The 115343-nt window shown below is 52.9% G+C and carries 94 protein-coding genes, 3 tRNA genes, 1 pseudogene and 2 riboswitches (1 of these 100 running past the window's edge); of the genes and pseudogenes, 23 read left to right on the forward strand and 75 right to left on the reverse strand.

From position 1 onward, the window contains the following. Positions 1–37 precede the first annotated feature (37 nt). From PCH05_RS01555 to PCH05_RS01595, 9 genes are all read right to left on the reverse strand, one after another. Positions 38–316 (reverse strand): hypothetical protein, encoded by a 279-nt coding sequence (locus PCH05_RS01555; protein ID WP_127599987.1) that lies wholly within the window; start codon positions 314–316, stop codon positions 38–40. 160 nt (positions 317–476) lie between these two features. Continuing rightward, positions 477–1676, reverse strand: coding sequence for a M14 family metallopeptidase (locus tag PCH05_RS01560; protein ID WP_127599989.1), 1200 nt, complete (start codon positions 1674–1676; stop codon positions 477–479). A gap of 139 nt (positions 1677–1815) precedes the next feature. Next, positions 1816–2634, reverse strand: a complete 819-nt coding sequence (racE, locus tag PCH05_RS01565; protein ID WP_127599991.1) for a glutamate racemase — start codon at positions 2632–2634, stop codon at positions 1816–1818. Positions 2635–2823: 189 nt separating this feature from the next. Then, complete coding sequence (locus PCH05_RS01570; RefSeq protein WP_127599993.1) at positions 2824–3201, reverse strand: YtxH domain-containing protein; 378 nt, start codon at positions 3199–3201, stop codon at positions 2824–2826. 21 nt (positions 3202–3222) lie between these two features. Next, complete coding sequence (locus PCH05_RS01575) at positions 3223–3672, reverse strand: hypothetical protein (protein ID WP_127599995.1); 450 nt, start codon at positions 3670–3672, stop codon at positions 3223–3225. A gap of 185 nt (positions 3673–3857) precedes the next feature. Further along, positions 3858–4280 (reverse strand): DUF86 domain-containing protein, encoded by a 423-nt coding sequence (locus PCH05_RS01580; protein WP_127599997.1) that lies wholly within the window; start codon positions 4278–4280, stop codon positions 3858–3860. Between the two features lie 154 nt (positions 4281–4434). Then, positions 4435–4722, reverse strand: a complete 288-nt coding sequence (locus PCH05_RS01585; protein WP_127599999.1) for a Dabb family protein — start codon at positions 4720–4722, stop codon at positions 4435–4437. 88 nt (positions 4723–4810) lie between these two features. After that, positions 4811–5230, reverse strand: coding sequence for a phage holin family protein (locus tag PCH05_RS01590; RefSeq protein ID WP_127600001.1), 420 nt, complete (start codon positions 5228–5230; stop codon positions 4811–4813). A 172-nt stretch (positions 5231–5402) separates the two neighbouring features. Continuing rightward, complete coding sequence (locus PCH05_RS01595; protein WP_127600003.1) at positions 5403–6542, reverse strand: polysaccharide deacetylase family protein; 1140 nt, start codon at positions 6540–6542, stop codon at positions 5403–5405. A gap of 359 nt (positions 6543–6901) precedes the next feature. Here PCH05_RS01595 and PCH05_RS01600 point away from each other — a divergent pair, with 359 nt between their 5' ends. From PCH05_RS01600 to PCH05_RS01620, 5 genes are all read left to right on the forward strand, one after another. Next, positions 6902–7489 carry a helix-turn-helix domain-containing protein gene (locus PCH05_RS01600; RefSeq protein WP_127600005.1) on the forward strand — a complete coding sequence of 196 codons (588 nt, stop codon included), beginning with the start codon at positions 6902–6904 and terminating at the stop codon, positions 7487–7489. A 136-nt stretch (positions 7490–7625) separates the two neighbouring features. Beyond that, positions 7626–7817, forward strand: coding sequence for a hypothetical protein (locus PCH05_RS01605; protein ID WP_127600007.1), 192 nt, complete (start codon positions 7626–7628; stop codon positions 7815–7817). 94 nt (positions 7818–7911) lie between these two features. Then, entirely contained in the window at positions 7912–8352 is a 441-nt protein-coding gene (locus tag PCH05_RS01610; protein ID WP_127600009.1) for a MerR family transcriptional regulator, read from the forward strand. Between the two features lie 109 nt (positions 8353–8461). Then, positions 8462–9679, forward strand: a complete 1218-nt coding sequence (locus PCH05_RS01615; protein ID WP_127600011.1) for an MFS transporter — start codon at positions 8462–8464, stop codon at positions 9677–9679. A 13-nt stretch (positions 9680–9692) separates the two neighbouring features. After that, positions 9693–10115, forward strand: coding sequence for a universal stress protein (locus PCH05_RS01620; protein ID WP_127600013.1), 423 nt, complete (start codon positions 9693–9695; stop codon positions 10113–10115). A 172-nt stretch (positions 10116–10287) separates the two neighbouring features. Here PCH05_RS01620 and pstB read toward each other — a convergent pair whose 3' ends face one another. The 4 genes from pstB to PCH05_RS01640 form a co-directional block, all read right to left on the reverse strand. After that, complete coding sequence (pstB, locus tag PCH05_RS01625) at positions 10288–11055, reverse strand: phosphate ABC transporter ATP-binding protein PstB (RefSeq protein WP_127600015.1); 768 nt, start codon at positions 11053–11055, stop codon at positions 10288–10290. A gap of 13 nt (positions 11056–11068) precedes the next feature. Further along, positions 11069–11965, reverse strand: a complete 897-nt coding sequence (gene pstA / locus PCH05_RS01630; protein ID WP_127600017.1) for a phosphate ABC transporter permease PstA — start codon at positions 11963–11965, stop codon at positions 11069–11071. Beyond that, positions 11962–12888: a phosphate ABC transporter permease subunit PstC gene (pstC, locus tag PCH05_RS01635; protein ID WP_371860501.1), complete on the reverse strand. Its 927-nt coding sequence runs from the start codon at positions 12886–12888 to the stop codon at positions 11962–11964. The genes pstA and pstC overlap by 4 nt, the downstream gene beginning before the upstream one ends. Positions 12889–12982: 94 nt before the next feature. Further along, complete coding sequence (locus PCH05_RS01640; protein WP_127600021.1) at positions 12983–13909, reverse strand: phosphate ABC transporter substrate-binding protein; 927 nt, start codon at positions 13907–13909, stop codon at positions 12983–12985. A gap of 198 nt (positions 13910–14107) precedes the next feature. Between PCH05_RS01640 and PCH05_RS01645 the strand changes: the two genes are divergently transcribed. Both PCH05_RS01645 and PCH05_RS01650 read left to right on the forward strand, forming a co-directional pair. Next, positions 14108–15013, forward strand: a complete 906-nt coding sequence (locus PCH05_RS01645) for a LysR family transcriptional regulator (protein WP_127600023.1) — start codon at positions 14108–14110, stop codon at positions 15011–15013. Between the two features lie 139 nt (positions 15014–15152). Next, positions 15153–15226, forward strand: a tRNA-Pro gene (locus PCH05_RS01650). Positions 15227–15497: 271 nt separating this feature from the next. Here PCH05_RS01650 and PCH05_RS01655 read toward each other — a convergent pair. From PCH05_RS01655 to PCH05_RS01675, 5 genes are all read right to left on the reverse strand, one after another. Beyond that, positions 15498–16331, reverse strand: coding sequence for an ABC transporter ATP-binding protein (locus PCH05_RS01655; RefSeq protein WP_127600025.1), 834 nt, complete (start codon positions 16329–16331; stop codon positions 15498–15500). Between the two features lie 81 nt (positions 16332–16412). Beyond that, the gene (locus PCH05_RS01660) at positions 16413–17459 is read right to left on the reverse strand and encodes a FecCD family ABC transporter permease (RefSeq protein WP_127600027.1); all 1047 of its coding nucleotides are present in this window, start codon (positions 17457–17459) and stop codon (positions 16413–16415) included. A 57-nt stretch (positions 17460–17516) separates the two neighbouring features. Beyond that, positions 17517–18572, reverse strand: a complete 1056-nt coding sequence (locus PCH05_RS01665) for a FecCD family ABC transporter permease (RefSeq protein ID WP_246049321.1) — start codon at positions 18570–18572, stop codon at positions 17517–17519. Between the two features lie 5 nt (positions 18573–18577). Beyond that, entirely contained in the window at positions 18578–19582 is a 1005-nt protein-coding gene (locus PCH05_RS01670; RefSeq protein ID WP_174806215.1) for an iron-siderophore ABC transporter substrate-binding protein, read from the reverse strand. Between the two features lie 333 nt (positions 19583–19915). Continuing rightward, positions 19916–20003, reverse strand: a tRNA-Leu gene (locus PCH05_RS01675). 225 nt (positions 20004–20228) lie between these two features. Between PCH05_RS01675 and lpdA the strand changes: the two genes are divergently transcribed. Further along, positions 20229–21611: a dihydrolipoyl dehydrogenase gene (gene lpdA / locus PCH05_RS01680; protein WP_127600031.1), complete on the forward strand. Its 1383-nt coding sequence runs from the start codon at positions 20229–20231 to the stop codon at positions 21609–21611. A gap of 75 nt (positions 21612–21686) precedes the next feature. On the opposite strand, the gene PCH05_RS01685 is transcribed toward lpdA, so the two are convergent. Then, the gene (locus PCH05_RS01685) at positions 21687–22853 is read right to left on the reverse strand and encodes an MFS transporter (RefSeq protein ID WP_127600033.1); all 1167 of its coding nucleotides are present in this window, start codon (positions 22851–22853) and stop codon (positions 21687–21689) included. Between the two features lie 127 nt (positions 22854–22980). Here PCH05_RS01685 and PCH05_RS01690 point away from each other — a divergent pair, with 127 nt between their 5' ends. Continuing rightward, positions 22981–23874, forward strand: a complete 894-nt coding sequence (locus PCH05_RS01690; RefSeq protein WP_127600035.1) for a LysR family transcriptional regulator — start codon at positions 22981–22983, stop codon at positions 23872–23874. Between the two features lie 248 nt (positions 23875–24122). On the opposite strand, the gene PCH05_RS01695 is transcribed toward PCH05_RS01690, so the two are convergent. The 11 genes from PCH05_RS01695 to PCH05_RS01745 form a co-directional block, all read right to left on the reverse strand. Then, positions 24123–24207 (reverse strand) — tRNA-Leu (locus PCH05_RS01695). A gap of 198 nt (positions 24208–24405) precedes the next feature. Further along, on the reverse strand, positions 24406–26754 hold the full coding sequence (locus PCH05_RS01700; RefSeq protein ID WP_127600037.1) for a glycoside hydrolase family 65 protein: 2349 nt from the start codon (positions 26752–26754) through the stop codon (positions 24406–24408). Between the two features lie 124 nt (positions 26755–26878). Beyond that, positions 26879–27970 (reverse strand): carbohydrate ABC transporter permease, encoded by a 1092-nt coding sequence (locus PCH05_RS01705; RefSeq protein ID WP_127600038.1) that lies wholly within the window; start codon positions 27968–27970, stop codon positions 26879–26881. Then, positions 27971–29065, reverse strand: a complete 1095-nt coding sequence (locus tag PCH05_RS01710; RefSeq protein WP_127600039.1) for a carbohydrate ABC transporter permease — start codon at positions 29063–29065, stop codon at positions 27971–27973. 98 nt (positions 29066–29163) lie between these two features. After that, a complete protein-coding gene (locus PCH05_RS01715; protein ID WP_127600040.1) occupies positions 29164–30576 on the reverse strand; it encodes an ABC transporter substrate-binding protein in 1413 nt (470 codons plus the stop codon). Positions 30577–30944: 368 nt separating this feature from the next. After that, complete coding sequence (locus PCH05_RS01720) at positions 30945–31949, reverse strand: LacI family DNA-binding transcriptional regulator (RefSeq protein WP_127600041.1); 1005 nt, start codon at positions 31947–31949, stop codon at positions 30945–30947. 193 nt (positions 31950–32142) lie between these two features. Beyond that, the gene (locus tag PCH05_RS01725; RefSeq protein WP_127600042.1) at positions 32143–32820 is read right to left on the reverse strand and encodes a hypothetical protein; all 678 of its coding nucleotides are present in this window, start codon (positions 32818–32820) and stop codon (positions 32143–32145) included. An 8-nt stretch (positions 32821–32828) separates the two neighbouring features. Then, on the reverse strand, positions 32829–33719 hold the full coding sequence (locus tag PCH05_RS01730; protein WP_127600043.1) for an ABC transporter ATP-binding protein: 891 nt from the start codon (positions 33717–33719) through the stop codon (positions 32829–32831). Next, a complete protein-coding gene (locus tag PCH05_RS01735) occupies positions 33716–34075 on the reverse strand; it encodes a GntR family transcriptional regulator (protein WP_371860502.1) in 360 nt (119 codons plus the stop codon). The genes PCH05_RS01730 and PCH05_RS01735 overlap by 4 nt, the downstream gene beginning before the upstream one ends. A 296-nt stretch (positions 34076–34371) precedes the next feature. Then, entirely contained in the window at positions 34372–36222 is a 1851-nt protein-coding gene (locus PCH05_RS01740; RefSeq protein ID WP_127600046.1) for a hypothetical protein, read from the reverse strand. Positions 36223–36497: 275 nt separating this feature from the next. Then, a complete protein-coding gene (locus PCH05_RS01745) occupies positions 36498–37169 on the reverse strand; it encodes an O-methyltransferase (protein WP_127600048.1) in 672 nt (223 codons plus the stop codon). Between the two features lie 125 nt (positions 37170–37294). Here PCH05_RS01745 and PCH05_RS01750 point away from each other — a divergent pair, with 125 nt between their 5' ends. Beyond that, on the forward strand, positions 37295–38185 hold the full coding sequence (locus tag PCH05_RS01750; RefSeq protein WP_127600050.1) for a LysR family transcriptional regulator: 891 nt from the start codon (positions 37295–37297) through the stop codon (positions 38183–38185). A gap of 81 nt (positions 38186–38266) precedes the next feature. After that, positions 38267–38479, forward strand: a complete 213-nt coding sequence (locus PCH05_RS01755; protein WP_127600052.1) for a DUF2905 domain-containing protein — start codon at positions 38267–38269, stop codon at positions 38477–38479. An 88-nt stretch (positions 38480–38567) separates the two neighbouring features. Here the strand turns inward: PCH05_RS01755 and PCH05_RS01760 are convergent, their stop codons facing one another. After that, positions 38568–39104 (reverse strand): GNAT family N-acetyltransferase, encoded by a 537-nt coding sequence (locus PCH05_RS01760; protein WP_127600054.1) that lies wholly within the window; start codon positions 39102–39104, stop codon positions 38568–38570. Between the two features lie 185 nt (positions 39105–39289). Here PCH05_RS01760 and PCH05_RS01765 point away from each other — a divergent pair, with 185 nt between their 5' ends. Next, a complete protein-coding gene (locus PCH05_RS01765; RefSeq protein ID WP_127600056.1) occupies positions 39290–40486 on the forward strand; it encodes an oxalate decarboxylase family bicupin in 1197 nt (398 codons plus the stop codon). Positions 40487–40675: 189 nt separating this feature from the next. Here the strand turns inward: PCH05_RS01765 and PCH05_RS01770 are convergent, their stop codons facing one another. The 9 genes from PCH05_RS01770 to PCH05_RS01810 form a co-directional block, all read right to left on the reverse strand. After that, positions 40676–42508 (reverse strand): UbiD family decarboxylase, encoded by a 1833-nt coding sequence (locus PCH05_RS01770; protein ID WP_127600058.1) that lies wholly within the window; start codon positions 42506–42508, stop codon positions 40676–40678. 116 nt (positions 42509–42624) lie between these two features. After that, the gene (locus PCH05_RS01775; RefSeq protein ID WP_127600059.1) at positions 42625–44079 is read right to left on the reverse strand and encodes a DUF1254 domain-containing protein; all 1455 of its coding nucleotides are present in this window, start codon (positions 44077–44079) and stop codon (positions 42625–42627) included. A gap of 95 nt (positions 44080–44174) precedes the next feature. Next, the gene (locus tag PCH05_RS01780; protein ID WP_127600060.1) at positions 44175–44822 is read right to left on the reverse strand and encodes a phospholipase D-like domain-containing protein; all 648 of its coding nucleotides are present in this window, start codon (positions 44820–44822) and stop codon (positions 44175–44177) included. 176 nt (positions 44823–44998) lie between these two features. Beyond that, a complete protein-coding gene (locus tag PCH05_RS01785; RefSeq protein WP_127600061.1) occupies positions 44999–45625 on the reverse strand; it encodes a nitroreductase family protein in 627 nt (208 codons plus the stop codon). Between the two features lie 164 nt (positions 45626–45789). Next, complete coding sequence (locus PCH05_RS01790) at positions 45790–46659, reverse strand: cupredoxin domain-containing protein (protein ID WP_127600063.1); 870 nt, start codon at positions 46657–46659, stop codon at positions 45790–45792. Between the two features lie 41 nt (positions 46660–46700). Beyond that, positions 46701–47648 (reverse strand): TIGR03943 family putative permease subunit, encoded by a 948-nt coding sequence (locus PCH05_RS01795; protein WP_164766504.1) that lies wholly within the window; start codon positions 47646–47648, stop codon positions 46701–46703. Between the two features lie 14 nt (positions 47649–47662). Then, positions 47663–48712: a permease gene (locus PCH05_RS01800; protein WP_246049322.1), complete on the reverse strand. Its 1050-nt coding sequence runs from the start codon at positions 48710–48712 to the stop codon at positions 47663–47665. A 19-nt stretch (positions 48713–48731) separates the two neighbouring features. Next, complete coding sequence (locus tag PCH05_RS01805; RefSeq protein ID WP_127600067.1) at positions 48732–49943, reverse strand: HupE/UreJ family protein; 1212 nt, start codon at positions 49941–49943, stop codon at positions 48732–48734. 72 nt (positions 49944–50015) lie between these two features. Next, a complete protein-coding gene (locus tag PCH05_RS01810; protein WP_164766505.1) occupies positions 50016–58397 on the reverse strand; it encodes an Ig-like domain-containing protein in 8382 nt (2793 codons plus the stop codon). A gap of 798 nt (positions 58398–59195) precedes the next feature. On the opposite strand from PCH05_RS01810, the gene PCH05_RS01815 reads away from it, so the two are divergent. Continuing rightward, positions 59196–59606 carry a hypothetical protein gene (locus PCH05_RS01815; protein ID WP_127600071.1) on the forward strand — a complete coding sequence of 137 codons (411 nt, stop codon included), beginning with the start codon at positions 59196–59198 and terminating at the stop codon, positions 59604–59606. Positions 59607–59652: 46 nt separating this feature from the next. Here the strand turns inward: PCH05_RS01815 and PCH05_RS01820 are convergent, their stop codons facing one another. From PCH05_RS01820 to PCH05_RS01835, 4 genes are all read right to left on the reverse strand, one after another. Beyond that, positions 59653–60018, reverse strand: coding sequence for a hypothetical protein (locus tag PCH05_RS01820; RefSeq protein WP_127600073.1), 366 nt, complete (start codon positions 60016–60018; stop codon positions 59653–59655). Positions 60019–60046: 28 nt separating this feature from the next. Then, a complete protein-coding gene (locus tag PCH05_RS01825; RefSeq protein ID WP_127600075.1) occupies positions 60047–60664 on the reverse strand; it encodes a LysE/ArgO family amino acid transporter in 618 nt (205 codons plus the stop codon). Positions 60665–60846: 182 nt separating this feature from the next. Continuing rightward, the gene (locus PCH05_RS01830; RefSeq protein ID WP_127600077.1) at positions 60847–62043 is read right to left on the reverse strand and encodes an acyl-CoA dehydrogenase family protein; all 1197 of its coding nucleotides are present in this window, start codon (positions 62041–62043) and stop codon (positions 60847–60849) included. A gap of 84 nt (positions 62044–62127) precedes the next feature. Then, on the reverse strand, positions 62128–63594 hold the full coding sequence (locus PCH05_RS01835) for an MFS transporter (RefSeq protein WP_127600079.1): 1467 nt from the start codon (positions 63592–63594) through the stop codon (positions 62128–62130). A 223-nt stretch (positions 63595–63817) separates the two neighbouring features. On the opposite strand from PCH05_RS01835, the gene PCH05_RS01840 reads away from it, so the two are divergent. Further along, the gene (locus PCH05_RS01840) at positions 63818–64249 is read left to right on the forward strand and encodes a MarR family winged helix-turn-helix transcriptional regulator (RefSeq protein ID WP_127600081.1); all 432 of its coding nucleotides are present in this window, start codon (positions 63818–63820) and stop codon (positions 64247–64249) included. 211 nt (positions 64250–64460) lie between these two features. Here the strand turns inward: PCH05_RS01840 and PCH05_RS01845 are convergent, their stop codons facing one another. Further along, on the reverse strand, positions 64461–65696 hold the full coding sequence (locus PCH05_RS01845) for an amidohydrolase (RefSeq protein ID WP_127600084.1): 1236 nt from the start codon (positions 65694–65696) through the stop codon (positions 64461–64463). A 22-nt stretch (positions 65697–65718) separates the two neighbouring features. After that, positions 65719–66945: an amidohydrolase family protein gene (locus PCH05_RS01850; RefSeq protein WP_127600086.1), complete on the reverse strand. Its 1227-nt coding sequence runs from the start codon at positions 66943–66945 to the stop codon at positions 65719–65721. Between the two features lie 152 nt (positions 66946–67097). Here PCH05_RS01850 and PCH05_RS01855 point away from each other — a divergent pair, with 152 nt between their 5' ends. Next, a complete protein-coding gene (locus PCH05_RS01855) occupies positions 67098–67994 on the forward strand; it encodes a LysR family transcriptional regulator (RefSeq protein WP_127600088.1) in 897 nt (298 codons plus the stop codon). A 116-nt stretch (positions 67995–68110) separates the two neighbouring features. Here the strand turns inward: PCH05_RS01855 and PCH05_RS01860 are convergent, their stop codons facing one another. After that, entirely contained in the window at positions 68111–69010 is a 900-nt protein-coding gene (locus PCH05_RS01860; RefSeq protein ID WP_127600090.1) for an SDR family oxidoreductase, read from the reverse strand. A 345-nt stretch (positions 69011–69355) separates the two neighbouring features. On the opposite strand from PCH05_RS01860, the gene PCH05_RS01865 reads away from it, so the two are divergent. Continuing rightward, the gene (locus PCH05_RS01865; RefSeq protein WP_127600092.1) at positions 69356–69697 is read left to right on the forward strand and encodes a ribosomal protein L7/L12; all 342 of its coding nucleotides are present in this window, start codon (positions 69356–69358) and stop codon (positions 69695–69697) included. A gap of 125 nt (positions 69698–69822) precedes the next feature. Here the strand turns inward: PCH05_RS01865 and PCH05_RS01870 are convergent, their stop codons facing one another. From PCH05_RS01870 to PCH05_RS01915, 10 genes are all read right to left on the reverse strand, one after another. Further along, positions 69823–70503, reverse strand: coding sequence for an N-acetylmannosamine-6-phosphate 2-epimerase (locus tag PCH05_RS01870; RefSeq protein ID WP_127600094.1), 681 nt, complete (start codon positions 70501–70503; stop codon positions 69823–69825). Between the two features lie 13 nt (positions 70504–70516). Then, positions 70517–71437, reverse strand: a complete 921-nt coding sequence (locus tag PCH05_RS01875) for a dihydrodipicolinate synthase family protein (protein ID WP_127600096.1) — start codon at positions 71435–71437, stop codon at positions 70517–70519. 1 nt (position 71438) lies between these two features. Beyond that, a complete protein-coding gene (locus PCH05_RS01880; RefSeq protein WP_127600098.1) occupies positions 71439–72335 on the reverse strand; it encodes an ROK family protein in 897 nt (298 codons plus the stop codon). 22 nt (positions 72336–72357) lie between these two features. Beyond that, positions 72358–73200 carry a carbohydrate ABC transporter permease gene (locus PCH05_RS01885; RefSeq protein ID WP_127600100.1) on the reverse strand — a complete coding sequence of 281 codons (843 nt, stop codon included), beginning with the start codon at positions 73198–73200 and terminating at the stop codon, positions 72358–72360. Positions 73201–73210: 10 nt separating this feature from the next. After that, complete coding sequence (locus tag PCH05_RS01890; RefSeq protein WP_127600102.1) at positions 73211–74086, reverse strand: carbohydrate ABC transporter permease; 876 nt, start codon at positions 74084–74086, stop codon at positions 73211–73213. Positions 74087–74193: 107 nt separating this feature from the next. After that, positions 74194–75597 (reverse strand): ABC transporter substrate-binding protein, encoded by a 1404-nt coding sequence (locus tag PCH05_RS01895; protein WP_127600104.1) that lies wholly within the window; start codon positions 75595–75597, stop codon positions 74194–74196. A 40-nt stretch (positions 75598–75637) separates the two neighbouring features. After that, positions 75638–76105, reverse strand: coding sequence for a NanQ anomerase/TabA/YiaL family protein (locus PCH05_RS01900; protein WP_127600106.1), 468 nt, complete (start codon positions 76103–76105; stop codon positions 75638–75640). 257 nt (positions 76106–76362) lie between these two features. Continuing rightward, positions 76363–77565: a response regulator transcription factor gene (locus PCH05_RS01905; protein ID WP_164766506.1), complete on the reverse strand. Its 1203-nt coding sequence runs from the start codon at positions 77563–77565 to the stop codon at positions 76363–76365. Continuing rightward, positions 77540–79342 carry a sensor histidine kinase gene (locus PCH05_RS01910; RefSeq protein WP_246049323.1) on the reverse strand — a complete coding sequence of 601 codons (1803 nt, stop codon included), beginning with the start codon at positions 79340–79342 and terminating at the stop codon, positions 77540–77542. Before PCH05_RS01910 ends, PCH05_RS01905 begins: the two co-directional genes overlap by 26 nt. Before the next feature lie 202 nt (positions 79343–79544). Then, a complete protein-coding gene (locus PCH05_RS01915) occupies positions 79545–80414 on the reverse strand; it encodes a C40 family peptidase (RefSeq protein WP_127600110.1) in 870 nt (289 codons plus the stop codon). Between the two features lie 581 nt (positions 80415–80995). On the opposite strand from PCH05_RS01915, the gene PCH05_RS01920 reads away from it, so the two are divergent. After that, positions 80996–81706 carry an alpha/beta hydrolase gene (locus PCH05_RS01920; protein ID WP_371860503.1) on the forward strand — a complete coding sequence of 237 codons (711 nt, stop codon included), beginning with the start codon at positions 80996–80998 and terminating at the stop codon, positions 81704–81706. 198 nt (positions 81707–81904) lie between these two features. Further along, positions 81905–83290: a sialate O-acetylesterase gene (locus PCH05_RS01925; protein ID WP_164766508.1), complete on the forward strand. Its 1386-nt coding sequence runs from the start codon at positions 81905–81907 to the stop codon at positions 83288–83290. A gap of 141 nt (positions 83291–83431) precedes the next feature. Here the strand turns inward: PCH05_RS01925 and PCH05_RS01930 are convergent, their stop codons facing one another. The 7 genes from PCH05_RS01930 to PCH05_RS01960 form a co-directional block, all read right to left on the reverse strand. Next, entirely contained in the window at positions 83432–85840 is a 2409-nt protein-coding gene (locus tag PCH05_RS01930; protein ID WP_127600116.1) for a penicillin acylase family protein, read from the reverse strand. Between the two features lie 171 nt (positions 85841–86011). Next, entirely contained in the window at positions 86012–87193 is a 1182-nt protein-coding gene (locus PCH05_RS01935; protein ID WP_127600118.1) for a NupC/NupG family nucleoside CNT transporter, read from the reverse strand. Between the two features lie 58 nt (positions 87194–87251). Then, positions 87252–87962, reverse strand: a complete 711-nt coding sequence (gene deoD, locus PCH05_RS01940) for a purine-nucleoside phosphorylase (RefSeq protein WP_127600120.1) — start codon at positions 87960–87962, stop codon at positions 87252–87254. Between the two features lie 135 nt (positions 87963–88097). Beyond that, a complete protein-coding gene (locus PCH05_RS01945; RefSeq protein WP_127600122.1) occupies positions 88098–89531 on the reverse strand; it encodes an AcpB/EbpR/MafR family transcriptional regulator in 1434 nt (477 codons plus the stop codon). Between the two features lie 73 nt (positions 89532–89604). Next, complete coding sequence (locus tag PCH05_RS01950; protein ID WP_164766509.1) at positions 89605–90429, reverse strand: alpha/beta fold hydrolase; 825 nt, start codon at positions 90427–90429, stop codon at positions 89605–89607. A 151-nt stretch (positions 90430–90580) separates the two neighbouring features. Then, positions 90581–90737, reverse strand: a riboswitch (cyclic di-AMP (ydaO/yuaA leader). A gap of 72 nt (positions 90738–90809) precedes the next feature. Beyond that, positions 90810–91016, reverse strand: a riboswitch (cyclic di-AMP (ydaO/yuaA leader). Between the two features lie 294 nt (positions 91017–91310). Beyond that, positions 91311–92447: a 5-methyltetrahydropteroyltriglutamate--homocysteine S-methyltransferase gene (locus PCH05_RS01955; protein ID WP_127600126.1), complete on the reverse strand. Its 1137-nt coding sequence runs from the start codon at positions 92445–92447 to the stop codon at positions 91311–91313. Between the two features lie 149 nt (positions 92448–92596). Further along, complete coding sequence (locus PCH05_RS01960; RefSeq protein ID WP_127600128.1) at positions 92597–93499, reverse strand: LysR family transcriptional regulator; 903 nt, start codon at positions 93497–93499, stop codon at positions 92597–92599. Between the two features lie 178 nt (positions 93500–93677). Between PCH05_RS01960 and PCH05_RS01965 the strand changes: the two genes are divergently transcribed. From PCH05_RS01965 to PCH05_RS01975, 3 genes are read left to right on the forward strand one after another with little or no spacing between them, the layout of a single operon-like run. Then, positions 93678–95132 carry a spore germination protein gene (locus PCH05_RS01965; RefSeq protein WP_127600130.1) on the forward strand — a complete coding sequence of 485 codons (1455 nt, stop codon included), beginning with the start codon at positions 93678–93680 and terminating at the stop codon, positions 95130–95132. After that, complete coding sequence (locus PCH05_RS01970) at positions 95129–96232, forward strand: GerAB/ArcD/ProY family transporter (RefSeq protein WP_127600132.1); 1104 nt, start codon at positions 95129–95131, stop codon at positions 96230–96232. Before PCH05_RS01965 ends, PCH05_RS01970 begins: the two co-directional genes overlap by 4 nt. Then, the gene (locus PCH05_RS01975; protein WP_127600134.1) at positions 96229–97368 is read left to right on the forward strand and encodes a Ger(x)C family spore germination protein; all 1140 of its coding nucleotides are present in this window, start codon (positions 96229–96231) and stop codon (positions 97366–97368) included. The genes PCH05_RS01970 and PCH05_RS01975 overlap by 4 nt, the downstream gene beginning before the upstream one ends. Before the next feature lie 56 nt (positions 97369–97424). On the opposite strand, the gene PCH05_RS01980 is transcribed toward PCH05_RS01975, so the two are convergent. Beyond that, complete coding sequence (locus tag PCH05_RS01980) at positions 97425–98495, reverse strand: bifunctional 3-deoxy-7-phosphoheptulonate synthase/chorismate mutase (RefSeq protein ID WP_127600136.1); 1071 nt, start codon at positions 98493–98495, stop codon at positions 97425–97427. 509 nt (positions 98496–99004) lie between these two features. Here PCH05_RS01980 and PCH05_RS01985 point away from each other — a divergent pair. After that, positions 99005–100168, forward strand: a complete 1164-nt coding sequence (locus PCH05_RS01985; RefSeq protein ID WP_246049324.1) for a copper amine oxidase N-terminal domain-containing protein — start codon at positions 99005–99007, stop codon at positions 100166–100168. A 188-nt stretch (positions 100169–100356) separates the two neighbouring features. Here the strand turns inward: PCH05_RS01985 and PCH05_RS01990 are convergent, their stop codons facing one another. The 7 genes from PCH05_RS01990 to PCH05_RS02020 form a co-directional block, all read right to left on the reverse strand. After that, complete coding sequence (locus PCH05_RS01990) at positions 100357–101232, reverse strand: carbohydrate ABC transporter permease (RefSeq protein WP_127600138.1); 876 nt, start codon at positions 101230–101232, stop codon at positions 100357–100359. 24 nt (positions 101233–101256) lie between these two features. Next, the gene (locus tag PCH05_RS01995) at positions 101257–102114 is read right to left on the reverse strand and encodes a carbohydrate ABC transporter permease (protein ID WP_127600302.1); all 858 of its coding nucleotides are present in this window, start codon (positions 102112–102114) and stop codon (positions 101257–101259) included. Between the two features lie 119 nt (positions 102115–102233). After that, complete coding sequence (locus PCH05_RS02000; protein ID WP_127600140.1) at positions 102234–103577, reverse strand: ABC transporter substrate-binding protein; 1344 nt, start codon at positions 103575–103577, stop codon at positions 102234–102236. Positions 103578–103789: 212 nt separating this feature from the next. Then, positions 103790–108478, reverse strand: a complete 4689-nt coding sequence (locus PCH05_RS02005; RefSeq protein WP_127600143.1) for a DUF2252 family protein — start codon at positions 108476–108478, stop codon at positions 103790–103792. Positions 108479–108631: 153 nt separating this feature from the next. Further along, the gene (locus tag PCH05_RS02010; protein WP_127600145.1) at positions 108632–108907 is read right to left on the reverse strand and encodes a barstar family protein; all 276 of its coding nucleotides are present in this window, start codon (positions 108905–108907) and stop codon (positions 108632–108634) included. Between the two features lie 18 nt (positions 108908–108925). Then, on the reverse strand, positions 108926–109435 hold the full coding sequence (locus PCH05_RS02015) for a ribonuclease domain-containing protein (protein WP_246049325.1): 510 nt from the start codon (positions 109433–109435) through the stop codon (positions 108926–108928). Between the two features lie 465 nt (positions 109436–109900). Further along, positions 109901–110320, reverse strand: a complete 420-nt coding sequence (locus PCH05_RS02020) for a nuclear transport factor 2 family protein (protein WP_127600147.1) — start codon at positions 110318–110320, stop codon at positions 109901–109903. Between the two features lie 108 nt (positions 110321–110428). Between PCH05_RS02020 and PCH05_RS02025 the strand changes: the two genes are divergently transcribed. Then, positions 110429–111379, forward strand: coding sequence for a helix-turn-helix transcriptional regulator (locus tag PCH05_RS02025; protein WP_127600149.1), 951 nt, complete (start codon positions 110429–110431; stop codon positions 111377–111379). A gap of 83 nt (positions 111380–111462) precedes the next feature. On the opposite strand, the gene PCH05_RS02030 is transcribed toward PCH05_RS02025, so the two are convergent. From PCH05_RS02030 to larC, 3 genes and pseudogenes are all read right to left on the reverse strand, one after another. Then, positions 111463–112662, reverse strand: coding sequence for an acyltransferase (locus PCH05_RS02030; RefSeq protein WP_127600151.1), 1200 nt, complete (start codon positions 112660–112662; stop codon positions 111463–111465). A 678-nt stretch (positions 112663–113340) separates the two neighbouring features. Next, positions 113341–114600: a tyrosine--tRNA ligase gene (tyrS, locus tag PCH05_RS02035; protein ID WP_127600153.1), complete on the reverse strand. Its 1260-nt coding sequence runs from the start codon at positions 114598–114600 to the stop codon at positions 113341–113343. Between the two features lie 498 nt (positions 114601–115098). After that, positions 115099–115343 (reverse strand): annotated as a pseudogene (gene larC, locus PCH05_RS28075) (nickel pincer cofactor biosynthesis protein LarC) (it continues 979 nt past the right edge of the window).

Below are 115343 nucleotides of genomic sequence, written 5' to 3' on the forward strand. Positions count from 1 at the left end.
ATAAAGAAAGGGAAACACCTTCGCAAGGACAGACTTATCACTTTCTTCCCTTCGAAGAGGCGTTCATAACTTGTCCCGACAGCGCCGGATATTTCTTTTCCATGCGGGAAACGAACCAGCCCATTACAATCAGCGTAACGCCGATATCATCAATCGGGACAAAAGGCATGACATCCGGCAAAATCCAGTAAAGCACCACCGGAACCAGAAACAGAAGCTTGTCCCCTATAGCGACCTGTGAAGAAGTAAGATAACGCCACAATTGGCCCGTCATTCTCGACCAGCGCCGGATCGAAAGCAGTCTTCTCCATTTCATGCGCGTGGACTCCTTTCTTATGACCCAATATGGAAGAAAAATGTCTACCTGATCATACTCTACTCCAGCTTGAAAAGAGGAAACGATCGTGTAAAACTTCCGACGTCCGCTCCCTCTCCTGTATTATACGTCATTTTACAGAAAATGTTTCAATATGTTTTCATATCGATAACAGTTCAGCCACGATGAGACCGGTTTCCAGAGATACATGATCAAAATCCTCCAGCGGCAGCGGATTTTTGCCGAGTCCGATCTCGACGGTGAACCCCGGTCGCCGAAATTCCTGGATAAACCAGTCCTTATAGCCCGCATCGCTGCCCTCCAGCTTGACCGCACGGTAGCCGCTTGCCTGCGCGAGCCGCCGCGACCAGTCCCTGCTTTCCTTAGGCTCGTAGTTGCGGTAGTTCCAATAGATCTCCTGCCCTTGGCTGTGAAGGGAAACGGCGGCATCGGGCGATGTCTGCAGCGTGAAATCCGCAAGCGCGGCCGCCTCCGGTTCGCTGAGCGGTGCGGTTCCGGCATAATCCCGGGGTCCCGGGCCTTTCTTCCCGCGGCGCTGCACTTCCTCTTCCCAATGTGCAGGGAACTGATCTCCCAAATCCACGCCGTTGATGTTGGCCTTCCAGTGCCGGTAATCGATGCGCCCACCATTCCAGGCCGTGAGCTGACCGTAGTAAGGATTATTGGGCTGCACGCCTTCCTGCACCAGCTCTACGCCGTCCGGATTCACCATCGGAACGACCCATAGCGTACACTGGGCGAACCAATGCCGGGGATCATATCCGTTCCAGCGCCTGCCTCCCTCGAGCGCATTCACATACTCTTCCACAAAGCGCAAAATACAGGGTGTTGTGATCCACTCGTTCGCATGAATGGAAGCGTTCACATGAATGCTTCTGGCGCCCTCCCCTATTTTCAAATAGGGGATCGGCTTGCCAAGCACGCTCTCGCCGATCGTTCCCGACGTGATCAGGGGGTGGAATTCCGTTAAACGCATGATGTCATGGCTTAAATGATGATATCCGTATTCCCCCTCCAGCTGAATGATCCGGTTCCTTTCGGCATGGGGCAGCACAAGCACGCGTCCTTCCGGAAAATAACTCCGGGAGAGACCCGGGTTCATCTCAAGCAGCGAGGATTCCCTCACTTGAAACGCGGCCGCCACCTTTTCCGGGCTGTCACCCGGCTGAACGACATATCTTCTTCTCGGGGAGGACGGCAGGAAAATAATCTGTCCCGGTATCAAATAGGGCTGCTCTCCCGCCCAGGGATTGGCATTGATGATATGAACCCGCGATAATCCCCTGCTGGCGGCGATCCGCTCGAGGGTATCTCCTTTACATACGGTGTATTGCTGCATAAGCGACTTCCTTTCCCGCGGTCAGATTCGAAGCAACCGCTGCACGTCGATGCTCTTTTGAAGATTGTATGACCCGGACGACTTGGCCCATGCGAAAAAAAGAGCCCCGGTCCCCGGAGCTCTTCCTCGATTCCTGTTCTTATGTGGATTCCGTGAACCTGGATACCTGCCAGACGACAGGCGTGCGCTGAATTTGCTCACCCAGCCAGGTTTTGGCTATTTTCTGGAACATATCCGCATCACCGCTGCAGAAAAACTGATGCACCGGGCTTTCGTTGCTGCTGGCCAGCTGTCCCTTATCGTACAGGATCGTGCTGACCTCTCTTGCGGTCTCGTCCGCCGAACTGATCAGCTTCACTTTCTCCCCCATGACTTCCTGGATCGTTTCCTTCAAAAACGGATAATGAGTGCAGCCCAAAATGAGGCAGTCAATGGAAGAAGATTTCATCCCGCGCAGCGAGTCCTCGACCACCGCCGTTGTCTCCTTCGACCGGAACTGTCCCATCTCGACCAGCGGAACCAGCGCCGGACAAGCTTCGCTGACGACATGCACGTAAGGCGAAAGCTGTTGAAGAGCGGACGTGTAGGCGCCGCTGCCGATCGTGCCGATCGTGCCGATCACGCCGATATTGCCTGTCTTGGTCGCGCTGATGGCAGCCCGGGCTCCGGGATGAATGACGCCGATGACCGGCATCGGCACCTTTTCCGAAATATAGTCCAAAGCCGCAGCCGTGGCCGTATTGCATGCGATCACGATGGCCTTGGGATTGAATTGCACCAGGAAATCCACGATTTGTTCCGTGAAACGTCTTACTTCTTCGGACGAACGGGGTCCGTAAGGTGTGCGGGCTGTGTCTCCAAAGTAGATGATTTTTTCCCGTGGGAGCTGTCTCATGATCTCTTTGGCGACGGTTAACCCCCCCACACCCGAGTCTAATATAGCGATTGCCTGCTGCACGAACACACCGCTTCCTTCTTGTCGATTTATGCTCTCTGCTCTCTAACATATGAAAATAAGAAATCAAACGTACCTCACATCTTAAATGATTTCAGCCGGGCAATCAATATAAATGCAAGTCTAGACGCATGTAAAAGCAGGCTCGCCTTTCCCATTACAGGAAAGTGAGCCTGCCAGCATCATGATGCGTTATTCCAAATCGCCTGCGTCCTGCTTGAACTCGTTGCCTTCCGCAAGATCCTCCTCGCTGCCGTCGAACGAAGATATTTGAGCCAGCTCCTCATAAGCTTCCTCCGAATCACGATCATCGGCATCGGATTTGCGCCAGCCGCGGATATCCTGGATTACGCCGCCTGCGGTATCCTTGACCTTCCCGATCAGGAAAGCCCCCTGCTCCCCTACCTTGCCAGCGAGCTCGGTCGTTTTGCTGCCTACCGTTCTGGCGCCTTCAGCGATATCCTGGCGAAGCTCCTTGCCGGATTTTGGTGCAAGCAGCAGTGCCGTTACCGAACCTACCACGCTGCCGATCAGCGCGCCCCACAACAAGCTTTTGTTCTTTTCCTTCATCGCTTCATCTCTCCTTATCGGTCAGGCATGGTCGTCCGCGGAAGGCTGCGACTGACGCTTGAATGAATGCCATACCGATAACCCGGCATCCAGCCACCGGAAAGCTTCCGCCAAGCGGAGCTCATTCTCCCGGTGCGCTCTTTCCAAGCGCTCCATGGCGGATTCCGCCACATGCTTCGTAATGGAATCGGCACGTTGCAGCGTGTTCGTCAGGCTGGCACCCGCCAGTCGCAGCGATTCGCAGAACGGCTCCACTTCCTCCACACGGCTCTGCAGCAGCGACAAGGTTGCCGAAGCCTGCACGAGCAGTTCTTTGGATTCGGAAGCGAGCTGCGAGATCTCCTGTCCGGCTTTGCCTAGTACATCTTCGGTCCGCAGCAGCACTCTTCTCAGCGTATGTAGAAGAATCATTGCGACAGCGGCGAACAGTATGAATCCGCAAGCAAGCAATACGGCGCCCCATTCCGCCATGGTGTGTCACTCCCTTCACCCTTACGGGCTAATGCCTATTTGTAGGATATTATAAGCAGGGTAGGCCCGTCCTGACACAAGGGACAATCCAATTATTTTTGCGAAAAGATCCGGAGAAAAGAAACAAGCCCGCTCCGGAGTTCACGGACGGGCTTGGCGTGTGCAAACGTAAAAACGGGAAATAACTACATCAGCTCCCGCTGGATGTATTCCCGAACCTGCACGGCAAATTTATTCAGGATATCCGGCAGCACCGGTGTCAACGGATGAAGCTCGCTGCGGTTCCACGTATAATACTCTTGAACCAAAGGCTTGCGAAGGGTTACAAGCTTCAGCAGAACGTCGTAAGTTTCCGCATCAAAAACCTTCTCTTCATGATTGATCTCCATGATATCTTCGTAGCTGCTGGCGTCACGCATAATGAAACCATCGATCAAATAGCTTCCTACATCGGTGACGATCTCGATCGCCAAATGCAGCGCACGCTCCTGGACCATGCCAAGCACGACGCCCCCATCCCAGGACCCGGCAGCTTCCGTCAAGCCCTGAACGATTTCCGGAATCGCATCCAGGCGATGCTGGATCTGTTCCTGATTAACATAATACACGGCCCGTACCTCCAAGCTGCAGATATTATTTACCTTTTTTCCCGCGTCGCTTCAGCCAGAAAAACATGACGAAGATCGCCACGACAAACACGACAAGCAGAGTCAGTGTTTCCATCGGATATTCCAAATCGCTCATAATCAGTCTTCCTATCTGCTAGATTTCGTAATCAACGCTAACGGATATCTCTTTTACTTCATTCAAATGGCGAACGACTTCCTGATGAACAGGATGCACCTGATATGCCTGCAAATCTTCCAGAGAGGATACCTCGGTCACAAGAGCAATATCAAATGAACGCTCGGAATGAATGACATCCACCCCCACCTCAATGGCGAGCAGCTGCGGAATTCTCCCCTTCATCGCGCGCAGCATATCGGCAGTCTTGTCAACGCTTTCCGGAGTTCTATCCTTTAATTTAATGAAGACAATATGTTTGATCATGGCCTGCATTCTCCTTGTCCTACTCGTAAGGTTACAAAAAAAATATACCATATCCATCCTCGCAGGAAAAGAGAAGTTATAGGGGCTGCTATTTTTCCGGCTTATCATCCTCTTGATCTTTGTTCTGCAGGACGGCGATTATCCTCCGCAGCTTGGCCGGCATGGGCAGACCCAAACGCCCGTAGTTTTCCGTAATCGAGATCAGCTCGTTGGACATATAAAAGTAGATCGCCCCGGTCTTGATCACATCGGTGCCGCCGCTTAGCAGTACATCCATCTGATGGGCAAGCACGATGACCACAAGCATCAGCACCTTGCGCGTCAGCCCCCAAAATCCGATCTCGCTTCTCAGTCCGGTTCCATCCTTGATGGAAGCGAGCACTCCCGTAATATAATCCAGGACTATCGTGAATAAAAAAATCCATAGCAGCTGATCCCATCGTCCGAACGCCAATGTGATGATTCCCCCGGCAAGAGCACTTGTCCCACTAACAGCTAGCGAATTCATCATCCGCCCTCCCTTCATGCCTTCTGATATATCGTATGAGAGGAGGCGTTCCCGCGCGCGAGCCATATATCATTTTCGACTGCCTATTTCATAGATTACTTGTAAAACGACAAAAAAAGCCCCGGAAACCGGGGCGCAGCATGCTATAATCTTCTATTCCATTTTCGTTCACTTAACGTTCGTCGTTCCAGAAATTCAGCGGTGTCATGTCGCTTGTGATCGGCTTGAACGTGTATCCTTCCGCCTGGATCGCTTTAATCAGCTTCGGCAGAATCTTCACCGTTGCCTCCTGGTCATGGAATAGAACGACCGGAGTAACTCCCTTTTTCTTCATGTTTTTAACATCGCGCATCACGTTGTCATATATTTTCTGCGGGTTGCTTTGATATCTCCAGTCATTGGAATCGATGTTCCAATCCCACAGATGGTAGCCGTATGCCGCCGTCTGATCGCGGTAAGCTTTTGTAAAATACGGTTTGCTGCCGTAAGGAACGCGGATCAGCTTCGTGTAGACTTGGGCGGCTTCATGCAGCTTGTTGTTATCCATATTCATTTCGTTCAAGGCCGAATACGGAGAAGCATAGAATTTGTTCTTCTGGTGAGTCATTCCATGCAGCCCGACGCCATGGCCTCCTTTAACAATGCGGGCTACGGAGGACGGATGGCTCGCGATCTGATTGCCCAGCATGAAGAAGGTTGCCTTCACGTTATTCTGATCCAGCACGTCGAGAAGCTGCATCGTATAAGGAGAAGGCCCGTCATCAAACGTGATGTAGATCGTTCCGGCTGCCGAAGACGGGGGAGTCTGCGTGCTGGTCGCTGCTTTATGCTGCTTAATAAAGCTGCTGTACTTCTCGGCAAACTGGGCATCGTTCAAGGTAGCCCCGCCGTTGATGGCACGGTAGACGTTCTGGCTTGAAATATACGAGAGCTGGAACCCGAATTTCTCACTCAGCACACGGAACGAAATGAATGTTCTGCCGTTTTTGACGAAGGTATTATTGCCGTCCGCAGGCAGCATCACCTTTTTTCCGCCGCTATGGGTCAAGGTGAGATTTCCCTGCGAGTACTGCACGGACACATTCATGGCCGCCGCGGTTTGGACGATCGGAACATATAACGTGCCTTTATGTATGACCGGGGACATCGGGTAAGTAACGAGGTTGTCATTCACGCCTGCGAAGACGGAATACTTCACCGGGGCCGCCGAACTGCCTTCGGCAGTGGCATTGTAGTTTCCAAGGGAAAGCACGCAGCCGAAGATGAGCAATAAGGATAAGAGCCATTTGGAGCTGTTGAAAAGCTTTTTCAATTCTCTCTACCAACCTTTTTCTGCGTATTTTGATAGATTCGCAGGCAAAATACAATTATTCTTCCGATTCGCCTGCATGGCGATCCAACCCGAATCTAACCATCTATCAATCTAGTTCCATTGCATTGTACCTTGAATCATAGAGCCGTTTCAATTTCAATTCAGTAACCATTTTTGTAACCTATTCGGTAATTTTAGGATATATAGGAGAATGATAGAATAGAGAATATGCCAAATGGCCTGTTTTCACCGGAACAACCGATATATTGCTAGGAAAATGGTCGGAGAAATGGGCGATAGTTACTATTGAAATCAAGCCCATAAGAATGTAGAATTTTAAGAAAAACTTCGGAGGAAATATGCCTACACAACAAGAACAGCATTCAATTCAGGCGTGGTCTCTGATCAACCGCAAATATTTGGGAAAAGGCATCCGCGTCAAGCGCTTCCGCAAGCCTTCGCGCTGCCAGATCCGCAACAGGGTCCTTTTGGCGGTGCTCATGGCCAATGACATCAAGCTATCGCAGCTGGCTGAAGAGCTGGGCGTTTCTTCACGAAGCGTAAGCGCATGGGTTTACGAAGGCCGTATTCCCGGCAAAAAGAATCTGGATAAGGTATGCCAGTTCCTTGGCTACCCGCATCATATCCTCTTTAATCGCTCGGTGACCGCGAGCAGCCCCATTATCTGTCAGCCGGCTTCATCGCGCTTCATGCGCAGAACACTGACACGTTCGCCAGTCGACAACAAGATTCTAACGGGTCTATGCATGGTCCATGATCTGTCTGTCAGCGACGTCAGCGAATGGATGCATATCCATCCGGGTACGTTCCGCAAATGGCTGCATCAAGGCACCCTGCCATCACCAAGCTTTCAGGACCGGGCAGAGCTCTTTTTCCGTATTCCGAAATTCATCCTGTTCGCGGATTGCATTTTGCACGATTCCTGATTTAACGGGTACAACCAGCCATTCCATGGCAAACAGCTCTATGATCCGGTACTGATCCGGCTTATAGAGCTGTTTTCGTTTGGGCATAGTAAAGCGAAGCAATGATAATCCGGGATACATAAGGGAGGAACGTATGATGCAATTCGGCAGAGATGTCGGAATCTCGCTTGGCATTCTTGCAGGAACGACACTGGCCAGCGGTTTGGCATTTCTGATGAGGCTTGAGCCTGTTTCCATGATATGGACGGTCAGTCTGGGCGGCGTTTCCGGTGCTGCTGTTGGAATTGCAGCGACGTTTGCCCTGAAGAGATGGACTGCCCGCAGATAAAAAATATCCGATTACAAAAGTTAACGTTGACGTTAACGTTAAACAGGATTAAAATATTCTATGTCATAACACACATAAGCAAGGGAGGAAAGACATGGATGAGTACAAAATCGATGACGTAGCCAGAGAATGCGGCATAACCAAAAGAACGATCCGGTACTACGAAGAGCTTGGCGTCTTTCCTGCCCCTGATCGGAGCGATGGCGGCATCCGGATTTACAGCCGGGAGCATATCGATTATTTGAAGAAAATCATGACCGCCAAGGACATTCTCGGCTTCAGTCTGCAGGAGCTTGTGCAGTATCTATCCGTTTCCGACGCGTACAAGATGCATCACAAAACCTACCATGACGTGAAAAGCCGCGAAGAACAGAAAAGCAAGCTGGCACACATGCAGCAAATGCTCGATGAGCAGATCACCATGATTCGCGCCAAGATCGAGAAAATGAAATCCATGGAGACCGAGCTTGAAGAAACCAAGGTCCGCTTGAACGCCTTCATTCTCAAGTTTAATGAGGAGGCATCACAGAGCTAATTATCGTTTATCAATTTTTCTACCGCCACAGTTCATTTGACGGCGTTTTTTTGTGATGGGCAGTATTGAAAAATGAAAATCATTTACACAAACGGAGGTAATCAAATTTATGAAATCCCCAGCTTCACAACCCCTAGAACTTGAACAAAGGAAATCAGGACTGCTATCCCAGCCGAAAGCGGTATGGGCCATCGCTTTTGCCTGCGTCATTTCCTTCATGGGACTCGGACTTGTCGACCCGATCCTCCCTGCCATTGCCGAAAAATTGAATGCGAGCAAAAGCCAGGTATCGCTGCTGTTCACCAGCTATAACTTGGTTACTGGCATCGCCATGCTGATCACGGGCGTCATTTCCAGCCGGATCGGCATCAAGAAAACACTGCTTACCGGTATTTTTCTGATCATTGTCTTTGCCGCACTCGGCGGATTCTCCAGCACCATCGGCCAAATCGTCGGCTTCCGCGGCGGTTGGGGACTTGGGAACGCCTTGTTCATCGCAACCGCATTGTCTGCCATCGTCGGCCTGTCCACCTCAGGTACGGCCAAAGCGATCATTTTGTATGAAGCGGCGCTCGGCCTCGGCATTTCCGTCGGCCCGCTGCTCGGCGGCGAGCTCGGATCGATCAGCTGGCGCGGTCCTTTCTTCGGCGTAGCCGGTCTGATGCTGGTCGGCTTTATCTTCGTCATCTTCATGCTGCCGAACGTTCCGAAGCCCAAGAAGGCAAGTACCCTTGCCGACCCGTTCAAGGCCTTGAGCTACCCTGCCCTGCTTACGCTTGGCATTACGGCATTTCTGTACAACTTCGGCTTCTTTACGCTGATGGCCTACTCCCCATACGTCATGAATCTTGATGAGCACGGCCTGGGGTACGTTTTCTTCGGTTGGGGCATCCTGCTTGCATTTACGTCCGTCTTCGTCGCTCCGAAGCTGCAGAAGCGTTTCAGCGTCGTCAAATCGATATGCACCGTGCTGACCCTCTTTACGATCGTCCTGATCATCATGGGTCTCGGTACGTACAACCATTCCCCTAAAACCGTTATTGTCTGCGTCATCGTGGCCGGTATCTTCCTGGGCATCAACAATACCCTGATTACGACGGCCGTCATGCAGGCGGCTCCTGTGGAACGCTCTGTCGCATCGGCTGCCTACAGCTTCGTTCGCTTCCTCGGCGGCGCCGTGTCCCCTTGGCTCGCGGGCAAGCTGTCTGAATGGTATACTGCCGAAACACCGTTTTACTTTGGCGCATTGATGGTATTTCTAGGTGTAGTAACACTGCTTGTCCGCCGCCGCCATCTTACCCATGTCGATAAGGCGGAAGGCCATTAAGGAGGTAATCCCTATGTATAACCGTATTCTTGTTCCTGTGGACGGCTCTACGCACGCCGAGCGCGCGCTTGAAGCGGCCGTGACGCTGATCCAAAGCCTGAAAAACGCACCTGCGCTGGCGGTACTTCATGTCAACCCGTCCGTTTCAATCAATGAGCCTCCTGTAGGCGTAGATCTGGGGGAACGGATTCGTGAAGAGGGCGAGAAAATCCTGGCTCCGGCTACGGAGGCTCTTACCCGTTCCGGCATCGCGTACGAGACGTTCAGCAAAACCGGAGATCCCGCTTCGGTCATCTGTCAAGCCGCTGAAGAGCAGCATGCGGATCTCATTATCATGGGCAGCCGCGGCATCGGCCTGATGTCCGAGCTTTTGATCGGCAGCGTCAGCCACAGCGTTGTTCAGCACGCGCATTGTCCGGTGATGATCGTCAGATAAAGGCAACACGAAAAAAGGGTATCCCGAAGGCGCAGAGCCCGGGTACCCTTTTTTGCTTTATTCACTTAAACCATGCACGCAGCAAAAAACAGAAATATCAAGGATACTCCTGTTTTAGAAATAGGCTATCGGATGAAAGACCTTTGTAAAGCGGCAGAATCTGGCCGGCAACTCAGCCGAACCGTCCGGAAATATATTCTTGGGTCATCGCATTGTCAGGATTCGTAAAAATAATTTCCGTTTCATTATGCTCCATCAGCGTGCCCAGATAAAAATATGCGGTGTAGTCGGAAATGCGCGCCGCCTGCTGCATATTGTGAGTCACGATCACGATGCTGAGCTCCTTTTTAAGGTCGACAATCAGCTCTTCAACCTTTGATGTCGATACGGGGTCCAAAGCCGAAGCAGGCTCATCCAGCAGCAGTATGCGCGGATTGACCGACAGGGCGCGTGCAATGCAAAGGCGCTGCTGCTGGCCCCCGGAGAGAGACAGCGCGGACTGCTTCAGGCGGTCCTTGACCTCGTCCCACAAAGCCGCTTTGCGCAGGCTGGATTCCACGATTTCGTCCAACTGCTTCTTATTCTTGATCCCGTGGTACTTCGGACCGAAAGCGATATTTTCGTATATCGATTTGTAGAACGGGTTCGGCTTCTGCCATACCATTCCGATTTTTTGACGGAGCTGAATGACGTCGGTCGACGGATCATTGATGTCCACGCCGTCGATCCAGATGCGTCCCTTGATTTTGGCTTGTGAAATTTCGTCGTTCATCCGGTTCAATGAGCGAAGAAATGTCGACTTGCCGCATCCGGACGGTCCGATCAGGGCCGTGACGCTCTGTTCGGGGAAGTTCAGACTGATATTTTTAACCGCTTCGTATTGTCCGTAAAATACGCTGAGATGCTCTGTACGAAACGATGTCGTTTGCATGGTTTGCATGGTGATTGTCCCCCTATCCCATTCGTTTGGAAGCCGTCATGGCTTTGTACAGCACGCCGCCGATCCATCTGGCGAATAAGTTGAACAGCAGCACCAGGATCACGAGCACGGCCGATGCGCCTGCGGCGATCTGGGCGGCATCCGGAGCCAGGCCTTCACTGTTGATTTTCCAAATGTGCACCGCGAGTGTTTCCGCCGGGCGGAACGGATTGATGGGCGAAGTCGGGCTAAACGGATTCCAGTTGGTAAAATCCAGGCGCGGTGTAGACATGCCTGCCGTGAACAGCAGCGCAGCCGCTTCCCCGAACACCCGTCCCGCAGCCAGAACCGTACCTGTCACAATGCTTGGCAGCGCGACCGGAAACAAGACGGAGGAAATGATCTTCCACTTGGACAGTCCGAGCGCAAGCCCAGCCTCCTTCTGCTCCTTCGGAACACTCCGAAACGCTTGCTCGGTAATCCGAACCATTAACGGTAAGTTGAAGATGGTCAGCACAAGGGCGCCGGAGAAGAGCGAAAAGCCAAATCCGAACGTATTTACGATGAGCAGCAGGCCGAACAGGCCGACGACAATCGAAGGGAATGACGACAGCACTTCGACCACAAGCCGGATGGTGCCGGTGATTTTACCCGGCTTGGCGTACTCTGCCATATAAATGCCTGCGCCAAGACCCAGCGGAACCGTAATGATCAGCGTCAATACAAGCAGGAACAAGGAATTGAACAGCTGCGGTCCAATACCGCCGCCCGCACGAATCGTCTGGGGCACCGAGGTCAGGAAATGCCAGTTGATATGGCTGAGTCCCCGCACCAGAATAAATCCGATGAGCCCGACCAGGATCGCCACAATGAGCAAAGAAAACACCACGATCAAACAGGTTGCAATTTTATCAGTCAATTTCGCTTTCAAATCCGATGTCTCCTTTCCAAGAGGCGAACGATGAGGACGAAGATAAAGGTCATGAACATCAGCGCAAGCGCCATACTCCACAGCGCGTTGCTGTGCGCGGAGCCCATAACGGTGTTGCCCATATCCAGGGTAATGACGCTAGTCAATGTAGACGCGGATTCGAACAGCGACCGCGGAATATGCGGCGCGTTCCCGATGACCATCTGCACGGCCAAGGCCTCGCCGAACGCCCGCGCCATCCCGAGAACGACGCCGGTCAGAATAGAAGGCAGCACAGTAGGCAAAATAACTCTAGAGATCGTCTGCCAGCGGGTGGCTCCAAGCGCGAACGAGGATTCCTTCAGGCCCCGGGGCAGTGCCGACAGCGCATCGGAAGCCACGCTTGTAATCGTCGGCAGGATCATGACGGAGAGTACGATCGCTCCGGCCGCGATTCCGATGCCCTGGCCCGGAAACACATTTCGCATGAACGGAACAACGACGGTCAGGCCGATAAAGCCGTACACGACCGACGGAATCCCTGCCAGCAGCTCGATAACGGGCTGCAGCAGCTTTTTTCCCCATCCGGGAACGATTTCGGTCATAAACAGAGAAGCGCAGATGCTGAGCGGGCTGGCGATCAACGCGGCAAGCAGCGACGTTGCGAAAGAGCCGAAAATAAACGGCAGGACGCCGTACATCGGTTCACCGTTGTTGCCTTCCGGATCCCAAGTGGTGCCAAACAGAAATTCGCTAAGACTGACCCCGTCGCGAAAGAAAGTCGCGAGTCCTTTGGATGCGACAAAGTATACGATCGATATGATGATGACAATGAGCAAAGCCACACAAATAAATGTATAGCTCCGGCCTGCAAGATCTTCAGCGTGATGTTTTTTCCAGCGGGCTGAGCGGGCTGGTTCTACTTGAACGGGCCTTTCATCCATAGCTTTCATCGTTGTCCTTCTTTCTAAAGTGAAAATAGAGGCAGAAATGGTCTCTTCCGCCTCTTTCATGCTTTTCAAAGTTCCATCTGTTTTTTTATTTCGAGATGTTGCCGTCTACGTCACGCTTTACTTCCATTTTGGAAACCGGGATGTAGCCAAGTTCCACCACGTCGCCGCTTTGTACAGCGTCAGAAGCGATGTAATCAAGGAATGCTTTTACTTCCGGTTTTGGTTCGCCTTTGGTGTACATGTGCTCGTAAGCCCATACCGGATATTTGCCGGATGCTACATTTTCAACCGTTGCTTCAACGCCTTCGTATTTCACGACTTTGACTTTGTCGTCCAGGTAGGACAGTGCCAGGTATCCGATGGCGCCAGGGCTTTCAGAAACGATTTTCTTAACCGTACCGGAGGATTCCTCTTGGATCGAACCTTTCAGGTCCTCTGTCGATGTGCCAAGTGCGTATTTTTCGAATGTTTTACGCGTGCCGGAGCTTGCTGGACGATTGACGATCACGATTTTTTCGTCTTTGCCGCCAACTTCTTTCCAGTTCGTGACTTTACCAGTGAAAATGTCTACCAGCTGCTGCTTTGTCAGATTGTCTACGCCTACATCCGGGTTCGTTACCGCAGCCATCGCTACGACCGCCACTTGATGGTCAACGAGGTCTTTGGCTTCGTCTTTCAGCTTCTCTTCTGCAAACACGTCAGAGTTACCGATATCCGCTTGGCCGCCGGCAACTTGAGTCAAGCCCGTTCCGCTGCCCCCGCCTTGCACTTGCACTTGAATTTTGGAATACTGGGATTCTGCCATGAATTTTTGGGCCGCTTGCTCAACCAGCGGTTGAAGCGCCGTGGAGCCTACTGCAAGCACGGAGCCGCTAAGTTCTGTGGAAGTTGTATCATTATTCGCCGTTCCCGAAGCGCTGCTGTCTCCTTGGGTATCCTTGCTACCGCAGGCGGCCAGCACAGCCACCAGTGCCAACGTACAGATCATAAGTAATGGTTTTTTGAGTTTCATAAGCTTTTGTTTCCCCCTGTTCTGTGTTTGTCTTCGCAACTCTATCATTGCTGCTGACAAATTCATTGTAGTCCTCTATCATTTTGTAAAATGATGCGTTGTGTAAAATAAAAAATAAAAATCTATATAAAATATTTATGCAACTATAGATTAGTTCTATAATATGAATCAGAGACAGGGTTTTGGGAGGGAATATCGATGAATTTGTTAAAACTGCAGATTCTTGTATTGATAGAAAGATTAAAGAAAGTTACCGATGTGGCCAAAGAGCTGGACATGAAGCAGCCCACCGTCACATTCCATATGAAAAGCCTGGAGGAAGATCTGGGGGTTGCCCTCTTTGAGGCCAAGCGGGGCAGAATCTGGCTAACGGAGGCCGGCAAAGCCCTGCATCCTTATGCGGTCAAAATGACGGCCATGGCGCTGGAAGCCCGCAAAGCGGTGCAGGATTACGCCGATTTGAACAAGGGGCATCTTCAGATCGCCGCAGACAGCTTGATGGGTTCTATCCATCTGCCAAGGATCGTCAACCGGTTCTGCCGGGAGTATCCCGGGATCCAGGTCGAACTGACGGTCCAGCCCAGCCGCGTCGTGCAGGAGCTGATGTACCATCAAGAAGCCGATGTCGCCTTCTATTATGCTCAGGATGGACCCAGCAAAGGGATCACGGAAGAAGTTCTGCTGGATGAGGAACTGGTCGTCATCTTCTCGCCCAACCACCCCTTCGCGAGCTTGAAATCGTTAACCGATCAGCTGATCGCCCAGCAGTTCTTTATCCAGCATGCCGAGGGTTCCTTCATGCGGGATTTTGCCCGTTCCTATGCGATAAAAAGCGGAATCCACCTGTGGGAGCGCATGATCATCAACTCGCCGGAGGCCGTGAAGCATACGGTAGAGGATGGGGACTTCATCTCTTTATTTCCTCTGTCCGGCATCCGTGACGAGGTGGCGGGAGGAAAGCTTATGTATTTACCCGTTCCGGAGAAGCCAGGCAAAACGGTCAAGGCTTGCATGGCCTATCACGCCGACCAGCCCTCCTCGCCCCTGCGGGAACAATTCAAACAGTTCGCTAAACAGACCTGGATTGCGCCGGAGAATCCTTAAAAGACGCTTTGCCTCCGGCATAAAGCTTGGAGATCAAGAGCAGTATTCGAAAACGATAAAGGATTTGTGAATTTTTCGAAAAACCCCTTTGCAAAACGTAAATTTTGAGTAAATTATAAGTATAAGCTCCATGAACCGACGAGACGTGGCTCAGCTTGGTAGAGCGCTTGCTTCGGGAGCAAGAGGTCGCAGGTTCAAATCCTGTCGTCTCGATTACGCCAACAAAAAAACAGCGATCCAATGGGTCGCTGTTTTTTGTTGGTTTTATTAAACGATGATCACTAGAATTCACTAAACATCACATTTGAATCACGCGATTCTTCATTTCCTCGATGTAACATAAAAATGTCCGACCTATTCTCTGAGCAGTTTAAACAGCTTAAAGGCCACCCTCTTGAAGGTGGCCTCACATGCCGCAAGAAATATCCTATTCAAACTTCAGCCCGTTCTAACTTCAGCCCGCTTTAAGCGCTCCGCTTCCCGCTTACTTCGCCGAACGGTCCCGGCCTAATGGAACGACTAGCGGCGTATGCGAAACCGGATCATCGATGAGTGTGCATTTTAAGCCGAACACGTCTTCAACCAGTTGCTCCGTCACGATCTCGCGCGGATCGCCTTGCGCCATCAGTTGGCCGTTCTTCATGGCAATGATGTGTGTCGCATACCGCGCGGCATGGTTCAAATCATGCAGGACCGCAACGATAGTGCGCCCTTGCTCGTTCAGGTCCTTGAACAGCTCGAGCAGCTCGATCTGATGGGCGATGTCCAAGTACGTCGTCGGCTCGTCCAGGAGCAGTATTGGCGTTTGCTGCGCAAGCGCCATTGCGACCCAGACGCGCTGTCTTTGTCCTCCGGAGAGCTCGTCAACATACCGGTGCGAAAGCTCGGTTGTATTGGTCAATTGCATCGCCGACGCGACCGCCGCCTCATCCTCATCCGTCCACTGCCTGATGAAATTTTGATAGGGATAGCGGCCGTGCGCAATTAAATTCGCAACGGTAATCCCGTCTGGAGCCGTCGACGATTGCGGCAGCAAGCCGAGTCTTCGCGCCACTTCCTTGGACTTGTAAGTCACGATACCCTTCCCGTCCAATATGACCTGGCCCGCGAAGGGCTTGATCAATTTGGACAACGTGCGGAGCAGGGTTGACTTGCCGCATGCATTGGGCCCGACAATGACCGTATAGGAGCCGTCGGGGATCTTAACGGACAAGTCTCGGGAGATGACCCGATCCTCATATTTAATCGTAATGTTGTCCGCCCAAAGCCGCGATGCAGCTTCGGACGCATTTGGGACGTCTGCCGCAGTTCTCTTCATATCTGTTTCAACCACTTTCCGCGTAACAAGCCACAATGCATGGAGCACGGGCCTGCCAGGTATTCTATTGCTTCCACTTCGCTACGAGGACGACCGGGCCTGACGGAACAATACACCCACAAGATACAACCCGCCTAAAGACAGCGTGACCACGCCAACGGGAAAAATCGTCCCGGGTACAATCCGCTGCGCTACCAAGTCAGCCCCCAACATGAGAAAAGCGCCCATCGCCGCTACCGGCGCAAGGCTCTGCGCCGATTTCGTGAACCTTAGCGCGATCTGCGGAGCCGCCAACGCGACAAAACTGACCGGGCCCATAACGGCCGTTGGCGCGGCGGTCAGCACGACTGCGATCAGGATCAGCACAAGACGGGTCCGTTCCGAGCGGATACCATGGGCTTTAGCCGCATCCTCGCCCAATTCCATCGCTCGCAGAGGCCTGGCCATCACTGCGGCAATCAGCAGGAGAACGACGACGGCCACCATGGCTGGAATCGACTGAGCCCAACTAATGCCATTCAACGAGCCTACTCCCCAAGCCGCAGCGGTTAATGCAACTTCTGCTTTGCTTCGCAGCAGCAGCACTGAATTGACGCTGCTGAGGATCGTTGAAGTTGCGACCCCGACGATGATAAGCCGGAAACCCTGCGTGCCTTTGCGGAATGCCAGGAGATAGATCAGGACGGCTGTTGCCAGTCCTCCGATCAGTGCCCCCGCCGCAATACCGATAAACGACGTCGACCCGGCAATCAGCATGGCAATCAGTGCGCCTGTGTACGAACCCGAGGTGAAGCCGATAATATCAGGCGAGCCTAATGGATTCCGGGTCAGCGATTGAAAAATCGAACCGCTGACCGCCAAGCCTGCGCCGAAAATCATTGCCGCCAGGACGCGCGGCAGCCTCCATTCCACGACGATTGTTCGGGTCATCTTGGCCGCATCGCCGCTTAAAGCGGCAAACACCTCATGCACGCTTAGTCGCAGTGTTCCGATCATTAAACCGAAGCAAGCGATCACAAGGGTCGCTCCCAGGAGAACGGCTGTCACCACAAGGCTTCTGGCATCGATGCGCAGCTTTATAAGTCCCTTAAGCCGTATGTAACGCCTGCCGAAATTAATGGGAGGCATAGCAATCACTCCTTCTTGCTGTCAAACCGCACCCGAATTTCATCAATACCCGCCGCCTCATAGCTTGCTTGCCGAACGGCGTCGAACAAGAATGATCAGGATAGGCGCACCGACGAAGCCCATAATAATGCCCACCGGGACCTCGGTCGGGGAGATTACGACTCTTCCAATGATATCGGCAGCCAGTAACAGTAATGGGGCAACGACCAGTGAATACAGAAAAATCCATGGCTGGCTTGGCCCAACGAACCAGCGCACGCAGTGGGGCACCATCAATCCGAGAAAGCCAATCGGGCCCGCGATCGCCGTGGCGCTACCCGCCAACAACGTAATCGCGACGAGACCGATCCCACGAATCAGCAGGACGTTTACCCCAAGTGACGAAGCGCGATCTTCCCCGAATGCGATAGCGTTAAGGGCTGGGGAAATCGCTAACGCTGCCAGCGTGCCAGCGATGATAAGCGGCAACACCAGCCACACGTCTCCCTCGCTTTTGCGAGCCAAGGAGCCAACAGTCCAGTTCAACATACGCGAGAACGCTTCGCTGTTCATCAAGGTCATCACCGTTGTGAATCCACTTAACACAGCGCCTAAAGCTACCCCGGCAAGCGTAAGCTGATCGGGTGAAGGCGATTTTTTGCCGGCGCCTCCCCCGATGACATAGACGATAATCGTGGCGGCTAACGCTCCGGCTAGGGCGAATCCCACGTAACCGGACAGCGAGCCGACTGCAAAAACGCCGACGCCTATGGCTACAGCAAATGCTGCCCCCGCGCTTACACCAAGAATGCCTGGATCGGCCAATGGATTTCGCGTGACAGCCTGTATGAGCGCTCCAGATAGTCCGAAGGCCGGTCCTACGACGAGCGCAAGCAGCGTACGGGGCAGCCGGGAGTCCAGAATAACCCGATGCTCGTAGCTATCCGTATTGGAGAAAAGCGCCTGCCAAACGGTTTCGACCGAAAGCTGCTTCGCTCCGATCATCAGGCTCAGGCACATCATAACTGCAAGCAGGACAAGAGCGACAATGAAGCCGCTCAGCCGCTTGGACCGTAGAGAGGTGATCGTCTGCGCTTGACCGCTATTGTTCTTGAGATGATTGGCCGATGTCACCGGCTTCACGCTCCAGGCTGTACGAGTGCCTTAATTTGCAGCGGCAAATGCTCAATCGTCCACAGCAAGGAAGGAACCGTGCCTGTCGAGAAAGCATTAGCCGTATCTTCATCAAGAACAATCGATCTGCTGGCAGCGACAGAAGGAATCTTCTGGAATAGCTTGTTGTTGGTTATTTCTTTAGCATCAACCCAGATTGGCATGACGACAGTCACGTCCGCATCCAACAGATCCAGCTGTTCGTCCGACACTTTCACATAGAAATTTCCGTCCGCCAGCTTCTCAACCGCATCCTTCGTCTTGAATCCGAGCCGCGTCATGAAATCGATACGCGCATCTCCCTTCACGTACGCGCCGAACCCTTCGGAAGAGTAGGCTCCAACAACGATGGTTTTATCGGTGAATTCCGGATGATCTTTGGCTGCTTTCGCGAAAGCGTCGTCGACTTGCTTCAGCAGCGCTTCGCCTTCTTTTTCTTTGCCCAAAGCTTTCGCTATCATTTCCACTTGCTCATTGGTGCTCGTCAGATAATTATCCCCATCGGCGGGAACGCCAACAGTGGTGGCTATTTCCGAAAGCCGTTTGTAACGCGTCTCATCACCCGAAGACTTCACGTCAAGAATAAGGTCGGGGTGTAGAGCCGCAATTTGTTCGTAATCCAGCTCGGTTGTTCCAAGAATGGTCGGTGATGTTTTGTATGCGTCTTTAAGCCACGGTCCGACTCCATTCCCTCCAAAAGCCAGCCAATCGCTCGCGCCGACCGGCTGCACGCCAAGGCTAAGCGCCGTCTCGGCATCCCCCCAGCCGAGCGCAACAACCCGCTTAGGCTGTTCCGTAAGTTTTACTTGGCCGAACTTGGTCTCTATCGTCTCTTTAAACGAATCTGCAGGGGGCGTGGAATTGGAATTTTCAGTCGCTTCCTGGCCGTTGTCGCTAGTATTGGATGAACACCCGATGAGTCCAGTCATTAATGCTGCTGCCACAGTTACTATGCCAACCCATCTAGGCATTTTAAAACTCTTAATCATGCTAGTCTCCTCTTTCATTTAATGAAATTGATAATCATTATCAGAATAATGATATTAAATGATCTCTTTTATGTCAAGCTTTAACGACGGCCTTGGGGTCCTTCAAGCCTCTCATTTTTAACATCTGTATCCTATCTCTTAAGCCAATACATTCCGTAGTCCAATCTTCCGTAAAACCGACGGATCCGTGTGAGCAAGTAACGGAACAATGTAAATAATCATTTTCTCACGAAAAATAAAAAACATTCAATCGAACAACAAAAAAGGCTCCTGCTCTGCTAGTACATGCAGATCAGAAGCCTGTTATTGATGAAGTGGTGCGGTCGAGAGGACTCGAACCTCCACGGGGGGTTAGCCCACACGGACCTGAACCGTGCGCGTCTGCCAATTCCGCCACGACCGCATATGTATCAACGTCGTTCGCATGTAAACTCTTTCGCGGCGACAAGATAGATCTTATCATGACAAGCTAGTTAGCGTCAAGCATTTTTTCATTCAACCGATTTATCGTCACTTCGCCCGAACCTTCAGGCATATCATGAAGATGAAGTAAGGAACTATTGACCGAAATAAAATATGATGTCTATAATATATTATGTTCATCATATTTTAACGGAGGTGTATGGAGTTGACCCAACTTACTCAAACAGAAACCATTGTCATTGGCTCCGGCCCTGGAGGATATGCAGCCGCAGTCCGGTCTGCACAGCTTGGCATGAAAACGATCCTTGTCGAACGCGGCCCGATCGGCGGCGTATGCACGAATGTGGGCTGCATCCCGTCCAAAGCGCTTATCGGGGAAGCCAACCGCTACCATCTGCATAAATCATGGAGCAGCCTCCTTCCCTCGGATTCTTTTGCCGAAGCCCAGGCTTTCAAACAAGCGGTCGTAACCAAGCAGGCCGGAGGCGTTCATTTCCTGTTGAAGAATGCCGGAGTGACGATTTTGGAGGGTGAAGCAAGCTTTATTGACGAGCACACGGTTGCCGTGAAACAAGCGGAACGCGAACAAAAGGTTTTTTTCAAGCACGCGATATTAGCTACCGGTTCCCGCCCGATTGAGCTGCAGGCTTTACCGTTCGGCGGACGTATTTTGTCTTCTACGGATGCCCTCTCGCTTTCCCAGATTCCGGCCAGCATGGTCGTAATCGGGGGCGGTTACATTGGCGCCGAGCTTGGACAGATGTATGCCCGATTCGGAACCAAAGTTACCATTGTAGAAGGGGGACGGCAGTCACTGCCCGGATTCGAAGCGGACCTCGTCGCGCCTGTCGTCAAGCAGATGGAGGCCGACGGAATAACCCTCATTACCGAAGCGACGGTGGTCGAGGCTGAACAGGATGCGGATGGGCTCACCTTACATTATATGAAGAATGAAGTGCGGCACTCGATTAGCGCGGCATATGCGCTAGTGACCGTCGGAAGAACACCGAATACGGACGGCAGCTTGGGGCTTGAGCGCGCCGGATTGCGCGCAGCGGGCAGAGGTTTGCTTGAAACCGACGAGCAATGCAGAACGGCCATTTCGCATATCTATGCCATTGGCGATATTACCAAAGGACCGGCTCTTGCCCATAAGGCTTCTTACGAAGCCAAGGTAGCGGCTGAAGCCATTGCGGGTATGCCTTCGGTTATTGATTACAAAGCAATTCCGCTTGTCGTTTTTTCCGAGCCGGAGCTCGCCAGCGTCGGGCTAAGCGAAACCGAGTGCAAAGCGAAAGGAATCCCGGTTGTTGTCGGGAAGTCTTCATTCTCGATTAACGGCAGGGCACTTGCCATGAAGGCGGCCGAAGGGTTCGTCAAAGTGATCGCCAATCCGGTTTCGGGTCTTGTCATCGGCGCGCAAATCGTTGGAGCAGAGGCGTCAACCCTCATATCGGAGCTTGCACTGGCGATTGAAATGGGCGCAACCGCCGAGGATTTGGCGATGACCATCCATCCCCATCCCACCTTGGGAGAAGTGACCATGGAAGCGGCGGCCAACGCCGTCAGAAAAATGGCTTCCCTGTGAATCAGCACAAATCCCCTCAAGCAGCGCGACGACATGCGCTGTTAGAGGGGATTTTGTCAATATTCATTGAAATATCTATTCCATTTCTACAGAACCAGCTTGAATTTCAGGTTTATGGCTGGTGATTAGCAGCTGTACTGCGATCATGACCGCAATTACGGCAAGCATAGCGAAAAGCGCCACCGTGAAGCTGCCGCTGTAATCAAAAATGGCTCCAATAAGCAGCGGCCCCATTGCACCTATAATGTACCCGCCGCACTGAGACATGGCCGACCATGACCCGGCTTCCTCCGATGTCTTCGTCTCGACGATAGGCAGCATAAGTGCCAGCGGAAACAACCCTCCTGCCCCGATTCCCAAACAAATGACAGCCGGCAGCATCGGCAGATGGAATAACAATATCACGATTCCGATCAGCTCGGACACGCTGCAAAAGACAAGGAAAAATCTTCGTTTCCCGAACCTGGATACCAAACCGGGAATCAGCAAGGAAACGGGAATTTGAATGATGGTAAAGATGGTAAGGAACATAGCCGAGCTTGCCGAGCTGTAGCCGAAGCTATGCGCAATCGGTGAAATCCATGCCGTAAGCGAATAAAACATGCATGCCATCAGCCCGAAAAATAACGTCAACAATATGGCCCTCGGATTGCGGATGGGAAGCCTGGAACGTACCGAGCCTTCCTTGTTTGCTCTGTTCCGTAGAAATACCGACCAAACGATAAGACCAAGCACCCCCAAAATGGCCCAGCATGACAGGGTCATGGTTAAGCTTTGGTTGCTTCGATTATATATCGGTATCGACAATGCCGAAGCCATGGCTGCACCGAAGGTCATCGAGGCCGAATAAATGCTTACGATGCCGGGCTTTGTCGGGAAATACTTTTTGATGAATCCGGACAGCAGCGGTCCAGCCAGGCTGATGCCGATCCCGCCTATCAAGGCGCTTATGACCAGTATCGTCACGGAGTCCGCGCTCCCCCGCAAAGCGGTAGCCCCCGTAATGAGCAGCAAGGCGGTAAAAATGCTGCGCTCAAGCCCCAGTCGATCACGCAGCGCCGTTGCCGAGGGAGCAAAAAGCCCCATGCATAATACCGGAAACGTAGTCAGCAGGCTGGCCGTCAACCCGCTCATTCCCAGCTCGCTTTGCATCGTACCAAGCAAAGGAGCAACAGATGTAATGATCGGTCTCAGATTCAAAGCCGCCATAAATATAGCCAATAATAAATAAAACTTTTTCATCATGGTGCCTCCCCTGTTTGTTATTTGCGTAACGCATATTCAGTATATTCACCCGGACATCATTGATCAATCCTATAATTTATATTATTATGATAGTAAAAAACTATCATTAATTAAGGGGTTCTTCATGGACACTCGGAATATTCAATACTTTATGGCCGTCTACAAGCATCTCCACTTTACGAAAGCTGCCGAGGAGCTTGGAATCTCGCAGCCTACATTAAGCCAGCAGATCCGTCTCCTCGAAGCGGACTTTGGCACGCCGCTCTTTGACCGAATCGGTAAAAAAGTCGTCGCAACGGAGGCCGGTAACCTTTTATGGCGGTTCGGAGAGAAAATGCTTCAAACGGAGCTGGACGCCAAAACTGCCATTCAGGAGCTTCAGTCCGGGAATTCAGGGACGGTTCGGCTGGCGGTCCTCCCTTCGGATTTGGATTTTCACCTTGTTCCGCTGTTCGTCGAGTTCAATACGAAATATCCGGGCATCAAGCTTCAAGCCTTCTCTTCGATACAAATTCAAGAAGAAGTGCTTAACCATCGTGTCGATATCGGCATCGGCTTGGTGGGTCCGCCCGATAAGCGATTAATACAAATTCCGCTTGGATCGGAACCGTATTATCTGTTCGTAAATTCAGCAAGCGAGCTTGCGACGAGGAAAGAGATTACGCTCCAGGAAGTGATGGATCATGCATTGGTGATGTATCCGAAAGGCTTTTTGGGGCGCGATCTGGTCGAGGAGGTTTGCATCAAGCAAGGATTCGAACTAACGACGGTCATGGAGACCGCTACGGCAGCTTCGCTGCTGCAGCTGGTTTCTGCCGGGGTGGGAGTCACCATACAGCCTAAAGGATTGCTTAGAAATTATCCGGAACGGACGGACATCACGGCCATACCAATCACCGATGGGACGCCTGTGCGTCACCTGGAACTGGTGTACCTTGCAGATCGCTTTATCAGCAGCTCACACCAACAATTAACGAACGGCCTGATCGGCTTTTACAATGAGAGAAACGGCTCTTAGAAGTCATGAAGATGATTTTCACGTACAATAAGCTCTTGAACCTTCCTGAAGAAGAATTCGAGAGCTTAGGGACTATGATTAAGATAATCATGGCTTACCGTTTTTATCGTTTACAATGTGATCGAACAAGGTATATATCTAACGAAAAAAACGCGAAGAATCCTTTTAGGGACACTTCGCGTTATTCCATGCATAACAAAAAACTCTTGAATCGTCATAAAGACAAATCCAAGAGCTTCTTGATCGGATGCGGTCGAGAGGACTCGAACCTCCACGGGGGGTTAGCCCACACGGACCTGAACCGTGCGCGTCTGCCAATTCCGCCACGACCGCATATTGGCCATCGTCGCATTTCAAACTCTTTAGCGGCGACAAAATAGATCTTACCATGACAAGGCAGTTAGCGTCAAGCATTTTTCAGATTTTTTTTATTTCATGACATTCTGAAAAAAAAGAACGGCGGAGGAAGCCGTGAAATCCGCTGTTATACGGTACTCCACGAGCTCTCCGACCTTTTCACTGAACCCGGATTCAATCTACGGCGATCGTTTCCCCGGCCGCCAATGAAAGTTCCCGTCCTTTATGCTTGAACGTAAGCCCGTCACCTTGGACAAGCGTATACCGGGTTTCCTCTCGGCCCATGCGGACCATCAACAGCTGACCGTGATATGTCACCCGGAACGTGCAGCTTTGCCACAGATGCGGGAGCGCAGGACTAAATGCAAGCTCCCCGTCCGTCAAGCGCATCCCTGCGAAGCCATGCACGATGGACATCCAGGACCCGGCCATGGCGGCGGTATGCAGCCCGTCCTTCGCATTGCGGTTAATGTCGTCCAGATCCATCCGCACGGTCCGGTCGAAATAAGCATAAGCGCCGTCAAGGTCGCCGATCTCCGCGGACACGATGCTGTGAATGCAAGGCGAAAGCGAGGAGTCATGGGTGGTCAGCGGCTCGTAATATTGATAATTTCGGATCTTTTCTTCCATTGTAAATTTCTCGCTGAGGAGAAACAGGGCCATCACCGTATCCGCCTGCTTCAGCACCTGATGCCGGTAAATGACGAGCGGATGGAAATGGAGCAGCAGCGGATATTGATCCTCCGGCGTATGCTCGAAATCCCACTTTTTCTTCGTCAAAAAGGTGTCGTCCTGCGCATATATGCCAAGTGTTTCGTCATAAGGCACAAACATGCGGGCCGCTGCTTCGCGCCACCCCGCGACCTCATCCTGCGTAAGGCCGATGGACTGCCGGAGCCGTTCATAAACTTCGGGATGTTCCCGCCCCAGCAGTTCTGCCGTGTCGCAGGCATAATTCAGCTGGCTCTGCACCATGAGATTGGTATACGTATTGTTATTGACGATGGCCGTGTATTCATCCGGGCCGGTGACGCCGTCGATGCAGAACGCCCCGCCCCTCGCCTCATTGAAGTGTCCGAGATCCACCCAAAAGCGGGAGGTTTCGAAAAGGATTTCGGCACCCTTATCCAAAAGAAACCGAATATCGCCCGTCGCCTGCACGTACTGCTTGATCGCATAAGCGATGTCCGCATTGATATGCATCTGGGCCGTTCCCGCGGGGAAATACGCCGAGTTCTCATCCCCGTCGATCGTACGCCACGGATAGAGTGCTCCCTTCTGGGACATGACCTGCGCGCGGCTGCGTGCCTTATCGAGCGTGGCATAACGGAAATCCATCAGCGCGCGGGCAATGTCCGGCTGCGTATAGGTGAAAAACGGCATCATATACATTTCCGTATCCCAGAAATAATGCCCTTCGTACCCTTCCCCGGTCAGACCTTTGGCGCCAATGTTCGTCAAGCCGTCGCGGCCTACCGACTGCAGCAACTGGAAAGCATTGAAGCGGATACCCTGCTGAAGCGCCGGGTCGCCTTCAATCTCCACGTCCGCATGCTGCCAGAAGGAATCCAGATAAGCCTGCTGCCCGTCCATCAGCCTGCTGAAGCCAAGCAGCGATGCCTCCCGATGCGTTCCTTCAGCCCGCTTTTCCAGCTCCGCCTCCTGATTGCTGCCGTCCTTCGATGTATGATAAGAAATATATTTGGTGAGAACAGCCTTCTCACCCGGAGACAGCTTGAGCGTGAACCGCGTTCCAATCTGCTCCTCCCCCGTTACGCTCTCCGCAGCAGCGGCCGCGGGGGCTTCAATCCGGTGACTGATGCCCGTAATCAGCTCAAAGCCGGTATGGCGGGTACGCTGCTTCAGCAGCGATAACTCTCCCCGCTGCTCCATCTTCTCTAGCATCAGGCTCGGTTCGCCGCCTCCGGAGCCCAGCCGCGGATCATCCGTCGCTTCCGCCTCCTGAATCTTCCCGTCCAGGAAAGAATGGAGCGTGATCTCCCCTTCGAATCCGGTGGATTCCACCTCCACCTGGACAACAGCCAAGTGCTTGTGCGTGAATGAAACAAGTCTGTGGAAGCTGATCCGCACGCGGCCGCCGGAAGGTGCTTCCCACTCGATCTGACGCTTCAAAAAGCCGCGTTTCATGTCCAACTCCCGCGAGAATGAGAGCACCTGACCGGTATTCAAATGAAACGGCTCATCTCCCACAGAAATGCCGACGCATTGGGCATTGGTCACGTTCAGCATCGCCTGGTTCCGGGAGGGATACCCGTAGGCACCCTCCGGATAATGAATGGGCTTGGCGTCATAAAATCCGTTAATGTAATTTCCCGTTACGGATGTTCCTTTGACGCCATGATATCCTTCTTCAAAGTTCCCCCGCATTCCGATATACCCATTGCCCAGCGCGAAGACGCTCTCGCTTCGCTGGTTGTTTTCATCATCATAAGCTTCCTCGGCCAGGCTCCAGGCCTGATAAGGGTATAGTGCCTCTGGACGCACGTATGCTTTCATTTTCATCTGCTTATGTCCTCCTATCCGTTTATGGGCACTTCTCTGTATACAATTGTGGTTATGCTGATGTTCCAGCTTGTTAAATCTTGCTGTGGAGCACTGATTCGAGCTAGCCGGGCAGACGCAGCCCTTAACCCTTGACTGAACCGCCCATCAAGCCTCTGACAAAATACTTTTGCAGCAGGAAGAAAATCGCCAGCGGCATCAGCATCGATATAAATGCGGCCGAGGTGAGCAGATGCCAATCATTGCCGCGCGAGCCGACCAAATCCGCAATCTTCATGGACATCACCTGCACGTTTGGCTGGTTGCCGATAAAAATCAGCGAAACCAGATAATCATTCCATACCCAGAGGAACTGGAAGATGCCGATCGAGGCCAGCGCAGGAACGGACAAAGGCAGGATCAGCCTGCTGAAGATCGTGAAGTGGCTCGCCCCGTCCATAAAGGCTGATTCGAACAAATCCTTCGGCAGCTGACTGATAAAGTTATACATAAAATACGTGACGAGCGGCAGACCGAAAGCTGAATGCGCCAGCCAGATGCCGAGATAAGTGCCATTCAGGCCGAGCGAAGTGTAATCCTTGAGCACCGGTATGAGAGCGACCTGAAGCGGCACGACCAGCATGGCAATGATGACAACGAATATCGTCTTTCTACCTGGAAAACGCAGCCACGCAAACGCGTATGCAGCGAAGGAAGCGATCAGAATCGGTATGACCGTCGCCGGGATGGCGATCGTCAGCGTATTCAGGAAGGCCTGCGAGAGTCCCGTTCCCTTCTCTTTCTTCTCGCTGCCGTCAGCTTCTTTGACGGTATATTCCTTACCCGAAATGACATTTTTGTAGTTATCCAGCGTCAGCTTGGAGCTGGCGACCCAGCCCTGCTCCTGCACGCTGATTTCCCGGTTTCTGCGGTTTTCCCAGATCAGCCGGTCATTTCCGGCCTTTACGCCCGCTTTGAGCTGGTCATCGGTATAGGTTTTGCCATTGACCTCAATCGGTCCGCGCAAATCCACGTCCTTGGACAGCTTGATCGTATCCGCAGACTTCCATTCCTGATGCGGGAATACCTCCCACCATCCGGTTTGCAGAATGTCGGCCGCAGGTCTGAAGGAGGAAATCAGCAAGCCCACGGTTGGAATGAGCCAGATAAAGCAAATGATGCCGAGCACCAGATTCACAATCCATTTTTTACCCTTTTTCTTTCTTTTTCCGGCCATTTAGAATCCCCCCTGCTTGCGGATTTGACGAAGGTTGAAATAGATGACAGGCAGGACCGCGATCAGCAGCACGATAGCCAGCGTCGAGCCGTAACCGAAGTTACGGTACATGAAGAACTGACGGTAGAACTGCGTGGCGACAACCTCGGTGTCGTATTGGCCGCCGGTCATGACCATCACGACGTCGAATATTTTCAGCGTAAAGACGATGATCGTCGTCGTAACGGTGAGCAGCGTCGTGGAGATAAACGGAATGATGATGCGGAAAAAGATGCGGATTTCTCCGGCCCCGTCTACACGCGCCGCTTCAAGAATATCCTCGGGAACGCCTTTGATCGCCGCCGAAAAAATCACCATCGCAAAGCCCGTCTGCATCCAGATCAGGATCAGGATGAGGAAAAAGTTGTTCCACGGCTGGAGCATCGTCACCCATGCCTGCGGCTCGCCTCCAAAAGCAATCACGATGGCGTTCAAGAGACCGATCTGCTCTGTCCCAGGCTGGTAGTAATACACGAACTTCCAGATGACACCCGCGGCAACGAATGAAATGGCCATCGGCATGAAGATGATGGATTTTGCGATCCGCTCATAACTGCTCCGGTCTGCAAGAATGGCAATCAGCAGCCCGAAAGCCACACAGGCCAGTGTACCGACGAAAACCCACAGCAGGTTGTTTCGCAAAGCAGTCGCGAGCAGACGGTCGCTGAAGATTGCTAGGTAGTTGCCCAGACCGACGAACTTATCAGAAGATGCATTAAAAAAGCTCAGGTACAGCGTGCGCAGCGCCGGCATGACCAGCAGCCAGCCTAACAGCAAAACAGCCGGGCCGATAAACACATATGGCAGTATTTTGCGGCCGATTTTTTCCGGAAACTGCTCAACAGCCAAACTGATCGTAAAATACAGAAAATAGACGCCTGCTACACCCCAGATGACCGCCGCCAAAGCTGTCCAAAGCGGGTTCAGCGTGGATTCCTTGAAGAAATAAAAGATCACGCCGTGAACGCAGATGTTAATCAGCAGCATGATAAGCAAGATCAGCACGCCTTTGAAGCTGGATTTGGATCTGGATTTCGTTTTGGCTTGTGCTTCCATGGATAATCCCTGCCCTCCGATATCTGAAAAAAAGGGGCAGCCAGCGCTTGCGAAGCTGCCCCATCTTCCAGCTATAAAATCATTGCAAAATGAAATGCTTAGTTATCCCAGCCCTTTTGAATCTGTTTCAGCGCTTCGTCCAGATTCACCGTTCCGCTGACATAGTCGGTCATGCCTTTCCAGAAGGAGCCCGCGCCGACTTTGCCCGGCATCAGGTCAGATCCGTCAAAGCGGAGCGTTGTCGCATCCTGAACCAGCTTCGCCATCCGTTTATCGGATTCGGAAGTGTACCAATCAAGCGAAGCGTCGTTCATTGGAGCGATGACGCCGCCGGATTGCACCCAATTTTTGATGGATTCGCCGGTTGTGAAGAATTCCATCACCGCACGAACTTCAGGACGGTCGTTAAACATCGCATAGATGTCGCCTGCAACCAGCACCGGCTTGCCGTACTGCTCATCGATCGGCGGCAGGTAGAACCAGTCGTAGTCCTGGTCAACCTTCGCGGTTTCAGGGAAGAAGCTGGTGATGAAGTTGCCTGTCAGGTTAAACCATGCTTTGGGCGGATTCTCGAACATTGGCTTCGGCGCGTCGCCGAAAGACGTCGTCACGATCGACTTGGTGCCGCCATAGACATAGTCTTTATTCATCCAGATTTTGGACATGATTTCGAAAGCGTTTTTCACTTCAGGCGATGTGAAAGGCAGCTCGCCCTTAACCCATTTGTCATAGTTTTCTGGCGTAGTGGTACGCAGCATGATGTTTTCGATCCAGTCGGTTCCCGGCCAGCCGGTAGCCGCGCCGCTCTCGATGCCGATCGCCCACGCAGGGTCGCCGTCCTTGGCGATTTGCTCGGTCAGGGCCATCATTTCATCCCAGGTTTGAGGTACTTTGTAACCCGCCTCTTCGAACTGCTTTTTCGGATACCACACCAAGCTTTTCACGTTGCTGCGGTTCCAGATGCCTGCCATAATTTTGCCGTCCTTGCCGTCCATGGTTCCCATGTCCAGCCAGCTTTGGTTATAGTTTTTCTTCAGCTTTTCCTGATCAAGGATCTTGTTCAGATCGACCACTTTACCGGTTTTGGCGATGGAAGCGAGCAGGCCCGGCTGCGGGAAGTCAGCGATATCCGGCGCGTTGCCGCCGTCGACGCGGACGTTGATCGTCGCTTCGAATTCCTTGGAGCCCTCATACTGGATATCGATGCCCGTTTTATCCTCGAAATCCTTGATGCTGTCCTCGAATTTCTTCTGGTCGGCATCCACGAAAGGACCGAACATGGTTACTTTCGTTCCTTTATACTTGCCCTGCATGGCCATTTCCAGCGGTGAACCGGAGCCGCTATCGGCCGGTTGTGTCGTTGTGGTCGTTTCCTTCGTGTCGCCGCCGGAGGCAGCAGGCTCTTTCGTCGGCCCCGCATCCCCCGAGCCGCCGCAGGCGCTCAGCATCATGGTCAAGGACAGGCTCAGCGAGAGCAGTATGGATGTTCTGGCTTTCCGTACTTTTGTCATACAACATACATCCCCTTTTTTTATCATGGTTAAGTAAAAATCGGTCAGCACACTCCGCACAAGCATGCAAATTACCGCGGAGTCCGCATTTTCGATATCAGTACGCCGAACCGAAAGCTGCCAGCAAGCCGATATCTCAAAAAAAGTTTCATGGTCCCCATATCGTCCAATCTACTGTTACAGCCCGCGGATCACCCCCCTCACAGAATCTGGCGCCATAAATAATAGAGCGCTTTCAACTTGGTGATATGTATCAACTAAGCAATGTTAATGTGTTGTTAACCGAATTTCATTCATTACCCTTTGCCCATTAAGTTGTAACATGACAGCTCGTTTGAAAAGCTTTTCAAATTTCCCGAGAAGGAACCTCATCGTTGACGCGAGGACTCTCTGACAATCAATTTATGCTCCATTTTCTCCCGTAGAACCTCGACCGTGCCTGTTGTAAGCCATTCATGCAGCTTTTCCGCGGCACGGCATCCCATGTCGTACATCGGCTGCGCGATCGTAGTCAGCTTCGGGATGAACATATTCGCCATCCTCAGATTATCGAATCCGATAACCGATACCTGCCCGGGAACGAGAATGTTCCGGTCTTTCAGATAGGAAATCACCCCCATGGCGAATTCGTCGGCGACGCAGAATACAGCCGTAAGCTCGGGATAATCGGTAAACAGTTCGTGCGCGGCATGGTAAGCATGCTCGAATCTGTGCGTCGCATATCGGATCTTCTCACCGTTACGGCCAAGTCCCGCTTCCTCCAAAGCCCGGATAAAGCCTTGGTACCGCGGCGGTCCGGAAATGGAATTCTCATGATTGAATCCGATCATTCCAATGTCTTCGTGTCCGAGGTCGATCAGGAATTTCACCGCGTCATAGGCCGCCTGCTCATCGTCAATCTCCACGCTCGGAATCTCATACTCATACGAATGTGTAGAAAGAAGCACGAACGGGATTCTGCAGCGTACCAGCTTTTCGTAGTATTCGGGATACATAATATCGCTTGCGAACACGATCCCGTCCACCTGCTTCTCGTGAAAAGCGTCGATGTAAGAAAGGAGCCGGTTCTTATCCCGGTCCGTATTGCAGATCATCAGACTGTAACCGAGCTTGATACAGGCATCCTGCATGCCCCGGATAATGCCGGTATAATAAAAATTTTCAATATCCGGAATCAGCAATCCGAGCGTAAAGGATTTCTTGTAAATCAGGCCGCGGGCAAACGAATTCGGCTGATATTGAAGCTTCTCAATCGCCTCCAAAACCCGTATTCTTTTGCTCTCGATGACGGATTCAGGCGCATTCATGACGCGGGATACGGTACTGATGGATACGTCCGCCATTTTGGCAACATCTCTAATTGTTGGCTTCATTGTTAAAACTTCCTTTGTAAGAAAACCTTTTCAAAGCGATTATAGCAAGGGTTATATCAATTGGCAAGATTTATTTTTGAAGCGCTTACATAATGCTTTTATTTATGAAGCAAGCAAAAATCCCAATTCCTCTGCCTCATGCTGAGAGATTGGGATCGGAAGATGAAAGGTAAGACGTTCACGTTCCTCCTTATTAAGATACCGTAGCCCGGCGGAGCAGGCCGTAAGAAATCAGCGCGTAAAGGATGATAAAGGGGATCATCCAGACATAAAGCAGCTGATGGTGATGCGCAACCCACTTGAACAAGTCCATCCACCGCTCATAGTACGTCATGGCAAAACTTCCGATGCTGCTGAGGAGCAATATTGCGGTAAATAAAACGTATAAGCCTGTTTTTCCGAATCTGCGGTGAATGCTTGAAATCACGAATCCGAGGAAAAACATGTAGGTCATGACGACAAAGAACACTCCAAAACGTGCAATCGGGGATAAATCCTTCATAAACGGCAGCGCGAAGTAATGCAGGTTCACGCCCCAGCCATCGGTCATGTTCTCTATCACCGACAGTAGAAAAAGAACAAGGCTTGAACCCGCGCTGACGAGGAGGCACATCAACGCCGTACCCATAAAATAATCGGTTCTACGGATGCTCATCCCGAGCGAAAAGGGAAAGGTCTGCGCCTGTACGATGAGAATGGCAATAAACATATAAACGTATATAGAGGCGATCCCTCCGGAGTTAATATTCTCCTGTCCTTTGGTCAGGATCCCGATAATCACGTTGATCGCGAAGCTGAACAATAAAACAACCCACGGCACATAAATCCAAACCGTTTTATCGCGCCAATGCATTTTTAATACGCCTGTCATTCTCATCATTAATCTGCCACCCTTCCATTTCCTTTATCGCTTGTTAAGTGAACAATGAGCTGCTGCAGGGTTACCGGAGCGAATTGAATGCCGAGCCCCTCGGCCTCCCTCCTGTTTGCTTTGTCTCCCTTGCCCCATATGGTCGCGGTCATCATACCGCCGAGGGATTCTTGGTGAATAACCCTTTTTCCTGCCGTATAAGTACTCACGTGCTGGGCTGAACCTACGGCCGTGTAAGCTTTATCCCTGAGCTCATCGGCATTTTCATTGATTAGGATGCTGCCGTTATCGATCACGATCACATGCTCCAGCAAATTGCTGACCTCATCGATCAAATGAGTGGAGAGGATGACGGTCCGGGGATGCTCCCCATAGTCCTCAATCAGCCTTTCATAGAACAGGTTTCGGGCAACCGCGTCCAGACCCAGGTAAGGCTCGTCAAAAATCGTAAGCGGCGCGCGGCTGGCCAAGCCGACGATAATGCCGACCGAGGAAAGCATCCCCCGGGATAGCTTTTTCATTCTTCTTTTGAGCGGAAGCCGGAATTCTTCAATCAGCTGCTGCGCGTACGCTTGATCCCAGTCCGGATATAGGGTTGCCGCAACTGCAAGCACGTCCGCGACTCTGAAGCTATCCGGATATTTTTGGCTCTCTTTGATGAAGCACATCCGGCTAAGCACCCGGTTGTTTTCGTAAGGGTTCTCTCCGAATACCTTCATTTCGCCGCTTGTCGGGAACAGCTGGGCCGTGAGCATATGCATGATGGTCGTTTTGCCTGCGCCGTTTCTGCCCAGCAAACCGTATATTTTATTCTCCTCCACCGCAAAACTGATATCCTTGACGACCGTTTCACTGCCATAAGTTTTATTCAACCGCTTTACTTCGATGACCGGTTTCATTTACTCTCATCCCCTCTTCTGACCATGTCCGTTAACTGATCAACCGTAATTCCCAGCTTCTTGGCCTCGTGAATCATCGTCACGATATACTGCTCATAAAATTGTTCCTTCCGTTTATCCACGAGCCTCTCCCTCGCTCCTGAAGCCACAAACATTCCGATCCCCCTCTTCTTGTACAGAATACCTTGATCAACCAGAAGATTAACTCCCTTGGCCGCGGTCGCAGGATTTATCTGATAAAAAGAGGCAAACTGATTGGTCGAAGGGACCTGAGATTCCTCGGGCAATCCTTCGCTAAGGATGTCGTCTTCGATCTTTTCCGCAATCTGTATAAAAATAGGACGGCCGTCATCCATAATTGACCCCAAATACCTTCACCACCCAACTGGTTAATTACTCAAGTAACTAACCATAATATATGCGATGGATTTCGGATTGTCAATCCATTTGGCGCACAATTTTACCGGACTTCATCATGTGGCCTCCTGTCAAGGTTGCGTCAATGCCTACGTTTATTAGCATCCGCGCAAAAACATGTTGGGTACGTCGATATTTCTGTTCAGGGCAAAGGTACGGTCTTCCGTATGCACTTCGCCTTAACGCAAAAAGAACAGCCGAATTGGCTGTTCTTCGTACAGCAGCATGCTTGCCGCTACTTCCGAGTTTGCGATTGCAATACCGGTGATCCGGCTGGGGTTGCTTTGGCGTTTACTGCCGAGCTCCGAAGCACCTGCACGTCGGCGAATACGGACTTGCCTTTGTAGGAGCCGTAAATGCGGGTCACTCCCGCACGGTATCCGGTCAGGTTCCCTTCGTCGTCAACGCCGGCGATGTCCGGATGATCGCTGCGGAACGATGCTTTAGCCGTCACGTCCGTCGTCTTGCCCGTGGCGGCGTCCATGAACAGCAAATGGATGTCGAGGCTGCTGCCGGCCGCCAGCGAATATTCGTCGGAATCCATTTGGATGGCGCCAGAAACCGGATCGAACGCAGCGTCATCGGCTGAAAGCACCGTGACCTTCAGCGCAGCGCTAAAGTCACGGTATTCGGCATGAATGACCGTTTCACCCGGTGCTGTTGCCGTAATGCGCCCGGCCGTATCAACGGCGGCAATCTTCGGATCATCCGAACGATAGGCGGCCGAGCTCGATACATCCTCTGATGTGCCGTCACCATAAACCGCCTGAAGCACGGTCGGCGCGCCGATGCCGGATTTCAGCGTTCTGGCCTTCTCGGTAAAGGCAATGCCTGTCAGCGTCCGTTCCGCCGAAGGTTGATGGGCGGAAGGCGCTACCTTCATCAGCTGGAACTTCGTTTTGTCCTCTCGTTTGACCGTTCCCGGGAAAATATAACCGCCGTCCGGTGCTGCCGAGCCTTTCCCGTACCGGGAAATCGGCGCGCCTTTGAAAAGCGTCCGGTCAAGCAGCTCGCCGCTTTGGCTGACGGTCATCAGATCGTACTGGACCTTACGGTTCTTATAATCGCCGCTCGCGTTTCCACCCAGCAGCGCATAGCCATCTGCCGTTTTGACAATGCGGTTGAACACCTCGATATCCGCGCCGGCCGGGTAAGTTTTTTCCCACTTCGGCTCTCCGCTGGCATCCGTTTCGGTCAGAACAGTGATTCGCTGCTGATTGATGACCTTCTGACTGCCGATCAAGTAGCCTCCGTCATCCGTCGCCACAACCCCGAATGCGCCCCAATCCGTTTCGGGGTCCACCGTTTCCTTCATCCATGCCTGCTCTCCGTCTTCGCCAACCTTGACGATGACAAGCGCATCCCGGTCGCCTGGTTCGTAATCCGGGCTGTCGATGCCGCCTACGGCGACGTAGCCTCCGTCCACGGCCGGAATGAGATCGTTGAAATACTGGCTGTTTCCGCCAAAACGGTACTTCTTATACCACAGCTCTTGGCCATCCCCGTCGACTTTAAGCAGATATGCGCTGCTGTAGCCCATGTTGCTGATGCCTTTGCCCGCGACGATAAAATCGCCGTCTGCCGTCTCAAACGCGGTCTGGGGCATGCTGTGAATGCCCTCCTCCTCCTTCGTCTGCTCCCAAAGGATTCGGCCGGAAGCGTCCAGCCTGACCATCAGCAGCTGGCTGTAAGGCTGTCCCGAGGTGCTGGTGCTTGTACCGATGATAAAGTAACCTCCGTCGCGGGTTTCGATCGCCTGGGAGGCCGCATTGGTCTCGGAGCCGTCATGGGTCAGCTTTTGCTCCCACTGCACCGCCCCTTCCGCATCCAGCTTCACCATGTAGGCCTTCTGGGAATAGGTCTCCCAGTCCCCGCTCATTTCTTGCTCGGTCAAGCTTCCCAATGCGAGATATCCGCCATCCGAGGTCGGCATGACTCCCTCCCCGGCAGACCAATTCCCGTAATCCTTTGACCAAGCAATGGCTGGCTCATCCGAGCTTTCCCCATGCACGATGCCCCCTTGCAGGGCAAGCGCCGTCATAACGGCAAGGATCAGGGGCAGTAAGCGCGATCGTAAAGTAGACATTCCTGTTCTCCTCCCATAAGCTGCATATGTATTCCATTCTCAAAAGCTATCAATATATTCCAATTATCATTACGATTACGTCTGATAGCTATCCCTCTTACGGCATAATTACGTATGCCGATGGAACGGAATTGCAGCCGCCCCCAGATCAGGCTCACCTCTCTGATGAGTCTTAAGCCGGGGAACAAGGCAGGCACCGGAAATGGGATTTCGGATACAACAAAAAAACGCGGACGCCCCGATCCTGCGGGCAGCCGCGTTCCATATCGTGCAGCTTATGCTTGCACGATGCCGAGCATAAAACCGTCATATCCTTTGCTGCCGACCGTTTGAACGGCTGTCGCCGAGATACGTTCGCTAGACGCGAGCATCTCATAGAAGGTTCTCACGCCTTGGATGCGCGGGTCCGTGCTGTGCCGATTCGTAATTTCACCCTCCCGGATCACGTTATCTCCGATGATGACCGTACCGGGACGGGAGAAGCGCAGCGCCCAATTCAAATACTGCGGGTTGTTCGGCTTATCGGCATCAATGAAGATCATATCGAAGGGCGGCGTGTTCTCTTCGGCCAGGATACTCAGCTGCTCCAGCGCGTTTCCCGTCCGCACCTCGATGACATGTTCCATGCCGGCATGCACGATGTTGGCCCTCGCCACTTCCGCATGATGCGGATCCAGCTCCAGCGTGATGATACGGCCGTCCTTCGGCAGTCCCCGGGCCATCCAGATCGTGCTGTATGCCCCAAGCGTACCGATTTCAAGGACACGCTTCGCGCCTTTCATTTGCACAAGCAGCTGCAGCAGCTTGCCCTGGGCCGCCGTCACATCGATTTCGGGCAGATCCGCCTTACGGTTTGCCGCCAATACCTCCTCAAGAATCCGGTCGTTCGGACAAAGAAGATCCGTCACGTATTCATCGACTTGCTTCCAAATTTGTTGCATTGCCATCACTCCTTTTATTAGGTTGAAGCGCTTCTGGTTTCATTATAGTTCGGTTATAATAATAAAAATAATATATCTTTTCCTTGTTTTTATACATTAAATATATGAATTGCGACGAAGGGGAACCATCCATGAATTTACATGCGCTCCGGCTATTCCATGTCATTGCCGCCACCGGCAGCGTCACCCGGGCTTCAGAACAGCTGAACATCAGCCAGCCGGCCATTACCGCCCAGATCAAAAAATTCGAAAAGGAGCTGAACCTCACGCTGCTCACGCCGCAGGGACGCGGCATCGCCTTGACCGACGCGGGGGAGCAGATCGCCCTGCTCGCAAGGCGCCTGTTCGCCGTCGAGCAGCAAATCGAACAGCTTGCGGAGAACTACGGGCGCGGAACCTATGGACATATCCGGCTTGCCGCCACCTATCTTCCCTCCCATTTCCTGCTTCCGCTTTGGCTCGCCAAGTTCAAACAGCAGCATGAGCAGGTCGATATGACCGTTACAACGACCAATTCCAGCGGTGCGCTCAAGCTTCTGCTGAATGTCGAGGTGGATCTTGCCATCTACGGCGGCTTGGCGGAGGAGTATCCCGATACGGTGCAGACGGAAGAGCTGTTTCAGGACGAGCTGTGGTTCGTCGTATCCCCGAGCCATGTGTACGCGAACCAACGGGTGTCCCTTCAGCAAATGATGAAGGAGCCGTTCGTCATGCGCGAGGAAGGCAGCTCCACCAGGGAACGGCTGATGGCGCTTTGCCGGACGTACAACGCTCCAGCCCCGAAAATCGCCCTGCAGTTTAACGGGCTGCACGAAGCGATATCGGCCGTCATTGCCGGTTATGGCGCCAACTTTGTCTCCTCCCTGGTCGTGCGCGAGCATGTCGAGCGCGGCGAGCTGTGCCGCGTATTCGTGGAAGGCATCGATCTGCGGAACGTGATCGCCATTTGCACGCGCAGGGACGAACCACTGAGCGCTGCCGCCCGCAATCTGGTGCAACTGATCCGGGAGAACCCCTATTAACGTCAAAAAGCCCTCGAAGGCATGGATGCCTCCGAGAGCCGCATTACGAAGTTCTATTCGATTTTAAGGAGGTGATCCGCCATGCCAGGCATATCCAAAACGCTCATCATTCTCGGCATCATCCTGATCGCCGCCGGACTCCTCTGGTGGCTCGTAGGCCGCTGGCTGCCCCTGGGCCGTCTTCCCGGCGACGTCGTATACGAGAAAAACAACGTCAAAATTTATTTTCCGATCGTTACCTGCATCATCATCAGCATCGTCGCCTCGCTGCTGCTTGCGCTCTTTCGCCGTTAGTCCTCTTCGTGGCAGGATAAGCTTGCACGCTTATCAGGCGGTTCTCTTTAGCAGCGCTCGCTTTGCATTCCGGATCGCGGATCGGGTCTCATCGCCCTCCGGGATTCAATCTCGAGTATACGCTCGTATCATGCGATACACCGGATTGAACCATATAATTCCGCAGCGTCCCTTCCTGCTCAAACCCCAGCTTGATCAGCATTTCTTGCGACGCTTGGTTGCCGGTAAATACAACGGCTCCGATCCGCGCCAGATTCATGTGATCAAAGCCATACTTCAATATACTCGCCGCGGCTTCAGAGGCATATCCTTTCCGCCAATGCTCGGGATGGATTTCGTAGCCGATTTCCGCCCGCCGGTGCTTGGGCGCCCATGCATTAAAGCCGGCTGTTCCAATCAGGCCCGGCGCTTCTTTGCGCTCGATTCCCCACCGGATGCCGCGCTTGTCGCGATAGCTGTCACCAAAAAAACGGATGAGCTGGACTGCCTGCTCCACGCTGTCAAAAGGATCCTGCCCATAATACCGCATAGCTTCTTCATTGGAGAAGCACGCAAATATATCTCCCGTATCTTCTTCCATTATTTCTCTTAAAATCAGCCTCTCCGTCTCAAGTTGCGGAAACATCGTGCAGCACATCCTTTCATTTTCCCAGATGCTTGTCCTGTAAGCATGTGATTATCGTTATGATGCCATCGTTTGGCTGCGATTGCAAAGCTTTTTATCCCACATAATAGCCAGGCCCGTTTTCATAAGCATGGTATGAAGAACCCTTATCGAATGCATTCAAACCCATCTGGAGGAATGAATTAATGAATGACTTTCCCAGGGATCAAAGCCATATCCCTCAGAACATACCGCAGCCGATTCGGAGCGACGGCGCCGGCGGACCGGATTGGGGGCCGCGCGATGTAATGAGGGACCTGGAGAACCCGGATATGTTCGTCCCGCCCGCCACGGACGCGGGGCTGCTGCCGAACCTGAAGTTTTCCTTCTCGGATGCCCATATGAAGCTGAACCGCGGCGGCTGGTCGCGGGAGGTTACGGTGCTCGAACTGCCGATAGCCACAACGCTTGCCGGTGTGAACATGTATCTCACGCCCGGCGGCGTGCGCGAAATGCATTGGCATCAGCAGGCGGAGTGGGCCTACATGATCCGTGGCGAGGCCCGCGTGACGGCCGTGGATCAGAATGGCCGCAATTTCATTGCCGACATCGGCCCCGGGGACCTATGGTATTTTCCGGCTGGGCTTCCCCACTCCATTCAAGGACTTGCCGAAGGCTGCGAATTTCTGCTCGTTTTCGACGACGGCAGCTTCTCCGAATTGAATACGCTGTCGATCTCGGATTGGCTTGCCCACACACCGGGGGAGGTGCTTTCCGCCAATTTCGGCGTGCCGGAAGAAGCGTTTGAGAGCCGTCCCGACAGCCAGGTCTACATTTTCCAGGCACCGGTTCCGGGATCCCTCGAAAGCCAGCGGGTGGAATCTCCGTACGGCAGCGTCCCCCTCAGCTTCAAGCATCGGCTGCTGGCGCAGACGCCGATCGTCACGCCGGGCGGCAGCGTGCGCATCGTGGACTCCACCAACTTCCCCATATCCCGGACGATCGCCGCCGCGCTTGTCGAGATCAAGCCAGGGGCTATGAGGGAGCTGCACTGGCATCCCAATCAGGATGAATGGCAGTACTATTTGACCGGCCAGGGACGGATGACCGTCTTTTCCGGAAACGGAACCGCCCGAACCTTTAACTATCGGGCTGGCGACGTGGGTTATGTGCCTTTTGCGAATGGCCATTACATCCAGAATACGGGCACCGAAACCTTATGGTTTCTGGAAATGTTCAAAAGCAGCCGCTTTGAGGACGTGTCGCTGAATCAATGGATGGCCCTCACGCCCCATCAGCTCGTTCAAGACAATATTCACGCCAGCCCGGAGCTGATGAATGCGCTGCGAAAAGAAAAATGGCCGGTCGTGAAATATCCCGGCTATCCCGGCGAGTCGCCTTGATCTGAATCAAAAAAAGAAATAAGGCTGTCCTTCAGGTCGGGATCAACCTGGTGAACAGCCTTTTTGATGGGGTCTCTTGTTTGCGGCGCTCCTTGTCGAGAAGCAGATTCAGTGATCCGGCCTGCGTGGCAGGAAGCCGCTCCCGGTTTTATACCGATGTCTCCCCGCTTACGATGCCGTACCTAAAGCTTATTTGATGTTCACGTTTTCCAGGCTTCCGCCCTTGGCGAACAACCGCTCGATATGCCGCTCAACCTGCGGATCCGGAATCAAAGGCGGCGCTTGATGCGGCTTGATGCGGGCATCGAGGATCATATTGTCGCATGCCCAATGCTTATGCTCATAACTGCTGTTAACGCCGTACATATCGTGCGAAGGATTGCTGCGGGTGAAGGTCACCCATAGAAAATTGTTAAGCGTATCGCTCAGGAACGTGCTGTCGTCGCATACGACGATCATCGGGCAGGATACCAGAGGCCCCTGTTCGTGTATCGCTTCTCCCAAAGCGGCCATTTCCTGCGCCGCCTGCCCGTAATCGGCAAACGCCGGTCCTTCGACCGCCACTATGCCCGGCATGACGAGACGCGGATTCGCAAAATCCCGCAAGCCTTGAAGCTCATCCGGCACCTCGCGGCACAGCTCCCTTTTCGGATCCCCGTAAGCCGCCAGAACCACCTTGCTTCCACTGTTCAGCCCCGTGCCGGAATAGTCGAGCGTATCAATCGTCGTGTTCGTGTAAAAATGAATGTCCCGGCGCAGATCCATCCGCTCCAGAATGTAACCCATAAAACCGGCGATATCATGGGAATCGAGCTTCAGTTCGTCCTCGGCCGTCAAAAACAAGTATTTTGCCAGACTCAGCTGCCCCGTTCCCAGAATACGGTTCGCCAGCGTCAGCAGCTCGGTCGGCTGCTTCACCCGCTGATACGGCGTGTACCGTTCGCTGCCGATGGCCAGCAATAGCGGGTGCACACCCGCGGCGTCCACGGCATGGACCTCCTTGACGCCCGGAATTTCCTGCTTGATCGCGTCTCCTGTCAGCTCATGGATCAGTTCTCCGAAGGAGGTGTCCTCCTGCGGCGGGCGCCCCACCACGGTAAACGGCCAGATGGCTCCCCGTTTCGCATACACCTTATGCACCTTCATCACCGGAAAAGGATGCGTAAGGCTGTAATAGCCGAGATGATCGCCGAACGGACCTTCCGGCTTCGTGTCCTCCGGATGGATCTCGCCCGTGATGACGAAGTCGGCATCATGGCTTACGCAGTAACCGTCCACGTAGCTGTAGCGGAAGCGGCGGCCGGACAGCAGCCCGGCAAACAGCATTTCGCTCAGGCCTTCCGGCAGCGGCATGACCGCGGACAATGTATGCGCCGGCGGTCCGCCGACGAAAATGCTGACTTTCAGCGGCTCGCCTTTTCGGCTGGCCTTCGACTGGTGAATGCCGATTCCGCGGTGAATCTGGTAATGAAGGCCGATCTCCTGGTTCATCTCGTAATCGTTGCCGCTGAGCTGGATGCGGTACATTCCCAGGTTGGAATTCATCAGTCCGGGTTTGTCCGGGTCTTCGGAGTACACCTGCGGCAGTGTGATGAAGGCTCCTCCATCCATCGGCCAATGCTGGATCTGCGGCAAATCCGAGATTTGAATTTCCTCGAAGCCGGCAGGCAGGCCGCGCTTTTTCGCCGGCAGCGCTTTGATCGCCCCCAGCCCGTTGCCGACGTTCTGAAACGGTTGCTTGAGCGCCTTCATCGGGTCATCGCGCAGGGCGATGATGCTCTGCGTACGGTCCCAGGTATCACGGAATATAAACTTGCTCCGTCCGATGTCCCCGAACAGGTTCGACACCGCTTTATATTTCGAGCCCTTTACGTTTTCGAAAAGCAGGGCCGGTCCGCCCGCTTCATATACCTTCAAATGGATGGCCGCCATCTCGAGATAAGGGTCCACCTCTTCTTTTATGCGAATCAAATGTCCGTGTTTTTCAAGGTCCGTAATGCATTCTTCCAAGTTCCGATACAATGGCTTGACTCCAATCTCCCATGAACGATGAACCAGCAAAATCACTGCTGTCAAAAGGTTTATTTAATATAGTTAAAACAAACCTCAGGGCAGATGTCAAACGATATCCTCACAGCTTAAGATTGACGCTGAACCGGTGGGACGGCATAACGCTTGTCCAGCATTTCCGGTTTCGGTGCGAACACGCGCAGCACCAAATGGAATCCGCCCTCCGGCGCGGGCAGCCAATTGGACGACATGTTCCCTTCCGGCGGCGCATGCCGGATGTAAATGTCGAGCGATCCGTCCGCGTTATATTTCATGCCTTCCGTCAAATCTCCGATGGCATAACGCTGAAGCGAATTCGGCACCAAGAACATGTCGGGACCATACATCGTGAGCGACCAAAAGCCTGTGGCTGCGGGTAGCTGCTCCTTGCCGAAATGCAGCACGTAATTATGCTTTCCGGTTAGCGGCATGCCGCTGCCGTCTGCATCGGCGCGCGCATACAGCTCCTCGGACGGCACGTTGGCTCCAAGACCGGAATAGGCCACGACGGCGCGTTCCAAAAAGCGGTCCCCGTAGGTGCCGATCCCGTACCCGACCGCCCAGCCGTTCGCCTTCGGCACCCAGGAACCCGCTGCTTCGATGATCCGCTGTGCTTCCGGCGCCGCCCGGACCAACCCGGCGACAACGGCCGGGTTTAAAGCCTTCGCGTCAAAGCCTTGAGCCGGATCGATGCCGAAGAGCTTGAACTGGTCCAGCAATACCTGATCCCCCGGCGGAGGCGGATTTCGCTTGATGGCATCCGTCATGGCCTGGTAGAATGCCAGCGGCTGCTTCGTCAGATCCGGCACCGGAACAGCAGACAGCTTCTTCATGCCTTGCAACTCCTTATGCCCGTGCAAAGGTTTCAAGGTAAACTGTTTTTCGAACGAGGCAGCCCGCCCTTCATCCTGCTTTCCGTCCACCTCTACGCGGCCGAGCAGCCATACGGTGTTGGTAGGCGCCACGATTTTCGGATGGGCCGTTTTCCAATACCAGGAAGGCCCGGCAATCTCCACTCTTCCCCGCTTGTTCTTCATCGAGCGGTTAGAGACGTTGTGGAAGGTATTCGTATACGCGTCGAGCATCTGGACGGTGTAATAACGACCGCTTGGATTGGCAGGCACATTCAGCATTACCGGTCCTTTGGACAGATCCAGCCAGGCGCTGAAGTACAACGTGGAGCTGTTAGGGGTGACAATATCCCTGTACGCCGGGGATGCGAGCGTATCGGAGTAATAAAATCGGTTGATCGGAGCGCGCGACTTCAGCATCTCTGCTTCCGTCTGTTCCATCACGAGAAGCGGGTAGCCGTATAGGTATGCCTGAACCCCCAGCGAATACGCAAGCTGCTCCAGCTCTGACGCTCCCTTGCCGGTCAGAGTCTGGGGCGGATGAAACTGCTCAACCATTGATTCAAGCCCGCGTCCCTCAGCGCCCGAAACCGCGTAAGCAGACTGTGAGCCGCCGGAAACCGTCCCGCAAGCCAATACCGCCGCCAGCAGTCCTTTTCCTAACCTTGTGCACTTCCATGTACGCCAATGCATTGTATAACCCCTTCCATGATCGATATCCGATCCTGGTATATTTTTCTAGTGTTGTGCTTAGGGTTAGCCAATGAAAGGCGCTTTATTCCCTTGCTTCAGCGAGATTCATAGTCTTGGTAACGATCCTTGTCGTCCCACATCCGTTGGAACGTATCCTCGAACTTTTTGCCGACTTCTTCATCATGGATGATCAAAACAACGTCGTCGTTCTCCTTCACGGAAGATTTCAGATAATTGAATGATCCTGCCTCCACGCTTTTCCCGTCCGCGATGAGCATTTTCAAATGCATTTTCCCTTTATGACTGCTGACCTTGACCGGTACGCCGGCTTTCATGATCCGCTTGAGCGCATTCTGCTGCTTCTCTTTGCTGTTCGCATGCTCCTGGTCCGTGACGAGGCGTACGCGGACTCCCCTGCCGGCCGCATCCGCGATCGCGTCGACGATCGGGTCATAATTCAAGCTGTATACCGCCACGTCAAGCGTGCTCTTCGCATCGTTGATCAGCCCGATGATGGCTTGCTCCGGATGATCTCCGTTTTGGACAAAATAAGTCTGAACATTTGTTTTTCCGCTTTTTGAAGAAGCGTTGTTTGATGCATCGTTTTGGCTCGTTTGGGCTTGCGTTTGTGCTCGATTCACTTCGTTCGCTCCCGTCGGATTGTTCTTCTGACTGCCTGCCGAGCATCCGGACAAAAGCCCGCAAATCAAGGCAAGCGCAATCCATCTTTGGTGATGCGGCATGCAGAAATCTCTCCCTCCCGGCTGCTGTCCAATAGATATTGTGTATCATCGTAACAAAAATGAAGCGGCTTCACCACTTTATGGGAAGTTTTGAAAACAAGGCGAAAAAACCGCCTGAAGGATCAGGCGGTTCGGTTCCTAACTCAATTCATGAATTGAATGGATGGCAAAGTCTCTCAAAATCCGTTATACGTCACAAATTCGCCGACCGGCTTCCGGTAGCCTCGGGGTCGTTGTTTGCCGGTGTCCTCTTTGCCGATCGTAATCAGCATCGCGGGTACGTAGCGGTCCGGAATGTTCAGCGCCCGGCGGAGCTGCTCGGGATCGAACCCGATCATCGGACAGGTATCCCACCCTTTGTCTTTGGCGATCAGCATGAACAGCATCGCGGACAAGCTTGCGTTGCGGATGGCTTCGTCCCTTTTGAATGCATCGCCTCCATCTTCGTACATGCCGATGACGCTGCTGACCGTTTCGTCGAATTCGCGCCGGTCGATGACTCCGAGATTCAGCAAACCTTCGTTGATCGGACCGATGTTGTGATAAGCTTCCAAATCCCCCAGCACGACGATCGCCGCAGAGCTTGTCAGTACTTTATATTGCTTGAAAGCCGCTTCGTATACCTTTTCCTTCAGCTCCTTCTCCGTCACCGCAACGTAGTGGGTGTGCTGCAAATTGAAGGCGGACGGAGCGAATTTCACGAGGCTGAACATTTCGGCAAGATCCTGCTCGCTAATATGAACGTCGGTTTGGAACTTGCTCGCAGATCTTCTGGCTTGGACGAGCTCTTGAAACTGGCTCATGATGATATCTCCCCTATGTATGTTTTTATAAAATAGGTATTCATTCAGTTATTTTATGTCAGTTGCTTTAAAAAAGTGAGTTAAATATATCATACATTCCTATTTTCCCGCAATACTTCCGATCAGCAGAAAATAAAAAAAAAGACGCTCAGCGTCAAAAGCAGCTAATGGGCTGCCTTCACTATAAGCGTCCCATTGAAATTCTTGGAAGGAATCGCAATATCGTACGTGCCCGGCTGCGGGTTGCTCAGCAGAAATATGTTTTCGCCTTCCTTCAGATCTGCGTCAACGTTCAGGTTTTGGGATACGAGCTTTAATCCGGAGCCTGCTCTGGGCTTCACGTCAACGACAACCTTGATCATTTTCTTCGCCTCAAAGTCAGTGTTTGCCGGTGTGAATCCGGCGGCAGATACCTCGATCGTGGCCACTTGCATGTCGTTGTCTTCATCGATGGCGGCGGCAAGCGATTTCGGCTGACCAATAGCTCCCAGCGCGATCCGGTCCTGCGTCAGCAGCATGCCTCCCGCGAGCACGGCCAATGAAGCCGCAAGCACGATCGTGCTTACAGCCGATGACGGCTTTTTTATCAGGTTCGATTTTTTCATTGGAGGATGGGACGCATGAGCCAGATGCTCGCCCGCTTTCTGCACGATAAACGAACAAATAATGAACAAAACCGCAACCACCAATACAACGAGCCTGGATTCATAGAACAATCCTCCCAGCATCGATCCCAGCAATGCCCCGATCACGGCGGACATAAAGCCGTTCATTGCAGACTGCCAGCCGTAAGCCATGCCTAAGGCAGCACCTGCAGCCGCCGCGATGAGCGCGATCCAAGCGAGTACAACCCAGCGGAAATCAAAGGCCTGCACACCTGCGGCTCCAAGAGCCAACCCCGACAAAACTGCGAAAACAGCGGCAAGAATCGTACCGTTCCTTTGGGATAGAAGGCCTTTTCTTCGGAACATTAAAAACACATGGTAACCCGTCAACAGCAGTATCAAAGCAAAACTTCCAGCATGAAGCAGCATGATTCATCTCTCCATCTTAGGTAGTGTAAAAGAAGCAGCATTTAGAGCTTTTTGGCGAAATCCCAGTCCGGGTATACATAAGGTATGGTTGGCGCCGCAGCCGGCTCCGTATCGGAAACGTCAATTTTGATCACCTGTTGGCCCCGATAAGTCGTTGTTGCGATGGTACCGGTGATATCTACCCATGCATCGTCGGCGAAGCTTCCGGCTTCGGGAGTTTCGGCAATGATGCCATATGGCGAAATATCCGCGATGCAGTGGGTCATAGCCATTCTCCCAATGATGAATTGGTTCTCCCCAAGCCCCTCCTCACGGTAAACAAAGCCTTTGATCCGAATGGTTTTGCCTTCAAAATTGCCCGCGAAGGCATTCAGCGCCTGCAGCTTCTCGATAAACCATTCGTCCTTCATCTCAATGACGTCCTGACGGTATAGCAGCATTCCAAGTTTGGCATAATCCCGGTTATATTTGTCTGATTTGAACCGCTCTTTCAGTTCGGGATCATCGGTTCCCGCCAATGGGGCCAAATCTGCCGGTATGCCGCCGCTGCCGCCCGCGGATTCTCCCACTTGAATCCCCCTGCTTTTGACCAGCGATCCGGCAAATGCTTGGTCGGGCAGAACAACTCCAAGCAGCAAAGGTAAAATAAACAGGCCATACATCAACACGTTTTTCGCAAGCGACGGTGAAGGCTCATGGCCATGCCCGTGCTCATCATGGTCGTGATGGTGATGGTGATGATGTACCGAGTCATGACTACACGCGCACGCTGCGGGAACCTCTTTCGTCCGGGAGCGTATGAGGATATAAAGCTGGAAAACCGCAAACAAGAATAACCCTGCGGCAGCCAGCTCCGTATATTTGACGAGATGGGGAGCGATATACAAGAGAATGTCTCCCGTAAATGTTAAATAAGCGATATATCCGGCAAAGCCCATCAAAATAAGCAGCTTGAGCACATGGTGAACGACCGGGAGCAGATTTTTCATGCCCTCCCTCCTTTCTAGGCAAGCCAACATTTTTCCAAAAGCCAGGTGCCGCCGTAAACGAGAACGATCACGAGCGAGCTGTACACGATCACGAAGCGGGCCTTGAATACGGCCGTCATCATCAAAATCCCTTTCAAATTCAGCATCGGCCCGAGCACCATGAACGCCACCAGCGCGCCCCCCGAAAAGGTCGTCAGAAATGACTGCGCCACAAAAGCATCGGAGGTGGAGCATAGCGAAAGCAGAAATCCGAGCCCCATCATCAGAACATTCGCATGGACCGGACCTTGCCCCCATCCCACCAAGCTTTCTTTGCCGACAAAAGCAAGGAGCACGCCAACCAGTAACGCTCCGAACATCAAATATTTGCCCATCTCGAAAAATTCGCCGACCGCGTGGTTCATCACTTCCAGCAGCCGCTGGCCAAGCGGAGGAGAAACAGCGGCTTTATCAACCGGCGAAGGTGCCGGAATGGAAGCAGCTTGTCCCGAAACGGCATCCTGGTGCCGTAATTGATTCGGATTCACGAAGCGGTAAACGATTAGCCCTAGAATAAGTGCCGTCAAAAATGCTAATCCCATGCGGGAATACGCGATATCCGGCCTGCTGCGAAACGCCGTGTACGTCGACCAGAAGACAATCGGGTTCAAGATCGGTCCGACCGCGATGAACGCCGTAGCCACGTAAAGCGGCATTCCCTTCTGAATCAAGCGGCGGACGGCAGGCACCATGCCGCATTCGCAGATCGGAAAGAGGATCCCGATCAAGCTTGCCGCCACGATCCCCAGGATGGGGTTGCGCGGGATCATGCGTTGGATTGTCCCTTCCGATACGAACACCTCAAGCAGCGCGGAAACAACGACGCCAATCAGAATAAAGGGCATGGCTTCAATGATGATACTGACAAACATCATTTTGAAGATCTGCAGCTTGGGATGGTGCAGCAGCGTTCCGGGATCCTGCGTAGATAGCACATACAGCACGATCATAACAACCAGGGAAGCTCCTGCAATGAGATAGCTGTTCCATTTCAACGTCTTTTTTCGTAGTGCCGTCTCTTGCATTGATATACTCCCTCTTCATTCATGGATTAGGAAAAAACAGCCGCTGAACGAGCCAAATTCCTCCCAGCGCAAAGGCTGCGGTGGAGAATGCCAAAACCGTGCGTCTCGAATATTTCCAGCGATGCAAAAGCGCGAGGAGCGGCAAAAGAATGGCGACCATGATGAGCTGCACGGTTTCGATGCCCAAATTGAAGCTGACCAAATCCACGGCAAGCTCGCTGCGGGGGATGTCCATCTCCTTCAAAATATCGGCAAAGCCCATGCCGTGAATCAGTCCGAAAATAAAGGTTAGCACCCAGCGGTAGCTGACACGTTCGCGGATCATGTTGTCGATGGCCACGTAGCAAATACTGAGCGCAATGGCAGGTTCGACGATGATGGCAGGCACGTTGATAAATCCGAGCACCGTCATAGTCAGCGTGATGCTGTGGGCTACCGTGAAGGCGGTAATCATCGCAGCATACTGCTTGAAGGTTTGCCTTGCGATCAGCAGGGAAAACAAAAAGAGCAGATGATCATATCCAGATAAAATATGATTCATCCCCAAGGTAAAAAACGAAAGCCAGCCGGTGTAAGCTTGGGAAGTACCGCCTGGATTCTCAGACGCAGGCGTCTCTCCATCCGGGGCGTTAGCGGCGTCTTGCTGCGCTGTCTGGCCATCCTGGCCCAGATTCGCATACTCGTTATCCGTCAGCTGCATGGCCCATACCCGGTTGCTTCCGGATAATGCCGCCGTGCTCTTTTGGCTGCCGTAGTGGATCGTTACCAGATCAACATAATTGGCCGTTGCTTTGTTATTGACGTACAAGCGGTCCGTTAAGGACATCGGCTGCGAAGAAGTTACCGAAGGAAACTTCAACTTCAGGATCGCTTTGGTTGCGTCGCCCTGACGGTCCATGACCAGACTTTCGACATCCGACCAGGCTTGAGGCTGGTTGTCGATTTTAAACGCGATATCTTGTTCAAGCACTTTAAGCAGCCGGTCCTTCACGGCCTCGAATTCCTGCTCGTCCAACATGCCGTTTTGGTCCATGTCGCCGCCAACCAGTTCGATGACGGAAAGTTCATCAAGTGAATAAGTCATTTCAATACGGGATTTCGAGATGTCCAAGGTGGTGTAGCTGGCGCTGTAGGCGTGAGCATCGGCTTGCCGGTTAAAGGAACCCAGCGCGAAAACAATTGCTATGGTAATCATCAGGGATACTCGCAGTGCCTTTTGATGCCTATGCATGAGTTGCCTCCTCTAAAATGAACAGGATGCCGCTCCTCTGTAGAAGGGCATCCTGCAATCCATCATGTTCTGCTATCTTGTCGTCTGAATCAATACATTGTAAATGACCTGCGCCGATTCGGCCCGTGTCGTGATGCCTTTCGGATCGAATTTGCCCGCCGAGCGTCCTTGCACCAGCTTAAGCTCCGTCGCCGATTTGACGAACGGCAAAGCCCAAGCCGAAACCTTGGTCTCGTCGGAGAACACCGCTTGCCCCTTCAATGCGGGCTTGCCATAGGCGTGCTCATATCCCCGCATCAGCATGGTGACCATTTCCTCGCGGGTAATATGCGCATTGGCGTCGAAGAACGTCGGGGTTTTACCCTGGATGATGCCTGCTTTCACGGCCATGGATACCGCTTCGGCATACCAGTCGCCGTCCTTGACATCCGCGAACGCCACAGATCCTGTGTCGGTAAGCTTCAGCGCCCGGACGAGAAGTGCCGCAAATTCAGCGCGCGTAACTTTTCTTTCGGGCTCGAAAGTCGTGTCGCTGGTACCGTTCACCAGCTGCTTGGATGCCAATTCCTGAATGACTTCGGCTGCCCAATGGCTGGCCGGCACGTCAGCAAATGCCTTCATCATTTCAAACACGGCATATTTGCTGAAATGGCTGATTTGAGCAATCATATAGCCGTCTGCGTACGTTCCGCCGACGTATTCAAGCTTTCCGTTGTCGGCAATATAGTAGATGCCGGCACGCTTCGGATGGATGGATCCATCAACCTTCAACTTGATCGTGATCGGCTTGTCGAATTTGGACAGAACAACGGACTTGCCGTCGGCCGACTTGATTGAAAGCGTCAAATCATAGATGCTGCCGCCCAGCTTCAAGCTCGCATGAGCTGCTTGGCTGCTATCATTGATGACATTCTTGGCATCGGCATCGTTCAGAGGAATAAGCTTGAGCGATATGCTGCTGCCCTGTTGTTCCTCTGCCGTCAGCTTGCCGTATAACTGCCAGAGCAGCTCGGACGGCAGGGTCAGCGTAATCAGATCCGAATGGATCTGCAGCGCATTCTGCTTGATCAGATCTGCAACGTTTCCTGGAAGGTTCACTTCCGTCGTTTGTGCGGGAACTTCGACGGCAATGATGCCGTTCGTTCCGCCGGCAAGACTTCCGGAAGGAATGGTGACACTGGAGCCGGAACTGTCGTTGCCTGAGCCTCCACCGTTTCCTGTGTTACCGCCGTTTCCTGTATTACCGCTGCTTCCTGTATTACCGCTACTTCCGTTGTTTCCGCCGCTTCCGCTGTTTCCGCCGCCCCCGGTGTCTCCAGAGTTCGGATTGGAAACTGTTACGATACTGGTCGCTTTAAAGCCGCCGTCCTCTGTCGTAACGGTAATGATTGCGGTACCTGCCGCATTGGCCGTTACTTTACCGACCGCGTCGACTGCTGCAACACTGCTGTCGCTCGAAGCCCATGTCACGGCTTTGTACAATGCCGTATCCGGGATGATGATCGCTTTCAGCTGATCCGTTTCGCCCACTTTGAGGCTAAGCGCAGGCTTATCTAATATCACGCCGGTTATCGGCGTATGGTCGCCACCGCTCGAATCGTCTTTCGTCACGGTAACGATACTGGTCGCGGTAAACCCGCCTTCCTCCGTCGTGACCGTGATCGTCGCCGTTCCTTCGGCAATGGCCGTTACGTTGCCGGTTGCGTCGACCGAAACTACATTGTCGTCGCTCGTCGTCCACGTGACGGCTTTGTTCACTGCCGTATCCGGAGCAACCGTCGCGATCAATTGGCCTGCTTCTCCCACTTTCAGGCTCAGCGTAAGCTTATCTAGCGTTACGCCCGTCACTGCCGTATCGTCGTCGCCACCGCTCGAATCGTCTTTCGTCACGGTAACGATGCTCGTCGCGGTAAACCCGCCATCCTCCGTCGTGACCGTAATCGTCGCCGTTCCTTCGGCAATGGCCGTTACGTTGCCGGTTGCGTCGACCGAAGCTACATTGTCGTCGCTCGTCGTCCACGTGATGGCTTTATTGTCTGCCGTAACAGGTGCCACGGTCGCCGTCAGTTGCTTGCTTTCGCCTACCTTCAGACCGAGCACCGTTTTGTCCAGCGTCACACCGGATACCGGCGTCGCCGTAGCGTCAACCACGATCAATTCTTTCGTATCGCGAACACGGATCCGGTCTCCTTTGGAATATTTGCCGCTCAGACCGGTAGCAAGCAAGGTGTCGCCGACTTTAATGTCGGCCGGAGCGCCCGTTTTGTTGGTGATGTATCCATCCACGAATACCGTGACTTCACCGGAGCCGTCATCGACGATATAGGTACTTTCATCCGGGATCGCCTTTACTTTCCCTTTCACCTGTACCAATTGCCCCTGGTTGGTCTCCGAGACCGATTCGGCCGTGCTGACCCGTTTTGGTTCGACCGGAGGACCGGAATCGATTTTCACGATGCTGTTGTCGAATCTGTCAAATATGAGTTCTTTATCATTTTCGAACGAGCCGATATGGCCATATACCCGTACCGTATCGCCAAGTTGAAGCTTTCCTTCCGGAACCTCGCTGAAAGCTACGATACCTCCCGTTTCGTCTTGGATATACGCGGAATCGTAGAAAGCGGTTGTCGTCACTTTGCCCTGCACGACAACGTCCGTACCTTCCGGAAGCTGGCGAACGTCATGAATCGGCGTAATTTTCGTTTCACGATTCGCAAGCCAATTGACGATCTTCAATCCGAACGGAACATTATTCGTCGGCCCGTCGTTCTGGGTCATTTGCTTATCGTTGAAAATATTCATACCCGCCACGAAGATACGTCCTTTGCCGATTTGTTCCGAAGCCACGAGCGGAATAGCGGTTCCGCCCGTTACATTCGTCAAGGCCGGTCCCGTTTTGCCGTTCGAGGTATGAACGTTGTATTTTACCGTATCCGCCTTCACCTGCGGCGAATCCTGGAACGTCGTTTCGTTGCCGGTGGCCAGAATCGTCACCGTGCTGCTGTTGGCAAGCGGAACTTTATTGCCAGAACCGTCATTGCCCGCAAGACTTGGACCGCTGTAATAGTCAAGCAGCGATACGAAATCCGTCAATCCGTTGCTGACCGGCGATAAATGCAGCCTTACCGAAAAGTTGGAATTGAGTGGAGTCGACCAGAAGTTTCCGGCCGCTGTCTCGTCGAATACGCCGTCATTGTTAATCAGGATCGTTGAACCGACCCCAGACAAGAGGCTGTTCAGATTTTGCGGCGTGCCGCCGAAATTGCTCTTTTCCGTCAGCAGCAAAGAACCGCCGCGGTTCACAAAGCTTTTCAATACGGCAATTTCGCTCTCCGAGTAAGCACTGCTCGGATGCGTCACCATCAACACGCCGACATCATTCAAGAGCTGATCCGACAGCGCGGTTTTATTTTCCACCACGGTATACCCCTGCTGCTTCAGCTTCAAGGTGAGGTCCGTCAAGTTGTTGGCGTATGTCCCCGTGTCACTTGTCGTGTTCTCATTGTTGTGCGTGGCGTCGATCATGACCTTGATGCCCAGCGGAGCTTTCACGTCAACCGCCTGCTCGAACTTGTTATCGCCAAGGTCATTGCCGTCTCCGGCTGCCAGCACGACGATCAGCTTATGGCTGCCGGCTACCGGATTCGCCCACACCACGCTCGCGTTCACGTTTTGGTTGGACGTAAGGGAAGGAATGGCTGCATCCCCAATCCAATGACCCGAGTCGATGCTGTCGTAATAAAAATGAGCGGTCAGGTTCGTCAGCGCGATCGTGCCCAAATTGGAGATTCCCGCTTTCAGCGTCGCCGGAATGCCTGCAATCGCTGCCCCTTCCGTGATCGAAAGATCGTTCACTTTGACTGACAGTGGATCGGCTGGAGACCAGATCGGCGACGAATAGGTACGGTCTCCGTCCTTTTGGGTGACTCGGACGACGAACCACTGCTGGCCGCCCACCACATTGACCGCCGGTTTCCAGCTGAAGGAAGTCGATTCATCCGTAGGCGTATAGCTATCGATGACCCGGCCTCCGTTCGTCACCAATTCCACCTTCGCGATGTTGTCGTTGGAAGGCGTCTTGATGAAGCTGTACTTGGGATCCGAAGAGCTTTCCGATACCGGGTCGCTGCCCGTAATATCGAACTGGAGATTTTTGGAGTCTACTGTAGCTCCCATGTAATATCCGTTCGCGAGTACGTCCAGCGAAAAGTTGGGATCCTCGCTGAAGTAAACGTGCATCTTGCGCATCGCGTCCAGAAGGGATTCCTGGGAAAGATCCTTCGCGACGATGACTGTGCGTTTTTTCGTTTGTCCCCAGGTGGCGTCATGGTTGTCCTCCCCGTAAGTCGGAGCCACATGCCATCCCAAGTCCAGTGCGCTGAAAAACTTGTTTTCGGCGTTGACGTAAGAGTAGTTGCCGGAGCCGTTGCCGACTTCAAGCATCGTAAACAGCCTGTCCACGTTTTTATCGTAAGGGATAAAATTGTCGAATGCGTTCGCGGACATGGCCGGATGGTTGAACTGGGCCACGATGTTGTCGTAGGTCAACGTCCAGGCATAATAATTTTGAAGATTTTGGTATTTTCCGCCGTTTTGGATCCGGTCGATGAAGTTGGTCGTTCCGAACACGTTGGAATGTCCCCACGTCGTCGACGTCATTTCGAATGCCGGGAATACGACGAAATTTCCATCTTTCGTATACGTATTGGCCAGGTCTTTCGTAAGCTGCCAATCCGCGCCGCCGGTGCGCTCCGGCATACCGTTATGGTCCACCGAATCGGAGCCTGCGAGACTGGAGTCGATATCATGCGAATGATCGGAGAACGCGAAATAGTCGTAACCATGCGCCTGTGCCGCCTGCAAAGCCATTTCCGGAGAACCTTTGGCATCATGGGATATTTGCGTATGGTTATGCGTCGTGCCGCGATAATGGTTTCCGCCGGCGAACCGCTGAACAATCTGGAACGTCCACGACGTGGTCGACGGGTTGCCGAGCTTATCTTTCGCGTTTACCGTTACCGTGTGCTCGCCGACCTTCAAATCATCTTCGCTCGTCAGCACAAGCTTGATCTGGGTTTCCGACTTTGCCGCTTTGGCCGTGAAGTCTTTGCCGTCGATGGAAATGCTGAGCGAAGCTGCATCGACTCCGTTCGGATCATCCAGATCTACGGATACCACCGGATGGTACGATTCGATGCTGTCCATCCGGGCAGGCTGCTCGTTGGCATAAGCCGGACCATCCTTATCCTCGACGATATCAACCCCGTGCGGATGATCGGCATCTCCGGAGGTTTTAGACGTCTGACCTGCGCTTTGAGCCTCGATGTAATAATAAATTTTGGATGCCTTCACATTGTCTTTGGCAATTTGGGCATTGTAATTAACTTTATCGGCCGATTCCATCGGGATGGACTGGAACGCGGATTCCCCTTCATTTTTATAATAAAGAGTCACCGAGTCCGCATATTTGGCCGTCGCCTTGACCGAGACGTCGAGACCGGTATATGCCTTGGTCAAAGGAACGTGAGTAAACTGCAGATCCCCTTTAATGTCCGAGGCATTCCTTGGCAGAATAAAATACCCGCTCGTATACGGCGAAATCAATTTCGATTGGCTCACGATGCCTGTGAAATTGTACATATCACCCAGGGCAAGAGCCGTGTTGATGTCGATGCTGGACGTTTTCAGTACTTTGATGACAGCCGTATTTCCCGAATCGTCAGTCACCGTAACGTTATAGTCGGGACCTTCCGACGGGATATTGGTCACTTTGCCTCGGACCGAAACCAATGTCCCTTCCAGCGGCTCCACCTTGGCATAAGCGCTCAAATCGTCAAGGTTATGGACGGTGGCGCTTGGCGCCGTATCCTGGCCCCCATCCGTAATCGAGGCTGCGATGAACTGCGCGGCACCCGCTGATAATACCAGCTTGCCCGCCACTTTCACCTTGCTGCCCACCGATACGGGGAAGGAAGGATTTTGGCTGCTGATGACTTGGATGCCACCCGTGGTATCCTGGATGTAAAAGCTCGTTTTTTCAGTACCTAACGCGTTGTTGTCGGAGGTCACGATACCTTCGATCGTCGCGGCATATCCGGCGTTCAGCAGAAAGCCTTTGTCGTCGTTCTGGCGAAGATCCCCGATCGGAACGACGGTTCCCGGATTGCCTGCGGCGTCAACGCGTGCATAGACGCTTTCTTTCGGAGCCGGTTGAGCCATATCCTGATGTGTGACATAAACCGTCTGATTCAAGCCTGCATTCGCGAAGCTCAGCGAAAAAGATCCGTCGGCACCCGCATCAATCTGAGCTGCACGCGTAAGCTTTCCGCTATTCAGCACATATGCGCTTACTTTGGATGAATCCGGTACGGATCCCGCGGAGCCTGTGACCGTTCCATTTCCGCCTGTGTTCGCAAAACGGATTTTGGCCGCGTCGGGGGATGTCATAAATTTCGAGTTTCTTACGAAAACCTCTTCCGGATTGCTGGTGCTGCCCGGCGCGTTTAAAACAAAGTCATTGGATGGGTTTTTGGAAAAGAATCCGTTGCCTGACCCGAATGCGCCTTTAGGATCGGAACCGGCATCGGTTTTGCGAAGTATGGTTCCGCCTCCAATGCTGGAGTGATAGAACGGCGTACCCCAATGGTCGGTTTTAAGCGTGAAATTGGTGTTCGTTCCGTTGCCGTACGTCACGATATCGATGGCCTTTGGATCATCCTGGCCGCTTAAGGCCGAGACGGAATTCGCAATCCAGAGGATTCCCCCCGTCGATGCGCTGGGGTTGATCGTTGTCGTCACGTCAGCAGTAACCGGAAGATCCTTGCCGGTGGCAGCTTTACTGCCTGCAACCAGATAGTATCCATGGGCTTTGATCGTTCCCGTCAGCTTGGTGCCAGCCGTAAAACTGGTTGCCGCCGAGGAAGAGTAGTTGATGCTCCACTGGTTGTTGAAGTTAATATCCTGATCCGTCGTATTGTACAATTCAAAAAACTTGGTATTGTAGAATGCCCCGCCGTTTCCGCCATTGACATACATCTGGCTGATCACGACGTCCCCCGGTTTATCCATGCCTGCCGAGAAACTGACCGGGATCTTGTTGCTGATGATTTTGCCATTCTCTTGCGCGGTAACATAAAAAGAGGCTTGCGAGGATGGATTGCTGAACGTCAGATTAAAAGATCCGTCCGCGGCAGCTGTTGTCGATCCTGCGATGGTGTTATCGGCAAAATATAAGGTAACCGCCGAATTGCCCGCTACCGCGCCGACGGTTCCCACCACGTTCGTCAGGCTGGTCGCCGTCATTTTGGAAGCAGCCGGATCGGCGGTTTTGGCTTGAGTCACGTTGACCGAAGCCGCTGCCTTGAAGCCTCCATCGACGGTGCTAACCGTAATCACAGCAGCTCCCGGTCCCCTGGCCGTTACTTTACCTTGAGCATCCACGGTCGCAACCGCCTCGTTATCCGAAGCCCAAGTCACCTGCTGATTGGCCGCCGTTGCCGGTTGAACTTTGGCGTTTAACTGGTCGGATCCTCCAACCGTCAAATTTGAGCTGCTTTTATCCAGCGTCACGCCTGTGACCTGAACCGGTCCATCCGTAACATCGACTTCCGCCGATGCTTGAAAATTCCCGTCAACCGTCGTTACGGTTATCGTCGCTTGTCCAGCGCCTACTCCGGTCACGACGCCGTTATCCACGGTCGCTGCCGCGGCATTGCTCGACGCCCAGGTCACGGACCGTTCCGTCGCATTCGACGGCTTGACGGCAGCGGTCAATGCTGCTTTTCCGCCGACAGAGATCGGAAGAACGCTTGGATCGAGTGATACGCCCGTCACGCCGACAGGCGCGGGAGGTTGAGTCAACCCTTTGACGGCAATGTCTGATATTCGGCTGTTACCGTTTGACGGCGCCGTAGTTCCCCCGTTGATCGAAACGTTCGTCGAATTCAACCATCGAATATATACGGTATCCTGATTGTCTACGGCTGCAGGTAAGGAAAAGTCCTTTGGCGCGATTGTTGTGGTTAGCGCATAGGTTTCGGAAGCATCCGTAAAATCAGTACCGTTGAGGCTATACTGGATTTTAAAATCCCTTGGACCTGTTGCCGTTCCATATTGTTTGAAGGAAAGGGTCAATCCGTAATATCCTAACGTGCTCAGCTGTGCCTGCCAATACTCTCCGGAAGCCCAGTTGTCTTTATAAATCGTGTTGCCTGTTGAAGAATAGGTGGGCGTTCTTCCGCCGCTTAGAATCAGCTTCGCTTTATTGGCGTTGGAAGGAATGCCGCTATTCGCAGTGTCCAGGTTCGCTGCCGAAAATGTCCAGCCCGCAACGACTTCCGGGGTCGCGTCGTCCGCCTTAACCTCTAGCGTGCCCGGCATAACCGATGCCGCCATAATCAACACGGTTAATGCAGCGCTGACCCACTTCCTGTACTTACTCATCCACTTAAACATTTGAGCATGGCTCCTATTCATAATGTCGTTTTTCCGGTTTTTCAAAAAGCATCTTGCAAACCTCACCCTCCTTGACACAACCGGGTTCCCGCTAATCATTCATCAATAAACATCCCTCTTTCTTGAGTTCCTCTTCGTTGTACCAACTGAATCCGCACACAGACTCAGCCGACATTGTTAATTATATTAACTTTTGTAAACACAAGATTATCCCTCTGTTAAGTCACAATAAACATATGTCAAAAAAAGAATATACAAATATACCCAAGTGGCAGGCCAATGGGTTCGCCAAACCCTTTTCTGGAGCAGATTCTGAGCGTCCGCCTTATTTTTACTCCGTATAAAATTGTTGGCCTTGCGAAACATTGAGGTGCATACCGATTCTTTTGCCGGAGGCTTGGACTTGCGGTGATCATCGGAGGCGTGGTGCTGACCAAGCTGAAATGAATCCCCCGCCGTGTTTGTGGTAGTCGCTGAACGCAAAAAAACGGTCCTGACGCTTTCATCAGACCGTTTGCTTTCAAAGTTTATATTCATTGTGCAAAATATTCGATGCCAGAAAAGATTCAATCATTTCCGAATACTGGACATAAGATCCCTGTTGATGCCTTTACAAAGGAACTGCGAGAAAAGCCGCACAAAAACTTTGATGAGGCAGAAATCCAAAGCGTGATGTTGCTTAATTCTTGTAAGAAAGCAACAATGGATTAGAGTGCGGTCTCTTCTTTTAGAGCGGTCATCACTTACGGTTTGTCCGATGGGACAGACTAATCAGCCTATCAATCGGAGTTGGTCTTAATGAAGTTTACATTCACAAGGAATTTACCGAAGACCGAACGCTATATCTCCTCGAAGCGATATCTTAAAGCAACCTTGGGTCACATAGATTCGCTTGATGTGAATTTTGGTTTGCGCAGGAAGTTCGAGTTTGATTCAAGATGCACCAACAAACCGAAAATAAATGGCCTCGTTGTTGTATCCGTATCAGTTAATCGTTCAAGGGAAGGTATAGTTTCGTTTTATCCTGTTACTGTTTCTGGTTTACCAGACACGGCTATTTCTGCGTTTCAAGAAAATATCCTACAAAAAATCAGTGCATGGATTGATGGTGTTGTCGGGAAATCAGATGCATCAATCCTTGGAGTTGAACAATTAATCGTAGAGTTCGAAGACAATTCCTTCAGATTTCATCATGTAACATTTCTTTAAAGCTTCAACTTTGCAACAATATCTACGAAAAGAATTTGATTTCCCTTCAGACCTGACGCAAAAAACCGGTCAGTGTGACCGCTGAAAACAGGAACACGCCAGAGTATAGAGGCCAAAAGGCATCTTTGAATATGAACATGCCGGCGATTCCTGACAACAGCAGTCCGGCCGCATTCATGACCGCCACAATAACCGCGGTGCTGCGAAATAACCGCAGGAATCCGTAATGCATCAGGCTTAAGCAAATATAGTAAGGAAACAATACGAGAAAAACGAGTACGGCGGGAACGAAAGGCCCCATATCCATGAGGGAATCATCCTCCATCTGCGTTGCGGCGACGGCCCATGCCAGGGCAAGGATCGGCGAGCAGGCGAAGAGATTCAACATCAGCTGTTTTTTCGGATCGCTCATCGGATCGATCTCTCCTCATCCGTTAATCTTAAGCCACATGAAACAGTTTCAGCGCAATATAGACGGCCACGCCCCAAATGACAAGAGCGGACAGCTTGTTGATGATGCCCAGCACCCTGCCGCCATGGTCCGCGTCTCCGACTTTTTTGCCGGCGTAGGCAAGGGCGAAGAACCAGAGCCAGGAGACAGCCATCGTGGAGACCGTAAACGCCAGCTTGTTCATTCCCGTGTAGCCGAGCGAGCTCGTGCCGATGACGCCGATCGTATCCAAAATCGCATGCGGGTTCAGAAGCGACACCGACATGGCGAACATGATCTGCTTCTTCGCAGGCAGCGACGCCTTGCGCCGGTCCAGCTTCGCCGGCTTGCTCTTCCAGATAGACCAGCCCATATATAGCAAAAATGCCAGGCCAATGATGAAAATCGTTGTCTGCAGCGCGGGAATCGTGAACACCACGACCGACACGCCGAGCACCGCAAGCAGGATCAGCAGCATATCGCAGCAGGCTGCCGTGACGATGACCGGAATGGCCCCTTTGAATTGGGGCTGCGAGGCCCCTTGGTTAAAAATAAACACATTTTGCGCGCCTAAAGGCAAAATAAGCCCCAGCGCAAGCAGCATACCGTGAATGATGGCAGTCAGCATATCCGTTAAACCTTGTCCTTTCCGTCAAAATCAATCGCAAATCTCATGTATATCCGGAACTCCCCCGAGGAATGTATATCTTATCATGCGTTCCGGATTCTGTGAATGCCATCTTGGAGGACGATAACAAAAAAACACCGGATCAAAAGCATCCGGTGTTTTTCTCTGTATTTATAGCTCGCTTAAACGCTAGCCGCTTCCCCGATCGCCCGCTGCGCCAGCATCGCGCCGACCGCGTCCTCCATCGGCGGATTATGCAGCCCCGCACGGACGTCGCGGTACATCCGCTCCAGCGGCAGGGTGCGCGACAGACTCGATCCGCCCACGATCCGCATCGCGAGGTCGACGATGCGCACAGCCGCGTTGGTCGCCACCGTTTTGGCGAGCCCCAGCTCCGGCTTCATCGTCGGACGCGCACCCGGCAGCCGGTCCCAGCGGTCGGCCACGCTGTACAGCAGCGTCCGCGCCGTGATCCGCTCCGATTCCATCTCGCCGATTTTGTGCCGGATATGCGGCAGATCGGCAATGGGCCCTGGCAGGCTGCTCGGGCGGTATTCCGCGGCGAATTTCACCGCGAAGTCGCGCGCAGCCCATGCGATACCGAGGTAGCAGGCCGGAATATGCAGCAGCGCGCCGCCATGGTCGGACATGCCCGTTCCGAGGGCTGACCCGTCACTGCCTTCCCATCGGTCGAGGCGCTCCTCTTCCGGCACGAACACGTCTTCCAGCAGCAGGTCATGGCTTCCCGTCGCCCGCATGCCCAGCGTGTTCCAGGTCTCTTCCATGCCCACGCCGGGTCCTCTGCGGACGTAGAAGGTACCAATCTTCTCCTCGTCCTCCACATAGGCGGTAACCGTAAACTGGTCCAGTACCGGAAGGAGCGAGCTGAAGGTTTTGCGTCCGGTCAGCAGGTAGCCGCCCTCCGTTCTGACCGCCGTCGTCTGCGGACGCCCGCCGCGGCTTGGACTGCCGGTTGACGGCTCGCTCGCGAACTGGTTGATCATCGCTCCTTCGTCCACCGCCCGTCTGCAAAACTCCTCGTACAGCTTAGGCGGCCACGACTGCTTCATGCGCAGCTGCAGCACCTGGCTGACATGCCAGCCGACCGCCAGTGCTGTCGAGCCGTCTCCCTTGGCGAGCCGCTCCTGCGCGAGCAGCATTTCGTACAGCGAGGCTTCCTCGCCCCCGTAGCTGGCCGGAACGGTCAGCTTCAAATATCCGGCCTCCCGCAGGTCGTCGAAATTTTCAAATGGAAACGATCCGTCGTGGTCATGCTCGGCGGCGCGCTCCGCAAACGTCACGGCAAGCCGGTCGGAACGGGCGGCGATATCCGCTTCGCGCTCCGTTCGTACAAACGGATCCGTAAGGATGGAATTCATGCGGCAACTCTCCCCTCTGCAGCTTTCATTCCTTTATTGTATACCTATGTGGTCGGAATTGTCCAAACCGGTTTGAGACAGGCTTTATCCTTTGGAAGCCGCCTGTTTATGCCGGACCGCATATGCATGGTACATCCGCCAGCCCGTCAGCAGAGCGGCGGCCAGGCAGATGCAGGAAGATACGGTGAACACCGTATGCATCCCGCTAAGGAAAATTTCCGGATGTCCCGGCACAAGCCCGGTCACCCGGTGTCCGGCTTTGCTGCTCATGACATGGAACAGCGTCGTTGTCGCAATCGTAATCCCGACGACCATCCCCACGTTGCGGACGAGCGAGTTAACGCTGCCCGCCGAACCCAGCTGGGTGCGCGGAACCTGCGACATTACGAGCGAATTGTTCGGGGATTGGAACAGACCGCTGCCGATGCCGAGCATCGCGATCCATGTCCCCACGACCCAGAGCGAGCTGCCGTCATGAAGTGCAGCTAAGCCGAACTGCGCAATGACCATGACGAGGAGCCCCGCGAAGGTCAGCGGTTCGGAGCCCAGCTTATCCGAAAGGGCGCCGCTGATCGGCGCCACGACGACCATGCAGATCGGGAACAGCATCAGCAGGAAGCCGGCCGAAAACGGCGACAGGTTCAGCATGTTCTGGGCATAAAACGGCGCGATGATATTAAAGCAAAAGTTCGCCGAAAAGACGAGGAAGCCGCATAAAATGCTAATTGAAAACAGCGGATTTTTGAACAGCGACAGCTCCAGCAGCGGCTGCTTCCGTTTCGTCTCCACACGGAGGAACAGGATAAACGCTGCGGCGGCTAGCACCAGCGACAGGATGATCCAGAGATTGCCGTAGCCTGCCTGCTGCCCCAGGAGCAAGCCCGAGAACAACGCGACGATGAACACGGCGAACAGCAGGCTGCCGGGCGCATCCACCCTCGCTTTGACTTTGACCAGATCCGCCGGAAGGACCTTCCAGCCGATGAACACGGCAATCAGGCCGATCGGCACGTTCACCCAGAAAATATATTCCCAGCCGAGCGAGGAAATGATAATGCCTCCGACGCTTGGCCCTGCGATGCTGCCGAGCGACACGAACGTGCCGATGAGGCCAAGCGCCTTGCCCCGCTCCTTCGCGGGGAAAATATCGGTGATGATGCCTTGGCTGTTCGCCATCGTCATCGATGCTCCGAGCGCCTGTATGACACGGGAAACGATCAAGAACGGCAGCGAGCTGCTGAACCCGCATAGCAAGGAGCCAACGATGAAAATATAAGTGCCAAGGCGGAACACGCGGATTTTCCCGACCATATCCCCCAGCTTGCCGAAAAACAGGATCACCGTGCAGATCGCCATCAGATAGCCGGTCGTCACCCATTCGATCTGGGCGATCGGCAGCCCAAGCTGCTTGGACAGCACGGGCAGCGCAATATTGACGATACTGCCGTCCAGCGTAGACATAAAGGTGAATAAATTAAGTACAACAAGAATTAGCCAGCGTTTTTTCTGAATCGCGGCATCCTCTTGATACGATGCAAAAGAAGCACTCATGGCAACCTCCTGATCTCGAAGTGGTTTTAGTTGCGCTCGCAACTAAAGATCGTAACCAGTGTAACGCATATTAGTTGCATGCGCAACCGTATTGCGATAAAATATTTTTATGCTTATGCGCATTCATTATTTGCGTCAGGGATCCGTCCCGGAGCGAAAGTTTTATATCTTACTTTCCTTGTTAGTCCTATTGCTTATCCAACCTATAAAAGAGGTGCACCTCGTGAAAAAGGAATCTATCGGCAAATTGATTTCTTATATTCAGCGTTCCAATCAAAAAATGCTCGCCAAGGAGCTTGCCCCGTACGGGATTGGCAGCGGCGGCCAGCACAGCTTCCTCAAAAACGTCCTGCACAACCCCGGCATCAATCAGGACCGGCTGACACAGGAGCTGAAGTTCGACAAAGCCACCACGGCACGCTCGGTAAAGCAGCTGGAGCATGCCGGCTATATCGAGCGGATTCCGGATCCGGAGGACCGCCGGTCGCTGCTGCTGTATCCGACGAAGAAGGCCAAGGCGTTCGAGCCCGTGCTTCAAGCCATTTTGGACGAGTCCAATAAACGCATGGCAGTCCATTTAAGCCCGGACGAAGAAGAGCAGCTGCTGCGATTGCTCCATAAAGTCAGCTGGAGCTTCTCCGAGACGGAGGACTAGGGCGCATATGGATCTGTTCTCACTTCATTAAACAGGAACGTTGCGTTCGTATCGAGATGGTCTGTTCTTCATCGCTCGCCATTCCTGCAGTAAGTAAATAGCCTTCACGGCCTGCTTCCGTCATTTGGAGGAGGTTTCCATTCGCAACAAAGCCGCATGACGTCATGGCGTCATGCGGCTTTTGTTATGTTATCAAGCGGCTTCGTGCGGTTTACTCCGCCGGGCTCGTAAGCGAACCGGCAACCACTTGCCCTTTGTACAGGGTAGCCGCCCGTGTCGATCTTCGAGCCACCGCTTCGGCCGAGCAGGAAGCTTCCACGAGCACAAGGCTCGCCTCGTCACCGGGCTTCGGCCAGACCTGGACGCCTGCCAAGTCCAGCGGAGTCAGCCCGTCCGTGATGTACCCGAGCGTCTGTCCCAGGGAGCGCTCGTCCGCCCAATGGGAAATTTCCGCGAGCCGTCCGGCGCGTTCCAGGATATCCCCGTTTCCGAACGGCGACCAAATATCGTAGACGTTATCGCAGCCGACGGCGACGGACACCCCGTGATCATGCAGCAGCCGCACAGGCGGGAACTTCCGTCCCATTGGAACGCTCGTAATGATAGTCATGCCGGCTTCCGCCAGCAGGTCGGCCATTTCCGCCGCCTGCTGCGGCGTGATGTCCCCGAGGCTGAATGCATGGCTGACGGCCACCCGGCCCTGCAGCCCGGCTTCCACGGCCAGCTCCGCCAGCCGTTTGATCGTGAATATGCCAAGACGGTCCGGATCATGCAGATGCAGATCGATCCCGGCATTCTCCTCGGCCGCAATCCGCACCATGGCCTGCAGCGACTTCTCCACGTCCCCGTCAACGGTCGCCGGGTCCACCCCGCCGACCAGACCCGCGCCCTTGCGGATGGCCTCCCTCACCAGCTGCTCCGAGCCGGAGCGCAGCAAACCCTGCTGCGGAAAAGCGACGATTTCATGCGAAAGCTTGCCTTCATACGCGCGCAGCGCCTCCTGAACCTCATCCAGATGCGACAGTCCCACTTCCGGGAAAATATCCACATGGGTTCGGATATGCGTCGCGCCTGACCGGAGCGACGCCTCCAGATAATGAGCCGCGCTTTCCCGAATCGGCAAGGAACGGGAAGGATCGAAGCCTTTTTCCTCCTCCAATCTGCCTATAATGGAGCTTACCGGCGTCACCGCCCTCCAGCTCCCGCCGAGCAGCGTCTTGTCCAGGTGGCAGTGCTTCTCCACGAAAGATGGCAGCACGAGCCGATTCCCCGCGTCCATCTGCGGCAGCTGATCACCTATCGGCTGGTCGGCCGGAATGATTCTCGTAATATTCCCATCCTCAATAAGCAAATGTTTGATTTCGGTTTCCGTTCCGGTAATTACGTCCTGCTGCAGCCGGTATCCGCATTCGAGGCGGGCATTGATAAGCCAAAAGCTTTGTTTCATCCTGCATCTCCCTTTCTTTGTTCTACTTCGGATCCAGGGATCCCGACACGAGATTCCCCCGCAACAGGACCGCCTGGCGTTTCGCTCTTCGGGCAACCGCCTCGGCCGAACAGCTCGCTTCGACCAACACTGCGCTGGCTTCATCGCCGATCCGCGGCCATGCCTGCCCGCCCTCGCCGTTCAGCGGGGTGATGCCTCCGGTAATGTATCCAAGCGCCTGGCCAAGCGCTCTTTCGCTTGAAAGGCCAAAGCGCTCTGCCAGAATGCCCGCCTTCTCCAGCATGTCTCCTTTACCGAACGGGGACCAGTGATCCATAATGCTGTCATCGCCAAGCATCACCTCTACGCCACGCGCCTGCAGCAGCGGAATCGGTATGGTCCGGCCGAGCGGAACCGAAGATGCAATCGATATGCCCAGCTGCGCCAGACGGTCTGCAATCTCAGCCGCTGTCTCCGGTGTGAGATCGGCCAGCGCGAGCGCATGGCTTACGGTGACCCGCTTCTGCCAGCCCGCCTGCTCGGTCAGATCCGCCAAACGCTGGATCGTGAACAAGCCCAAATGGCCCCTGTCATGGAGATGGATGTCAATATCCGCGTCCGCTTCCACGGCGAGGTCCATGATGGTGCAAAGCGATTTTTCGATATCGCCGTCGACCGTCGCCGGATCCACGCCCCCAACCAAGGAAGCGCCGTTTCGCAAGGCTTCCCTCATCATCGATACGGTTTGACCTTCCAGCAGCCCATGCTGCGGGAAGGCGACGAGCTCGATCTCGGCCCTGCCCCGATAGTCCTCTGCCGATTTCAGCGTCTCTTCCAGGTTTCGAAGACCGATGACGGGATCGATGTTCACATGGCTCCGGATCCGCGTCGTGCCGGCCCGAAGCAGCAGCTCGATCAGCTTGCCCGCTCTCTCCCGCGCCACCGGCAGCAGCCTTGGAAGAAGCTCGCGTTCTTCTTCGAATCTCGTAAAAATGCCGTTGGCCGGGACCGATGGAGCCTTCCATGGCCCACCGTAATAAGTCTTGTCCAAATGAATGTGCATATCACGAAACGAAGGCAGCATTAATCGGCCGTGCATCGCTTTCTTCGGCAGCGTATCCTCCAATGCGGCAGAGGCAGCCGTTATGTCCGCGATTTTCCCATTCGCAATCCGAATATGAAAAAGTCCAGTTTCCGTGCCGGACACGGCTCCGTTTTCATAGCGATAGCCTGTCTCCAGCCTGACATCGGTTAACCAGTAATTCTGCATGTTTTTTCCTCGTCTCCTCTCCATGGCAGGTGCGTGAACAATGAGTCTTTGAGACTCCGTATAGAGTATGCTACCATGGGGATGCCTATATGAAAAATATTAATATCGTTTCATTTGATAAGGTTTATCATATACAAGGAGGAAAGAAAATCATGGACATTCGTCAGCTGCGGTATTTCATTGCCATTGTGGAAGAGCGGAAAATCTCAGCAGCGGCCCAAAGGCTTCATATGTCCCAGCCGCCGCTCAGCCAGCAGCTGAAAGCGATGGAAGACGAACTTGGAACCCTCTTGCTTGAGCGGACCGGGAAGCTCCTCGAATTGACCGAATCGGGTAAAGCCTTGTACCGCTATGCGCTGCAGATGACACAGCTGATGGAGGAAGCCGTATCCGAGGTCAAGGAAGTGGGGAACGGCGTGAAGGGCAGCCTGAATCTCGGCATCAACACCTTGTCCTCGCCCGAGCTTCCGGGTCTGCTCCATCAGTTTAAACAGCGTTATCCTCATGTGACCTATAAAATCCAGCAAAATGAGTCCTCTCGCTTGTGCGAGCTGGTCAAAAGCCGGGTGCTGGAGCTTGCGATCATCCGGCTGCCGCTGGAGCTGGACGAATTCTCCGTGCTCCACCTGCGGACCGAGCCGTTTTATTTCATCACCGCGCAGGAGTCATTCGCAGGCCGCTCCGAAACGGCCCTCTCCGAACTGAAGGACACCCCGCTAATGCTTCCGAGCACCGAAGGCCTTGGGGTTCACTATACGATTCAAATGGCATTTTCCGCCCGGCACATGAAGCCGAACATCATTGCCGAATGCTCGGACGTTCCGCTGCTGCTGCAATTGGTATCCTCCGGCTTCGGCTCTGCCATCGTGCCCGAGACCGTTCTCTCCCGGCTTGCCGGTACGGGCATTCATTCCCTCCGCATTGCGGATGACCATCTGACGGGCGCGACGGGATTGATATCGCTTAAAGGCCACCATTTATCGGCAGCCGCGCAGCATTTTATCGAGCTGAGCCAAAGCGGAGCGGTGCAGCCTTATGAGGGTGTATGACTATGTTCCATCCAAAATAAAACACGCCCTCCCCGGCGTGTTTTATTTTCGTATGCAGCCCGTTTTCCCCGCTTAGCGATGACAATGCATAGATGCTTAAGATTAGGAGGCCTTCTTCAGGAATCGACCATCGTGCCGCCATTCACATGGAGAATTTGGCCCGTGACGTAACCCGAATCGTCGGAGGCCAGATACACGTAGGTCGGGGCAAGCTCAAACGGCTGCCCGGCCCGCTTCATCGGTACGTCTGTGCCGAACGTCTTGACCCGTTCCGCGTCGAAGCTCGACGGAATGAGCGGCGTCCAGATCGGTCCCGGCGCCACCCCGTTCACGCGAATGTTCCGGTCCACCAGATTCAAGGACAGCGATCGCGTAAAGGACACGACCGCTCCTTTGGTGGAGGAGTAGTCCAGCAGCGTCTTTTCCCCTTGATAGGCCGTGACCGACGCGGTATTGATGATGGAGCTCCCCGCCGGAAGATGCGGAAGAGCCGCCTTGACCATGCGGAAGTAAGACAATATGTTCGTCTGGAACGTGTTCAGCAGCTGCTCGTTCGAAATGTCCAAAATGCTCTCCTGCGGATATTGGACGCCATGATTGTTGACGAGCACATCCAGCTTACCGAAGGTTTCCAACGTTTTTTGCATGACCCAGGCGGGTGACTCTTCATTCCTCATATCGATGGCGATATTCAGGCAGCGCCGTCCCAGCTTCTCGATCCGCTGCTTGGTCTCCGCCGCATCCTGCCGCTCATCCAGATAAACGATCCCTACGTCTGCGCCTTCCTTGGCAAAAGCGATCGACACGGCGCGTCCGATGCCGCTGTCTCCGCCCGTCACCAGCGCCACCTTGCCTTGCAGCTTGCCCGAGCCCCGATATGCCGGATTTTCCGATATGGGTCTGGGTACCATCAAATACTCCATGCCCGGCTGCCGTGATTGATGCTGTGGCGGAAATGACAGCGGGACGTTTTTGCACTGCACTTCTGAACCGTAATACGGATAGGAAGGGTACAAGGCTAGCACCTCTTTTCTTAAGGACCGACGTCCGGCCGGCAGGGCGCCCGCGGTCCTTCGAAATAAACGATCTGGAAATCCGGATATGAGTGGAGCGATCCTGGAGGTTGACCTGAATATGAACGACGGCGACGCCCGCCAGCATCCTCTCCGGTCTTCTTGAATCCATAATGGATATGCCGAATTGGCCTGGCTCTATTCGCCTAAATTGACAGCGCCGGCCTTTTCAAGCTGGAAGGCTGAGGTTATTAGTCAAAGAAGAATTATGCTATGATTAGGTAACTCTGCCTCGTGTTATGACTTCGTTAGCGGCACCGATTCATTGAAAAAAGGAGTTGATTCTTCATGGAAACGAGCGGAATACTAGCGGTTATCGCCATTGTTTTTTCTGTTTTTCTCTTCATCAAAGTCATGAGCTTGCAAAGCCAGATGAATAACCTCAAAGCCGATCTGGAATGGATGCGGAACCGGGCCGGTTCACCGTCCGTTCCTGCCTCGGCTGTAACCTCCCCTCCTCCCTCTGAAAAGCAGGAAGCCTCCGGCTCTTCGGATCTGGATGAAAGGCTCCTCTACCTGCTTCGATCCGGTCAAAAGATTAAAGCCATCAAGAAGCTTCGGGAAGCTCGTCCAATGGGCCTCAAGGAAGCCAAGGAATACGTGGAGGCATTGGAGCGGGACGTATTGTAAAAAAGCCGCTGACACATAACCTGTGTCAGCGGCTTTTTAGTGTTCCGCATGTCCGATGAACCCGTCATGATGATCCCATCCAATGGGTACATGCAATGGGTATCCGAATCCGGTCGTTCCGACCTCTATTTCGCGGCAGCCTGCACGAAACGTGCTGTGATCTCCTTCGGTCTTGTAATCGCGCCGCCAACGACGGCTGCATAAGCTCCCAGCTCCAGACAGCGGCTGTACATTTCCGGCGTGATGACATTGCCTTCGGCAATGACGGGAATGTCCACCTCGCGCAGCACCGACTTCAGAAATTCGAAGTCATTATCGTACAGCTTCGTTCTGGAGGTGTACGGTGTATATCCATGCAGCGTCGTCGATACGCAGTCAAAGCCAAGATCCTGCGCCAGGATCGCCTCCTCGACCGTCGAAATATCCGCCATCAGCTCCACGGCCGGATTCTGCTCCCGGCAGTAGGCGACAAGCTCAGCGACCGTTTCTCCATTCGGACGATCGCGCTTCGTGCAATCCAGCGCGATCATCTCGCAGCCGCTCTCGAGCAGCTCGCCGATCTCCTTCTTCGTTGCCGTAATGAACACCTCGCTATCCGGATAATCGCGTTTAACGATTCCGATGACAGGAAGCGGCACCTCCTGCTTAATCGCGATAATGTCTTCCTTGCTGTTGGCCCGAATGCCGACTGCGCCGCCTTCCATGGCCGCCAAAGCCAGCTTCGACATAATAAACGAGCTGTGCAAAGGCTCTTGATTCAATGCCTGGCAGGATACGACGAGTCCGCCTTTAATTTGTCCGATCATCAATGCTCGCCTCCTAGGCCCCGGTATGCTGGGCAACCGTTTCTTCGATCTCTCGATTCAGCTCCGCAAGCGAAGCATGATGCTCCGGTTGTACCGGCAGCAGCGGCAGGCGCGGTGCGCCCGTCTCGATGCCGCGAAGGCTGAGGATGTGCTTGCAGGCGCCATATAAGGACGGGTAGCCCAGGAGCTTTTTGATGATGCCATTGATTTTCGTCTGGAGTACTTGCGCTTCCTCGATATTATTCTCCATGAACAACGTGTTCAGCTTGACGAACAGCTCCGGCATCACGCCGTAAGTTCCGCCGATGCCGCCATCGGCGCCCATGATGCGGCCCGCAAGGAACTGCTCATCCGGTCCGTTGAACACAAGGAAGTTCTCGCCGCCGGTCTCTTTGTATTGCTGCAGCTCAAACGTGCTTTCTCCGGACATTTTTACGCCGATGACCTTATCCTGCTTCGCCAGCTTGGCCAGCAGACTCGTGCTCAGCGTGAAGCCCGTCGTTTGCGGAATGTTGTAAATGATGAACGGCAGGTCCGTGCTGTCGATCATATGCTGCCAATGCGTTTCCACGGCTGCCTCCGGCAGGCGATAATATATGGAAGGAACCGCCGAAATGATATCCGCGCCGCATGCTTCCGCATGCTTCGAAAGCTCTACGCTCTCCCGGGTCGAGTTCGCACCGACATGCACAATGATGGTCAGCTCGCCTTTGACCTCCTCCATGACGGCTTCCAGCACCTGCTTGCGCTCCGCCGCGTTCTGCAGGATGCCTTCGCCGGAGCTGCCGCCGACATAAAGGCCTTTAATGCCTTTGCCTACATAGGATCTGGCAAGCTTTTTGACGCGCTCCTTATCCACGTTGCCCGCTTCGTCATAGGCCGAATACATTGCGATATAAATGCCTTTATATTGAGAAACGATGTCTGATTTCATGTTAACCGCACTCCATCTCTGATTTAAAGTAAGGATACACCGCGCCGTAAAGTGCCGCTTTGTTGCCCAGCTCGGCCGTGACAAGCACCGTTTGCGAAAAGCCGGAAGGCAAGTAAGCTTCCAGATGCGCGGTGATGGGATCCAGTAAAAATTGCTTTTGCTCCGAAACGCCTCCGCCGATGACGATGATGGACGGATCCGCGAACAGGATCATTTCGGCGATGCCTCTCGCGATTTCTTCCGTCCAGCTGTTGATCAGGCGGCTGCATGCCGCGTCGCCCTTCCGGGCGCGCTCGAACAGCTCGAAGCCGTCCCCGCTAAAGCCTTTGATTTCTTGCGTTGCCCGCCGCATCAAAACGGACATCGACGCGCGCTGCTCATACGTCGTGGCTGTATGTTTGTCGTACAGGGTATGTCCGATCTCCCCGGCCCGGTAATGGGCGCCCAGCACCGGCTCACCGCTGCTGAACATGCACCCGCCGATCCCCGTGCCGAGCGTCATGCAGAAGAAGTGGTCGCTGCCCCGGGCCGCTCCCTTCCACCATTCGCCGCGGGCGGCGGCGTTAACGTCATTGGCGATCGAAACGGGAATTCCGTAACGCTCTTCGATCAGCTTTTTCAAATTCGTCCCCTTATACGAAGGAATCGTGCCGCCCGCGAACAGAATCTCGCCGCTCTCCGTATCCACGACCCCCGCCGTGCTGATGCCGACGCCCCGGATATCCCCGTATCGGTTCTTCAGGCTGTTCATCATGCCGCAGATGGTCTCAGGGATTCGAACGTTGGCTTCCCCCGCAGGCGTGGGAACCTTTTGATGATAAATGATTTGCGCATCCGGGCCGAATACGGCTGCCTTGATCTCCGTACCGCCCACATCCATGCCTATGACATGCTCCATCCTTTTAACCCCGCTTGTATCCTTATTCCTTGACGGCTCCGCCGGCAATTCCTCTGGTAAAGTATCTTTGGAACAAGAGGAATATCAGCAGCATCGGCACGGCCGCCACGGTTGCACCCGCCATTTTATAAGCAAAGTTCGGATTCAAATCCTGCATCAGCGTGGCAATGCCGACCATTAGCGTTTTCACGTTTTTGTCCTGACCGATCACCAGCTGCCACAGATAATCGTTCCATACCTGCACGAAGTTCAGAATGAACAACGCGCCGATGCCCGGTTTGACGATCGGGAGCAGGATTTGCAGAAATGTCCTCGTTTCGCCGGCTCCGTCGATCCGGGCTGCTTCCCGGAGCGCGTCCGGCACGCTGTCGAAAAAGCCCTTGAGCAGGAACACGCCGAAGGCCGTAGCCACGTTCGGCCAGATCATGCCCCACAGCGAGTTCACCATGCCAAGGTCCTGCGTAATTCGGAACAATGGCACGATCATGACCTCTTTGGGCACCATCAAACTCGAGATAAAGATGACGAACAGCATGTTTTTACCGAAGAAATTCAGCTTGGAGAATGCATATGCAGCCATCGAGCTGGCAATGACGACCAGAATGGTGCTGATTCCGGCGACGAACAGGCTGTTCAGCGTCCAGCGCAGAGCCGGCTGATTGTTAAACACATCGGTGTAATTGCTGAACGTAAATGTTTTCGGCCACCAATCCGGCGGCATTTTGATGACATCGGAGCTGTTTTTGAGCGAGCTGGTAAACAGCCAGTACAAAGGAAACAAATTCAGCACTGCGAAGACGATAATGATGACATTCGAGACAATATCGTACTTCTCTCGCTTTTTCTTCTCTTTCGTTTGAAGCATGATTTATCCCTCACTTCTCCTTGAACATGGCTCTGAGCTGCGGTATGGACAATAGCATCGTAATCAGGAACATGATGACGCCCACCGCGGAAGCAACGCCCAGCTGGTTGTACTTGAACGCGTTGTTGTAGAGATAATACATCATGGTGACGGATGCGTTGTTCGGGCCGCCGCCCGTCAGCAGCTGGATGACGACGAAGATTTTCAGCACGGCGATGATGTTGATGATCGTGATGTAAATGGTGGTTGGCTTGACCAGCGGAATCAGGATCTGGAAAATGATCCGGACCCGGCTCGCTCCGTCCACCTCGGCCGCTTCGAACAAATCTTTCGGCACGCCGATCATCGCCGCAATGTATAGAATGATCGCCTGACCGACGTTGGTTGCGAATGTTACGAATATGATCACCGGAAGAACCGTGTGTTTATTTCCAAGCAAATTGACGATCGAAAAATCCATTTCCCTGGCCGCATACGATATGAGACCATTGGCCGGATTCAGCAGGAATCCCCAAACCATACTCATGACGACCATGGAAACCATGACAGGGATGTAATAGCTTCCCCGGATAAACGAAACGTATTTCGCATTTTTATCGAACACGGAGGAAGCAACGAATATCGCGAAAGCGACTGTTAGAAGAACAATGAAGACGACAAATATAACCGTATTGTAAATCGATTTGAAAAATACGGGATCATGGAACAGCGTTACGTAGTTGTCGAAACCGACGAACGATTCCTGATTGAATTGAACCTTGTACAGACTGAGCCTGATGCCTTCAATGATGGGATAGACGATAAAGATCAGGAACATCAAGAATTGTGGCAAAATGAACAGATAGCCGGTCACATTTTCTTTCCAGTGATAGTTTCTCAGTTTCATGGTTATCCGTTACCTTTCCAAATTCATGGCCCTGCCGCACCGCTTTTCGCTTGCGGCAGGGTCTGAATCTTTTTTATATGTCTTGTCTGTCTTGCGCTTGCCGAACGTTATTTTTTGAAAATAATCGAGCTTTCCTTCGCTTTCTGAATGACGGCGTTGCCTTTGGTCTGATAATCCTTGATCGCCTGCGCCGGCGTTTTTTCGCCGATGTACATCGCCTGCAGCTCAGGATACAGCACTTGTCTCAGCTCGCTGTAGCCCGGAACGTTGCCTGTGAAGTTGAACAGGTTCGAAGCATTCGCGTCATATGCGGCGAACAGCGGGTATTGATCCTTGAATTCCGCAGCAACGGAGCTTCTCACCGGAATGCTGTTCTTGGATGCTTTGACAAGCTCCGGATCGGTGGAGAAGAACTTGACGAAATCTTTGGCGACTTGGGTTTTCACTTCATCGCCGGTTTTGAATACGCAAGCCCCGACGACATACGTGAAGGAGAGCGGATTTCCGCTTGCGGACGGGATGTTGGCAAGACGGATATCGAATTTCGGCGCTTTGCCGGCTTCCATGTCAGCCTTGGAGTTGTTGAACAGCACCGGATTCGTGAAGCTGATCGCGAGCTGCTGGTTTTGGAACATGGCGTTGGCGTCGTTGGAGGATACGGATTCCGCTCCAGGGTTCGTGTAGCCTTCGCTGTAAATCTTCTTCAGCCATTCAGCCGCTTTCACACCGTTCTCATCATCCACGGTAATGTTGCCTTGATCGTCAAAAAATTTGTTGCCGAACATCCGGAGATAAGCCAGGTTCCAGGTATCGCCTTGGTTGTTCAGAGCATACAAGCCCATTGGGTACGAGCCTTTCGGCAGCTTCTCTTTCAGGGCCTTCAGGATTTTGTCGTAATCGTCGATCGTCCAGGTTTGGATGGCATTCGCATCGCCAATGTAGCTGTCCAGGCCCGCAGCCTTGAACATATCCGCATTGTAGGCGAGTGTGCCCGGGTTGTGGGCGAACGGATAGAAGTACACATTGTTGCCGAAGGTTACGTTATCCCAGTACTTCTGGTCGATGTCCTTCTTGGCCGCGTCGTCGACGATATCGTCGAGCGGTTCCAGTGCGCCGCGATGAACGTAGTCGCCCATGGCGAATACGCTTTCAAAGAAAATATCCGGTGGCGTGCCGCCGTTCAGGTTCACGTTCAGCATTTCGTCGCGCTGGTCGCCTGCAATGACCTGGACATTCACTTTCACGTCATACTTGTCGTATTGCTTGGAGAATTTGTCTGCGGCATATTTGAAAAAGCTGTCATAATCCGCATTTTGCTCCGAAGCATCCATAACGCCTTTCCACTGCGGAGTCAGCCACAAGGACAGCTCCACCTTATCTTTTTTGCCGGACGAAGCATCTCCGCCGCCGCTGCTCTCTGCATCCTTCTGGCTTCCGCCGGAACAGCCTGCCAGCATGGACATCACGAGGACGAGTGCGGCAGCTGCCGAAAACACGCGTTTCTTTAACATTGAATTATGCCCCCTTTAAATCTTGTTGTTCATACTTCATTTAAAACAGATTGCGGTTGATCTTGATGACGACCTTTCTGACATCGGAGGGCTCGGCCTCCGTCAGCCCCGGACGGTGAATGTCCTCAGGAAACAAAACGGTGTACATGCCTGGCGCAAGCCTGATCATGGACTCTTCCCCGAGCTCCGTATAAAGCGAATAATCTTTGTCCGGATGACTCTCAAACGGTATGGTCTGGTCATTTTGCAGCTGCCAGCCGATCATCTCTTCCCCTTCAATGACAAAGTGGATGTCCAGGAAGCATTCATGTTTCTCCGCCGATTGCATCGAAGCCGGCTTGGTGCGGATCTTCGAGATCAGGGCGTACATGTCCTGGTCCCATATCGGGTATTTCCCTTCGTCCAGCAGGCTGAAATCAGTGTCATGCAGAAAATCAATCGCCTTGCGCAGCACGGGATGCGCATACTCTCTTTCCTGTGGCCAGTGCGATAGCGATGAGACAATCATGCTGTGGGATTCCTCCTTACGGCTGAATTAAAACGGCCTCTCAGAATGTGCTTGGATGTGAAAGGCTTATAGGAAAAGTATAGCTGTGATACAAAAGCACAAACAGGAACAAAATTATCAGCTTTATATTCAAGATTTTTAAAACGCTTACATGAAGATGACGTCTGCATTCACTTTTTTCAGATGGGATGTTCACTATTTTTGGATAGGTAAAAAAACAAATCCTCCTGCGGATGCAGGAGGGTCGCATAGACACGCTAAACTTTCGTTTTCTGAAACTGCGCGCGGTATTTTTGCGGGCTGACGCCCTTCATTTTTTTGAAAAGCCTCCCGAAATAGTTGATATTCTCGTACCCCACCTGTTCCGCGATCAGGTAGCTTGGGAGGCTCGTCTCCATCAGCAGACTTGCGGCCTGCTCGATGCGCATCGTATTGATCCAATCCGTAAAACCCATGCCTGTTTCTTTCTTAAAAATCGTGCTGAGGTAGGTTTCGCTGATATTGATTCGCTCGGCCGCCTCCTTCAGCGAAATATCCCGCGTCAAGTTGTCCTTGATATAGGTCAGCAAAGAATTGATATCCTGGCGGGAGGTCAGCTGCATGCCTTGATCGAGAATCCCGGATTTCGTCTTGGCATAGGCGCCGGGCAGTTCTTCCCATGCAGAGAGCGGCCCCGCCGTTTCAGCCCGGAGCGAGATGCCGAGCAGCACCTGTGCGGAGCTTACCAGCCCGCTGATCTGTCTGTCCAAATCCGGAAGCTTCTCTTCCGGTACGGCAAGCACCGCCGCGATGTCACGGCTGTCCACGGTGACCGGATGGCTGTCAAGCAGGGCTTCCAGCTCCGTCTGGACCAGGTGCTCCAGCAGCTTCATGGCGGATGCTTCCGGACCGCCGTCCCTCGTATGAAGCACATGAAGCAGCAGGAGCATGCACTGCGGCTGCAGCCGTAGACCGGCAGGCACCTCGGCTCCAGCCGGATCCCCCGTCAGGATGCTGCGGACGCAGTCCGTCACCTCATCCATGCGCGTATCCTGCCTGGCGCTAATTGCGGCCGCTTCCGGCTGCGTCTTGACGTTGGTACGGGCAATTTTCCCGGCAGCCTCCACCAAAATTTCCAGCAATTCGTCCGGCTTCATGGATGTCTTCAGCATGTAGTCCTCAACGCCAAGCTTCATCGCGCTGCGCACATAATCGAACTCGTTATGGCTGCTCAGCACGATAATCAGCATGCTCGGATACTGAGCCCTCACGCGCTCAATCAGCTGAAGCCCGTTCATGCGCGGCATAACGATATCTGTCAGCAGAATGTCCGGCACGCTTTGCTCCATCAGCTCCAGCGCCTTTTCCCCGTCCGGAGCGTCTCCGATGAATTCAAAACCATGCTTTTCCCAATCGATCAACGATTTGATTCCTAAACGTACCAGCAGCTCGTCATCAACCAGCATCACTTTTAGTGTCATCGCCAATCCCCTTTTGCGCTTTTCTAATCGGCAGTCTGTATTCCACGGTCGTTCCCTCATCCGGATTGCCGCTCAGAGCGATGCCATAAGCGTCACCGTACTGAAGCCTGATCCGTTCATGCACATTTTTAATGCCGATTCTTTCCGGTGCCGGAGCTGCCGAGCCTGCCTCCAGCCGTCTCCGAATTTCCTCAAGCTTCTCCGGGGTCATCCCCGTGCCGTTATCTGCGACCTGCAATACAAAATCGTCCTCGTCATGCCAAGCCTGTATCGTAATCCGGCCCTCTCCCGACTTCGTCTGGAGTCCGTGCACCAGGCAGTTTTCGATGATCGGCTGCAGCATAATATTGATGACCTCCTGATCCATCAGCTCATCCGGAACGTCGATATTAACCGATATTGTATCAGGATGGCTCATTTTCATCAAAGCAATATAATTCTCGATGTAATCCAGCTCCTGCCGCAGGGTGATCAGGCTGCCGCCTCTTCCGATGCTTCCTTCCAGAATGCCTCCCAGATTGGACAGCATGTCGCCCACATCCTTATCGTTACGGATATAGGCCATCCATTTGATATTATTCAGCGTATTCAGCAGGAAATGGGGATTGATCTGCGCCTGCAGCGCCCGGAAGCGCATGTCTTCCTTCTGCTCGTATTCATCCTTCACCCGGCCCAGCAAACCGCGTATTTTTCGCACCATCCGGTTGTAGGTTTCGATCAGCGATGAAATCTCCTGCGGCCCGGTAACGGCTATGTTCGAATAAAATTCCTTGTCCTCCAGCTCCCGCATTTTTTTGCGCAGCAGCTTAAGCGGCTTGGATATGCTGTATGCGATGGAGATCGTGATGAAGGAAAAGACGACGAAAATCGCGAAAAAGATCAGCAGATTCGTTTTGCGGATATCAAAAATCTCTTTAAATACCGTGTCATACGGCACGATCTGAATGATCTTCCAGCTGTTGATGCGTACCGTATCATAATTGACGATCCACTTTTGACCGTCCTTCTCGATAATCTCCTGTCCTCGAGCAGACTTCCACACCTTCGGCATATAGGCTTCTTGCAGCAGGCTCCGCCCAATTTGATTTTTTTCCGGACTCGACACAATCGTTCCGCCGGCATCCACCAGATAGGTGTCCCCTTCAAGCCCGGTCAAATATTTCCGGATATCCTCTTCCCGCACGCTGAATACGATCATGCCGGTATTTTCATTGGTTTGCAGCTCCGTAATCGTCTTGACCAGCGTAATGAGCGGCTTCCGGTCGGCGTACATCAAGTCCTTGTTGTTGAACATCCATTTGATCTGGTAAGGCTTCTTCATCATGTCCTGATACCACGGTGAATCCAGATAGCCGTGGAGCAGCGGGTCGAACATGTAGCTCGTGCTGAGCCAGTTGCCTTCCCGGTCAAACAAGGTGACGTACGAATTGGAAAAATAGGAGCTGAACAGCCGGTTCAGCACGGTATCGTTGAGACGAAGCTTCTCGTATTTACTGTAGGCATCAGGATCCTTCAGCAGCTTCGTAATGCTTGGATTGATCGTAATGTTGACGGAGGACTGGAGCATCTCTTCCAGAAATAATTGAACGTTGAAATTCACCAGGTACAGCGCGTCCTGCGCGGAACGGCCGATCTTTTGCTCAATCACCTTCTCCAAAGGCTTGTCCATAAAATAGAAGGTCAAAAGAAAGGGGATGATCAGAAACATCAGAATGGAGAAAAATATTTTGTTGCGGATCGAATTCAAACGGCCCCATGTTTTTTTCAGGCTTCCCATCATACTCGCTCCCTTATCCGGATGCTGACTGAACCTTGGTGGGTTGTAAGCGATATCATACCAGATTTCAATTATAGGGGCAGTATATAAAATTATGCAAGTAGGCTCCGTCTCCGCGTTCAGCTAGCAATGCCCGATCCGCCTGGCACACGTAACGGCAAAAAAGACCGGAGCTTCCTCCGGTCCTTTGCATCAACACGCCTTACTTCAAGACGCTGCCTCCATACATAAAGCGATACTTCCAGGAATTCGTAAAGTCGGTAACGACCACGCCCCCGGCTTTCTGGGAATAGGTATGCAGAAGCTTTCCGTCCCCCAAATACACAGCTACATGCGTAATCCGCTCCGAGGATTTATTGATGCCTGCGTAAGCCGAGCTGCTGGAGCCTTTATAGCTCATGAAGAAGACAAGATCGCCGCGTTTCAGCTTGTCGATGCTGGTCACAGACGTGCTGTTGTTTTTGATCCATGTCCCCTGCTGGCGGGAATCAGCAGGAAGCACCACGCCCGCCCCTTCTTTGAAGATCTGGCGAGTGAAGTCAGAGCAGTCGAATGTCTTTGTCGTATTGCGGTCGGAGCCATACTCATACGGCGTACCCAAATATTTCATCCCTGTTTGGATTACCTTCTCGATTGCCGCAGATGCGCTTTGCGAGGAATTGGACGAAGATCCCGAAGTGGAACCGGATGTGCTTCCTTCCGGCTTAGACGAGCCTGCGGATGAACCGGAGGATGAACCTCCAGATGCCTTGCCTACGCTTATATATTGATCGGCCGTGCTGACATATCCGGTCTTGCCGGCCGAAGTCTTCACTTTATAAAAATAAGAGGTGCTCTTCTCGAGTATGTTCACCTGCTCGCCGGCTTTCAGATAGCCGAGTACCTTGCCTGACAGCGAAGGCTTGTCCCGGAGTCTTACAGATGCTTGAATCACGCCGGTTTGCGTTGTGGCCGCTGCTTGTACGACCGTTTTGGCCGCTGCCGCATGCGAGGGGGACGGAAGAATGACGGCTGCCGATATGGCCGCGGAAATAGCCAGGCAACCGAGCAGGCTTTTCTTGATGTTAATCATGTAGTTCCTCCTTAAAGTTATTACATTTTTGTAACCAATAGATCATACTTCTGCGCGAAGCTGGATAGTTACCTCTATCTGTTCTCATTATCTCAGAGCATCCTCCATATCACATGGTGCTATTTTCGCGGACTCCCACTCCAAATTATGGGTAAATGTAGGTCTTAGGTCCTTTTTCTTCCTGGAATATGGATTTACAGGAAAAATTACTATTTTGTAATTTTTAAGCGCAATCCGATAAAACAAAAAGCACATCTCCGGGGATGTGCTTGAGGCTTGTTTGTATTTTCAGCCGTTTGAATCGGTGAAGCGTAACGAGTATGCAAGTCCGGCTTGCATGTAAGAGCGATTATTCACAGATTCCAGTGCTAACCTTCAGCTCGGCCTGTGTTGGTGGTACAATGATACGTGAAGCGGCCCTTGTTGACATGCAGCTTGGGGGAGCCATGGCTGTAGAGTTCGCCTGCGATAACGCTTCGGACAATTACATATTCCATTCCAAGGATCAGGAGGAAAAACTTATGCTTCAGGTTTGCCATTTTACTGAGACTCCGAAGGACCCCGCTGTCTCAGACTCCTCAATTCTCACCTTATATCCAGCTGAATCAGCAGATGAGAGAGCGCTTCCTTTTATGCTTGTACTGCCTGGTGGCGGGTACCAGAACAGGGCTTATCATGAAGGAGAGCCCATCGCACAATGGTTCAACGAGCTCGGCATGCATGCAGGCGTACTGCATTACCGACTTGAGGAGACGATCGAACCGGCTTCGCTTATTCAGGATGTTGAGGATGCGCTGAGCTGGGCCCGTGATCCTGAGGTTTCCTTCGGGCTTGCGATTAACCCGAATCAAATCGGGATGATCGGCTTCTCTGCTGGCGGACATCTTGCCGCAATCACTGCCGTGACAGGCAAGATAAAACCTGATCTACTGATCCTCAGCTACCCGGTGATCACGTTTGAGGAGGACTATACGCATCAGGGCAGCCGTTCCCGCTTCTTGGGTGAAGATGCCGATGCGGAACTGGTAGCCCGCTATTCCGCCGACCAACGGGTAGACCGTCATGCGCCGCCGACCTTCTTATGGACATCAGCCGATGACGGAGCCGTGCCAGTGGAGAACAGTATGCGTTTCGCTGCCGCGCTTTCCAAAGCAAAGGTTCCTTTTGAACTGCATGTATTCGAGTCAGGCCGTCACGGTCTCGGTCTCTCGGAGGATAATGCATCATGCCGCCAGTGGCTCGGCTGCTGCGCCAATTGGCTTGAGCATCACCAATTTATTCAAAAGTGGTAGTCATTGAAAAATGCATCGATGGTTCCCGCAGCATATCGAATTGATGAATATTTCCAGGGAAATTGTCTGAATTTCGCTATTCTAAATTAGATAATTCCATTTCCAGCAGGGTCTAGCGACCTAAACCGAAAAAGAAAACGGCATGTATATAATGAAATGGCGTTATTTGCCGCCGCTGCAAAGGAGCTGTTACAACGGATGAATCAACAAATCGGTACGATCATTACGCAAGGCCCCATGCCATGGACGATTCTGCAGCAAAAAGATGGCTTTGCCTCTGTGAAGCTTCAGGGAGCCTGGATTCCTCCGGAAGACGGCAGTACCATCGGTCAAGTTTACGCAAGAATCGTTAAGGAGGACACCTCCGAAAATATCGTAAACTGGATGCCCGCGTACACCGATCAGGTGACCCGAACATGGGACTTGTACCTGGAGAACATTCCAGCAGGGGGCTTGTACCGGCTGGAGACCTCGCTGCAGATGGATGGAAAATCGGCTGCAGAATGGTATACCCGGGGAGATATGATCCACCATCTGGGCGTCGGTGATCTATGGGTCATTGCCGGCCAGAGCAATGCGGCTGGCTATGGCAAAGGCCCTGTGAACGATCCTCCGGAGCTTGGCATTCATCTGCTGCGGCATCATGGAGAATGGGATTTGGCTGCCCACCCTTTTAATGATTCAACCCAAAGTATTCATATGGAAAACCGTGAGAATGCCAATCCCGGGTACTCGCCTTTTCTATCGTTTGCCAGGATCGTCAAAAGAGAAACAGGTTGGCCGGTAGGTCTTATTCCCATGGCTCATGGAGGTTCCGCGCTGAGCAAATGGAATCCGGAGGAAGACGGCATGCTTTACCGGCTGATGCTGGAAACAATTCTTGCCGTGGGCGGCAACATACGAGGCATACTTTGGTATCAAGGCTGTACGGACTGTACGCCGAAGGAATCCTCCACATATCTGCCCCGATTCCGCTCGATGGTCGAGTCGATTCGGAAGGAGCTTGGAAACGAAGACTTGCCGGTATTGACCGTTCAGTTGAACCGCCATACATCGTCCAATGTATCGGAAGAAAGCAATATGTCATGGGGAACGGTGCGTGAGCACCAACGCAGAGCTGCATGCGAGATCCCCCATGTGACCGTCGTTCCGGCGCTGGACTGCCCGCTAACCGATGAAATTCATAACAGCCCTGCAGGCAACCTGCTGATCGGTGAGCGGATGGCGAGAGCGGCGCTGGCGCAAGTCTACGGCAAGCCTGTTATCTACCGCGCGCCGGAGATCCAATCGGCAAGACTTGTTACGCCGTCGGTTATTGAAATGTCCTTTAACCATGTCCAAGGAAATCTTCTCAAGACTGGCCCGCTCGAAACGGTATTCACCGTGGAGGATGAACAGGGAAATCTACCTGCCGCGACTTGCATCCTAACAGGCCCTGCCTCCTTACGCATAACGCTGTCTCGTAAAATTCGGGGCAGGGCTTACGTTCACGGCGCCTATGAACAAAATCCCTCTTCCTATCTCCCGCTGGACAGCTCGACGTATTTGCCCATGCTCGCCTTTTACCATTTCCCGGTAGAATGAGTCCAAGATATAACGCGAAATAGGGAATGGTTTTGTTTGGAATAAGGCATTCTCCTGCGCTTTGCGTCGAATACGCCTCCAGCTCATGGAACGCAAAAAAGCAGCCCGGGGGCTGCTTTTCTCTCCGCTTGATCCACTGCTTTATTCCGGAATCAGCTTCAGCTCATTTCCTGCGCTTCGGTAAATCGCCGGTACGATGCTGGTGGTATGGTATTGTCCGGTCGTCCAATCGCCCACCTGATCATGGTACCAACGGCTGAGCACATGGCCGGACTGTCCCGGGCCAACGACGTTATAAGACCGCATCGGATCCGCCAGATCGATGACCGTCCGCCACGGTGCGCCGTGGTCCACTTCACCGGTCTCCGCATCCCAGCCTGCGGCGCCTACCGTGACCCGGCCGCCGCCCATGGCGGTGGCCTTGGCGTTGAAGATCAGATTGAGCGGCTTCACCGAACCGAGCGGATGCGGAAAATCCACCTGATGGAACTTGCCCCACTGCCACTTGTCAGGATGCTTGCCCTGCAGCGATACCGCCTGGTCAACGGCCAACTGAAGGGCCTTTACGGCAACCTTCTCCAGACCGCCTTGATCATCGATCCAAGGCTCAGGGTCGCCCTGCAGCGACTTGCGGAGCATCTCATCCTTGACGATCGCCTTATTGTTGAACAGCTTCATCATGTCATCGCTGATGTCAGGCTTAAACAGCACATCATCGAATTTCTGCATCCACAGCTCATACGCCAGCGGAGCAGCCTGGTCGGGATCATTTACCTTATTCCAGTTGTGCAATATCTTCAATACTTCCTGGTCGATATTACGCAGTGACGGGTTCTCCTGCACCTTTGCGATCAGCCCATCCACGAACTCTGCCGCCTGGAGATTGCTGCGGTCAAACTGCAGCTTTTGCAGATCCTCGACCGTCAGCTTATCCTTGCCCGCAAGCACCTGCTGAATGCGCTCCTCACGATACGGCTGGGCCCAACTGTCAGTCAAATGATACGGGTAGCGATCCCCGATCACTTTGTTATTCGCGGTGGCGATGAATCCCTCCTGCGGATTTACCGTCGTCGGCAGCTCATCCCAAGGGATATATCCCGTCCATTCATACTCATCCGTCCAGCCCGGAACGGGAATCGAACCGTCGCCATTTTTGCGGATCGGAATCTTGCCGTTGCCCCGGTACGCGATCGTGCCGTCCTTGGATGCAAAAACGAAATTTTGCGCGGGAGCATCAAAATACTCCAGGCTCTTCTTAAAATCGTCCCAATTTTCAGCTTTGGCGAACAGCTGGATCGCTTCCAGCTCCGTCGTCGGATCGAGCGCGGTCCAGCGCATCGCGAGCGCCGTCTCCTTCTGCTGGTCCTTGGCGAACTCCGAAATGATCGGGCCGTGTCTTGTCACGACGACATCGTAAGGCACCGGAGCTTCGCCTTTCACCTTGATTTCTTCCCTATATACTTTGGCATCTTCCCATTTTCCCATGTACTCGAATTGGTTCGGGTTGTCGGGATTTCTTTTTTCGATGTATAGATCCTGCACGTCCGGCCCCAGATTCGTGACGCCCCAGGCGATTTGCTCGTTATGCCCGAGGATGATGCCCGGAACCCCGGCAAAAATGACGCCACTGACGTTCACGTCCGGAGCGGACAGATGTGTCTCGTACCAAATGGACGGCGTGGCCAGCCCAAGATGGGGATCATTGGCCAGCATCGGGCTGCCCGATGCCGATTTCTCGCCCGACACGACCCAGTTGTTGCTGCCGTTAAACGGGTTTGGCACGACCGCCGCGGCCGCGAGCCCGCTCAAATCGAGCGGATGATCCTTCAGCGCCTGAATGATCGTTGCGCCATCCTTCGGATAAGTCGGCATCAAGGACTGAAGCTTCTCCGGCGACAGCTTTTGCGCCATCGCATACCGGAATGCCTGCCCCTCCCAGTTGCCAGCCAAATCATACGCCATGTATTTGCCGATCGTGAGCGAATCGACGGGCTCCCATGGTGCCGGCTGATAACCCAGAATCGTGAATTCGACCGGCAGCGCTTTCTTTGCCTCAGCCTGCTTTATGTAGTCGTTGACGCCCTGCGCGTACCATTCCAGTACCTGCTTTGATTCCTCCGAATAGGCGCTGAGCGATGCCTCGGCAGCCCGGCGCAGGCTGAAGCTGCGGAAGACCTTGTCGCGGTCGATCGCCTTGGCCCCCACCACTTCGCTTAATTGTCCGGAAGCCTGCCTCCGGCTCAAATCCATTTGGAACAACCGGTCCTGTGCCGTGACGTATCCCTGGGCAATATACAAGTCATGTTCGCTTTGCGCCTCGATGTGGGGCACGCCGGCATCATCCCTCCATACGGTCACTTGTTTCTCGAGTCCGGCAACGGCAAGCTCTCCCTTGATGACGGGCAGACTTTTGTCGACCAGCCAATATACGTATCCCCCTGCGCAGGCAATCAATAGAACAATGATCAGAGCAATGATTCCAACGACGCGAGGCCAGCGCTTTTTGCGCGGCTTCAAGCCGGGAACGGTCACCGCGGCCAACAGCTTCATGCAGGACTCCCCCAGACATATTTGGTTATTTATGGATTCCCATCCATTATAGGATGTAAAGCGCTTACAAACAAGATGAATGACCATTCATTTTTTCCGACAAAAAAAACCCGCTTCCGCCTGAGGCGAAAGGGGGCTTTGAAGCTTAATTTCATACTCCTTCATCTATCATCAAAATACCAAACCGATGATCGTTGCCGACAAAAAGCTCACCAGCGCGGCTCCGTACAGCAGCTTCAGCCCGAAGCCGGCGACCACGTTGCCCTGTTTCTCGTTCAGGCCTTTGACAGCGCCGACGATCGTGCCGATGGATCCGAAATTGGCGAAGGAGATCAGGAATACGGAGACGATCGCTCTTGTACGCTCGCTGAAGCCGCCCTGGATTTTGACAAAGTCGAGCATGGCGACGAATTCGTTGGCCACGATTTTGGTGGCCATGATGCTTCCCGCCTGGATCGACTCATGCCACGGAACGCCCATGAGGAATGCGAACGGCGCGAGCACATAACCGAGAATATTTTGAAACGAAATTCCGAAAATGCCGCTGAAAATGCCGTTGATCATCGAGATGAGCGCAACGAAGCCGACCAGCATGACGCCAACGATGACGACAACTTTGAAGCCGTCCAGGATATATTCGCCGAGCATCTCGAAAAAGGTCTGCTTGGTCTCCTCCTGCTCGACCAGAATATCTTCTTCGGGCTGGACGCGGTACGGATTGACGATCGAGGAAATAATGAATCCCCCGAACAGGTTGAGGACCAGCGCGGCCACGACGTATTCCGGCTTCAGCATCGTCATGTACGAGCCGACAATGGACATCGACACCGTGGACATGGCCGACGCGCATAAGGTGTAGAGGCGCTGGCGCGGCAGCAGGCCGATCTGTTTTTTGATGGAAATGAACACTTCGTTCTGTCCTAAAATCGCCGATGCGACCGCGTTATAGGATTCCAGCTTGCCCATGCCGTTGATCTTGCTCAGCGCGAGACCGATATATTTGATGATGAATGGAAGAATTTTGTAATGCTGCAGGATGCCGATGAGCACCGACATGAAGACGATCGGCATCAGTACATGAAAGAAAAACGAATGGATGCCTTCGTTCACGATGCCGCCGAACACGAAATCGGTGCCTTCATTCGCGAAATTCAGGATTTTGGCGAATCCGTCCGCGAATCCCCTGACCAGGAGCTCGCCGATGCTTGTCTTCAGGAGGATCAGGCCGAGCACGATTTGCAAGGCGATCATGATGACGATCGGACGGAACTTGATATTTTTCTTATCGGAGCTGGCGATCCAGGCAAATCCCAGGACAACGGCCAGCCCGAGCAAAGCGATCACGTATTTCATGGTAGTCCTCCCCCGGCTTATTTGTGAATCCAATCACAATGAACTGGAAATCCGTGCCCTATTCTTCCGCAATAATGGTCTCCAGCGCGATCTCCGCCATTTGGTTGAACGACTGCTCGCTGTCTTTATGCGCCGATCGTTCATTTGTGAGCAGCTGGCTTCCTACCGTCAGAATCGACAAGGCTTTCACGCCGTATTTGGCGGCCAGGGTATAGAGTGCCGTGCTTTCCATTTCCACGGCCAGCACGCCGAACTCCATGAATTTATGAAGCCTATCAAGCGTCTCCCGGTAAAATTCGTCGGAATTGTAGATGTTGCCCACGGACACGTTGGCGCTTCGGGCCTTCGCCTCCGTATAGGCCTTCATCAGCATGCCGAAGTCTGCCGAAGGCGCATAATTGCACCCCAGGAAAATCTTCTCCGTCATGTTGCTGTCGGACGAAACCGCTTGGGCCAGCACGATGTCCCGGATCTGCAGTTCCCTCTGCATGGCGCCGCAGGTGCCGATCCGGATCAGCCTTTTCGCGCCGTAATCCTTGATCAGCTCCGTGGCATAGATGCTAATCGAAGGATTCCCCATCCCCGTGCCCTGCACCGATACGGGAATGCCTTTATATAAGCCGGTGTAGCCGTACATACCCCTGACCTCGTTGTAGCAGCGAACGTCCTCCAGAAAATGTTCGGCGACGAATTTGGCCCGGAGCGGATCGCCCGGCAACAGGACGCGCTCCGCGATCTCCCCGGCTTTGGCTTCCAGATGGATACTCATGTTGTAACTTCCCCCTTCAGAATGACTGCAGGCGATTTCGTAATCGCTTACAACACTTATCTTAAAAGGAGAGCGCCCGGGATAATAGTCCAATTTAAGCCGTTGGAAGATGGAGAAAAAGGACCATGAACGCTTTTACGTCAGCAGCTCCTGCCGGATATTGTCCAAATCCCTTTTCGTCGGAATCGTCGATACAATGACCGTCGGTATGCTGCTCAAAGCCACGGGGATTGTGCTGATGATGAAATCGATCCGGTGCTTTGCGACGATCTCGTCGGTCAGGCCGTGCAATATCGAGGTTTCGATCGTCAGGTCGTCGCCGATTTCCCTTTTGATCAGATTGGCCACGTAATGGCGGACGGAAAATTCCTCTCCGACGATAAGAAACGCCTTTTTGCTCCGATATTTGAGGCCGGAACAAATGATGAACGCGAGCTTGGTCAGATGGTAATCATTGTACGAAATGGCGGGGAAGCTCTTGCCCCAGCTCTCCATGACTTCGGTTACAGCCTTGAAGATCGGCTGCTCCGCTTGTTCGACATACGAAGTCAGATGACTGCGGGAGACGGCCATGAGCTCGGGAATTGCATGATCGATCCGCAGCTTGTCGATGAATTCGCCGATTTCGGCGCGGAATCGCTCTCCGGATTGCAGCAGGGGAAAGGACTCTTTCAGCAGGGAGATCAGCTGATCAGCCATGCGGCTAGCTTCATCGTCCTCCTGCGCACGCACCTGCCCTATGCTTTCATGACCACCGTCCGGCACGTGATATTGGCTCAGCGCAAACATGGACTGCAGAAAACAGACCTCCTCCGAGGTCATATTCAACCGGTAGCGCTCCGCCAGCTTTTCAGACAACCGGTTCGCCGGTCCGTAGAATACATTCCGGTCCCAGGCATAGTTACCTCCGTTCAGCTGAATCAAGTGCCCGCGCCGGACCCTTTCTGCCACGATCGCCATCAGAAACGACAAACTGCGCTTGGAATTCAAAAAGTAAATGATGCCAAGCTCCCGCTCCATCTCCGTTACCCATCCATCCAGCAGGCGGTCGTCGATCCCGGGAAAAGGCCACCCCGCCGCGGGGTAGGCTTCGGCATACAGCTTCCACAAGAAATACCGGATGTGGATTTCGCTGCCCTTGAGCGAAGGCGCGGAATACGTCATCCGCAGCTGGAACGGACGCAGCTCCTCCCGGTTGAGACGGATGATCCATTTTTTGAAGGACGAAAAGCTCATAAAAAGGGCCTCTGCCGTTTCTTCGGCGGAAGCCTCTCCGTTATTCGTCAGCATCAGCTGCATCAAGCGAAAATAGGATGTCTCTCTGAACAGCGCTGCCAGCACCTCCTGGACGGTCGCTCCATGCGGATCCCGGTGGAAGATGATCCCCCTGCCCCTGGACACCTCGATGCGCATCGAAGCGGGAAGCAGCGAAGACGCCTCCTCCACCATTCTTTTGACGGATTTGCCCGAAATGCCGAGCGCCTTCTCGATCTCCGCAAACGTAAACCAGCGCTCTTCGCGGTCCAGCAGATGCAGCAGCGATTTCAATTGACTGTATTCCTTGTTCATGCCATCACCTTTTCATCGAACTTTTCCATTCATCTACTGTACGCGTGCATGATTCCGTCTGCAAGTTCCCGACTCAGCCCCACTGCTGCTCCATCCGCTGCTCTCTCCGGAAAATATGCTGATCAATCATGAAATTGAGCAGAATCCGGTTAAACTCCTGAGGCTGGCATAGATGGCTCGGATAAATGGCATCCTCGATCACGGCCTTCTGAGCATAGGAGAACATTTCAGCCGCCTTGTTCATTTGTTTGACGAACCATTCGCTCTGCTGTCCGGCCACGCATAAAATAGGCATCCGCAGCCTCGACGAGTTCGAATCCATGTCGATCTTGAGCAAAGCCATGCGCTGCTTGATCGATTCCGTCGGCCGCTTATGAAACAGCTCATCCCTCAAAATGCTGTAGGCCGGCACCCACCGGTGGTACGTTACCCGCAGCGACCTCAGGAAAAATTCGGCCGGAAGGTAATAGGACAGCCAGCTGCATGCTTCGAAAAATTTCCACAGGCTGCTCCGGGTTCCGTACGGGCCGAAAAAGTAGCTGTCCACCAGCACGAGCGCATTGACCTTATCCGGGCATGCAGCCGCAAACTTCTGCACAAGCAGACTGCCGCTGGAACAGCCGACGAGGGTCACCTTGGACAGATTCAGCTTTTCCAGCAGATCGTTTAAATCTTTGCACTGGGTATCTATGATATCCTCTACTTCGACGTTTAATTTCCCGGAATTCCCGTAGCCCCTCAAATCGAGCACAATGACCTGCGCTCTCTGGCTGAAATATTCGACCTGTGGCTCAAACATATGATGAGTTGAAAGATGTCCGTGGATAAAGACGATCGGCGCACCGCTGCCGTGGATCTCGTAATATATTGTCGTTCCGTTCACTTGTATATTAGGCAACGTTCTTCTCCTCTCTACCTTAGCATGATGTCTAAGATGCCTCTCCTCAGGCAGATAAAAAACAACAAAAAAAAGCATTGAAAAGAGGACCTCTCTTCAATGCTTTTCAGGGCAAGGCCAAAAAAGCCTTGATCATCGTTCGCATGTATAGATTGCCTCTCTTGATACGCTTGCGAGGTTAGCTGACGGATTCGGGCTTAAGAGTAGCCCTACTCAATGTAATGAGATTCACCCCATGTGACAACGGTTCCTGGTCACGGCCGGTTCCCCCGCTTTCCGCTTTAACGGAAATTCAGCGATATAGACATGTATTTAATTTGCGCACACAAAAACACAGAGCGGATACCCTGTGCTGTAGTTTAACGGCTCACAGTTTCACTCCTCTCTCTTAGCGACGCTTACGAGGTTAGCTGTCGGATTCGGGCAGTGAGAGTTGCCCTACGGTAACACGATGTCATCCTAGCGTGCATGACTTGCTCCCGATTCACCCCTTGCATGCGACCTGATCCTGCCCGTTGGCAGAATCCCGTTCGATGCCGTTCGTGGTTCCCCCGCTTTTCACAATGAAAATTCAGCGTAATTCCATGTCGACCATTCAAAAGACTAACAATGAACTGAATATACGCCTGAGCAGGCAAACTGTAAAGCATGCGTTACACAGAATTAATGGCTTTTTCCTTGCGTTTGATGAGAAAGCCATCGCTTATCCGGGAAAGTCTTATCTTTTCTTGATTTAGCTCCCTTTTGCTTTCGTTTAAGTGAACCTTACCCTGTAATCATAAAAGGAATCGGCATCAACGCCGATAACCGGCAAAAAACCGCCTCCCGAAAAATACTTCAGGGGCGGTTCTTTTTCAGTTCATTGACAGCCAGAGCGAGGATTACTTCCAGATTTCATCCGCAATTTCCTTAATAAAAGCAAGCTTCCTCCACTGCTCCTCTTCCGTCAGAATGTTCCCTTCCTCGGTAGAGGCAAATCCGCACTGCGGGCTGAGGCAGATGTGGTTTATATCCACTACTTTTGCCGCTTCCTTGATGCGGTTGATGATCTCCTGCTTATCCTCAAGCTCACCTGTTTTGGAAGAATGCAGTCCCAGCACGACCTGCTGATCCTTCACAAATCGCAGCGGCGCAAAATCCCCTGCGCGGTCCGTATCGAATTCCAAATAAAACGCGTCGATATGATCGATGCCGAACAGCGTTTCCGCCACCGGCTCATAGCCGCCCGCAGATGCCCAGGTCGAATGATAGTTGCCGCGGCAAACATGCGTCGTAACAATCAAATCCTCAGGCAGACCGGAGATCGCCGCCTGGTTGACGGCCGCATACAGCTTCGTTATTTCCGTAACGTCAACGCCATCCTGCTGCCTTGCTCCCCAGTAATTTTTGTCGCAGAGCATGCCCCAGGTGCAATCGTCCAGCTGCAGGCTGCGGCAGCCCGCTTCGTAAAAGTCCAATATCGCCGCCTTGTAAGCCTGGGCAATATCCGCAACAAGCTCTTCCGTGCTGCCGTAGAAAGCGTCCGTGCTTTCCTTGTTTTCCGCGCGCTGGAGTTCGGCCAGGAACTGGGCCGGTGCCGGAATCGTCTGTCTGGCGATGACGTCCTCCCCTGCCGCCTGCTTCAAAAACTTGAAATGCTCGACGAAGGGATGCCCCGTATAGCCGATTCTTCCGTACAAACGCGCGGTTTCGGCTCTCGTTTCTTCCCCCTGGAACAGATAGCCCCGGTCTACCGTCTGCTTCTCAACGCCGTCCAGTCCCCACATAAAATCCAGATGCCACCAGGAACGTCTGAACTCGCCGTCCGTCACCGCCTTTAAACCAACCTCTTTCTGCTTCTCGACCAGCTTGATAATCTCTTGATCCTCTATGCTTTTCAGTTCTGCTGCAGATATTTTTCCGTGCTGAAAACGAATCCGCGCTTCCTTCAATGCTTCCGGACGCAGGAAGCTCCCTACATGGTCATGTCTATAAGGGGTTGCCTGTCTTTGCTGAGCCTGTTCTGTAATTGTACTCATCGTTCATTCTCCTTCAACCGTGGTTTTCATATCTCGTTATGAGAACGATAGCACAGATTTCCGGATATAACGTAACTCTGATTAACTATAGCTGGTTATAGCCAAAAGCTATACCCCAAGCATGCCAGCACCATATTTCAGACCCTTCCCTACTCCGCAATGGCAGCATGCAGTGCCTCAATATAGGCGGACGCCAGCTTGGACAACGCGGCATTCTGATGGCTGATCCAACCGACATGAATCGTCTCCTCGATATCCAGGGGCACCGGGATGATTTCGTTTCCATTCAGATCGGCGCTCAGCACGCCCGTCGAAATCGTGTAGCCATTCAGCCCGATCAACAGGTTGAAGAGCGTTGCACGGTCGTTGACACGAATGCTTTTCGGATGGGACAGGGTGCTTAAAATCTCCTCGGAAAAATGAAACGAATTAAACTCCCCTTGTTCAAACGACAGATAAGGATAATGCTGCAGCTGTTCTACTGTAACGATGGACTGTTTGGCCAAGGGATTATGAATGCTGATGAAAATATGCGGCTTGGCGGTAAACAGGCTCGTAAACTTCAAATTCGCATCCTTTAAAAGCCTGTTGATGACCTTGCTGTTGAACTCGTTCAGGTACAAGATGCCGATTTCGCTGCGCTGGCTTTTGACATCCTGAATAATTTCATGGGTCTTGGTCTCGCGCAGCGCGAGCTCATATTCGTCTTGACCATACTCCCGGACGAGGTTCACAAAAGCATTGACGGCGAAGGCGTAATGCTGTGTCGACACCGAGAAATGCTGCGGGGAAGGCTTTGCGTTCAGGTAGCGGCCCTCCAGCAGTTCCGTCTGCTCCATCACCTGGCGGGCATAGGCCAAAAACTCCGCGCCGTCCTTGGAGAGGACGATGCCTTTGTTGGAGCGCTCAAATATCGTAATCTGAAGCTCCTCCTCCAGATCCTTGATCGCGTTTGAAAGGCTGGGCTGGGATATAAACAACCTTTTCGCGGCTTCATTCATGGACCCCCGGTTGGCGATCTCGATGACGTATTTCAGTTGCTGCAGTGTCATGGCGGCAGACCCTCTCTTTGCTTTTGGATGATTCCATTATAAAAGATCCGGGCCTCATCCGCTGATAAAGGTTGAAGGTTCTCAGGTTTTCTCCCAGGCTTCTCTTTAGCATAAATCATTTCTTTTCATGGAATAATTAGGGGAGAACCGCGAAGGACATGCGCGTGAATGAAGGTAGGTGACCAAAGTGGAAGATCAGCATAACCGGACATTGCTTCAGCACTTATCCTACGATAAACAAAATCCGTTATTGCTATCCCTGGAACGCGCATTTCAGAATGCCGCCGATTTCCAGTCGGTTTGCGTGGGGCATGCAGACGAGAAGCAAATCTATCTTTGCTCCCTGATCTCCCTGGGCGGGTCAGACCATCTCAAATTCCACATGGAGTCTGGCCAGGGCGAGGCGCTGCAAACGAATCTGGACAGCTATACCGGCACCAAATATACGGTTGGGGATTATCCGGCATGCGAGAAGGCGATCTGCGCCGGGAAGACGATCCTCTGCACGCACGATTCCTCAAGCGGCATCATCCTGGATACGGAAAATCCCCGCCAGCGGGGGCTGCAGCAGCCGCAAACGGAAAATGTTATCAAGGGACCGATGTATTCCTTCAATGAGCATTACCTGACGAACATCGCATTGGTCCGCCAGCGGATGCAAACGCCTAGACTTAAAATCTGGGAAACGACCGTCGGCGATATTACGCGCACCAAAGTAGGCGTACTTTATCTGGAGGAGATTACCGACCCGGGACTCATTCAATATACATGTGATAAAATCAGCCGCATCCAAACGGATGGGCTGCAGGAATCCGGCGAAATGCTTCGCCTGCTTAACCCGAAAACCGGTTTGTTCCCGGCCGCCGTGACGACCGAGCGTCCGGACCGGGTATCCGCCTCCCTGCTGAACGGCAAAATCGTGATTCTCCTGGACGGTACGCCGTTTTCGATCATCGCGCCGGGCTCCTTTTTCGATTTCTGGGAATCCGCCGAGGATCAATACCTGACTCCTTTTATCGCCGTCTTTTTAAGGCTGCTGCGGTTTATGGCCTTAATGATGAATCTGTTTCTCCCAGGCTTCTACGTCGCGATTACATCCGTGAACATCGACGTGAACCGGCTGGAGATCAGCCTTGCCGCGGCGGCGGGCAGGGAAGGCGTTCCGTATCCGGTCTGGATCGAATCCATTCTCATGTTATTTCTGCTCGACTGCATCGTCGAAGCAGGCATAAGGCTGCCCCGATCGATCAGCTCGACGGTCACCATGGTCGGCGGCGTCGTCCTCGGCCAAGCCATCATCCAAGCGAACATCGTCAGCAATTTGCTGGTCATCATCTCGGCCACTACCGCATTGACCAATTTCATCGTCGTGGATTACCAAATGGGGTTGGTGCAGCGCATATTGAAATACTTTATATTGGCGGGAGCGAGCTTTCTGGGAATACTGGGCATCGTGTTTTGCTTTTCCATCATCATCATCAGCCTTTCGCGGATGAAATCCTTTGGCATCTCCTATTTGACGCCGCTCGGACCGGATGCGAGAGCGCGATCAAGCAGTCTGGGCTTACTGGGCAAATCCCATCACTTTTCGCTTACGAATTGGCTGAACATCGGAAAAGGGGAGCTGCCATGAAATCCTCGTCAGCGCAGCTGCAGCTTTCGATGACCCAATATTTCGGACTACAGATAATGGTATTCGGAGCCATTTCCTTTTATCTGTATCCCTATTTCGTCATCCACGCCACCGGCCACGGCTTTTGGATTCCGATCCTGATCTGGATGCCCTTAAGCCTCGCCGGCTCTTGGCTCTTCAGCCGGATGCTGGCTCTGCATCAGGGAGAAGATGCGTTCAGTATCGTGAAACGGGAACTGGGATGGACGGGGATCGTATTATTCATCCTGCCCCTGATATGGTTTATGTGGCGTTCGATGGTTGTCATGATCAGCGCCCATATGGAAATCATCTCCATGGCGATTTTACCGACAACACCTGCATGGGTGATCGCAGGCGTGATATGGATTGCCGTATTTCTCGCTTCAGGCGGCATCGGTTCAATCGTGCGAACAGGGATGATCTTCCTGCTGGTCAGCTTTCCAATTTCGCTCGCGTTAACCTTGCTGGGACTCAGCAACGTGGAGTTTTCTCTTGGTAAACCCTGGCTTCATACGACAGGCGACTTCTTGTTCAACCGCAAATTTTACGCATCCTCCTGCATTTGGACAGGTTACTTGTATATGGCGGCTAGCGGGAAATTCACGAAAACGCCGGGGAAGCTGTGGAAACCTTATATTGCGGCATCCGTTTGCTTTTTCCCCCTGATTCTGGGGACGGTATATTTGCCCGTCTTAACCTTCGGAGCAGAAATGTCGCGCAACCTGACCTTACCCTATATTTCCAAGATGGATTCTATCTACCATTACTGGCTGGTGATCGAAAACTTGACCGCGGTATTCATATCCTCCGCGATGCTGTATGTCATATTGACGCTGGCGTTGCTGCTCCATATGATCGTTGCCGCGCTTCGCGTCATTTTCCGGGGCTGGAATGACCGATGGCTGTACGTCATTGTGGGTGCGGCAACATATGCCTCGACGCTTTACGTTCCTTCATGGGATTGGATCGAAAAAGCCGTCGAATGGGATTCTCCCTTCCATCTCTATCTGATGTATCTCTTCCCGCTGGCCGTCATCGTTAAATCGCTGTTTTCGGAAAGGAAGAAATCGCATCCATGAAAACAAGACTCCATCGCATGTTGCTGCTCGGATGCTTAGTCGTGCTCACGCTCCCGCTTTCGGGATGCTGGGATGTCAAGGACATCGACAATCGGCTGCTGGTTACCATCCTGGGCATTGAACAAACTTCAGATGAAAAGGTTCGCATATGGGTGCGAATCCCCCTACCCCAATCGAAAGAATCCGCTGGAGGAGGCCAGGGGAAGGAGTTTCTCACCATCAATCAGATTGGTGATACCGTGGTCGATGCGCTCGATAGCGTAAGGATGAAACTATCTAAATCGCTTGACCTCTCCCAGATTAGAACAATCTTTCTGGATCAGCGTTTGGCGAGAAAAGGGTTCCTGCCTCATCTGGAATTTTCCATCCGGGATCGAATGCTTCCCCTCGATACACTGGTGGCTCTCATTTCCGGAGACATGGAGATGATGTTTGATAAACCGTATCCGACCGGGGAGCTGTCAGGCATCAATACGAAACTGTTTTTCGAGCCTTACGCAGGCGGTACGGCGCAAAAAAACCTGACCAATTTGTGGGAGGTCTTTCGAAGATATTTTAATCCGCTCGAAGAAAACCTGGTTCCCGTGCTGACCCAGGACCCCGTTACTTTATTCAAGCTGCAAGGCAGCGGTTACTTCCGGGGAGATCGCATGATCGGCATGCTGAGTCCCGAGGAAACCTTGATCTATGAAATTGTGACGAATAAAATGGTGCCATTCGAAATCGAAACGGCGCAAAAAATGAATGTCAAAATCCTGAAATCCAAAGCCCATGTCCATGCCGAAGTCAAAGGGAACAAACCGGTCATCCGCATTCGCGCCAAACTCACCATGACGTTGATGGATTCTGCCAGCGGCGAACGCATCGATCCGTTATCTCTTCAGGGTTCCATCAACCGCCTGCTCGAAGAGCGGGCCACCCGGGTATTTGAGCGCACCCAGAAGGAACAGTCCGACATTTTCCAGCTTGGCAACCATTTCCGGAGCCTTCTTCCCGCTTCCAAATATGATCAGTGGCCTGAGCTGTACCGTTCGGCGTCCATTGACTTTAAACTCGAATCCAGATTGGAGAATACCGGACTGCAAATCATGAGAATACCTTCGATTAATCCTTCTACCGAAGAAAACAAGCGATAATCCCCCCGGATGGACGGGACTTATCGCTTGTTTTCATTCTTACTGGCAGATGCGAATTACATCAGTCCAGATTTCTTGACTTCAGCATAGAAATCATGGAACTGCGGAATATTCAGCTGCTGCGCCGCATCCGAAAGCGCCGTGGCCGGATCCGGATGAACCTCCACCATGACGCCGTCCGCACCGGCAGCGAGGGCAGCCTTGGCACATGGAGCAAGAATATCCTTGCGGCCCGTCGAGTGGGTCACGTCGACCAATACCGGCAAATGCGTCTCCTGCTTGAGGATCGGTACCGCCGAAATGTCCAGCGTATTGCGCGTCGCTTTCTCGTAGGTCCGGATGCCGCGTTCGATCAGCATGACCTGCGTATTGCCGCGCGATACGATATACTCTGCCGCGTGCACGAATTCATCCAGCGTTGCCGCGAGGCCGCGCTTCAGCAGAATCGGCGTTTTGACATCTCCCGCCGCCTTTAGCAGCTCAAAGTTCTGCATGTTTCTTGCGCCGATCTGAATGACATCAATGTAGTCGCAGGCCAGCTCGATATGCGCCGGATCGACGATCTCGCTGATCGTTTTGAGTCCGAACTCCGCGGCAACCTCCTTCAGTATTTTCAGCCCTTCAATGCCTAGTCCCTGGAAGTCGTACGGGGAGGTTCTCGGCTTGAACGCGCCGCCGCGCATCACGGTGATGCCCGCTTCTTTAAGAGCTGCCGCGACCGTCCGCACCTGCTCGTAGCTTTCCACGGAGCACGGTCCTGCGATCATGATCGGACTTCCGCCCCCGATGGTCACGTCTCCCAATGAAATCAGCGTGTCTTCCTGCTTTTTTTTGCGGCTGACGAGCAAATGCTTCTTATGGTCAACCTGCTGCAGCGTCAGCGTCGCTTGAAAAATCTGTTTGAACAAATGACGTACCGTCTCATGCTCGAACGGTCCTTCATTGCTCGCAACCAGCTTCTCAAGCATTTCCTTCTCGCGCACAGGATCGAATTTCGGAACGCCCTGCTTTTCCTTCTCAGCTCCGAGCTCCTGCGCGATGCGGGCGCGCTTCGACAGCAGCCCCAGCAGCTCCAGATTGACCTCATCCAATTGATTGCGCAGCTCTTCTAATCTACCCTGACTCATCTCGAATCTCTCCTTTATTCTTCTGGATATAAACAAAAAGACCCCTGTCCGCCAAGGGACGAGGAGTCGTGGTACCACCCTTATTAGACATGCCCGTCTATAAGCGGCATATCTCACTTGAGACCTTTTAACGCAAGGATACGGGTATTCCTACCTTCTGCATCGAAGCAGACATTCAGATACCGGCTCAGGAATGAACTTCGGCGGACAGTGTTCCTCGGCTGCTTCCAGTCTATCGGCATGCCGTCCCTGTCAGGAGCTTGCTCCGCTTACTCTTTCCTTCATTGCTTCTTCAAATTTGAATAATGATGCGTCAATAAATTAAAAGCATTGTAATACAATCGGTTAACTCGAAGCAAGCATCTAAGGTAATGCTGTGACTCTTTATTCTGTTGAAGCAGCTTTGCTCCCCAAGTGGCCATGGGCATCTTTAAGCAACATTCCAGGCATCCCTCGCGTCTAAACAAATAACGACTTCATCTCCAGGCAAACGAAAGGAAGGGAATTTATTGAAAACCAAACGGCTGCTTACATACGCTTCCAGCTTCCTGCTGCTGTCGGCGTTGTCCACTACGGCACTGCTTCCGGCATCGGCCGCAAGCGCATCAACGCAGGTTAGCATCCAGCTATCCTTTAATTCAGAGGGGCTGACAACGGTGAGTCAGGAGGCCGTGATGAAGAACGGTGTTTCTTATTTGCCCGTCTACATGATCACGAATAATGCCGGACTTCAGCTAACTTGGGACAAGTCCGGGCAACGGGCCCAGTTCACGGGCTTCGACAAAAGCTTTGCGATCCGGGTCGGCAGCTCTAGCGGCATGCTGGACGGCAAGCCGGTCGACCTCGGCGGCAGTCCATTCAAGAAAAACAACGAGCTCTATTTACCGGTCAAATTCGTCGCGAAAGCCTTGGGGGGCGGCACGGTGTCCTGGGATCCGAATAAAAAGCTGCTTCAGGCCGGCCAGCTGCATTCCTTCAAGGGTCAATCGGCTACATTCGAAGGTACGGTCTATTCCGTTTCTTACAATACCGGAGACTTATATGCTTCATCCGGAGGGAAAAAGGTCAAGCTTGCCAACCTTGGCTCCGGCCTCGACATTGTCCATTTTAAATTCGACAAAACGCCCAAAGGACTGATCGTCGTCCGTGTCTCCAACTATTACGGCGAGCCGCATCTTTTCTCCGACGAATGTACCCTTTTGCTGAAAAACGGTTCCGTAATCCGCCAGTCCAACCTCAGCCTGAATAATACCGCCGGCAAATCCGCTCTTTGGACGGACGGTAAACTTCTGCTGAACGACGGAAAAAGCCTGCGCATGATTGAGGACGGTACCGGAAACGTACTTGAAACGATCGATCTGCCGGGCTTGATGGGTTCTTCCGATAACCAAGAACTCTCGTATGCGGTAGAAGCCCTGGATTCGGATATCGCCCTCATACGTTCGACGCAGTCCGGCATTTTGACGCTCGTTGACCGCCGGACGGGAAGCCAAACCGAGCTGTACAAGACGTTTTACGGCGACGATGCCCAGAAAATCGAGGGTACGACCGATACGATGTTTCCGGGAGACCGGCTCACCTTCACGGGCCGCAGCGGGAACAAGCTGAATTTTACGTACAGCTACAATAACGAAACAATTAAATATAATTATACGCTGGCCGATCCTAAATAGGCGGAATCACCCAAGCGAAAAAGCCGTTAAATACACGTTGGTGTGTTTAGCGGCTTTGCTGCGTTCAATAGCTCTTTATGATATAAAGCTTGCTCAATAAATATGGCTCTCCTGCTGAAACTGAATTGGATGAAGCTATAGTCTCGTGAAACGGAATCTAATCATCTGCTGCTTCTCCAGGCACAGGTTTATCCCTTAACCGCGCCCTCTGTCAAACCTTTCTGAATAAACTTGGAAATGAACACATAGATCAGCAAGATCGGAATGACCGTCAGCGTGACCGCCGTCGCCATCAAGCCGAAATCCGTACCGTACTGCGAGCTGATTTCGTTCAGCAAGGCAACGATCGGACGCACCTTCTCTTTATTGACGAAAATGAGCGCGGAGAAAAGGTCGTTGTACGACCACAGAAATACGAAAATGCTGGCTGAAGCGAACACCGGTCTGGACACCGGCATGAAGATTTTCAAAAACATCTGCCAGCGGTTGCAGCCGTCGATAAATGCCGCTTCCTCAAGCTCTTTGGCAATCGTAGTCATATATCCGGCAATAACGAGCGTCGCAAAAGTCAGGTTGCCCGCCGTCTGCGGCAGGATTAATCCCCAGTACGTGTTGACCAGGCTTGTCTTGATCAGCAGCTCATACACCGGAACGACCGTGGCAAAGGCGGGTACGAGCAGCGTCGCGTACAAAAGGGAGTATATGAATCGTTTTCCTTTAAACGTGAATCTGGCGAGCACATACGCGGCCAATCCGCCGAACAGCAGCACGAGCAATACCGTACTGCAGGACATAATCAAGCTGTTCATATAGCTTCTGCCGATATTAATGCGCTCAAAAGCGGTCGTATAGTTAACAAAGACGGGATCCAAAGCGAGTGAAAAGGATTTGTTCATGACATCCCGGGATACTTTAAACGAGTTGTTCACGATCCAGAACAGCGGGTAGATCGTCGTCAAAGCCCAGAGCGTCAATACAATATACATGAAGGTCGTTCCCATATTGAAATGGCGTTTCGTCTTCGTGTGCTGGATTTCTCGTCCATTGCGAATGGCTGGCTGCATAACAATTACACCCCTAATAACAACTTAGTATGTGATTTCTTCCGTTTTCAACAAACGATTGGCGAGCAGTGCGATCACGACCCCGAGCACGACCATGTAAATCGCTACCGTCGAGCCGTAACCGAAGTTCTGGTCAACCATCGCTTTTTTGTACATGTACGTTCCGAGCACGTCCGTGCCGTTTTGCGCTCTGGAGATTACCCACACGAAGTCGAACACTTTCAGCGTACCGGTGATCGCAAGCGTAATGACGACCTTGACGTCGCTCATAATCAGTGGAACGGTGAGCTTCACCATCTTTTTAAAGCCGGAAATGCCTTCAATTTTGGCGGCATCATAGTAATCTTCCGGAATTTTGGACATGGCGGTTACGAACAAAACGAAGTAAAAGCCGACATAGTGCCAAACGGTAGGAACCGCGATCGCCCGGAGCGCGTTGCTTTCGCTGAGCCACAGCACCTTCTCCAGACCCATTCCGGCGAGCACGCTATTCAGCAGGCCGAAATTGTAGTTATAAAATAGAACGAACAGCAACGAAATCGCTGTACCGGAAATGACGACGGGAAAGAAAAATACGGAACGGTAAAAGCCCTTGAGCTTCGGAATATTATCGACCATCACCGCAAGCAGAAGCGCGATCCCTACCTGGAAAATGATGACGTAAACCATAATTTCCAGCGTATGCAGCGTGGCGGCGCCCAGAAGCTTATCATGAACCAGGCGGTCGTAGTTATCCCAGCCGATGAATTTCTTGTCAAAAAAACCTTTCGTGCGGAAGAAGCTGAAGTACAAGCTTTTAAAAAATGGATAATACAAAAAGATCGTCAAAAATGCAGCCATCGGAAACAGAAAGATCCAGATATACTTGCGATCGCCCTTCATATTCATCACCACTTGAGTTTTATTTTCTCTAGCATCCGGGTTGTGAAAAGATGACGCCGCCTCGAAAGAGACGGCGTTTTTAAGCTGAAATCATACTCTCTTTTCTTCGTCAGTGAAGCTTACTTTTTATTCTGATCCTCGATGTTTTTCGCTTCTTTCAGCACGTCGGCAGGCGATTTCTTGCCCGTTACGACCGCTTGAACGCCGGCACGCAGCGTGGAGAAGGTTTCAGGAGCGACCATCGAGTCGATTGGATTGTTGACAGAAGTAGCGCTTGCTGCCATAGCGAAACCGTCGGTTGCCGTTTGGTTCGCGCCTTTAATTTGAACGTTGGCTGCCGCTGGAGTACCGCCGTTGGCCAACGCGATTTTCTCGATAACCGCCGGGGAAGTCATATGCTTCAGCAATGCAACCGCAGCATCCTTTTTGTCGGCATTGTCATAAGTGGATTTGGAGAGATAGAAGCCGCTTCCGAATCCGCCGATGACGTCTTTGCCTGTGCCAAGACCGCCAGGCATTGCAGGGAACGGCATAACCGTCGTGTTGTCGATGACGTTCGCGTCTTTCCAGTTCCCCATAGCCCAGGAGCCTTCAATGATCATTGCCGCTTTGCCTTCGCCGAAGTAGTTGGAGGCCATGCTCAGATCGATGGTAGCCGCATCTTTAGGGAATGCGCCCAGGTCATACAGTTCCTTCATCGCAGCGTAGCCCTTCTCCCAGTTCGGATCGATGCCGTCTGCCAGCCCTGCGTTGTGGCCTTTGGAGCCTGCGGCGGACAGGATGAAGTGCTCGATTACGTAGTGGGATTGGTCGAACGGAGCCGCGAGCGGAATGATTCCTTTTTTGGACAGGGTCGAAACCGCTGTTTTCATCTTATCCCAGTCCGTCGGCAGCTCGAGGTTATTGTCCGCGAAAATTTTCTTGTTCACGAACAGGCCTTCATAGAAACCGGTAAGCGGTACGGCGTAAATGTTGCCGTCTTTTTGTCTCGTATTCTCGAGCGCCGCTGGAGAGAAGCCGTTCTTCCATTCGGCATCGGCATCCAGGAGATCGTTCAGCGGCACCACTTTGCCTGCATCCACGAAGCCTTGGGCGTCGGTGCCGACGAAGTAGAACAGCAGGTCAGGCTCGTTGCCGGAGTTCATGTCCGTGTTGACTTTGGTTCTGAAGCCGTCGTCATTGGCCGACATGGTATCGTTTTCAATTTTCACATTAGGATTTTTCGACGTGAATTCATCCAATGCAGCTTGGAAAGCTTCGCGAGCCGTATCTGTACCGCCGAAGGTAGAGAACACGCGCAGGGATACATCCTTCTTCGGAGCTTCCGTTTCGGTTTTTGGCGTTTCCGTTTCGGTTTTTGGCGTTTCGCTTGCCGTGTTTTTCTCCTCGGCTTTGCCGCAGGCACCCAGGAGCACTGAGAATGAAAGCATCGTGCTGAGAAGAACCATAGATGACTTCTTCACTTGTAAATCCCCCTTAAACTATATTTTTTTGGATTTGTTTTGTCTTGCGCTGTCTGTACTCATCATACAATAGTTGGAATTAATGTAAGGGGATACATTCCTCTAAATGACGGGGAAATATCCACAATGAGGCGGATATACGGGAATAAACGGGAAAAACACCCTCGGTTTGAGGGTGTTTTCGTTAGGTTTTTATGCTCTTTATCGAATAATCACTCGTTTATGAAGCCGATCACCTGCAGCAACTGCTTCATCATGATGGCGGCTTGAGCCCTTGTCACGGATGCCTGCGGCATGAAGCTGCCGTCCGGATTTCCTTGGATGATTCCTGCAATCCGGCAGGCTTGCACAGCATCCCGCGCGTAGCCGCTGATAAGCCCCGCGTCCTTGAAAGATCCTGCCGTCTGCTCTGCAGCAGATGCCTGAAGCGGCTTTCCAGCGAGGTCGGCGGCTTTCACCATCATGACAGCCAACTGCTCACGGGAAATCGCCTCGGAAGGCTTGAAGCTGCCGCCCGGGAAGCCCGAAACGATCCCAGCTTTGGATAAGGCAGCGACAGAGCCTGCATACCAGTCGGACGCAGATACGTCCGCAAATCCTGCAAAGCTGTGGTCCTCTTCCAGTGCAAAAGCTTTGGCGAACAGAGCGGTCAGCTCGGCTCGGGACATCGCCTTGTCTGGGGAGAACGCCTGCGACGATATTCCCTTTACGATCCGCTTGCCTGCGAGAAGCTCAATTTCGCTTTTCGCCCAGTGCTTGGAAATATCTACGAATGACCGCGGTTTGGCCTGAGCCACCGCATAGGTTCCGTTATCCCGGATGTGAAGAATCGCATTTCCGTCCTTAAATACAGCCGGCACGACCGTAACGGTACCGTCCTTGTTTATTCTCACGGCGACCAGATCGCCCGCCGGGATGCTCGCCGTAAAAGGAATGGTCATGACGGCGTATCCCCCGTTCAAATGACGGATTTCCGATGGGTTGCCGTTCTTATCCGCCGCATACAGTAAAGCCTCGACCGGAGCGCTCTGCGGCATGAAGTCCGCCGTTTTCAACTGATCGCGCATTGCTGTTTCAGCATTTCCGGAACCGGACTGAATGCGGATATTGATGGTGCCTGCGCCGGACTGCGCACCCCATTTCTGGACCAGGCTCTCGAAATCGACAGTGCGAACCGGCAAACGATAGTTAACGTTACCGGCATGCAGCATCAGCACCAGATCCGGCATCGTCTTCGCAGCTTGACGCAGCTCGTCGAAAGGAAGCTGAAGTTGCATTTCCCCGGATTCATGGCCCGTGACGTCGAAGCTGAGTTGATGGTTTGCGGACGGGTCCTGCCGGGCTTCAGATAATGCCTTTTCGAATGTGCCGGCATCGATGACGAGCGTATTCGCTCCCGCTCCGCCCAGGTTTACCGGCGGCTTCGTTCCGCTGCCATTCGTGCCTGTTCCCCCTCCGTTAGAGGTGTTCCCGCCATTGCTGCCATTGCTGCCACCACCGGTGCCTCCGCTGTTTCCACCACCGTTATTTCCGTTATTCCCTTCGTTTCCATTGTTGCCGTTGTTACCTTCGTTACCGTTGTTACCGTTGTTTCCGCCGTTGCCGCCTCCGGCTTGTTTCCGCTCGATCTGCACCATGTAGGTTTTGCTCGTGACTCCATCCTGTGCGGTAACCACGATGTCAATCTGGTTCGCTCCCGGACGGAGCTCGACCGATTTCGGGATCGTGGAAGAATAGAGCGCCCCGTTCAACGTCATGGTTGCTTTTCCGTCAAGGGAGGAAGCCGTCACCTCAACGGATGAAACGCTGTTGTACACCTGAGCGCTGTAATTCAGCTTATCCCTGTCGAATGCCGGAGATAGCGTGACACCCTTCACATCCAGTCCCTTCAAACTGGCTACATCGATCAGCCTGCCGCCGATCATATCCGGCTTCATCAGTTCGTAATCGGACGTTACCTGTCGGTAATAATCCTCGCCCAGGTTCAGGAGCGTCGTTTCAAATGTATTCCATGCCCCGTTTCCGTAAACCTGGCCGATAACGCTCTTCTCGAACGTATCATCCGAACCCGACGAACGTGCATGGGCGTATGCGAATGCTTTCGCCGCATAACCGACGTAATCGGCGTAGTTCTCCTTCGTTTTGAACGTTCCTCCGGAGGCATCCTCGTAATCGCCTTTGTAGAGCGAAATTTTATGCACGAAGAACGAACGCGCACCGCTGTCGAAATAGCCAAGGAAAGGCTCCGGATCAAGGGACAGCTTCTCGTAGGCGGCCTTTACCCTCGCCCCGTCCCCGCCGGGATAGTCATCGTACGCGGTCGTCTGCGCTTCCTCTGCGTTTTCGAACATATCCGGCTTGAACGATTGCTTGACGTCCAGAAGGATATCGTCATCAGAGCTTCCCGTCGCCCCCTCGATCAGCACATTGTATCTTTGGGAGCCGATGCTGCCGAGTCCCTGGTAAATGCGCACCGCGACATCCTTGATTTTGAAATAGTCCTGATGTTCCGCCAGCTTCGTTTGAACGAACTCCGGCGACAGCGTGTCCACGTACTTCTGCCAGTTCAGCTCCACTTCCGCCCGCTCCGAAGCGCTTGGCACCCGGTATTTGTCCGGTTTGCCGGCAACGTTAAGCACGCCGGTCGAATGCTTGCCGTCTGCGGTTGGCACCGTCCACTTCAGCAGCTGGTCGAGCTGGGTTTTCTTGCCCAGCTTGGTCATGATCGTTTTCGTGAATCCGTCGTTCACATGGCTCATATCCAGCTTCGATGCTTCCGTATTCTTGCCGTTGTTGCCGATGAGCGACTGAAGCGTCCGCATGTACTGATCCAGCATATCCCCCGCCAAGCTTCGGATTTCGGCATCCGACATGTCGATTTTCTCGGAATCGCGCGTCAGGTACAGGCTTGACGTCACCCGAATCAGATCCAGATAAAAAGGAGCGATATATGAACCGTCATAATCATTCAGATCAAACACGATATTTCCGGACTTGTCGTCAAAAAAGCCGACATTGGCGAGATGCGCGTCTCCGCTGATCCATGTCTTCACGCCCGAGAGCTTCTTCCAGCTGTCAGGTACCGGGATGACGCCCCCCAGATCCTGATACATCAAATATGGGGCTCCGCGATAAAAGGCGGCCGACGACGCCGCCATGCCGGAGGCTCCGTATTTGTAGCTCTTGGTTTCCGGATCGTGATAATACGCATTGCCTTCTAGAAGCCGCTGCGTCAGTTCCGTCCTGCGCGCTGCGCCTGTTTGAACCGGCGCCTTGTACCGGTCCAGCACCATTCCCGTCATCGGATCAGAGTCGAGCGCCCCTTCTGTCACGACGGAGGAGGCTTTAAGAACTACCGTCAGCGGAATCGGCTCGATAACCGGCTGAGCCGTGGTTCCGCTGACAGTAAAGGTCACCAGATTTGATGCCGGGTCGCCGGAAGCCTGAGCCGTCAATCCTGCCGGCAGGCCGGCGACGCTGTAATCGAGATCCGTCAGCAGGCCTTCCTTGACGGTTCCGGACTTGATCCGGATCGTAAAGGATCCCCCGGCCGTAGTGGGTCCCGTCATCCCTAAGCTGTTCGAAAGGAGATCCCCGGTGATTTTTGGCGTAAAGTGCTCCAGGGTAATTCCTTTAACAATACGCGAGTCGTCATAAGCCCCGGTCGTCACGGCCGTTTTGCGGATCACAACGCCAAGCTCAGCGGCGGACGTAACATCCGCGTTCGCTCTGCCGCCGATCGTGAATGTCACTTGATGAAGCTGCGCTTTCGCCCCGGTGACGGTTAGCCCTGCAGGCAAGCCGCTTACTTCGTAATCCTGCGGATCCAGCTCTCCCGTCTTCAGGGATCCGGTAGCGACGGTTACCGCAAACTGATTATCCGAGGGACTGACGTCCCGCAAGGAGACCATTCGAATCGTATGCTTCTCCGCATCGGCCCGGGCAGACAGCGGTGTGATGTACTGGGCATTATGGGGGGCAAAGCTTCCCAGTTTCGCGATATCGAAATCCGTTTTATTATCGCCGGTGTTCCAACCGTTTCCATACAGCTCCGCCTCGGTGCCGATCAGGCTTGGCACGCCGGTGCCAAGATTCGGATCTTCCGCTTTGCGGACAAGCGTCTTTTGCGCCGACGGTGCCGTGGCAGCTCCTGTTCCGCTATAGCTTAAGGCATCTCCATATCCCACAAAATCCGATACCGATGAGACGGCTGAGCTAGCCGGATTGGGAACGGTTAATGCTGTCGAATTGGTTACAAGGGCAACTTTGCCGGTCTTATTATCCATATTGATGCTTCCCGCATCATCGGGCGTCGGCAGATCGGGAACGCTAGCCGACGGGTCACCCGCTTCCCGGACCAAATAATATCCCTTGGCGCGAATCGTCCCTTGCAGCGGTGTTACCGACCATGAAGCGCTATCCTTTGTGCTCGTACTTGCAGCATACTGAACCGACCAGCCTGACAGATTCACATCGTTATCCGCCGGATTGTACAGCTCGATAAAATCATATTTGTACAGCGCATCATTATTCTGGCTGCCTCCGCCAAAAATTTTGCTGATGACGACGGGTTTGTCCGTTTCAGCCGCATCGTTTTGGGCGGAAGCCTCGGAAGCCATCATTTCGTTTGCTGCCGGAGAGATTCCCCCTTCTTCGGAACTCTCTGGCACAGAAGCGCTCTCTGCATCGTCCATGCTGGCATCCGTACCGGCAGCACCGGTTTGTTCCGGCACGTCGGCCATTCCGGCATTCCCCCCGGATGGTTCCGTTTCGCTATCCTCGGCATAGGCCAACGGATTTCCCAATCCGAAGCCGGCAGCAGCCGGATGCATCAAAAGCGCTGCCATTATCGCAATCGTTATTTTTTTGAAACGCGGGGTCCTGCGGCTCATGTATGACATGTAAATCCTCCAAATGATTGTAGTCTATTCAATTGTATGCTCTCACTGTCATCGGAGGATTTGCGGAATGTAAACTCTGCGGATGACGGAACGCCAAAAGCACGGTTCACTCGTCCGGTGACCGTGCTTTTCGTCAATGTGCATTCCATGCTATTACGGCTCCATTCGGAGATGAAAGCCTTCCATTTCGTTTTCCGCCTCTTGGAATAACTCTAGTACAAGCCTACTGTATTCTCCAAGCTTCGCTTCGCTTTCTTGAAATTTTACCCAACGGATCATAAGCGGCATGGAAGCATAGCCGGTCAGAGCATCCCATAACGCATCCAAATTGCCTCCGTAATAATCGGGCAGCTTCAATTCTTCTTGTAAAAAAGCATGCAATTGTTCCTTGTTATCGATTTTGCCGCCATCCAATATAATTTCACGCAATTTTGAATCCTCCTACCATCACTTGATCGGCTTGAACGTCTCATAGTGATCTTCCGTCTTATAAATTAACCCGTCACTTGAAAAAAGGATCCGGTCTTTGCCGCGATGGCCGGATTTATAGTTGATATCGGCTTCGTACCATATCCTTCCCTTTTTTGCGGGCAGCTTTTTTTCGCGGTTCTGGAACACATCGCCGCCGATGCTTTTCCCGGGCGCCACGTCCTGCAGGTTCCCTCCTTGGGGATCCCAGCCGAGCTTTTTCGCTTCGGCCTTCGTAATGAAATTGTCCGGCAGCTCATGATGGACTCTGATATACTCCGCGACGCCTTCAAACGTGGTGAGCTTGGCGGTTGCTGCAGGCGACTTTGGCGATTGGGTTCCGGATTGGGATTGGGGCTGGGATTGGGACTGAGATTGAGACTGAGATTGAGACTGAGATTGAGATTGAGACTGCGATGGGTTCGCCAACCCGTTTTCGTTCAACCCGCAACCGGTCAACAGCAATAGACAGCTGAGCAGTGCAAACAATACAGATTTTAAAGCTTTCAATGATTTCATCCTCGCTTCTTTGTTGATCGTCACCTGATATGTACGCATCCGCCTCGATGAAGTTTCGCTTTTGAGCGGTACCCGGAGCTTGGTTTTAAGCTTATTGCTGCTCTGGCACCCTGTCCGCAAAATATAAGAAAAAGCTCGATAGACGTTCTTTCTAAGCAGACTTACCGCACGTAAATGTTGTATTTCTTGCGATATCAGGTGAACCATGCATTGAATTTCATAACTTCTGCTATCAACAAATAAGCCTCCCCGAGAGGCGGCTTAAGGTTCATGTGCCGACGGCTTCATACAGGATCACACCGTCCGACTCTTTCGAATCTATTTTTACTGCGAATCAGATTCTTAGTCCATTCGTTGACCCTTTCCTCACTTGGTCGCCATCTTTGGCTTATCCGATCCTTTCTAACTCAGCACGTCTTCCATGCGAGTAGGTACCTATTCGTATCTTTTCAGCGGCATCCCGACATATTCCCGAAACGCCGAAATTCTGTGACCCTCGTATTCGAAAACGATGGCCAGCTCATTCTGGTACGGCGATTCATTCAAGCTCCCTTCGGCACGAAAAGCCACCATGCCCCGCTTGCCATCTTCGATTTCAAACAAAGGCGCCAATCGGACCTCCAGCACCTCTCGCTCGAAGCGGACCAGGTCCTTGAATCGCTCGCCCCCATGCTGCTCCTCCTTCCACTCCTCGAAAGGCAGCGGAACCCGGAACGAAAACTCTCCGGTAATGAGCGCCAGAAAGTCGTCTGTCTCCCCTTCTTCGATCGCCCGTTGAAAAGCTTGAAACGCCCTGGTAGTCCGTCCTTGAACCAGTTCTTCCCCAACATTCGTACCCGAATACTTCTTTTCCATATAACATTCTCCCTTCATTCCTTTATTTTCCTCTCTAAGGTATCATGTAAATAAGACAGTTCCTGTCTTATTTACAAAAATCGCCGGATGTTTGAAAGGAGCCTTCCTTTGCAAAAATCACAGCGTCTTATCGAGCTCATGATGGTAATCAATATGAAGAAAAACGTCACGGTAAGCGAATTGGCCGAAGAATTTGGCATATCCCCGCGAACCATTACCAGGGATTTGCGCGACCTAAGCGAGCTGGGCTTTCCGATATATTCGGTTCAGGGCCGAGGCGGCGGATACAGGCTTTTGCGCGATCGTATGCTGCCTCCGATCGGGTTCTTGGAGAGCGAAGCGATTGCCATTTTTCTGGCTTGCCAGTCTCTGCAATATTTCGGTTCGCTGCCCTTTGAAGAAAGCTCGAATTCGGCGCTTCGAAAGTTCTATCACTACCTTCCGGCAGACGTCAAAGAGCAAATCGGCCGGTTAAAAGACAAAGTCGTCATCTGGAATCCGCGCCGCTCGATGTCGTCGGAGGATCTGGGCACCCTGCTGAAGGCCGTCATGACCCGCTCCGTCGTCACGATCCGTTATCGTTCATCGGAACAGGGAGACTCCTGCAGGGACATCCAGCCGATCGGATTGTATGCGAGCAATGGATACTGGTACTGCCCGGCTTACTGCTTCATGCGCAAGACGTACCGGTTATTTCGCGCGGACCGCATCGAATCGGCTGCCTTGAATCCCGCCGTTCCCTTCCGGGAAGACGTAGATCGAAGGACCGTGTTCGATTGGGAAGCGCCCGAGAAAGAACAGATGGAGCAGACGACATTTGTCGTTCGCCTTACCCCGCGCGGAGTCGCCAAGCTGGAACCGAACGGACGGTTCGAGGGGCAAGTGCAGCGCCTGGCGGATGGCAGCGGGGAAATCCGGATGAGCATACCCGTGAAGGACCTTTCTTTTTATTGCGACATGATCTGGGAAATCGGCGAAGACGCGACCATCGTCGAACCCGAGCAAGCCGTGACGGGTATGAAGGACAAGATCGAAAGAATGAGATCACTTTATGCCTGATCGGATCATGCCGCTGTCAACCGTCAACCCAAAAATGCGCAGCTCCGCATGAACGGAACCTGCGCATTTTTGGGTTTTATTTCTCAGTACATGGCGGCTTTGCCGCGGAAATCCGCTTCGGATTCGGCTTGCTTCGGCGCGCGCCGTTTGGCACCGACGATCCACCTTGCTCCCGGCAGGCGGGACAATGTATAGCTGATGCCGAGTGAGGCGGCGGCGGTCAGGAAGAACGTCAGCAGTGTAACCGGCAGATGGCTGCCCGTCAGCGTCAACGGTCTCGTGAAAAAGGCGATGCAGTAAATGACCAGGGCATGTACCAGGTAGCCGCCAAACGAGTATTTTCCGATCCAGCCGAGCAGCCGCAAAAACGACGCGCTCCGCCCCTTCAGCATCAGCAAAAGGCCATAGAGCAGCAGTATCTGCGCCACGATGATGAGAAACGTCGACGGTTTCAGATAGGTTGAAATGTTCAGGTTGACAACCTCGCCGGATCCCTGCAGCACATCGTATCCCAGCCGGATGTACATGCCGATAAACACGAGTCCGCTCCACGGCAGCAGCTTGATGCACCAGGCCCGGCACTTCTCGATATTCGCGGCCCAGACGGCGCCGGCCACGAAATAGAATCCGTACATAATAAATGAATAACTGCGATATTGAATCAGCTCGCTCCAGGGACTGCCCAGCCTGGACGACCAGCCGCCCATCTGATGATATGAAAGATACAGCAGGCCCATATACATGAGGCCTGTCCCCACTACGATCGCGACCACCCTTCGGCTCCGGGCACGCTCACTCATTACGTCCAGCCGTTTGCGGACATGGCGAACGCCTCCAGCCAGAACCGGAAAGAAAATGTAGAACTGGAGTATCATCAGGATAAACCAGAGCTGATAGCCGGTCTGCGGCAAAAACATTTCCTTGAGCAGCGAGCCGAAATCCTGTCCCCCCTTTTGCCAAAAGCCCGGCGTAAACACGCGGACATACAGCCAATAGATAACCGTCCATATCAGAAAGGGAACATATACGTCTCCGAGCCTTTTTCGTAAAAAAGAGCCATAGCGGATCTTGCCGCCGTAGTGGTAAAACATCAGCACCGCGGATAAAAACACGAACGTCGGCGTGCCGAATCGGGTGAAATGATAGATCATCGTCAGCATAATGGAGTCGGCGGATTCAATATCGGCCCTATAAATGTACTCAGCGATGGCGTGCTGCATCACGATCGCCAGGAAAGCAAGCCCCCTCAGTTGAGTCCACTCTTCGATGCGCGGTTTGCCCATGAAATGATATCCTCCTTCATTAGCAGTTATGCGCAAGTATACTCTTTTAAGATTAAATGAACCTTAAATCGAGGATGCGGATCCAGTGCTGGACTATAACCAAAAGCTTCCTTTTGATGATGATACGGTTGAATTCGTCATGGCATCTCGAAGTTTGAATATGTGGATCATCTTCAAGCCGTGATCCGATTCAATCATTGACGAGGATGAATATATGCTCTCACGGCAGGATGCATGGCCCTTGTTGAAACCAGAACATGCAGTGATGGATTTCAGGGTGCTTCGCATGGAGTTTTTCTACTTTCCTGCGTATCCAGCGGGGTATGATCCTATTGAACTATCTTTATTGAGGCAATCTCAATTAAACGTTGCCTACCAGACGCAGAGCAAATACTTTACGTGAATCCAATACCGTATGCGGAGCAGCATGTGGATTCGCGGAAAAAAGAGCGGCCTGAAAAGCCCGTGAGGCATTCCAAACGCAGAAAAAGAAAGCCGATTAAAAGAAAACTGCGCCGCAGATAAATAGAAGAGCGAAATGTGCGCGGAGCTTCAGCCTCCGGTTGATGTAAAAACGGCGGTCTGCCATCGTTTATCACGAGGCAGACCGCCGTATTGTATTCATGCTGCTTTGTTATCGCCGCCGGCATCAAGCCGGTACGCTTTAGGAGAGCTTGATTAGGAAAGCTTCACCAGGCTGTAGTTTTTCTTGCCTTTGCGGATAATGATGAAACGTCCGCCGATCGCATGATCCGCCGTCACTTCAAAGCCCACGTCGCTGACCTTCTCGCCGTTCATCGAGATTGCACCATTGGTGACATCCTCGCGCGCCTGGCGCTTGGACTTCACGATGCCGAGATCGACGAGCCAGTCGACGATATTTTTCGATTCCTGGGTGGCTTCGAACGTTGGCATTTCTTTGAAGCCCTGCTCAATTTCATCGGCCGTGAGCGATTTGATATCCCCGGTGAACAGCGCGGCGGTAATCCGTTTAGCCTGCTCCAGCAGTTCCTCGCCGTGCACGAATCTCGTCATTTCCTCAGCCAGCGTCTTCTGCGCTTCGCGTTTATGCGGCTCAGTCTCTACCTTTTCAGCCAGCTCATCGATTTTCTCTTTGGAAAGGAACGTAAAGTATTTCAGGTATTTCACAACGTCGCGGTCGTCGGTGTTCGCCCAGAACTGGTAGAACTCGAACGGCGTCGTTTTGTTCGGATCAAGCCAGATGGCGCCGCCGGCTGTTTTGCCGAACTTGGTGCCGTCGGCTTTCAGCATCAGCGGAATTGTCAGGCCGAAGGCTTTTGCCTCGGCGCCTTCCTTTTTCCGGATCAGGTCCAGACCGCTTGTGATGTTCCCCCACTGGTCGGAGCCGCCGATCTGTAGTTGGACATCTTCGTGCTGGTACAAATGCAGGTAGTCGAGCGACTGCAAAATCTGGTACGAGAACTCCGTGAAGGAAATGCCGCTATCCAGTCTGCTCGCAACGACATCCTTCGCCAGCATGGAGTTAATGCTGAAGTTTTTGCCATAATCGCGCAGGAACTCGATCACGTTGATTTTATGCGTCCAGTCGTAATTGTTCACCATCCGGATCTGATTGTCGCCTTCGGTGACGAACAGCTTGCGCATTTGCTCGGTCAACGCGTCTACGTTCGCCTGAACCTGTTCCAGGGTCTGAAGCGAACGTTCAGTTTGACGGCCGCTCGGGTCGCCGATCGTGCCGGTTGCCCCGCCGATCAGAATGACCGGACGATGCCCTGCCAGCTGGAAGCGTTTCAGTACCATGAATGGAATCAAGTGGCCGATATGCATGCTGTCCCCGGTCGGATCCACCCCGCAGTAGAGGGAAATCGCCTTTTGATTCGTCAGCTCGCGCAATCCTTCCGCATCCGTTTGTTGATTGATGGCATCGCGCCATTCCAGTTCATCGATAATATTCACAATCATACACCCCTCAAATTAATATCCTTATAACGAATCGCCATTCCTCCCGTTGAAAAACAAAAAATCGCCCCCTTGTCGTAAGACATAGGGACGATTGTTAACCGTGTTACCACCCAGATTGCACCCATGGAGCTGCGCTGTAACGCAAGCCATGCATGCCGCTCTTCAGGCGAGGTATCGTTCGCCGCTTCCGCTCGGCATTACCCGAGATACTCCAAAGTGTAATTCGCAGGCTTCGTGTGTACCGGGTTTCATCCACCCCCGGCTTTCTGGAACAGGGACGACAGCTGCTACTGGGCTCTTTCAACGTATATCGCATATAAGATTACAGACAGTATATTGAATTACGATTTCAATGTCAACCACGTGATGCTGGAATAACCGGCTGTGATTCTATTGTACTCGGAACTTGAATAATGTTGCGGCAATGCTAGGATCCGATTCGATCGAATGCTCATGCCAGGATAAACCGAGAAATTACCTCCTCATGTCAGCTCAGTCATGATGCGGATTGCCGGGCTCCTTCATATCAGATTTCCATACCTGCTCATATACCTTTTTCAGGGGAATGCCATGAGTTTCAGCAATCTGCCTGCACTCCTCGAACTCCGGCGCCCACTGAACTGCTTGCCCGCCGTGCAATCCTTTTTTGACGGTCACGGGCCCCCATTCCGTCGGCACTTTCTCAAACGTCCGCTCCAAACGGTGCACGCTCAGCGGATAATAACGTATCCCCAACG

The organism is Paenibacillus chibensis, from assembly GCF_004001045.1.
Taxonomy (GTDB): Bacteria; Bacillota; Bacilli; order Paenibacillales; family Paenibacillaceae; genus Paenibacillus_AQ; species Paenibacillus_AQ chibensis.

What these genes read in the sequence shown, in the direction of transcription:
- PCH05_RS01745 (WP_127600048.1), bottom strand. Translation starts at nt 37,169, where the DNA reads ATGGCAATGCAACAAATTTGGAAGCAAGTCGATGAATACGTGACGGAT.
- PCH05_RS01705 (WP_127600038.1), bottom strand. Translation starts at nt 27,970, where the DNA reads ATGGCCGGAAAAAGAAAGAAAAAGGGTAAAAAATGGATTGTGAATCTG.
- PCH05_RS01685 (WP_127600033.1), bottom strand. Translation starts at nt 22,853, where the DNA reads ATGAAAAAGTTTTATTTATTATTGGCTATATTTATGGCGGCTTTGAAT.
- PCH05_RS01655 (WP_127600025.1), bottom strand. Translation starts at nt 16,331, where the DNA reads ATGAAGAGAACTGCGGCAGACGTCCCAAATGCGTCCGAAGCTGCATCG.
- PCH05_RS01945 (WP_127600122.1), bottom strand. Translation starts at nt 89,531, where the DNA reads ATGAACAAGGAATACAGTCAATTGAAATCGCTGCTGCATCTGCTGGAC.
- PCH05_RS01960 (WP_127600128.1), bottom strand. Translation starts at nt 93,499, where the DNA reads ATGACACTGCAGCAACTGAAATACGTCATCGAGATCGCCAACCGGGGG.
- pstC (WP_371860501.1), bottom strand. Translation starts at nt 12,888, where the DNA reads ATGGATGAAAGGCCCGTTCAAGTAGAACCAGCCCGCTCAGCCCGCTGG.
- PCH05_RS01620 (WP_127600013.1), top strand. Translation starts at nt 9,693, where the DNA reads ATGTATAACCGTATTCTTGTTCCTGTGGACGGCTCTACGCACGCCGAG.
- PCH05_RS01805 (WP_127600067.1), bottom strand. Translation starts at nt 49,943, where the DNA reads ATGCATAGGCATCAAAAGGCACTGCGAGTATCCCTGATGATTACCATA.
- PCH05_RS01850 (WP_127600086.1), bottom strand. Translation starts at nt 66,945, where the DNA reads ATGCAGAATTACTGGTTAACCGATGTCAGGCTGGAGACAGGCTATCGC.
- PCH05_RS01600 (WP_127600005.1), top strand. Translation starts at nt 6,902, where the DNA reads ATGCCTACACAACAAGAACAGCATTCAATTCAGGCGTGGTCTCTGATC.
- PCH05_RS01890 (WP_127600102.1), bottom strand. Translation starts at nt 74,086, where the DNA reads ATGAAACTGAGAAACTATCACTGGAAAGAAAATGTGACCGGCTATCTG.
- PCH05_RS01560 (WP_127599989.1), bottom strand. Translation starts at nt 1,676, where the DNA reads ATGCAGCAATACACCGTATGTAAAGGAGATACCCTCGAGCGGATCGCC.
- PCH05_RS01645 (WP_127600023.1), top strand. Translation starts at nt 14,108, where the DNA reads ATGAATTTGTTAAAACTGCAGATTCTTGTATTGATAGAAAGATTAAAG.
- PCH05_RS01755 (WP_127600052.1), top strand. Translation starts at nt 38,267, where the DNA reads ATGCCAGGCATATCCAAAACGCTCATCATTCTCGGCATCATCCTGATC.
- PCH05_RS01825 (WP_127600075.1), bottom strand. Translation starts at nt 60,664, where the DNA reads ATGCTGACTGCCATCATTCACGGTATGCTGCTTGCGCTGGGGCTTATT.
- PCH05_RS01990 (WP_127600138.1), bottom strand. Translation starts at nt 101,232, where the DNA reads ATGCAGCCAGCCATTCGCAATGGACGAGAAATCCAGCACACGAAGACG.
- PCH05_RS01700 (WP_127600037.1), bottom strand. Translation starts at nt 26,754, where the DNA reads ATGAAAATGAAAGCATACGTGCGTCCAGAGGCACTATACCCTTATCAG.
- PCH05_RS01955 (WP_127600126.1), bottom strand. Translation starts at nt 92,447, where the DNA reads ATGAGTACAATTACAGAACAGGCTCAGCAAAGACAGGCAACCCCTTAT.
- PCH05_RS01775 (WP_127600059.1), bottom strand. Translation starts at nt 44,079, where the DNA reads ATGCATTGGCGTACATGGAAGTGCACAAGGTTAGGAAAAGGACTGCTG.
- PCH05_RS01875 (WP_127600096.1), bottom strand. Translation starts at nt 71,437, where the DNA reads ATGAAATCAGACATCGTTTCTCAATATAAAGGCATTTATATCGCAATG.
- PCH05_RS01570 (WP_127599993.1), bottom strand. Translation starts at nt 3,201, where the DNA reads ATGAAGGAAAAGAACAAAAGCTTGTTGTGGGGCGCGCTGATCGGCAGC.
- PCH05_RS01735 (WP_371860502.1), bottom strand. Translation starts at nt 34,075, where the DNA reads ATGGATGACGGCCGTCCTATTTTTATACAGATTGCGGAAAAGATCGAA.
- PCH05_RS01970 (WP_127600132.1), top strand. Translation starts at nt 95,129, where the DNA reads ATGAAATCCTCGTCAGCGCAGCTGCAGCTTTCGATGACCCAATATTTC.
- PCH05_RS01730 (WP_127600043.1), bottom strand. Translation starts at nt 33,719, where the DNA reads ATGAAACCGGTCATCGAAGTAAAGCGGTTGAATAAAACTTATGGCAGT.
- PCH05_RS01835 (WP_127600079.1), bottom strand. Translation starts at nt 63,594, where the DNA reads ATGAGTGCTTCTTTTGCATCGTATCAAGAGGATGCCGCGATTCAGAAA.
- PCH05_RS02005 (WP_127600143.1), bottom strand. Translation starts at nt 108,478, where the DNA reads ATGTCATACATGAGCCGCAGGACCCCGCGTTTCAAAAAAATAACGATT.
- PCH05_RS01915 (WP_127600110.1), bottom strand. Translation starts at nt 80,414, where the DNA reads ATGATTAACATCAAGAAAAGCCTGCTCGGTTGCCTGGCTATTTCCGCG.
- PCH05_RS01575 (WP_127599995.1), bottom strand. Translation starts at nt 3,672, where the DNA reads ATGGCGGAATGGGGCGCCGTATTGCTTGCTTGCGGATTCATACTGTTC.
- PCH05_RS02030 (WP_127600151.1), bottom strand. Translation starts at nt 112,662, where the DNA reads ATGGGCAAACCGCGCATCGAAGAGTGGACTCAACTGAGGGGGCTTGCT.
- PCH05_RS01820 (WP_127600073.1), bottom strand. Translation starts at nt 60,018, where the DNA reads ATGAGCGATCCGAAAAAACAGCTGATGTTGAATCTCTTCGCCTGCTCG.
- PCH05_RS01795 (WP_164766504.1), bottom strand. Translation starts at nt 47,648, where the DNA reads ATGAAAAATCTGCTCCCGGTCGTTCACCATGTGCTCAAGCTGCTTATT.
- deoD (WP_127600120.1), bottom strand. Translation starts at nt 87,962, where the DNA reads ATGAGTATCCATCTGGAAGCCAAAGCCGGGGAGATCGCGGAGCGCGTC.
- pstB (WP_127600015.1), bottom strand. Translation starts at nt 11,055, where the DNA reads ATGCAAACCATGCAAACGACATCGTTTCGTACAGAGCATCTCAGCGTA.
- PCH05_RS01975 (WP_127600134.1), top strand. Translation starts at nt 96,229, where the DNA reads ATGAAAACAAGACTCCATCGCATGTTGCTGCTCGGATGCTTAGTCGTG.
- PCH05_RS01780 (WP_127600060.1), bottom strand. Translation starts at nt 44,822, where the DNA reads ATGCCGCATCACCAAAGATGGATTGCGCTTGCCTTGATTTGCGGGCTT.
- PCH05_RS01610 (WP_127600009.1), top strand. Translation starts at nt 7,912, where the DNA reads ATGGATGAGTACAAAATCGATGACGTAGCCAGAGAATGCGGCATAACC.
- PCH05_RS01725 (WP_127600042.1), bottom strand. Translation starts at nt 32,820, where the DNA reads ATGACAGGCGTATTAAAAATGCATTGGCGCGATAAAACGGTTTGGATT.
- PCH05_RS01670 (WP_174806215.1), bottom strand. Translation starts at nt 19,582, where the DNA reads ATGCCTAGATGGGTTGGCATAGTAACTGTGGCAGCAGCATTAATGACT.
- PCH05_RS01895 (WP_127600104.1), bottom strand. Translation starts at nt 75,597, where the DNA reads ATGTTAAAGAAACGCGTGTTTTCGGCAGCTGCCGCACTCGTCCTCGTG.
- PCH05_RS01855 (WP_127600088.1), top strand. Translation starts at nt 67,098, where the DNA reads ATGGACATTCGTCAGCTGCGGTATTTCATTGCCATTGTGGAAGAGCGG.
- PCH05_RS01845 (WP_127600084.1), bottom strand. Translation starts at nt 65,696, where the DNA reads ATGAAACAAAGCTTTTGGCTTATCAATGCCCGCCTCGAATGCGGATAC.
- PCH05_RS02020 (WP_127600147.1), bottom strand. Translation starts at nt 110,320, where the DNA reads ATGGAAAAGAAGTATTCGGGTACGAATGTTGGGGAAGAACTGGTTCAA.
- PCH05_RS01905 (WP_164766506.1), bottom strand. Translation starts at nt 77,565, where the DNA reads ATGACACTAAAAGTGATGCTGGTTGATGACGAGCTGCTGGTACGTTTA.
- PCH05_RS01815 (WP_127600071.1), top strand. Translation starts at nt 59,196, where the DNA reads ATGAAGTTTACATTCACAAGGAATTTACCGAAGACCGAACGCTATATC.
- PCH05_RS01935 (WP_127600118.1), bottom strand. Translation starts at nt 87,193, where the DNA reads ATGAAATACGTGATCGCTTTGCTCGGGCTGGCCGTTGTCCTGGGATTT.
- PCH05_RS01880 (WP_127600098.1), bottom strand. Translation starts at nt 72,335, where the DNA reads ATGGAGCATGTCATAGGCATGGATGTGGGCGGTACGGAGATCAAGGCA.
- PCH05_RS01615 (WP_127600011.1), top strand. Translation starts at nt 8,462, where the DNA reads ATGAAATCCCCAGCTTCACAACCCCTAGAACTTGAACAAAGGAAATCA.
- PCH05_RS01760 (WP_127600054.1), bottom strand. Translation starts at nt 39,104, where the DNA reads ATGTTTCCGCAACTTGAGACGGAGAGGCTGATTTTAAGAGAAATAATG.
- PCH05_RS01800 (WP_246049322.1), bottom strand. Translation starts at nt 48,712, where the DNA reads ATGCAAGAGACGGCACTACGAAAAAAGACGTTGAAATGGAACAGCTAT.
- PCH05_RS01750 (WP_127600050.1), top strand. Translation starts at nt 37,295, where the DNA reads ATGAATTTACATGCGCTCCGGCTATTCCATGTCATTGCCGCCACCGGC.
- PCH05_RS01790 (WP_127600063.1), bottom strand. Translation starts at nt 46,659, where the DNA reads ATGCTGCTTCATGCTGGAAGTTTTGCTTTGATACTGCTGTTGACGGGT.
- PCH05_RS01980 (WP_127600136.1), bottom strand. Translation starts at nt 98,495, where the DNA reads ATGAGTCAGGGTAGATTAGAAGAGCTGCGCAATCAATTGGATGAGGTC.
- PCH05_RS01865 (WP_127600092.1), top strand. Translation starts at nt 69,356, where the DNA reads ATGGAAACGAGCGGAATACTAGCGGTTATCGCCATTGTTTTTTCTGTT.
- PCH05_RS01605 (WP_127600007.1), top strand. Translation starts at nt 7,626, where the DNA reads ATGCAATTCGGCAGAGATGTCGGAATCTCGCTTGGCATTCTTGCAGGA.
- PCH05_RS01715 (WP_127600040.1), bottom strand. Translation starts at nt 30,576, where the DNA reads ATGACAAAAGTACGGAAAGCCAGAACATCCATACTGCTCTCGCTGAGC.
- PCH05_RS01930 (WP_127600116.1), bottom strand. Translation starts at nt 85,840, where the DNA reads ATGAAGCTGTTGGCCGCGGTGACCGTTCCCGGCTTGAAGCCGCGCAAA.
- PCH05_RS01810 (WP_164766505.1), bottom strand. Translation starts at nt 58,397, where the DNA reads ATGTTTAAGTGGATGAGTAAGTACAGGAAGTGGGTCAGCGCTGCATTA.
- PCH05_RS01690 (WP_127600035.1), top strand. Translation starts at nt 22,981, where the DNA reads ATGGACACTCGGAATATTCAATACTTTATGGCCGTCTACAAGCATCTC.
- PCH05_RS01590 (WP_127600001.1), bottom strand. Translation starts at nt 5,230, where the DNA reads ATGAATTCGCTAGCTGTTAGTGGGACAAGTGCTCTTGCCGGGGGAATC.
- PCH05_RS01765 (WP_127600056.1), top strand. Translation starts at nt 39,290, where the DNA reads ATGAATGACTTTCCCAGGGATCAAAGCCATATCCCTCAGAACATACCG.
- PCH05_RS01555 (WP_127599987.1), bottom strand. Translation starts at nt 316, where the DNA reads ATGAAATGGAGAAGACTGCTTTCGATCCGGCGCTGGTCGAGAATGACG.
- PCH05_RS01900 (WP_127600106.1), bottom strand. Translation starts at nt 76,105, where the DNA reads ATGATTGTCTCATCGCTATCGCACTGGCCACAGGAAAGAGAGTATGCG.
- PCH05_RS01740 (WP_127600046.1), bottom strand. Translation starts at nt 36,222, where the DNA reads ATGTCTACTTTACGATCGCGCTTACTGCCCCTGATCCTTGCCGTTATG.
- PCH05_RS01830 (WP_127600077.1), bottom strand. Translation starts at nt 62,043, where the DNA reads ATGAATTCCATCCTTACGGATCCGTTTGTACGAACGGAGCGCGAAGCG.
- PCH05_RS01785 (WP_127600061.1), bottom strand. Translation starts at nt 45,625, where the DNA reads ATGAGCCAGTTTCAAGAGCTCGTCCAAGCCAGAAGATCTGCGAGCAAG.
- PCH05_RS01910 (WP_246049323.1), bottom strand. Translation starts at nt 79,342, where the DNA reads ATGGGAAGCCTGAAAAAAACATGGGGCCGTTTGAATTCGATCCGCAAC.
- PCH05_RS01710 (WP_127600039.1), bottom strand. Translation starts at nt 29,065, where the DNA reads ATGGAAGCACAAGCCAAAACGAAATCCAGATCCAAATCCAGCTTCAAA.
- PCH05_RS01995 (WP_127600302.1), bottom strand. Translation starts at nt 102,114, where the DNA reads ATGAAGGGCGATCGCAAGTATATCTGGATCTTTCTGTTTCCGATGGCT.
- PCH05_RS01660 (WP_127600027.1), bottom strand. Translation starts at nt 17,459, where the DNA reads ATGCCTCCCATTAATTTCGGCAGGCGTTACATACGGCTTAAGGGACTT.
- PCH05_RS01720 (WP_127600041.1), bottom strand. Translation starts at nt 31,949, where the DNA reads ATGAAGCCAACAATTAGAGATGTTGCCAAAATGGCGGACGTATCCATC.
- PCH05_RS01640 (WP_127600021.1), bottom strand. Translation starts at nt 13,909, where the DNA reads ATGAAACTCAAAAAACCATTACTTATGATCTGTACGTTGGCACTGGTG.
- PCH05_RS01585 (WP_127599999.1), bottom strand. Translation starts at nt 4,722, where the DNA reads ATGATCAAACATATTGTCTTCATTAAATTAAAGGATAGAACTCCGGAA.
- PCH05_RS01925 (WP_164766508.1), top strand. Translation starts at nt 81,905, where the DNA reads ATGAATCAACAAATCGGTACGATCATTACGCAAGGCCCCATGCCATGG.
- PCH05_RS01870 (WP_127600094.1), bottom strand. Translation starts at nt 70,503, where the DNA reads ATGATCGGACAAATTAAAGGCGGACTCGTCGTATCCTGCCAGGCATTG.
- PCH05_RS01885 (WP_127600100.1), bottom strand. Translation starts at nt 73,200, where the DNA reads ATGCTTCAAACGAAAGAGAAGAAAAAGCGAGAGAAGTACGATATTGTC.